This is a genomic window from Bradyrhizobium sp. Arg237L (assembly GCF_029990105.1).
Classification (GTDB): domain Bacteria; phylum Pseudomonadota; class Alphaproteobacteria; order Rhizobiales; family Xanthobacteraceae; genus Bradyrhizobium.
Map to the genome: position 1 here is coordinate 1 of NZ_JAQMIL010000021.1, position 115343 is coordinate 115343.

Sequence of the window (115343 nt, forward strand, 5' to 3'; positions counted from 1 at the left end):
TTGAACGGCGAGGCGAGGACGGCCAGAACGAAACAGAGCAGCCCGATCATTCCGCCAGCTTAGGCGATTCCATCACGTCATCAACTCGGATAGAGTTTTCGGTACACACAGCAGGAAAAGTGTCGCGAAGCATGGTCGGACCAAGAGTTGGTAGGAGGCGAACAGAACCCTGCACTTGGCCGTTATCAGACATTTGCGTCAGGTAGGCCGGATGCAGTGCGTCAAAATCATCAATTTCCATATCGCCGCTGGTATGAACGTCCCACGACATGCGAAGCTTGAAAACACGATGCCGCAACCGGTGCATTTCTACGAGAGTGCTGGAAAACTCCCCATACGAAGGTGGTGTGATCAACTGAATCATGATCCCTCCAAGATTGTTCATGACCTCCTTTGAAGCTGGATTGTCGATCCGATTCATTACCTATAGTTGTAGGGGGTTCGCGTCCTAATTTTGCTTTTCTTTGTTTGCAGCGGCCAGACGCCTCACCGCTTGCACGACCGTCCGAACACCTAGTTTTTCCTTTGCATTATTCAAATAGAAGGCCACCGTGTTTCTGGAAATCCCGAGAATCTGTCCAATTTCCCAGGCGCTCTTGCCTTGTGACGCCCACTCCAGACATTGGAGTTCGCGCGGAGAGAGAATAATTCCATCGATTGCCGCCTCGTGAGTGAGTCTGCGGCGGATATGCGCCTGGAAGTACACCGCCATAAGCTGAATAACGTGGGCATGGACGCCGATGCACTTTTCAAACGCGGCCCGCCTTTGATCAGTGGCAAAGGTTAGCGCGGCGACGGTACCGTGCTCATCGTGAATGGGAACGGTGAAACCCAGACGAATCCCGAACTCGGAGGCTTCGCCGAGGAATTCTTGTTGCGTCCGGGAGAGTTGAGTTGATGTGAAGTCCAAACCCCATCGGAATGGTTCTGCGGTCTCTCGTGATTGCGCTATGATAGGATCCACGCGCTCATAGCGGTTGCGCATATAGTGTGTGACCCAATTGGTAGGATAGCTTGAAATTATAAGCGGTTTCCCGCCGAGTCTGTACGGTGGGGCCAAATATGCAAAGCAAGGCAGATCGAGCGCGGTCGCAGTGACCGCCATAGTCTTGGCGAATGCGTCGGCGTTGTCCGCGGCCAACAGATTGTCAACGAATTTCTGAAAGACGCGGTGCATCGTCTGCTCTACGAATCTAGGCTGAGGCGTCAAATTCGCATTCGCGTCAACTGATGCGGGCCGCTTTGCCTCAGATAGCTGATCTTCTCACTTTGGCAATGGCGCTCGACAAGCCGCCGCGGAAGCCGTTCGACCGCTTCATGATCACGTTCCCGAACTGCCAATACGATTTGGTACGAGCGGGCAAGCCCCATTCTAGACGCATCCTCTCGCTCGCACGACTTCGATCCATCTCACCTCGGGAATGGTCCTTGAAATGCGAGACCTTTTATCCTGAACGGCGCCGCAATTTTGGTGGCCCTTCGCGGAACGCCAATGTTGAGACACATTCGAAGCCTCGCAGGTATCGGGGGCAATACGGAGAGGCTGGGAAACTCAGGACGTTTTGATCAGCTGTTCGAGTTGCGCAATGTCGCGCTTGAGTGAGCGTAGCAGTTCCCTCGGGGTTTGTCCGACTTCATCGATGCCTTGCGGCCGAGTGATTCCGTGAAAAGCGATATCGATCAAGACCGACGCTAACTCCTCAGGAGATTTCCTCCCAGTCGGAGAGTACCACCATGACGTCCAGCTTGCGATTCCCAAGATGGCCAGGGCGGCAGTTCGGGCGTCAACCGGACGAAGTTCACCGGCGTCGATGCCCTTCTGGATCAACCTGGTATATAAGTCCAGAACCCTGCGTCTTCCCTGATCAAACTTCTGTTTGATGTCGGAGGGCATCTCAGCAGCGAGTTGATCCAATACGCGCAGCCTCGCTCCCCCCGTCATCCGGCCGTTGATCGAATTGGACAGCAGCTCGCGAAGCTGGTCGCTTGGGGAGCCGTCGCGTTTGGCGAGGCGCCGCTCCATTTGTTCGGCCGCATGTGCAGTGTGCTCCAGCACAAGCGCTTCAAGGATCTCATCCTTGCTCTTAAAGTAGTGATATAGCGCTGACCGGCTCAATTCCAGCGCTTGGGCGACATCCTGGATGGTGGTCTGGGCGTAGCCCTTCCTCTCAAAAACATCAGCAGCTTTCGTAAGGAGTTCCTCGCGGACCAATTCCTTCCTGGGCGTGGTTGGCTCTTTCTTTGTGCTCATGTGGCGTTATTAACGTGACCAGCTATCGATTCAACCGAAATATCGCGAACTTTCGGCGCGTAACGAGCTTCCATGATTGTCAGCCTTCGAACTGCAGATGCTGTCCTCGCAATTCCTGCGAGAGCTTGGAGAACGTCAGCAATATTCCCGGCGGACGACCGGTATGAAACGGTGACGCGGAGCCAAGGCGCAGGCCTTGGGGCAACGGCGCGGGTCCAGCGAGCTACTCATTCCGTTGCGGGTTCTATGGCCGCAAGCCAGCGCCTTTCGCTTTCTTGTACATTCTGAAGAACTCCGGAGTGTATTGCGCTAGGCGCACATCGTCGACCCGGCCCGTTCGAGTCAGGAAGTCATACGCAAAGTCAATCAGCTCCTGACCCATGATCTCTTCAAGCCGTTCGTACCAACTGAAGCTCCTTTTGGCGGCTTCGCCGAACTGCTCGCGCCAAGGCCGCCGGATTCCGTCAAATCTTACCAAAGCAGCGGCGACGTCATCCGTCTGCTGAATCGCTTCGAACAGGGCGGCGGCATCGTCCATGGCCAAGCGGGTCCCTGATCCGATCGAGAAATGCGCGCTCATGAGCGCGTCGCCGATCAGAACTATATTGCCGACCGACCAGACCTTGTTTGTCACCACTGGAAAATTGCGCCAGATCGACCGATTGTCGATCAACGGATCACCCATCAACTCCGGCGCGAACACCGTCTCCATGAACTTCCGACGTTCGTCGTCGCTCATGCCGGCGAGACCCACAGACCTCCAAGTCGCCGCGTCGCACTCGGCGACGAAGGTGCTCATGCGAGGCGTATACGGATAGTAGTGTCCGACAAACCGGCCGCCGGCTGCGGTTCGAAAGATCAGGCTTCCAGGCTGCATTGCACGCCCGACACCATACCAGGCGAAATGGTTGGTGAGCGTGTAGGCCTCGGTTCCGAAGGCTTCTTCATTCAGCCGCCGTACAAGCGAATTTACGCCGTCGGCCCCGACTATTAGATCATAGGAGTTGAACTGATCGAGGGCCTCGATCTTGCAATTGTGCCGGATGTCGACACCGACATCGGAACAGGCGGCCCGCAGGATCTTCAACAGGTCAAGACGCTCGATCGCGCCGCCTTCGCTGGAATACTCCAGTAGGATGTCGGTGCCATTGAGATGGATACGCTGCTCTCTGTTGAAAATCATCGCGCCGGAGATCTTGTCATGCACCTCCGGATCAGCGGCCCTAATGCGGTCGCGCGCCTTGCCTCCCAATCCGACACCGAAACCCCAGGTCGCGTCGGAAGAGTTCTGTTCGAATACGTCGACCTCATGGACTGGCAAATGCAGCTTCACAAGGCGCGAAAAATAGAGGCCGGCGGGGCCCCCGCCAACAACCGCAATTCTCATGGTCGATCTGAACTCCGCTGTTCTTAGAGCGTCTTGAGGGGTGGAGGCGGCAGCGTGGCCTCTTCCTTCTGAATGGTATCGACGATGCGTTCCCGAAGTTTCGGCTTGGAGAGCTTGCCCGAGGACGTGAGCGGAAACTCCGACACGATCTCGATCCGCTCGGGCCACTTGAACTTGGCCAGACCCTGCTTCCCGAGAAATGCGCCCAACTCCGAGACCGTGATAGTCGCACCGGGCGACGTTATGACGAATGCGCAAGCGCGCTCGCCATAGGTTCGATCGGGCATGGCTACCACGGCTATCGCGCTAATCGTGGGGTGGTTGATCGCGATGCGTTCGACTTCTTCGCAGTTGATCTTCTCGCCTCCGCGGGAGACGACGTCTTTCAGGCGGCCTTCAAATACGAGATATCGCTTTCCGTCGATGATCTTGATGCGCATCAGATCGCCGGAGCGGTAGAATCCCTCGCTGGTGAACGCAACCTTGTTGCGTTCCTCGGCATCGAAATATCCGGCTATCGTGCAGGGGCCCCTGATCGCAAGCTCGCCGATCTCGCCATCAGGAAGGTCTCGCTCCGTGCCCGGCTGAAGTATCTTGACCTCATCGAAAGGCGAGAGTGGGCGCCCCACCGTGGAATGCCTCGCTTCGATCGGGTCGGATGCGTTGCAGTACGCCAATAGGCCCTCGGTCATGCCGAACAGCGGCCAAGCCGGCGCACCACCGACAAATGTACGAAACCTCTCCACGCCGGACGTCACCGAAAAGCCTTTGACTTTCGAAAAGTCCAGCCGATCGAACCAGCCAGCCTCCTTCAGGCGGAACAGCACGACCGGAGGAACGATCAGCCAGTTGGGTTTTCTTTGTGCGAGGAGAGGCCCAATTACGGAAGGTTCGAGACTGCCGGCGATCGCGACCTCGCCACCGAAAAAGATCGCGGGGCCCCAGACACACGCCATCGGCGCATTGTGCATCATCGGGTTCGGCGTAAACGCAACCAGTGTCTCGTCGAACCCATGAAAGTCGACGACGGTTCTCAGTGTGTAGAGATACTCGTTGTGAAAACGAGGAATGATCTTCGGCACATCCGTAGTGCCGCCGGAGAGCTGGAAGAATGCCACTTGAAAGGGATCGTGCTGAATCGAGCTGATCCGGGCCTTCGCCTCGGCCGCGTCTTCACGATCGATCAAATCCTGAAACGCGTGAGCACGGCCGTTCAACGATGCCGCACTTCCCTTGGTCGCGATCGTGAACTGCAGGGAGGGAATCTGCTGCCGCATCTCTTCGGCAAAGGAGATGAAATCAAACCGCGGATCTTGCCCGGGCACAATGTGAGCGCGCGCGGAGGCGTGCCGTCCGAGATAGCCAATCTCGATCTGGCGGTGAGCCGCGAGCGTGCAGACCGGGATCAGGCCGGCCTTGAGGCAGGCGATGACTGCGATCACCAGCTCTTTCGAGTTCGGCAACTGAAACAGAACCCGATCAAGGGGCTCGAGACCCAGGCGGAGGAAGGCCGAAGCAGCCTTGTCGGTGACGACGTCGAGCTCGGAGTAGGTGCAGCACCAATCGGTCTCGGAGAGGGCGGGCCGGTTCGGGTGCGCCCTTACGGTCTCGGCAAAAGCAGAAACAAGGGTCTCTGCGGTGAGAACACCCGCGTTGACATATTCTTGAAGCCGCCCAGGCGGTTGATAAACAACGCCCGGAATCGCGTGGCGAACTCCAACTCTCTCCAATGATGCCTCCCGCTTTGATTGAATTTTGGCTCGCAGAATAGTCGCCAGGAAGCTCGACCACAGAACGTGCATTGATGTCAATCAAATTTCGACACTAATGTCGAAAAATAGTTTGACATGACGAAGTAGCCGCTTCATAACCAGAAAAAGATCGCAGGGGAGGAGAAATCTGCATGGTGGATGGTTCGCGCGTTGCCTTGAAGGTCGCGACAACGACAGCGGGCCTTCGGGCTACCCAGTGGAGCGACGACGCGTTGCCGGAGGGGGTGCGGCTGACTGTCCATTCTTTGCGAACAGCGGATGGCGCATCTGTCACCGGTTATCTCTTTGCTCGGGGCGGCGAGCGCACGGTTGTCTGCAGCATGCATCCTCGCGAAATGATCGTCACGAGCTATCTGGTTCCCGAAATCCTGAAAGGGGGCTGCGCCGTCTGGATTCAGGGACCTCGAACTGTCGGAAACGATCTTCGTCTCGAGCACGAGACGGCATTGCTCGATCTGGCGACGGGGCAGTTGTTCCTGCGCGACATAAAGGGTTTCCAGCAACGTGTTCTGCAGGGGACCTCCGGAGGAGGGCCTCTGGCGGCGTTCTACTGTCGGCAGGCGGAGCTTCCTGCCGCGCAGCGGATCCAGGTATCGCCGGGCGGAAGGCCAACTGGTCTCGATCATGCCGAGCTGCCCGTCGCCGACGGCATCATATTTGTCTCGGCGCATTTGGGGCAGGGGCGGCTGATGATGAACGTCATCGACCCTTCGGTGGTCGATGAGGCGGATCCGCTTCACGTCGAGAGAGGGTTGTCGGCGTTCGAGGCATCGAACGGCTTCCGGAAGCCGCCGGAGAGCTCGAGCTATGATTCCGGATTTCTCGTTCAGTATCGGGCCGCGCAAAAGTTGCGCGTTGAAAGGATCGACGCAAAGGCGAAGGCGCTGGTGGCCCGAAAGGCGGAGGCGCGGCAGCGTCTCAAGGGAGCCCGCAATCGTGACGATGCGATCATGGCGGCTTATTCGCCGATCTTCGAGGTCTGGCGGACCGACGCCGATCCACGTTGTTTCGATCTGTCGTTGGATCCGTCGGACCGGGCTTATGGCTCGCTCTGGGGAGCAAATCCCATCGCTTCCAACTACGGGAGCGTCGGCTTCGGTCGGGTTTGCACGCCGGAAGGCTGGCTTTCCAACTGGTCGGCTCTCTCTTCAAATGCCGGAATGGAGGATTGCGCACCTTCGATCCGGGTGCCAACGCTGATGATCGAATACACCGGTGATAACAGCGTCTTTCCGAAAGATGCTGACGCAATCTTCGAGGCGATCGGATCTGCGGACAAGATCCGCCGCCGTATCCATGGCAACCACCATGGTCGTCCGATCGCGGAAGGCGCGCCCAACGGTCAGCTGGTCGCCGGTCAAAGTATCCGCGATTGGCTGGAAGAGAAGCGCTTTGTTTGACGATGAGCCCGGTGAGGTGAGATCAGTGCCCAAACGAGTAGTCCGGATCGGTCAGATCGTGCCGAGCTCGAACACGACCATGGAAACCGAAATTCCGGCGCTTCTTCGTGCCCGGGAATCGGCGGGAATGCGTGACGCTACGTTTACCTTCCATTCCAGTCGGATGCGGATGAAGAAGGTCGTCAAGGCGGAATTGGAAGCCATGGACCGAGACAGTATCAGGTGTGCCGCTGAATTGGCCGACGCGCCCGTGGATGTCGTCGGCTATGCCTGCCTGGTGGCCATCATGTCGATGGGCGCCGGGTATCACAGAAAATCCGAAGCCCAGCTTCATGATGTTCTCAAACGCGAAGGCCGCGACGTTCCGGTCGTTACCTCGGCCGGAGCTCTCGTGGACGAACTCAAGCGCAGCGGTGTGCGTTCGATATCCGTCGTAACGCCCTATGTCAAACTGCTGACCGACCTTGTCGTCAATTACATCCGAAACGAGGGTATCGTCGTGAAGGACTCGATTGCGCTGTCGATTGATGACAACGTCGCCGTCGGTCGCCGCGATCCGGATCTGCTTATCGATGACGTAGCGAGGCTCGATATTGGAGGAGTCGACGCTGTCGTGCTGTCCGCTTGCGTTCAAATGCCGTCTCTCAAGGCCATTCAGCGTGCCGAAGATCGGCTCGGGCTGCCCGTGACGTCAGCTGCGATCTGCACGGCCCGCAAGATGCTCAGCGCCGTTCAGCTTGAGCCGGTGGCTCCTGATGCGGGCTTCTTCCTGTCTTCCGCAAACCTCAGCGAGGGAGCACTTGGCAGGAAGGCCGCGCAGCACGTCGCCTGATTGACCTCTGAGTGTCCTCATTCGGGAGGAAGCGACGGGGGCGGATCGACCAGTGAAATGCGTGAAACGGTGGCAGGCCGGTTGCGTTGATCAGGCGGTGTCTGCCCAGCGGCGCGAGCCGCGCGAACAAACCAGGATGGAGAACCAAGATGCAGGAAACTTTGCACCAAGAGGCGAGATCGGAGAGCCCCTACGCGACCAAGCGGGAGTACCGAACCCGGGAGGTCGATATTGGGAGCTTGAAGAGGGCGAGCGGCGATTCCGTCCAACTGCGCCTGGACGGGGTGGATCACACCGCCCGGCCAACCTGGAAGCTCCGGGAAACCATCGAGTTCTATCGAGATATTCTCGGTCTGCCGCTGGTTCATACGATCAGCGCCCGCGGCTGGGGCCATCCGGGGCACCCTGATTTCCTGCACTTCTTCTTCGATGCGGGCAAAGGCGCGACGATCGCCTTCTTCTATTACATCGGATCGGACCGTACCGAAAAATACATGCCGGAGGATCATCACTTCTATTCGGCAACGCATACAGCGTGGAGTGTACCCACCGCCGAAGAACTGCAACGCTGGAAAACCACTCTCGAAGCGCGCGGCCTTACGGTTTCGCCCTACACGCGCCACGAGATCCTGGAGTCGATCTACTTCCGTGACCCAAACGGATATCCGATCGAGATCACGCTTCGTTTGCGCGACATCGAGGTCATCGACGAACTTGATGCCAAGCTGACACTCGAGGCTGCGATGCAGGTTGAAGATGAATTGAGGGCCAAGGGAGACCGCCTTCGGGACATCGATACGGTCTGGCGTCGCAAGGCGAAGCTTGTTGAAGAACTGATCGGAGAACGGTGAGATGGTCGTTCTGTATGTGCTCGACGTCAAGGAGTTCCTGCCGATTGTCGAAACGGCCAGGAAGAATTCAGACTTCACGGTCTCAAAATCGGACAGGGGCTATTACAGGATAAGCTCGCCCACGGAGATCATCCTAAATCGTAAGGCGATGAACATGAAGCCGGCGGTCTGGTACGGACTGTTTACCGGCGGAATGAATGGTGAGATCGCTGAGTTCGGCAGAGAGGAAGTGCGGGTCATCGGCACCAATCGCCCCCTTTGATCGTAGTCCTGTAACCGCGTGATCCCTCACCAGAGGGTCGCGCACCTATCTTGCGCTTTCGACGGCGATGCTGGCGATGAATGGGCCGGACCTCGCCACGAGGGCAGTATCAGCTGAGGGATAGAGATGGCCGTGAACTATGAAGAGTTGAGGCTGGAGCGGATCGCTTCGCTTGATCCAGTCAGGCGTGCCCAATACGAAAACAGGCGGCCGCCGCTGCGGCAGATGACGGTAGCCGACATGCGGGCTCGCAACGCGAGTCTGCAGGGGCCGCCGACTGCCGATCCGAGTGTCCCGTTTTACGACGTGAGCATTCCGGGTCCCAATGGTCCAGTTCCGACCAGGATCTACAATCCAAAGGGTGGGGCCGAGCCGAAAGGAATCTATATCCATATTCACGCCGGCGGCTACATCATGCTTGGCGGCCTCGATACGCTGATCAACCAAAATACCTCGATCGCACAGGAAACGGGCTGCATCGTGGTCGCGCCGGATTTTCGGCTTCCGCCCGAGCACACGTTCCCGACAGGCCTGTACGACTGCTGGGCCGTGACACAGTGGGTTGGAGACAACGCCAGAAAAATTGGTGGCGATCCGGACAGGATAGGGATCGGCGGTGCGTGCACTGGCGGCAGTTTCGCCGCAGTCCTTGCCTTGATGGCGCGGGACGCTGGCGCGCCGAAAATTGCAGCACAATACTTGGCGGCCACGGTCTTTGATTGCCGTTGCGACTATAAATCGCATGTCGAGAATGGCGACGGCTACACGCTCAGCCATGACGATGACGCGTATGTCATCGAACTCTATTTGAAAGACATGGAGCATCGATGGGACTGGCGGGCGTCGCCGATCCTGGCGCCTTCCGTACGTGGCGTTGCGCCCGCTTATATCTATGTGGGCGAGTGGGACGTCTTGAGAGACGAAAGCAAAGCCTATGCCGATCGGCTCAGGGATGCTGGCGTGGATGTCACTCTCAGGATCTTTCCCCAGGAAAGTCACCAGGTCAGCGCCGTAACGACGCCGATCATGCGAAACGAGATGCACGAGTTCTTGCGCCGGCATCTCTCGCCATCGTCTACTGCGTGAGGAAAGTCCGGAGACTGAGTACTCGGGAATTTTGGATGAGAGTCAGGCTAGGGGGTAGGGAGCCAAGTCATGATTTCAAGACGGTCGCTGTTGACGATTGCAGGTTTGTCGATGATGCCGGGTGCCTATGCAGGTGAGACCGGTCAATCCGCTCAGCCGAGGGCAGGCGGAACGCTGCGGGTGGTCTTGAACTCGGAGCCTTCCAGCGTCTTCGCTCCGATCGAGCCCGGCGGGTCGCCCATGATTGTCGGGTCGAAGATCTTCGAAACGCTGCTCCGTATCCGAACTGATGGCGGATTTGATGGAGTCCTTGCCGAGTCCTGGGCCGGATCGGCCGACGGCAAGGAGTACACGTTCCATTTGCGCGACCGCGTGCGTTTTCATGACGACCGGCCTCTGACGTCGGAAGATGTTGCATTTTCGATGCTTCGGCTCTGGATGAAGGAGAACACCTTTGGCCGCGTCATTTTTTCGAACGTAATTGCGGCCGAAACACCGGATCCCAGAACTGTCATTTTCAGGCTCGATCAGCCTGCGCCGCCGTTTCCATTCCTCGGCATGCTCGCAGCTTTCGGTTCAGTGGCGCCGAAGCACATCTATGAAGGAGGAGAAATTCGCAGGAATCCGCGGACGAATAGCAATCCCGTTGGATCGGGACCATTTCGTTTCAAGGAGTGGAGCAAGGGTAACTATATCCTGCTCGAGCGAAATCCTGTTTATTGGGCGCCGGGCAGGCCCTTAGTCGAACAGATCGTCTTCAAGGTCGTCCCTGATGCTGCTGCGCGAGCAGCGGCATTCGAGGCCGAGGAGGCCGATGTCGGAACCTATAGTCCCGTGGGTGTTGCGGATATCAAACGGTTCGCAAAGCTGCCCTATATCGAACTCGATGCCGCAGGAACGCTCGGGACCAGCGGAACCTTTGCGATGGAGGTCAATCTTCGCCGCAAGGAATTAGCCGACGTGCGGGTACGACAGGCGCTCAGCCTGGCAATTAATCGACGCTTCATCTGCGATACGATCCTGGAGAAGACGGCGCATCCGGCCCGAGGACCGCTCCGGTCATCGAGTGCGCTTTTTGACGCTGGGCTCCCGGAACTGAGATTCGACGTTGCGGCGGCAAACCAGCTTCTCGACGAAGCCGGTTATCCAAGGGCGCAAGGTGGAGTGCGTTTTGCGCTCAACATCGACCCCAATCCATTCTCGCCGGCGCTTGCCACAGTGGCCGAATATCTCAAGCAGGCGTTCGGTCAAATTGGAGTTGGGACCAACATTCGAAGGTCGGACGGAGTCACCTACAATCAGAGGATCTACAACGATTACAACTTCGATCTGACCGTTCAGGTTCTCAGCACGCTGGTTGATCCCCAGATCTCCAATCTGAACTACTTCTGGTCCAAAGGAATCAGCAAAGGCCGATTCCAGACCAACGCGACAGACTATCGCAACGAGGAGATGGATCTGGTGATCGAGGATGCGCGCACCGCAATTGATCCGGAGAGGCGACGTGCAGCAATGCGAGAGTTTCAGAAGCTCGCCGTGCGTGATCTTCCACTGATTCCGCTCGTCGAATACGAGAGCTACAACATCTTCAGCAAGAGAGTGCGAGATCATTCCAATGGCCCGATGTGGCCATTGCAATCCTGGGCGGACGTATGGCTGAGCGCTTGACGGTGTTCCCGTTCGCAAGGATGCAGTTCGAAAAGGCGATCACTTCCCGGCAGATGCGTCTCGTCACGCGCCGTCTTGTGCAGGCGATACCAACGGTCTTGGGCGTTCTGGTTCTGAATTTCTTTCTGATCAGACTGATACCGGGCGATACGGTCGATGCGCTCGTGACGGAGGCCCAGGGGGCCGACGATGCCTTCAAGGATCAACTCCGTCGCGAACTCGGTCTTGACCAGCCGATCTGGATTCAGTTGGCCATCTACGCCTGGCGGATGGCTCATTTCGACCTCGGGTGGTCGTATCGACACTCCGCGCCCGTGCTGGACGTTGTCGTGAGCAGGCTTGGGCCGACCGTGTTGCTCATGGCCAGCAGCATCTTGCTGGCGCTTGTCGTCGGCGTATTTCTGGGCGCAACGGCGGCGCGCCATTTCCGCAATTGGAAGGATGGTGCTGTTACGGTTGCAGTCCTGTTGCTGTATGCGACGCCAACCTTCTGGGTCGGGCTCATGTTGACGGTCGCCTTCGCAATCAAGCTGCGGCTCTTTCCAGTCGATGGATATGCGACCATCGGATTGGGCAGGGCAGGATGGTGGTACGCTCTGGATGTCGCCCATCACCTTGTGCTCCCGGCAATTACGCTCAGCCTATTCTATCTTGCCGTATACGCTAGGCTGATGCGCACATCGATGCTCGAACTGCTTGGAAGCGATTTTGTCCGAACGGCGCGCGCAAAAGGCTTGTCGGAGAGCGCCGTGCTCTGGCGTCACATGCTCCGCAATGCGCTGCTGCCGGTTGTCACTCTGGTCGGCATACAGGTGAGCTCGCTGTTCGGCGGCGCGATTGTGGTGGAGACTGTGTTTAGTTGGCCTGGGCTGGGTCGGCTTGCCTATGACGCCGTGCTGCAACGCGACTACAACCTGCTGCTGGCCATCCTCCTTATGAGCGTCATGGTGGTTGTTGTCGTCAACGTGATCATCGATCTTGTCTACGCCTGGATTGATCCACGCGTAGACGCGACGTGAGGCGAGTGAGATGTTGCAATTCTGGGATCGCTATCGTCGCAACCGGACCTCGGTCGCCGGGCTCCTCATTGTTTCCGCGGTGATCGCCATGGCGGGGTCTGCAAGCCTGCTATTTCCAGGCGATCCTCTCGGTATCGTCGGAGCGGCGTATATCGCCCCTTTTGAAACCATGGAGTTTCCTCTCGGCACCGATCCGCTCGGAAGGGACATCCTTGCCGGACTTTTCTATGGTGCCAGGATTTCGCTGCTGGTCGGTCTCGTCGCGAGCTTAGGGGCGACCGTCATCGGGACGGCCATTGGCGCGGTGGCGGGGTTTCACGGCGGGCGCCTGGGATCGATCTTGATGCGCATCACCGAAATGTTCCAGACAACACCCAACATCATGCTCGCGCTGGTGCTGGTCACGATCCTCGGTCCATCGATTGCCAGCGTCGTGTGTTCGATCTCTCTGGTGACGTGGCCGGCGATAGCCCGATTGACGAGAGCGGAGTTTCTGAAGCTTCGCAATCAGGATTTTGTGCTGGCTTGTGTAGCGATGGGCATGCGGAGCGGACGCATAATCATGACCCAGGTGCTTCCGAATGCACTGCCGCCGATCGTGGTGATGGCATCGATCATCGCGGCAACGGCGATCCTGGTGGAGTCGGCACTGTCGTTTCTCGGACTTGGTGATCCAAATGTTGTCAGTTGGGGCATGATGATTGGTACTGGGCGGTCCGTGCTGAGGAGCGCGCCGTACGTCGCGCTGTTTCCTGGCCTCATTATTCTCTTCACGGTTCTGGGGATCAATCTCGTCGGCGAGGGACTGAATGAGGTTCTCAATCCACGTTTGCGAGATCGCTGATATGACGATCTTGCGGGTCAAGAACGTGGTGGTTCAGTTCAACACGCGCGCCGGCGTCATTCGGCCCGTCGACGGTGTCAGCTTCGATGTCGGACGCGGCGAGACGCTCGCTCTCGTGGGAGAGTCCGGATCGGGCAAGTCGGTTACCGCCCTGACGATCATGGGATTGCTGCCAAAGCGCGACGCGCGGGTGACGGCTGGAAATATCCTCTTTGATGGCCACGATCTCGCAACGCTCGACGAACGAGCCATGCGGGGGCTGCGGGGCAATCGGATGTCGATGGTCTTTCAGGAGCCGATGACCTCGTTGAATCCGCTGATGGAGGTGGGACAGCAGATCGAGGAGAGCATCCGCCTCCATACCGGAATGTCGAGGGCTGCGACCCGGAAAAGGGCCATTGAGCTTCTCGAGCTTGTCCGGATCGCCGACCCTCATCGGCGGATCAACGACTATCCGCATCGACTGTCAGGCGGCATGCGGCAGCGGGTGATGATCGCAATGGCGCTGGCGTGCGAGCCAAAGTTGCTGATTGCCGATGAGCCGACGACTGCGCTCGATGTCACGGTCCAGGCCCAGATCATGGAGCTGATGACCAATCTTCAGAAGACGCTGGGAATGTCGCTATTGCTGATCACCCATGATCTGGCCCTGGTGTCGGAAGTCGCGGATCGCGTTCTCGTCATGTATGCGGGGCGAATTGCAGAAGCAGGGAGTGTTGACGAGATTCTCTCGAGGCCCTCGCATCCCTACACTTCAGGATTATTGGCATCTCTTCCGAGGCCGCGTGCGATCGGCCAGCCGCGACAGCGGCTGGTCGAAATTGCCGGAAACGTGCCGCCGCTTTACGCTCTTCCAAGCGGGTGCGCCTTCGTGGATCGCTGTAAACGCGCCGCGGATATTTGTCGCGCCGAACGACCCGTTGAGCGGCAGTTTGGTGTCGGGAGGGTCGTAGCATGTCACCTGTCCGGAGTGGAAACGTGAGTTCGCCGCCATTGCTAGCCGTCGAGAATCTGCGGAAGTACTTTTCGGACGGACGCGGGACGCTCAGAGCGGTCGACGACGTGTCCTTCTCGATTCGCGCCGGAGAGACGCTTGGCCTGGTTGGTGAGTCCGGCTGCGGAAAATCAACCGTAGGCCGAACGGTGATGCGGCTCTACGAGCCCACCAGCGGGCGGATTCTGCTCGACGGCCTCGACATCGCGCAAATGGGTGAACAGGCGTTGAGGCCGCTGCGGCGAAATATCCAGATGGTCTTTCAGGACCCGTATGCGAGCCTCAATCCGCGATCGAAAGTCGGCCGCATTCTTGAAGAGCCATTCATCGTTCACGGCGGTCGCGGTCGCGGTGAAAGGTGGGATCGGGTTGCATCGCTCCTGCAGAGAGTTGGGCTCAATGCGGATGCTGCGGAACGGTATCCGCACGAGTTCTCGGGTGGACAACGTCAGAGAATAGGTATCGCGCGGGCGCTGGCCCTGAACCCGAAGATCATCGTTTGTGATGAAGCGGTATCAGCGCTCGATGTGTCGATACGGGCCCAGGTCATCAATCTCCTGCTTGATCTGCAGCAGGATCTCGGAATCGCTTATCTCTTCATCTCGCATGATCTGGCCGTCGTCGAACATATCGCCGATAGAATCGCGGTGATGTATCTGGGGCAGATCGTTGAGACGGCTCCGGCGGAGAGCCTTTGGTCGCACTCCTGGCACCCGTATACGCGTGCGCTCCTATCGGCCGCACCTCACCGTGCGAAGGCCGACGAGCCGAAGCGCTACCTGCTTGAAGGCGAATTGCCGAGCCCCATGAATCCTCCGCCGGGTTGTCGTTTCAGCACGCGCTGTCCGTTCGCCACGGACGTTTGCCGCGAGAGCTCGCCAGCGGAGCGAGAGATCATGAACGGACACTTCGTGTCCTGCCACCATAGCGAGCGGATCTTCGGCTTCGAGTCTAGCGCCAACCGGGCGGCGGCGGGCACCTAGTTCGTGGGGCGTCAAGTGCAATCACAAGAAGTTCTTCATACATTGTCTGGTGGACGAGGATCATGAGCCATCCCAAAACAGAAAACGAAATCGATCGCCAAGCCGTCCAAAATGTACGCACGCTAGCGCACTATGCGATACACTTTGCCAACCGTGAGTTAGTGAAGCGGGATTGGCGCGATCCTGTCTATGTCGCGGCTCGGGCCGCGTTGGAGGAAGTCGCTCTAGATCTCCACCGGGCAAAGTGGTTGTTCGGCAGGATTGACGGAACCTACCTGGATTTCGCCGCTCCGGCGATCGCGGCCGACGATCTGGTGAGAGCGCATTCCGGATTCAACGATGTCATTTCCAGAGCGAAGGAGATCGCCGAGGCCTGCCGCGCCGAGCAAGTCATCGCGCTTCAGAAGTCGAAGGCGGACAGAACGCGGAGAGGTGAAATCGTCTTTGCCGATGATGTGCCCGTTGTTCCGACGATATGTCCGATCGTCGTACTGCAGGGCACCAACAGAGACATGGGTCGCCAATACGCTCAGCAGATCATCGAGATCTATGGCAGCTGGATCTTTGCCCGCCAGGCTACGAGGAGCTTCTCGGCTGACGAGAGGGCAGAGATGTCAAGGTGGGAGGCGGAACTCGCAAAGTACATGCCGGAGATCCTCGAATTCGCGGCGGGCTGGGCCGAAGGAGCCTCGCTCTCCGGCGTCCCGATGACGTACGAGCAGGTTCTTGCTATCTGGACAGGGACACGCCCGTTTTCTACCGAGGTGCGACCGATGGCATTCTCTCAAGCCGACGCGCACGAAGAAGGGATCACTGCTGCCTATCTTGGTGTTGCGGTCGGTCCGGACAAGTCAGTGGCGGAGGCTGCGGATATGTGCAGCGGTGTATGCGCCTGGGGATCGGCAACAGTTGATGGCAAACTTGTCGCCGCCTCAACGACTGATCACGATTGTACGTATCAGGCCACGATTGTCGCCTTTCCCGACCGTGGCAACAGCTTCATCTACACGCCCTTCTCCGCGAACGGCTCGATACCGATCCTCGGACGTTTCTTCATGGGAGGTCATCCCGGAATGAACAGCAAGGGGGTCGCCTACATTCACCATGGTGGCGCCAACACCGGCGAACCGTTCAGTGAATGGGGATATGGCGTTCGCAGAGGCCCGAGCACCTTCCATATCCTTCAATTCGCAGAAACCGCCGATCAAGCACGCGATATGCAACTCGGCTGGCCTGTCGGCGATACTGCAATTTCGCTGGGGACCGCGGGTGGTCTGTTTGCCGACGCCAAATATGGGTTCAGTCTGGAAGCGCGAAGCGGCTCGCCGGACGCGCCAAATCCGATCGTTCGAGAGGCGACCTACGACGCGCTCGGGAACTCGTTCGAGTTTCTGTATGCCAACAATAATGCCTTGAGTCCGCGGTCGGGCCACCTCAACGCGGCGCCAAAGCAGGGTTACAGCTACTCGCTGGCGGGGGGATGGTTCACGTTTGATCCTGCTGTCATCCACTCGGAGCCGGGCGGGGTCGCCTTCCGACGTCTGAACACCAAGAACAGCGAGGGCCGGAACAGATTTCACTATCGCACAATGATGGCGGGGTATGGCCGGATTGACCTGGAGTACATGACTGCGCTCTATCGGACCGGCGGGGCCATACCGGAGGGAGATTTCGAGGCCGTCTGTGCGCGTTGGAATGCCGGCGAACAATGGGACTGTTCTCCTGCACATCGTTCCAACGCATTCACCGTAGTTATGAGGCCTGACGAAAATAACGCCGGTGTTTATCGAGGATGCGTCGGCCCGGCTGCTCGGGACCTCAATTGCCGGGATCCGGGGCACGGCTACTACTACCATGATGAAACGAATGCGTTTTGGGAGCTGATCCTCGCCGCTTCCCCGCAAGCCGTGTTGGCTAACGCGGAGCAGAAGGCCGCTGAAGATATTCAGCAAGCGACGCAAGCACTCGAAGGATTTGATGGTTGCGATGCGGGCAAATCTGAACTGCAGAGGCTTCTGGAGGAGGCGCGAGACGAACTCGCGGGGGGCAAGAAGATCGCGCTTGAAGCAAGCGATCGCGATCAACAACTGTCTCTTCTGTCACGTAAGCTGAGAGCAGCTACGCGCGCTCAGGTTAGGGCTAGTCAGGTGAGAGACGCAGTGCATCCGCCTGTAGGCCTTGGTGAAGGCTAAGTGAGATCGTCGCCAATTGGTGCTGACGCAGCGTCACGGGACCAGAGAGCGCTCCAGGGTGGACTGTAGCGTGGCGCCCGCACATCCCGTCGACAGCTTCGATATGATATGGCGGGCGTTCGATGCTGCTGAAATGCGCCCAAGCGGTGCGTAGTCAGCGCAGGGCTGACTGACGGAGCGAGGCGCCCGTGCCGCGCCAGGATTCGCGCGGCATTGTTGAGATTGAACATGACGCGTTCGCGTCAATGGACTTTCGGTGATAGGCCTCCGTTCTGAAAGCACCTTGACCCTGCCGGCAGACGCGAGGTGAGGCTAACGATAAGCATCCGTAATGATTCTGTAGCAACTGCACGTTTGTTGCTCGAGCTGTTCGCGATCGCGAATCTGTATCACTCCGCGTATCTTTCGAAGTGATCCCTGATCTTGGAAACGGTTCAACGCCTCGGTGACGCCGGCCCGGCGCAATCCCAATATGGTAGAGATATGATCATGCGTTATCGGTATGGCATTAGCACTGATGGCATCACTCGCTAAGCAGAGCCACGATGCCAGCCGTTGTTCAAGGTGATGCCGCACGCCGCAGAGTGCTGTTTGCGAACCGTGAACCATGAGGGACTGAACGTATCGCAAGAGATGTTCGCGGATCTGTGGACGTTCGAGAATTAAGCGCTGTAAGTCGTCAGCACGAATTCTTAGCGCGGTGCCCGCAACGAGTACGGTTGATCGATGTGGGGAGGTCCTTGCTCCAAGAACGACCGCCATCGGTGCGAATCCACGAGAGCTCACCATTGCAGTCTCGAGGAGGCTTCCGGTGGCAAGGGTCACCAGCGAGACGATTCCCGTTTCAATGAAGTGAACATATTCAATGTGTCTGTTCGACTCCTGCAGTATAGCCCGTTCCTTCAGGGGTACGGGTTGCAGGTGGGGGCGGATATGATCAAAGTCTCTAAGAGAAAGGCTCGCCAGAACGCGGTTCTGGACAAGATGACCCATGGGACGAACGCCTTCTCGATGAGAACTCGGCTCTCGAAGCCCAACAGAGACAGCCTCCGCACCGAACTGCGAGGCGTTCCCAAACGTCATTCGGATTTCCCCCAAAGCCATTCGCGAACATATTTGAAACTATTATGAATTGATTTGACGGAGCAAACGATGTTTCGACACATTTGTCAAATTGTTTGCGGTGCACGACTGCGTACTCTGAATCGTGCACGATTCTTGCAATCGTTCGATTTGGTCGTACTCAACGGATCGTATCGGATGACGTGCTTAGCAGAAAAAGGTTCCGCGTGAGATTGCAGATCGAAGAACGGGCAGACGCGTTCGTAGATTACCTACTGAAGAGAGTATTCGCCCTATGACTCCACGAATGCGATAGCAATGGCATGCCAGGAAGCAAGCACGTAGCGGCGCATTCGACGGCGGTCTGTGAGGATCGCAATGACTATTCGAGCAAGTGGCGCTGTTTTGCTCTCGGAGAGCAAGAAGACTGCACAATCATTCGGCGGAGGGGCCAAGTCGCAGGAAGTCCCGAACGCCAAAAGGATGCTTCGTCGTGCTTTTACGTCTCCCTGCGCGTCAACGGCCTCCCTTACGAGGCCAGCATGCTATCCCATCAAGAAGCAGATGAAGCCCCTTATCAAACGTCAGGCGAGTGTCGATCTTGGTGAACGCGTCAAGCATGTAGTTCGCGCCGGGATAGTCCGCGAGAGCGAAGCGCGCCGTGCAGTCGATGATATATGCTCTGCGGGCCGCCGGTTCCTGACCAAATACATGCGCTCGAGCCACTGACGTTAAGAAGTGCATAAGAAGGTGGTAGGAGAGGGCTGCCTGCGATGGGGAAAATCCTCCGTTGCGCAAGATCGTACCCATGCGGTCGAAGAGGACGAGACCGTAATCGCTCCCTTCAACCAGCACTCGCTGGAACAAGCGGTAATCGTTTTGTGAGGCGATGTGCGTCGTGACCGCTTTCCATCGCAGCTGCATCTCATGCACTTGTAACGACAACGCCTCCAAGTCGGTTCGCCATCGGCCGCTCAGGGGAGGGGCGCGGTCGGCGACCTCTTTGAGCGCATGGTTGACGATCAAGCTAAGGAGATCATCGCGGCTTCCCAAGAAATAGTGAATGAGCGATGGGGCCACGCCTAAGTCCCGGCCGAGACGCACCATAGTGATTTTCGAGAACGGCTCACGTTGCGCCAAGCGAATAACATGCCGGATGATCGCTTCTTTGGTGAGCCCGGCCGGGCCTGCCGCACCTTGATGTCTTGGGCGCCGACCTGCGCGTCGTGGTCCTTTGTCCGCTGCCTTGCTCAACGTGTGATCTCTTCAAGAAAGGTTTGAATGCACCAACTGCCCACCACTCACAGCGGCGGTCAACCCTGCAAACAACTGTCACAATAATTGACAGGTTCTCAATTACGAGATAGGTGAGAAAATAATTGAGAGGGTCTCAATTAAATTCGCGTCTGTCGAAAGCGCCAAATGGCATTGACGGATGTGATGACGCCATCGACGTCGAGGCAGCATGCCGAGTGCGATGGTCCCGACAACGTGCAGCGGAGAAACCGATGGCCACTGACACCGCGGCGACTGATGTGCTTCGTGAACATGAGCGCGAGAGAGCGTCCGTCGTTCCCTTGGTGACGACCTTCCAGCGAGTTCGGATCGTCATGGGCGTGGCGTTGGGATTGGGGGCGGGATTCGCGCCGGTCTATGTCGGTACGATTGCTCTGTTCCTCAAGCCGATCTCCGAAACGTTTGGCTGGGCCCGAGCGCAGACATCTGCAGCCAGCGTGCTGTCGATGCTTGGTCTTGCTTTCGGCTCGATGATCATCGGTAGGCTGGTCGACCGGATCGGGTCCTTGAGGGTGATCGCGGCGTCTGCTTTGCTTATGGCTTGTTTGATCGCGCTTCTGTCGCGCTCAGCTAACGCTCCGTGGACGTTCAGCGCGCTGAGTTTCGCCATTGGCATGGCTGGAGCGGGCACAACTCCACCTGGATACTTCGCCGTTCTAGCGCGAAGGTTCGATGGTCGCCTCGGCCTTGCCTTGGGAATCGCCGGCGTAGGCATGGGGCTGGGTACGGTGTCTATGCCCTTGGTCGCCGGGGCTCTCATCGCTGCTCAGGGCTGGCGTACGGCTTATGTAAGTCTGGCTCTTCTTTCGGTAACGCTCACTGTCATTGCCTGCGGCCTTATCTTCTACGGTGACTCAAAAGCCGTCGAACATTCGCGAAGCGGAAGCGCAACGTCTGCTCAACTTGAGGGCCATACGTTGAGGGCTGCGTTTGGCGAATCTGCGATCTGGCTTCTGTTCGCTGTCGTGTTGCTCGTTGCTATGGCGAGCATCGGCGTGTCCATCCATCTCGTCTCGCTACTCACCGATCGAGGGATCGGTGCTGGCGACGCGGCAAGGGTCGTGGCAGTCAGTGGACTTGGGATCATTCTCGGTCGGCTGGGTATGGGCTACCTCCTGGATCACTTTCAGGCTCGTCGGGTAGCCGCTGCAGCTTTCTTGATGGGCGCTTTGGGGCCTCTCCTTTTGCTCGTCGGAACGGGCGCATCGGAATTGGGAGCGGCTTATGCGGCTGGCGTCTTGACCGGGCTTGTGCTTGGGGCGGAAGGCGATTTCCTGCCGTTTCTGGTTCGAAGATACTTTGGCCTCAGGGCATTCGGAACGATCTATGGATTGTTATTCTTTGCTCACGGTATCGGCGGCGTAATCGGACCGATCCTCTACGGGCGGTGTTTTGACAGCCTTGGGGTCTATACGTCCGCCTTATGGGGTTCCGTGATCGCGCTCGGCCTGGCCGCGGTCCTCATCCTCCTGTTGGGCCGCTATCGATATCCCAAGTAACTCACAGCGATATGCAATGTCTCGTCGCAAACGGGGCGGCAGCAACAAGTTTCATCGACAAATGAGGAAAGCTATGACGACGAACGACCAGGCGCCCGTACCGGTCAAGGCGCCTTTCATGATGATTGCACGATTGGCTGAACTCCTGGCCGAGGCGCAATACGCGCTTTACGATGCGAACCGGGCGTTGAACGCACACAGCCCGTCCACGAAAATCTATGCCCAGGAAAGACGTAATCTTGACCTGGCCGTGCTCTTCGTCAGCAAGGGCAAGTGGTACGCGGGGCGCTACAACGGAGCCTCCCTATATTTGGCGCCACATACAAAGGCGACGAGTGATGCGAAGCTTGCCGAGGAATGCTTAGCTTCAGCCATCGAGATCGCCAAAGAGTCCGAGGCTGTTCTCACTTCCAGTGACAACGAACGACCAAATCGCGCTGCCGATCGATATCGGTCCACGGTTCGGGTCGGCAAAAAGGGAGCTGAGATCGAGTTTGTGGACGACGTGCCACTGGTGCCGACGATCTGTCCGATCGTCGTACTACGCGGTTCGTCCTATGAGATGGGGCGCCAATACGCAGAGCAGGTCCTGGACATATTTGGCGATTGGATCTTTCGGCAAATTGAAGAACGGAGATTTCAGGCCGATGAGATCGCAATCATCGAAAAGTGGCGGGCCGAGCTCGAAAAGCATGCGCCCGAAATCCTGGAAATGGCGCGAGGGTGGGTCGATGGGGCAGCACGGCGCGGCATCCAGCTGGATTACCTGAACATCGTACAGCTGTGGACCGGACATTTTGAGCCTCACCGCGTCGGTATCCGTGGACACGGCGTTCGGGACCTTGCGAATGCCGGGGCAAGCGAAACGGAAGAGCAGGCCGACGCCTCTTACTTCGGTGGCCAGACCACTGTTGTCGACTTAGACGGAGCTTCTGCCGATCTTTGCAGTGGAGCCTGCGCTTGGGGCGAAGCCACCCGAGACGGTGCGCTGGTCGCGGGAGCCACGACGGACCACGACTGCACGTTCCAGGCAACCATTGTAGCATTTCCCGATAATGGTGCAGCGTTCATCTACACGCCTTTCTCGGTGATAGGTTTCATACCTGGCCTCGGACAATACTATTTCGCTGGTCACCCCGGAATGAACAACAAGGGGCTGGCATATATTCACCACGGCGGCGGATTGCACGGCATTGAGGCAGCGGAGGACCGCGGCTATGGGCTCAGGCGAGGCGCGTCTGTGTTCCACAACCTTAGGTTCGCAAATTCTGCCAAAGAGGCCTTGCGTAATGAACTTAGCTGGCCGATTGGCGACGTTGGCACAGTGCTCGGATCGGTTGGTGGATTCTACGCCGACGCGTCGTATGGTTACGTTTGTGAAGCCCGCCCTTCGCTCGGTGTTGGTCGGGATCCGATCGTTCGCGAATGGTCTTTCGATGAGACCGGATCTAGCTATCAATTCCTTTATGCAAACAACAACTCGCTTCATCCGAGATCCTCGGCTGGTTTTGGATCTCCTCAGAGCGGCTATCAATTCAACAGCGTCGAGGGGTGGATACAAGACCGGCCAGCATCGGTAGCGGCCCTCGGCGAAGTTCGGTTCGCGTCGGCTCTGTCGACGAAGAGTTCGCAGGGAAGGAATCGCTATCTGTTTGACTCCATGCAGAAGATCTATGGGTCCATCGATCTGGATGAGATGGCGAGAATCTACTCGACGAGCGCTCCGGAAAGGTATCGTTCCGACGGCCAGCGCATGTCCCACAAGGAACGCGAAACGGCTTGGCTTGGCGGAGTGCCATGGCCCAGCTCGATCTGCCACCGGGTGAATGCGTTCACTGCAACTATGAAGCCGGACAATGGTGACCAGGGTATCTATATGGGCTGCATTGGACCGGCGAACCGGCGCGCGTTGATGCACATTTCCGGGCATGGATATTATTACTATGACGAGGCCAATGAATTTTGGGAGATCCAGCTCTGCAACACCCCGGACGAATTGCTCAATAATGCAAAACAAACCGCAGCGCGGCTCTTGCGCGAAGCCGAAGATGCATTGAAGGGCGCGCGAACGAAGCGTTCTCAATTGGCCGTTTCTGATTATTTTGAAGAGGTGTTCGCTAGAGCTCGTGACGCTTTCGCGAGCGGAGAAGAAGCCGAGAAAGCTGTCAGCCTAACCGACGACAAAGACGCTTCCGGAGCGATCTCGCGTGCTCTACGGCAATTCACCACTTGCCAGGTACGCGCTAAGCAAATGATGACAGACCTAACTCGCAATTTGTCCAGCTCATCGCAATGAGCTGAGAGGAACGACAAGGCTCTCGTCATACTTCCGCAAATAGTCCTCTGAGAAATGGCCGCGCTTTTTTCAGCGCGGCCATTCCGTCTAAGCGTGATCTCCGGACGCTCGGGCTTTCGTACAAACTGTACTCTTCTGTTACTGCGGAAGCACGCCTCGGCAACGCAGTTAGGATTCGTCCTCTCCGTACAGACTTCGCGGTTTTTTTTCTCGCAGGATCGACGAAGCTGTTCAGGCGACAAGCGGGATACGCCGTATCGTCGCGGCTACGGAGTTCTTCGGCTTCCGCATTCACGAAGGCCGGGAGCGTAACTCTGGGCCGGGTAAGTCTCAGTTCTATGCAAGTGGCGTTGCAGACGACTGACTCGATCAATTGGGGATATAGATGGCGACGATGAAGAGGCTATGGCTCGGGGCGATAGGGGTTGTGAGTACCGCATGCGGAGTTCAGGCTGCTGATCTGCCTGTGAAAGCGAAGGCAGTCGAGTACGTGAAGGTCTGCTCTCTCTATGGAGCCGGATTCTTCTATATCCCCGGTACCGAAACGTGCATCAAGATGGGCGGCTACTTGCGCGTCGACACGACAGTCAACGGGGGCGGTGGTTATAACGCTCCGGCTTGGGCTGGTAATGCCGGTCAATCCAATCGCTTGCGAAACCAATATATCTCACGCTCTCGTCTAGACCTGAGCATCGATACACGCACGGCCACCGAATACGGCGTGGTTCGTACGCTCTTCGACGGCGTGTTCCAGGCGACCACGGGCGATTCTATTGCCACTGGCGTTTTCGGATTGAACTTTGCCTTTATCCAGTTTGCAGGCTTCACCTTCGGTAAGGCGGTGTCGCAGTTCGATTCTCCTTGGTGGGGCTATCCTGGCAACGCCACATCCTTCCTGCTTGGCGGCTACGACGACGCAACCGGCATCAACCAGGTGGCATACACTGCCTCATTCGGCGGCGGGGTGACAGCCTCGGTATCATTGGAAGATAGTGCTCCCTATACTCAGTCGCAGCTTGCCAATACGTCGGGCGGGACACCCGCGCTCTACGCCCAAGGCGTTCTGGGCACAGCCAGCTATGGCGGCACCGTGGTGCCTGACATTATCGGACAGGTCCGTGTCGACCAAGCTTGGGGGTTATTCCAGGCGTCGGTGGCGGCTCATAACATCCACGCGGCCTACTACGGCTCGACGGAAACCAGCGGCCACCCGAGCAACGCGTGGGGTTGGGCCGGACAGCTGGCTCTATCGATCAGGAACATTCCGAGCGGACCGGGCGACACGTTCAACATCTCGGTTGGCTACGCCAATGGCGCGAGCCGTTACGTGATCGGTGGTGTGAGCCCGAACTCTTTTGCAATGTATGGCGGAACCAGCTTGCCGGGGGCTTATCAAAGCATTGCGTTCGGTGGTTCGGGCGACGCTGTGTTCGCCGGCACGAGCGCTGCGACCGGTACCGGCCTCGTGAAATCCAACCTGTGGGGTGTACGCGGTGCGTTTACCCACAACTGGGATCCATACTTCAACACCGCGTTGTTCGGTTCGTATTCAGCAGCTCGCTGGGGCTCGGCTGGCGCAGCGGTGATCTGCAATGCGGCGGTGCGTGCCTCGATCTCTGGTGTATGCAACCCGGACTTCAACATCGCACAGGTCGGTATGATCACTCGTTGGACTCCCGTGAAGAACCTGACGTTCTCGGGAGAAATTATGTACATGCTGCTTGAACAGAAGCACTCGGGCACCATCACCCTCCCGGGAACCGCGCCGAAGCCGGCTGGGGTCTACCAGCTCAAGAATCAAGATACGGTCGTTGGAATGCTTCGTGTTCAGCGAAACTTCTGAAGGCATCAACCAGCAAGAGGAGAAATACGCGGACTACTAACCTCCAGTGGAGTCTCCGGTGTGCCCGCCGGAGGCTCTCGCTGTCATGCGGGACAGGAGACGAAAAGCCTCCCGAAGGCCTTAGGGGGATTGTCTGAGAGGCCTCAACTGCGTTCGCAGAAACTCAATGGAGTTTGAAGAGAACCCCGCGGCAGGCCGGGTAAAGCCTGCACCTCCGAGACTTGACCGCCGTCGCGATGCGACGCGATGGCGGCCTTTTTGGAGGATGGGATATGAGTGCGTGCCCGAGGTCGACGCCGTTCAATCTCGGTGGTGGCTTCACGGCGCCGAAGTCAGGCAATGTTTCCGCAAGCCATGGAGCTCGAGGGCGGCGGCCGCTCACGTCGAAGCAAAGCAACCGTTGCCACGACCGGAACTCTCAGGCACCTTCAGCCCAAACCTAACGGGCGTCGATCTAGGATGTCGACTGCGAGGCTGACGAAGCAACGCGGACTGAAACGCAGACTCACCTGCGTCTGCAGGAAGATCGAGTCTCTCCCTGCTCGCGTTGGGGGCGAGAATTATTCAGAGCAGGGCGTTTTCGAGCGGTCAGAACGTTCCGAATGGCAAAGCTCGAATGGATTCGCGCGACGCCGGGCAGAGTGGAGAGTATTTCGGTGTGAATGCGTTCAAACTCTGCTGCGTTATCGACCTCGATGCGTAGCAGATAATCCGCTGCGCCAGTCATGAGATAGCATTCCTGTATCTCTGGATTCTTACGAATAGCTCCTTCAAATTTGCTCAGATAGTCTTCTGTCTGGCGTTCAAGTGAAATGTTAATGATGACCGCCAGCGTCCCCTCAGGTGATGATTGCCCGACGAGAGCGGTATAGCCCCGGATAGTTCCATTCTGTTCGAGCTGCCTAATTCGCCGAAGGCAGGAAGACGGCGATAAACCGACTTCTTCGGCGAGCTTGGCATTCGTCATTCGAGCATTGAGACGGAGCAGACGCACAATGTTTCGATCAATCTGGTCCACTCCGGCCATGAGAAGTTCTTTCCATACTTCGCAAGAATATTGCGTGCTTAGCGTTATCTTGGAAGATCAAAGCGAATTGAGGCCACCTCTTGCGCGGTAATTGCGTTAGGGTCAACCCAATCATCGGTTTAGTGGTCGATGCGCGTTAGCGCTTGGCGACGATCTCGTTGAGGTGACTGGACCGTCAGACCTTTGAGGAGGTTGCATGCGCGGCCGCAATGATCTTCTACGAGAGTCTAGCCGTCTTGGAGGCGCTGTCACCGAGAGTCCGTGGACTCCTGCGATACAAGGCGAAGGGGCGAGAGAATTCAATGAGAGTAGTTGTACTTGGTGCGGGAGTCATCGGGGTGACATCCGCTTATTATCTTGCCAAGGCGGGTCATCAAGTGACGGTTCTAGATCGCCAGAGCGGTCCTGCCCTCGAAACGAGCTTCGCGAATGCGGGCGAGATTTCGCCGGGCTACGCATCGCCTTGGGCCGCACCCGGCATTCCGCTTAAGGCCTTCAAGTGGCTGTTTATGAAACACGCGCCGCTGGTGATCCGTCTGATGACGGATCTGACGACGTGGCGATGGATGGCTGCCATGGCGCGCAATTGCACGGCCGCTCGTTACGCGCTCAACAAGGGGCGTATGGTTCGCCTTGCCGAATATAGCCGTGATTGCTTGATAGCTCTACGCGAAGAGACTGGTATCACCTACGACCACCGCACCCAGGGCACATTGCAGCTGTTTCGGACCGCGAAGCAAATCGACGGCATCAGTAAAGATATCGATGTGCTGCGAAGCGATGGTGTTCAATTCGAAGTGCTGGATCCGGCAGGTTGCATCGCCGCAGAGCCTGGCCTCGCGCGGGTGAGCAGCAAGATCGCTGGAGGTTTACGCCTGCCAAACGATGAAACCGGTGACTGCTTCAAGTTCACGAACGAGCTGAGCGGCCTGTGTCAAACGATGGGCGTCGAATTCCGTTTCGGCGTCGATATCCGCCGACTGCGTAGGAATATCGATAGCGTAGCGTGCGTAGAAACGGACGTTGGCGACATTGACGCCGATGTTTTTGTTGCGGCCTTGGGTAGCTACACGTCGGCGGTGTTAGCTCCACTTGGACTGCGATTGCCGGTGTATCCGGTGAAAGGTTACTCCATTACGGTTCCTATTGTTGATGAATCCCGTGCGCCAGCGTCGACAGTCATGGATGAGACTTACAAGGTCGCCATCACTCGTCTCGGCTCTCGAATTCGAGTTGGTGGGATGGCGGAAATAGCGGGCTTCGATCTTGACCTCCCAGCGACGCGGCGGAAGACCCTCGAACATTCAGTCGAAGATCTGTTTGGTGGTGCCGGCGACCAAACGCGCGCCACCTTCTGGACGGGACTACGACCAATGACGCCCGACGGAACGCCGGTCATTGGGGCGACACGCTATTCAAATCTCTACCTTAATTCCGGCCACGGGACGCTTGGATGGACTATGGCTTGCGGCTCAGGCCGTATTCTGGCTGACCTGATCAGCGGAGCAAAGCCTGATATCGAGGCGGCCGACCTCGCGCTGGCGCGGTATTCATAACTTTTGTCCGGAGCTGCTCCTTCAATGAGACTTTCAGTGCCACGGTCAACGGGAACATCGGTACAGGGCTGCGGATCGATCGACGCCAATCTACCATGTTCGCGGGGAAGACAGCTCTTGGCGCAAAGCGGACGGAACTCGTTGTGCCAATTGTCGCGCGTGGCCTTTGCCGTCTGAGGGCGGCGAGGCCCACGGAGTGCGGGCGAACAGTAGCATACGAACTCTGGCCGTGGGTCGGCTATGATAATACCAAGTTCGCCCGACATAGGGGTTTGCGGCCTTTCAACGTCCTTCGCTAAGAGCGTAACGGCTGAGCTCCCAGGGGCTGAACTGCTCATGCGAAGGATTGGATGAGATATCGTAGGTTTGGTTGGTGTGGGGAAAGGTGGTAGCGCTCCCCCGCTACGCTTTCCCGCTATGTCCTGCGCCAGCTTACGATCTCCGACGATTTGGTACTCCCGGTCGTAACGGTCTGCGTAGTTCCCGCGAATTGCGCTTGGCTGCAGCCAGATCTGACGATCGGCAGCTTTTGGCGCAGCGGACATTGAGCCGGATCGGTACGTCTCAGAAAGGCCAAAAGCGGCCGCGCTCAGATGTCTGCCCTTTGGTTCTGAATCATGCTCGCAAGCCGCTTCGGCTCAAAACCAACCGGTCACCCTAACCTTTGACATTTAACTGTAACATTTGCTCCTTAAGGCGTTTTCGTCTTCTGATAGGGTGAAAGTGGGGTCGTTCGTTGTCACGGGATGCGCCATTCGTTACGTCCCGCAGCGATCGGTTCAGCCGTGCCATGGTGTTGGCTCTTGGCTTGATCTTCGCGACCGATCGGATCTCGGCGCAGGACTCCCTTCGTTTCAATATTCGGTCCCAACCGCTCGCCAAGGCGCTTTACGCGTTTAGTCAGACGACAGGAATCGAAGTGATGGTCGACGCGCGGCAGGTCGCGGGTCGTCAAGCACCCGAAGTCAGCGGATCGATGCCGCCGCTCATGGCGCTGTCGATGTTGCTTGCCGGATCGAACCTAGCCGCCCACGAATTTGCCCCGGGTACCGTGGCCATCGGGGAGATATTAAAGGCAGATGAGCCTTCCGTCGAAGACCTGCATTACTATGCAGATGTCCAGCGCGCGATCGAACACGCGCTTTGTTCCGATCCGCGCACTTTGCCGGGACATTATCGACTGGCGCTGAGGCTGTGGGTCGGACAGTCGGGCGAGGTAACGCGATCGAAGCGGCTCGACACGACCGGGGACGACGCGCGCGACGGGGCCCTCGACGCGATGATCGCAAGGATACGCATCGGGAAGCCGCCGCCGCCGCATTTCCCGCAGCCGATCGCCCTCATCGTATCGCCCGTCGCAACTGGTGCCGCTACGGACTGCTCCGGCGGCGCGCCACCGCCACGCCGCGCGGCAAATCCATAGTCCACGGCACGCATGATGGTCGACAAGGGACTTACAGCGCTGCGTCAGCTGCTGGTCTTGCGCTACGAAGACTTGAAGCGCCGGCTGACGCGACGGGTCGGCTCGTCTGACGTCGCCGCCGAAGCGCTGCATGAGACCTGGATCCGACTGGGACAGATCGACGCGATTGCTCCGGTTCACCGTCCAGAATCCTACCTCTATCGGATCGCTTTGAATGTCGCAGTGGATCGGCATCGGGCCGATATTCGCTGGTCCGGCAAGGCCAGTCTGGAGGCGCTGCTGCGATCCGACGACGACCAGCTTGATCCCGAACGCATCGTGCTGATGCAATCGGAGATGGCCGCGCTGGAGCGGGTTCTCCGCGAACTGCCGGAGCGCCGCCGGGCGATTTTTATCGCCGCGCTGATCGATGAACTACCCTATCGCGAGATTGCCAATCGTTTCGGCATTTCGCTGCGGTCGGTCGAGCGGGAGATGGGCTTGGCTTTCGACCATTGCGGCCGTCGGATTGAAAATTTCTCGGCAAGGCGGCGGGTTCGTGCGGCGGAAAACGTCTTGTCAATTGAGCAGGCGCCGGACGGCGCCAAGGACACTGATCATGACGTCTGATTCTCGCGAGACCGGCGAAACCGAAGACCCGATGACAACGGCGCGTCATTGGATTGTTCGGCTGCGCTCTGGTGACGTCAGTCAGGACGATATCGCAGGGGCCAATCGTTGGCGTGCCGAGAGCGTCGCGCACCGGCGCGCCTTTGCTCAGGCGAATGCGCAATGGCAGCTGCTTCGGCAGGCGGCAAACAATGTTGCTATTGCGGAGGTCGCGGTTGTCCGAACGCCCGTGCGTTCTCCGCTGACGCGCCGCGCCTGGATTGGCGGGGCTTTGGCCGCATCGGTCGGTGGCGCGATTTATCTCGCTGCTCGTCCGCCTCTCGAGCTCTGGCCGTCGCTTGCCGAACTCAGCGCGGACTACCGAACGGATGTAGGTGAGCGACGTCAGATCGATGTTGCGGAGAACGTTTCGGTCGAGCTCAATACGCGGACCAGCGTGAGCGCCAGTGCGGATTCGGACACACGCGGCTTGACGCTTGTGGGGGGTGAGATTGTGGTGACGACCGGCCGTCCAGGCGCGGCGCTGCAACAACCCTTCGTCATCGCGGCCGGAAGCGGACGTATCAGAGCGACACGCGCGATGTTCGATCTTCGCCGAGACGGGCAGGATGTCGCGGTCGTCTGTCTGGATGGCGAGGTCGGAATCTCTTGCGGAAAAGACGCGGTCGATCTCGGCCGCGGCCAGCGCGTCGATTACGGTCCCGATGGCCTCGGCGACGTCAAGCCATCTGATGGTCAGGCCGTGGATGCGTGGCGGAAGGGTCTCCTGGTATTCGAGAACCAGCCGCTATCGCAGGTGATTGGCGAGATCAATCGGTACCGGCGCGGCCGGATCGTGTTGACCGGCGCACGCATCGGTCAGCTGCCGCTCGATGCAACGTTCCGGCTCGACCGGATCGAGGACATCGTTCCCAAGCTGGCCCACCTGTTCGGTCTCAAGGTCAGAGCGCTTCCGGGCGGTATCGTGTTCCTGAGCTGAAACTGTCATCCGGTGCGTCACAAATATTTCACCATTTTTATTGGCGGTTCGAACCGTTCGGCGGTCGTCTTCAGGACGAGATCGCGCGTGCCCATCGACGGATGACGTCATCAATTGGTCGGTCGGCGGTCATCACGCGTCACGTTGTCCGTTGTATTGACCTGATTGAAAGTCCGTTTGATGCCTGATCATTCGTCCGCCGCCCGCCAGACCATTTCGCGCAGCCGATCCATCCGTAACGGCGCGTTGCTGGTGACGGTCAGTGCCGTCAGTCTCCTGACCGCCTGCAATTGGGCGTCTGCGCGGCCGCTTGGCGCGTCCATGGCGACGTCGGCGACGACGGCGGCCTCTGACGCCGCGGCGCAGGCGGCGCAGCAGGCGGCTGCGGCGGCGAGCCAGAGTTCGGCAGCGTTGACGCGGGCGCTCCAGTCCATACAGGCGGTGCAGGCGGCCGCGCGGGCGGCCGCGCAAGCGCGCCAAACCTCCAGCACCGCGCCGGTGAACGTCCCGAACGGGCTAGGGGCCGGTGGCCTCAATCCGAATGTTGCTGCGGGATGGAGCGGAGCCAACACCCCGACCCAGAGCGTGGACGGTAGCGGTCAGACCCAGGTCGGCATCCGCCAGACAGCGGCGCAGGCGATCCTGAACTGGACCACGTTCAATGTCGGTGCCCGCACCACGCTGACCTTCGACCAGCAGGGCGACGCCAGTTGGGTGGCGCTCAACCGCGTCACCGCGGCCACCGCGCCGAGCCAGATCCTCGGCAATATCAAGGCCGATGGCTCGGTCTATGTCATCAATCAGAATGGCATTATCTTCGGCGGCGGCAGCCAGGTGAATGTCGGATCGCTGATCGCCTCGACCGCGGGGATCACCGATGTGCACTTCCGAGCGAGCGGCATCTATTCCGCACAATCGAACAATCTCTATGTGCCGTCCTTCACGGCGGCGGGCGGCAAGATCACGGTCGAAGCGGGGGCTTCGATCTCGACCGCGGCGCCGGCCTCGGTCACCGCAGGCGGCGGCTTTGCCCTGCTGATGGGCACGCAGATCGAGAATGCCGGCACCTTCCAGGCGCCCAAGGGACAGGTGATATTCGCCGCCGGCGACGATTTCATCCTGCGGCCTGGGTTAGGCACGACGACCAATGCATTCTCGACCACGCGCGGCAACGAGATCGCGCCGGTGATGTATGCCGCAAGCGCCAGTGGTGCGATTTCGAACACGGGCTACGTCTTCGCGCAGCAGGGCGATATCACGCTCGCCGGACGTCAGATCTCGCAAGACGGCGTTTTGCTCTCGACCACCTCGGTCAATCAGCGCGGAACGATCCATCTCCTGAACTCGATCGCCGACACGCAAGGTCGTATCACCTTCGGCGCCGGCAGCCTGACCGACATCGAGCCGGAATTGTGGACCTCTGACACCGCACTGAACAGTCAGCGGGACTCCCTGATCGCCGCGTCCGGGCCGAATGTGCTGGCCATCGGGCAGTTCGACAATCTGTCCAGTCTCGCCGATCGGATGGACCAGTCTCGGATCGAAGTCGTGGCCGGCGACCTGGTCGATTTCACGAACGGTTCGATGACGGTCGCCCATGGTGGCCAGATTTCGGTTTCCGCCGGGCAGCGCGTGTTTGCCGAAACGGGTTCGTTGCTCGACGTGTCCGGCGTGCGTAGTGCCGTATTGCCGATGTCGGCCAACCAGCTGAAGGTGAACGTCCAGGGCAACGAACTTCGCGACTCGCCACAGAATCGCGACAGCGGCGTGCTGGCAAACAACGATGTCTGGGTCGATGCGCGCGACCTGGTCTTCGTGCCGGCCGGGACCGGGGGCTATACATCCGATCGCTATTACACGGCGGGCGGATTGCTCGAAGTGTCCGGCTATCTTGCGACCATGGCGCATACGATCGGCGAGTGGACCGCGGTCGGCGGCACCATCGCGCTGGCCGCGCCCGAAGTGGTGGCGCAGCATGGCGCGACGATCGATCTGTCGGGTGGGTCGGTCAGCTACGCCGGCGGCAACATTCTGTCGACCAATCTGATCGGCGCAGACGGACGCATCTACAGTGTCGACAATGCTCCGGCGGATATGACCTTCATTGCTCTGGCGGGTAGCTTCATTCGCGACCATTCCCACTGGGGGGTCAAGGAGATCTGGACAAGCCTGTTTGGTCGCGGCGCTACGAGTTCGCGCTACGAGGCCGGTTATACTGTGGGTCGCGACGCCGGGCAGCTCATCCTCTCGGCGCCGACGTCGGTATTCGAAGCCGATATTCTCTCCGACGTCGTCAATGGTGAGCGCCAGGATGTCGCGCGCCCGAGCGGTGTCTCGGATGGTTACAAGCTCGGCCAGACCGCTGTCGCGCTCGGCGGCACGCTCGCGGTCGGCCAGTATGGCGGTCTTGGTCTTGCTAGCGGCCAACAGACCGACGTGAAATTCGCCGACGTCGCGCCGATCACCCCAGGCATGATCGCATCGAGCGCGATCGATGCGGATCTTATCGGCACGACCTGGTTCGATGCCAAACATCTGAGTGACCAGCATCTCGGTCGCCTTAACGTGGCCAGCAGCAAGCAGATTACCGTGGATGCGCCGATCACGCTGGCGGCCGGGGGACAACTGACCTTTGCCGCGCCAGTGATCAACGTCAATGCGGCGATCACCGCCAAAGGCGGCGACGTCACGCTGGGCAATCTGATCAACACGGTGCTTGTGCGCGGCAATGCTGGCGTCTGGGCGACGATCGCCAATCCCGACAATGCGGATGTTCGGGTCACGATCGGCGGTGATGGCAAGATCGATCTGAGCGGTCTGTGGACCAATCTCCTGACCAATCCGGGCGAGCTCTCCGGATTGGCGCATGCCGACGGCGGCAGTCTCACGGTATCGACCACCGGCGGCGTCACGCTTGCGGCGGGAAGTCTCGTCGATGTGTCCTCCGGTGGCGGCATCCTCGCCAATGGCAAGACGACGGGTGGCAAGGGCGGTGACGTCGCGCTGCTCGCCGGCGATGAATCGAAATTTGTTTCCAGCGCGGTGAAGCTCGATGCCCCGGCGCCGCTGTTGCTCGACGGCGAGATCCGGGCCTATGGTTTCAATGGTGGGGGCACGTTGAAGCTGAATGCCGGCCAGACCATCGTCATTGGCGACGGGGCGAACTTCGCCGGCGGCACGCTCGCGGCCGGTGCGCCGGCCGGTGTCAGCATGCGGCTCGCCGCCAACGTGACGATTCCTGCCGGTGGTACGATTCCGTTCGACTTTTCGATAACCCGCGGCAACACGCCGGTCGATATGCCGCTGTCGCGATCATTCGTGCCGTTCTTTCCGGACAAGTCGCTGCAAAATGCCGTGGACTGGACCGTTCCCACGGGCGTGACCGTCAAGGTCTATCTCAATGGCAGCAGCGCGCCCGCGACGCTTTATGCCGGTTCGATTGTCCCCGCGCATACCGTATTCAGCTTCATTTACGAGATCCCCGCGGGCGCCGTCATTCCCTCGTCAGTATTCCCGAACGGCATTCCGGTCGCCACCTATGCTGTGGCCACCTACAAGGCGGGCGATATCGTCAGCGCGCCGGTGGTCATGCCAAAGGGCACGATTGTTCCGGCCGGGGCAACTTTCGACCAGGCTGTATCAGTTGTTCCGACCCTTGCACTCGACGCCGGCCTGTTCACATCCGGCTTCAGCAAATACGACGTGGCCAGTGTCACCGGCCTGATGGTCGCGAAGGATACGGCGGTGGCGCCGCAGGTGCCTGTCTATCGGTTCACAGCGGCCGCGGTGCAGATTCCGACGGGCGGCGATGTTGCGCAAGCAGCCGAACTCTGGCTGCCACCAACATTCACCGTCAATCCATTGACGGGCAAGCTGACGCAGCGCGTCGGCGCGGACCTCACGTTGACCAGCCTGCAGGATTTCACTGTGCAGCAGGGTTCGTCGCTGACGGTCGATCCCGGCCGCGCGGTCTCGATCTACGCCAACGGACAGACCACGATCGACGGCAACATCACCGCGGCTGGCGGCAACATCCTGATCACCAACGTCCAGGGGCTCCTGAACAATCAGATCAACGCCGTCTATCCGCTGACGCGCTCGATCTGGATCGGTGAGGGCGTGACGATCGATACGTCCGCCCGCGCCGTCACCGCTGCCGCGCTCGGCGGTCGCGACATCGGCACCGTGCCGAACGGCGGCACGATCTCGATCGGCGGTACCGGCGCCATCGATAGTGCCGGCGTGCCGTCGGTCGGCGAAGCATTCGTCGTCATTCGTCCGGGCGCCGTGCTCGACGCATCCGGGACCTCGGGCGTGCTCGACGTGCAGACTGGCACCGGCCCGCAATCCGTCCAGGTTGCCAGCGATGGCGGCTCGATCGGGCTGTATTCGGCCAGCGGCATCTACAATGACGGCACGCTTCGCGCGTTTGCCGGCGGCGCCAATGCCGCCGGTGGTACGCTCAATATGGCCCTTATCAGCAATCCCTATACAACGTCGGCGACCGCCGGGTTGGGCGGCATCGGTGCCATTCCGGACGCGATGCAGAGGATGCGCAATGTCACTATCACGCAGCAGAGGCAGGCGAGCGGGCTCGCCGGGGACCTGGCCCCGGGACAGGCGGATGCCGCGCTGAAATTCGGCGGCGCCGTCATCAGTGTCGATCAGATTCACGCCGGCGGCTTCGACGCGCTGGCGCTCGGGACGCGCGATCTGTTCGTATTCGACGGCAATGTCAATCTGGCGCTCGGCCGCAGCATCTCGCTGGCGGGCGGCATGATCGGCGGCGCGTCGGACAAGCCCTCCGCCAGCGTTGTGCTGGCAGCGCCCTATGTGAAGTTCGTCGGCTGGACCGCTCGTGAGGGCACCGCGGTTCCGGGCAGCTATTTTGCGGGCTTGAACACCGTCCGTGGACCAAGCCTGTACACCGCAGCCGACAGTAATTTTTCGGTGTCGGCGGCTTTGCTCGACATCTCGGAGACGCTGCAATTCGGTGTCCATGCGCATAAGGGCTTCGGCTACATCGCCCCTAGTGTCCTCGCGCCCACGACGGACGACACCGCTTTCCTTCAAGCGCCTGACATCGTCGATGCGCCCGGATTCAGCCATATCCGGTTGGTCAGCACCGGTGACATCCGGCTCGGCAATGGCGCCATCAACGCGGGGCATGACCTGACGCTGCAGGCCGCGCAGGTCTATCCGACGAGTTCTGCGGCGATGACGATCACCGTCGGGCGGATTCTTGGAACGAACGAGTTCGGAGGCATCGCTAGTCTTACGACGTTCGATCCGACCGGAACGCTGACGATCCTCGGCAACGGCGGTCCCTCGCCGGCGACGCCAGCTTCGGCCTTCGGCACGCTCGTTCTGTCTGCGCCCAATATCGAGCAGGGCGGTGTGCTGCGCGCGCCGCTCGGAACTATCTGGTTCAACAGCGATCGCGGTCTTTCGAGCACAATTCCGGTCACCAATCTTGTGTTCCGCTCAGGCAGTATCACGTCGAGCAGTGCGGACGGCCTGATGATGCCCTATGGCGGCACTTCTGACGGCGTCAGCTATCAGGGCGTCGATGTGAAGGACATCGAGCTGGCCGTGAGCAACGTGCCGGTTCGAACCGGCATTAACGGGATTCCGCTGGGCCTCGCCGTGAACGGCACCAAGGTCGTGGTCGAACCAGGCGCAGTCTTCGACGTCTCGGGCGGCGGCAATCTCACCGGCGCCGGTTTCGTGTCGGGCCGCGGCGGTTCGATCGATACGCTCAAATATCCGTTGATTGCTTCCAATCCGGCCAATGCGAATTACAGCGCGTCCTCCGACAAGGTCTACTCTATCCTGCCGGGTTATGCCTCGAGCTATGCGCCGGTCATCGCCACCAAGGGCGCCGGCGATCCGGTCGTCGGGCAGCAGATCACCATTCGCGACGGTAGCGCCGGCGTTCCGGCCGGCACCTATACGCTGCTGCCCTCGAGCTACGCGCTGCTGCCGGGCGCCTACAGGGTCGAACTCGGCCAGGCCGGCACTGTCGCGCAGGCGCCCATCAACCTGCCGAACGGATCGGTGCTGGCCAGCGGCTATCTCGGCATTGCCGGCACCAACATCATGGCGTCGCTGCCGACCCAGCTTGTGCTGACGGCCGGCACCACGGTGCGCAGTTATTCGCAGTATAACGAGACCAGCTACAGCGATTTCATCCGCGGCCAGGCCGCGGTGTTCGATGCGGTGCGGTCGCGATTGCCGGTCGATGCCGGCATCATCCAGTTCAATCTCGGTACGCCGACAGACAGCTCCCGGTCGCTGACATTCCAGGGAACGGCGAAATTCAATGGCTCGGGTGACGGCCTCGCCGGCACCTTGATGCTTGGTGCGTTGATCTATGCAACGCCGATCGACATCACGGCACCGGGCGCGGCATCTGTTGCAGGTCATCTGTCGATCAGCAGCGACGACATCAACGCGTTTCATGCACCGGTCCTGATGGTCGGCGGCGCGACGATTTATCAGGACGGCAACGTCACCGGCGGAACCGGCAGCCGGGTCTATTTTCAGGATAGAGCCAGTGCCGTGAACGTTCTCGACGGCGCGCGGTTGAACGCCGGTCAGGTATTCTTGATCGGGCCGTCCGTCGAGGTGTCCGGCAGCGCCGTAATCGATACGCGCGGCCGGGGCAGCAGCGGGATCGATTCCTCGCTCGGCTACGTCTACGGCAACACCGCATCGGAAGTGACGCCCTCGCTGCCCACGGCGGCAGTGCTGGCGGTCGCCAATGGATACTACAACTTCCTGCCCTCCATCGGTACCGGCACCATCAATGTCTCCAGCGGTGCATCGCTGCTGACAGACGGCTCCATCGTTCTGTCGGCGCCAGGTGCGCTGACCATGGGCGACGTCAATTTCGGCGCGCGCTACCTCACCGTGTCGCTGCAGGACGCCAATGCCGGCACCGATGCTGCGCTGGCCGCCGCTGCGGCGGCTGGACAACTGCCGGCCGGTTGGAACTTGACCCAGAGTACGCTCGACCGCCTGCTGCGTCCGTCGACCACGGCGGGCGCCGCAACGCTCGAACGCCTGACGCTGACGGTGGGTGGTTCGCTCAATCTGATCGGCAACGTGACGCTGGATGCCACCGGCAAGTCCGCTGGTCATGACGTCCAGTTCGTCGTCAAGACACCCGCGATCTACGGGCTCGGCGGCGCATCCGACACCGCGTCGATCGCAGCCGACACTTTCATCTGGAACGGCATCCGCACCGGCAACGGCTATTCGGACTATTATAATGGCGGCATACCGTATGGAAATCAGCCTGCGCCGGAGATATTGCCCGGCGGCCCTGGCACCGGAGTCGGCAATCTGGCGGTCGTCGCGAAGACGATCGTATTCGGTACTGAGCCGGACAGCCGGCCGACCGATGGCGTGACGCTCGACCGTTATGCGCTCGGCTTCGCCGGCGTCAGCCTGACGGCGACGGAAAAGGTCACGTCGAATACCGACGGCACGCTGCTGGTCGGCCTCAGCCGCGACGCGCAAGGTCAGATGCAGGGCGGAGATCTCGTTATCCGCACGCCTGTCATGACCGGCATAAACGGCGCGGCGATGGCCTACAAGGCCGGCGGTACGATCCGGATGTCCACGCCGGGCGGCGGCGCCGCTGCCGATACGTCGGGCATCACCGATCTCGGCGGCACGGTGTCGTTCACCGGCCAGAGCATTGCCATCGACACCGCAATCGCGCTTCCGAGCGGGCGGTTGACGCTCACCGCCACCGACAGCATCGATCTCGGACCCAATGCCAGAATCGATCTCTCCGGGCGCACGCTGCAGTTCTTCGACATCACCAAATATAGCTGGGGCGGCGACCTGGTGATGGAGAGCACGAACGGAAATATCGCGCAGGCGGCAGGATCGCTGATCGACGTCTCGGCACAGGTCAACGTCGCCGGCTCGATCACCGCGCGGGCCACCAATGCCACGCAGGGGCGTGTCGCGTTCGACGGCGAGCTTCGTGGCGCTGCGGCCGGCGGATATGCCGGCGGCAGCATGACGATCGCGGCCCAGACGCTTGGCGACTTTGCCGCGCTCAACGCAAAACTGAATACGGCTGGATTCTTCCAGACCCGTTCGTTCGACATCAAGCAGGGTAACCTGGTCATCGGCGATGAGGTGAAGGCCAACACCGTTTCGATCTCCGTCGATGGCGGCAGCCTGACGGTTGTCGGCACGATCGATGCCTCCGGCGTAACGCCGGGCACCATCCAGCTCGCCGCACGCGACGATCTCACGCTCGCCGCCACGGCACGGCTCGATACACACAGCACGATGCTGCACACGGATAGTTACGGTGCGCCGATCGAAGCCGATAACACCGCCCATGTTGACTTGACGACCGTCAGCGGCCGCGTCGTTCTAACATCGGGAGCCACCGTCGACTTGCGTTCCGCCGATGGCGCCGCGCGCGGCAAACTGGAAATCAACGCGCCGCGAGTTGGCGCCAACGACATCGCGATCGATGCACCTGGCGGATTGGCCATTTCCGGCGCCGCAAGCATCGCGCTCAACGGCTTCCGTACCTATGTCCTTCCGGACGTCAGCACCATCAGTCAGGCCGATCTCGACGGGTTCGATAGCGACAGCAAGGCCTTCATCGATGCAGCCTGGCAGAACGCAGCACTGCTGAACAGGATCGCCGGTCTCTCGTCCTATAGCAGCGCATTCCACCTGCGCCCCGGCGTCGAGATCACCTCCACCGGCACGCTGTCCACGGCGGATGATCTCGACCTGTCGAAATATCGCTATGGTCCGACTGTTAATGGCGCGCTCTACGGCTCTGGCGAACCCGGCAAACTTATCATTCGTGCTGCAGGCGATCTGAACATCAATGGCAGCATCAATGACGGTTTCGCGCCGCCGTCGCCGACGCCGGATGACTACAATCACCTGTCAGTGGTGCCGTCCTATGTCGCGACCACTGACGAATACGCGACCAGCGATGTCATGCTGGGAGAGAACTGGACCATCCCGAACGATTCTTATTACTGGAACAATTTCCCCTTCATCTACGACTCGATGTTCGTCAGTTATTGGACGCCAGGACAGACCATTCCCGCGGGCACGATGATCTCCGCCTATGGCATCGGCTGGGAGCAGGGCGTGAAGGTCCCCCGCATGCTTATACCGGGCTCGGGCGCGTCACGTCCGAACTACGCCGTCGCGCCGATGCTGGCGCCGGGATCGATGTCGTGGTCGATGCGTCTTGTAGGCGGCGCGGATATCACCGCCGCGGACAGCCGCGTCCTGCAGATTGCGACAGCGCTGGGTGGCCTAGGCAACGTCACGCTGGATGACCCTCATACCGTTGGTGCGGCTGCGCGACTCGGGCAGAGCGTGGCTCGCACCGGCACCGGCGATCTCGAGATTCTGGCTGGCGGCAACTACAACCAGCTTTCGCCCTACGGCGTCTACACGGCTGGCAGCTCCATTGCGGTCGATGCCGCCTACAACGCGCCGCGAAGCCAGTTCGTCGAGGATAACGTCCTTGGCTGGTCCGACACGCCGGACCAGCGCATGTACTACACGACCGGCGGCGGCGACCTCGTGTTGCGTGCGCAAGGCAACATCCGCGGCACGCGGGCGACGTCCTCCCTCGAAGTCGGCGACTGGCTGTGGCGGCAGGGCGCGGCTGAGCTCGGCCAGGCGACCGCCTGGGGAATCAATTTCGGCAGTTACACGGCGATGCCGACGTCCTATCTCGGCCCGCAGGCGATGCTGTCGGGGTTCTCCGGCGTCGGCACGCTCGGCGGCGGTCGCGTCACCGTTAATGCCGGAGGCGACATCGGCGATGCCGGCCAGGGCATCGTGATCGCGGTCGGGAGCAGCGGCCGCGTCAAGGCCGACGGCAGCCTTGTTCAGACCGGCGGCGGTTCGCTGTCGGTGACGGCCAGTGGCAGCATCGGAACCGGCGGCAACCAGTTCGTCAACCTACGCGGCGACACCCGGATCGCGACCGGCGATTTCGGCAGTCTCATTGGCACCTACTATGCCTTTGCCGCCGACAATCCGCTGCCGCTCGATACGCTAAAGCCGTATTCGATGACCCGGATCGCCGGCGGCTCCCTGGTGCCGGGCGATGGCGTGATCGACCTGCGCGCGCGCGGCGATATCGCCCTCGGCACTATCCTCGATCCCGGCCGCGTCGGCCTGACCGGGCTCACGCAGTCGTCGCTTGGTGCATCGATTGGTGTGGCCACATCGTTCACCCTGTGGACGCAGAACACTGCGGTCAACCTGTTTGCCGCGGGCGGCAACGCGTCGCCGCTGTCCCCGGATCAGGGCTATCAGGGCACATCGACGATCTTCAATCCTGCGATCATGCGCACGATCGCCGGCAACGGTTCGATCTATCTGACGTCCGGCTCTCAAGGCGCGAGTCTGATGATGCCGTTGCCTTATGGCGAACTTGAACTGCTGGCGCGCGGCAGCGTGATCCAGGACTTCAGCGCAGCGACCGAATTTGGACCGCTTTCGACATCGCTGGCCAGCGTCGCCACGCCGTTCCGTCCTGGTTGGGTCGGCCTTAGCGGTGACAATAGCAGCAGTATCGTCGCGTCGAATTTCTGGGGCAATGTCAGCCAGCCGCTCGATAGTTCACTGCGCACACCGATCTACTTCTACAGCTTTGACGGTGGAGGCACCTTCTCCGGCACCGGTGCACTTCCGTTCCAGTTCGGACCTAACACGATTTCCGATCGCAGCTCGGTGGCCGCCGACGGCGTGATGTCGCATATCTATGCCGTGGATGGCGACATCCTGAGCATCGCCTATGGCTCGACCTTCGTGACGCGGCAGTTCATCAATGGCGGCTATGCTTACTCGACCTTCTACCGGCCGGCGAAACCGGTTGCGATCAAGGCGGGCGGCGATATCGTCAATCTGAGAGCGGCGATCTATCAGGACGATCCGTCCGACGTCTCGGTCATCGCAGCCGGCGGCAATGTGATCTATGCCGGCAAGACCACGCTGGATGGCGGCATCGTTTATCCGGGTCTGACGATCGCCGGTCCCGGATCGCTCGCGATCACCGCCGGCAAGAACATCTACCAGGGCTCGCTCGCCGGCATCGAAAGTACGGGAGCGCTGATCCCCGGCGATCAGCGTCCGGGAGGCGGCGTCGTGCTGCAGGCCGGCGTCGGCGCCGGCTCGCCCAGCGAGGGACAAGTCGATTGGTCCGGTTTCGCGAGACTCTATCTTGATCCGGCCAACCAAGCCGCGTCCGGTCCACTTGCGGATCAGCCCGGTAAGGTCGTCAAAACCTATGATGCGGAACTAGTCCAATGGTTGAAGGATCGCTTCGGTTATGCCGGGGACGCGCAGGGCGCGTTCGCCTACTTCACGACGCTTCCGGCCGAACAGCAGCGCGTGTTCCTGCGCCAGGTCTATTATGCCGAACTGACCGCCGGCGGCCGCGAATACAACGACAGCGATGGACCGCGGTTTCACTCCTATCTGCGCGGCCGCGAAGCCGTCGCCACTCTGTTCCCGGCGAAGGACTACACAGGCGATGTGATCCTGTTCACGTCTACCGCCAGCACCAACAGCGGCTTCCAGAGCGGTTATGTCCACACCAATTTCGGCGGCGACATCCAGTTGCTCGCGCCTGGCGGCAAGGTCGTGCTCGGCACTGAAGGCTTGGCGCCGGGCGCCGATGCCGGCCTGATCACGCAGGGCACCGGTGATATCCAGATCTACGCGCAAGACAGTATCCTGCTCGGCTTGTCGCGTGTGATGACCACCTTCGGCGGCGACATCCTGATGTGGTCGGCGCAAGGCGACATCAATGCTGGCCGTGGATCAAAGACATCGGTGCTGTTCACGCCGCCACGGCGCGTCTATGACGCGTTCGGCAACGTGACGATAGCACCGGTGGTACCGTCGACCGGCGCCGGCATCGCGACGCTCAATCCCATTCCCGAAGTCAAACCGGGCAATATCGACCTCATTGCGCCGCTCGGCACCATCGATGCCGGCGAGGCCGGCATCCGCGTCTCCGGTAACATCAACCTTGCAGCCCTGCAGATCGTCAATGCGGCCAATATTACGGTGCAGGGAACGTCGTCCGGCATTCCGACGGTGCAGGGACCCCCGGTTGCGGCGCTGACGACGTCCACCAATGCCACCGCCGCAACGCAGCAGACTGCCGCGCCGAGCCAGGCCAACAACGATCAGCCGTCGGTCATCCTGGTCGAGTTTCTCGGCTTCGGCGGTGGTGACGGCGGTACACCGGATAACGGAGACGCGCGGCGCCGAGACCAACGCTCTGATAATCAGCAGATGCAGAACCCATCCAGCCCAGTGCAGGTGATCGGTTCTGGCGCACTGTCGGAAATGCAACTGAAGAGACTGACGGCCACGGAACGTCGCAATTTCGACGAACCGTAGCTGCAGCGAGCACTTTACACAGGCGGTGCAGTGGATGATCTCGACAGTAGGCGGCGCTCAATCGCGCCTTGGGTCGAAATCACTTTCAGGGCTGCGCGCACGGGATTGGTCAATTGCTGGTATTCAGGACCGTAGGTTCGCATGTGCTGAAATGAAAAACATCTTGTACATCAATGGGAGTTGACTGACACTCTCTCCGTCACATCGACCTCATGCAACAAGTTTCGGTATCTGCCGCTCGATCAGGCGCAGGAATCGGGTGTTGCGAGCCCACGATTGAGCTTGCCAGCGGACGGCTCGAGGCGGAGGTGGATCGCGCACGAACGGCGGCTTTTGGCGGATTATCAAGTCGCCACCTCGTGAGTTAGGCTGTCCGCCGATAAGAAAACGCTGTCGGAATCGAAAACGACGCCATCGTTAAAGGAGACGGCGCAGACCTCCTGGAAGATGCGCACCATTTCCCCTTGATCGTCATTGCCGATGGCCAAAAAGTCCAAATCTTTTGTCGGGCGTAGCGGATCTTCGAACCACTTCGTAAGCAGCATCGCTCCTTTCAAAATGAAACGGTCGTGATGCTTGGTTTGACTCAGGCGATAAAGAAGTCGCTCGAGAACGTAATTGTTGAGCAGCAAATCGAATGGCTGACGACGCTGCTTCGAGAGGTTGAGCAACCGCGCCCGAACCGACGCGCCATGTTCTTGGTCGGAGGCTTTGGCTTCTTAGGCATTGGCGGTCATAGCCTCAAGATACGGCTGAACGACTTTCCAGATACCGGCTTCATTTGCGAAGCGAGCGATCTCGGCAGGGGTTGATTTACGCTGTCGCAGTGCTTCTCTGAGACCCTCGAGCGCGAGATTGAGGCCGGGACTCTTTTGATAGCGCCTTCCAGCGCTCCGGCGATAGCGAAACAGGTTGACTACTGTTTTGGTGGGATTGTAGATGCGTACCCGCACGCCTTCGATCATTTGCTCTGTAATGCCAGAGCTTAGAACCTTCGCTCCGAAACGCACAAATTGGAGGGGAGGGGTTTCGGTTCGCGGCCGCCGATCCTTTGCACCTATCGCCATCCAAACGCGCGATGGGATCGTATCGGTTAGTCCGTGAAACGCTAGCGCAGAGGTGAGGCAGATAACGCCTTTCGGGACGAGCTTGGCGGCTTCAGCCAGCGCATGATGGGTATCGAACGAGGCATCTGGGAGCTGGTACAGTCCCCTGCTGAGTTGGAGGACAAGCCCCTTCTCCCTCATTCGCGACACGGTTGCCGCCGTAACGCCTGCCTCCTTAAATTCAGAAAGGCGAACCATGCCCCGCTTTTTCAGTAGAGTTATGGCGCGGTCTTGCTGGGTCTCAGAGGCTGATTGCATGCGGGTATGAGTGATACAAAATGTCGGGTTCGTCGATATTTTGACCGACACTTTGTATCACGATGAATGACCAAAATTCGCTACCGTCGATGGAAACTTGGCTCACCCAGATCGAGCCTGCAGAGGCAGTAAATAAGAGCACTCTGCGCGCGGCAGTTACGGCCGTCTCTACGACACTTGGTGCCAAACATGCGCCGCCTTTCGAATCTCCGCCAGTTCGGCTGCTTTGGCCCGATTCCAGGGTTCGTGGTCTTTCAACATCCGTCTCTAAGAGCGTAAGAACTGAACCCGCCACGGGCTCAAGAACTGGCTCATGCGAAGGACTGGATGAGATATCGTAGGTTTGGTTGCTGTGGGGAAAGGCGGTAGCGCTCCAGCGACTCGAACCCCCGACAGCTCATCGCCTAGTGCAGGCAACCAACAATTCTTGCGAAACTCGGCGAAGGCGATCCGGAAGGATCGCTTTTCGCGTTTTGGGGAGCATTTCAAGAAATCGGATGGGGCAACGACCTCATTCGTGGCCGCTCGGCGTTCCCCGGGTCCTTTGGTCTCGGTGGCGGATAGAGACACCACACGCAACATCCAAGCGAAGTGTTGGTCAGGTTTGTCACAGCCTCATCGGTATGATGATCGGAGTGAACACGCGACTACCTTCCAACTCGCATGGAAAGATCGGACTCTACGCTACGTCACTGTGTCTCAGATCGTCCACCAACTGCAGTGACTTGCAACGCGATGATTGGAAAGCGCTTGGCTGCCAAGTCGACGAAGCCGCGAACTTTGGGATCCATGTAGCGGGTGGAGGCGAAAACGGCATGGACCGGGGCCGGCACGCGTGCCCAGTCTGCAAGGACACGCTGAAGGAGCCCGCTCTTCACGTGCAGCTCCGCCATGTACCGGGGAAGCTGCACGATTCCGAGCCCCGACAGCGCCAGGTTCAAGGCGGCGACCGTGTTGTTGACCGTGCAGCGCGGCGTCCGGGTTATCCGTTCCGTCCGCGGACCGTTGACTAGCGTCCAGCTCGGGCGGCCGCGCGGGGTATGCATGATGAGGTCGTGACGCATCAGTTCGGCGACGTCATCGGGCGGCGCCGCGCGTCGCAGATAGTCGGGAGATGCGTACAGGCCGTAGCCTACCTCGCCGAGCTTTCGGGCCGACAGGTCTGAATCCGATAACTCGCCGACGCGGATGGCGACGTCGATCCCTTCGTGGATGATGTCGACGAGACGGTTGGTGTACTCGGTCTCCACCGTCACCTTCGGCGCAGCCTGCAGGAACTCCGCGATCCAGCCGTCGACGCGCGTGGTCCCGAACTCGGCGCCGGCCGTCACCTTGAGGCGGCCCTTCGGCTCTTGGATCTGATGCGCGACCGCCGCCTCGGCAGCCTCCGCAGCCGCCAGGATCGCGGCCGCTCGCTCGAAATAGTCGCGTCCCACCTCCGTCACGCTGAGGCGCCGCGTCGAGCGGTTCAGGAGCCGTGCGCCAAGCTTGTCCTCGATCCGCTGCACGACGCGGCTCACACGCGCCTTATCGGTGTCTAGACGCTCAGCGGCCGCGGTGAAGGAGCCTTCACGACCGTGACGAAGATCTCCATATCGAGGAAATCGATTGTTGTTGCCATAAGCAACAGTCTGTCTCTCTCGGCCCTATTAGTCAACGCGGATGCAGCGCCCACATCCCGCTCGTCGACGGCGACGGACGCCGTCTAGAAATGGAGAGGGCTAATCGAGTGAAGATCGGAATTCTGAACACCGGGAATATAGGCTCCCGCTTGGCGCGAGCGTGGGTCGCCGCAGGCCACGACCTCGTCCTCGCGAAGGACGGCGAAGATCGCAAGCTCGCGCCGTTGCTTGCGGAGCTTGGCGACAAGGCTCGGCTCGGCACGATCCGCGAGGCCGCCGACTTCGGGGAGGTGGTCCTGTTCTCCGTCTACTGGCCTAGGGTGGAGGGAATCGTGACCACCGTCGGCGACGCTCTCGACGGTAAGGTCGTGATCGAGACGATGAACCCGCTCGGTGTCACCGCCGACTTCCGGCATTTCCACGATCTGGATTTCATGCGCGACAACTCGACGGCGGAAGATCTGCAAGCGCGTCTGCCGAAGGCCCGGATCGTCAAGGCGTTCAATCTATTGGCCGCGCCTCTTCTTGAGGCGGCAGCGTGGTCGGAATCGTCGGCACAGCCGAACGTTTTTTACGTCAGCGACGACGCAGTGGCTGGGCAGGTGACGCGCGGCTTGATCGCAGACGCTGGCTTCAAGCCCGTAAACGCCGGCCCGCTCAGGGGCGCCCGGCAGCTCGAACAGGTCGGAGCGCTCCTGCATCACGTCGCGGACCACGAATTCGGCGGGGACGCGGACTTGGTCCGCCTGGCCCTCACAGTTATCGAGGCAAACCCCGGCCCGATCTTGCGCGAACGGGTCGCTTGAAGGGCCGCTCACGCATCCAACCCTGATTTCAAAACATATCGGAGAACCAAGTGTCACAGTTGTTGAAGGGCAAGACCGCTCTCGTTACCGGCGGATCCCGCGGCATCGGCCGCTCGATTGCCGAACGTCTCGCAAAGGAAGGGGCGGTCGTCGCGCTCACCTACAATGCAAGCAAGGACGGCGCCGACGAGACCGTCGCGGTCATTGAAAATTTTGGTGGTACCGCCTTTGCGCTCCATGCCGACCTCGTCGATGCGGCTTCCATCCCCGACCTGTTTGCGCGGCTCGACGCCGAACTCACCCGGCGCAACGGAAGCAAAACCATCGACATCCTGGTGAACAATGCCGGCAATTCCGGCTGGGGCGGTCTCTCGGACGCGACCCCTGAGAGTTGGAACACGATGTTTGCGGTCCACGCCCGGGCGCCGTTCTTCATCGTCCAGTCGGCGCTGAGCCGTTTTGCGGATGGCGGACGCATCGTCAACGTTTCCTCCGCTGCCGGCACGCGACCGATGCACGTGGTCCCCATCTACTCCATGGCCAAGGCGGCCATCAACAACCTGACCCACGCGCTCGCGACGGAGCTCGGTCCGCGCAGGATCACAGTGAACGCGGTGGCGCCCGGGTGGATCCGGACCGACATGAACGCCGCCGTGCGCAAGAACTCCGATATGGTCAAGGCGATCGAAGCCGATACCGCGCTGGGGCGCTTCGGCGAGACATCGGATGTTGCTGCAGTCGTGGCCTTTTTGTCGTCTGACGAAGGTCGGTGGGTGACTGCTCAGATCATCGAAGCCAGCGGCGGATATAAACTCTGACGGACCTCGAACGCATGACTTGCAAAACGCCAAGCGGCATCCATTGGCGTTGCTGCAAATCAATTCGACCCGACGTGCCGCGGAACCTGAAAAGGCGCGTCGGGTCAGCTAGACGAGAATCCGCCTTCGCGGCCCGCTTCTCGATCTCAGCAACCAGTCTCCGAATCTCATTGATAGGCGTGCCGGGAAGCGCGCCCAAATGCTGCGGGAGCGACGCATTATAATTAGCTTTGAGAGACCTTCCCAGCCCGCGTCTAACGCAGTCATACCCGCGGGCATGACGTCCGCGGCCCTATTGCCTTGCGCTGAAGACAAAACCCCGATTGTCGGTTCGAGGGGCAACAGTGTGTTGCTTGTCGCGCCACTGTTGCCGCAGCTCCAAAGCCATACTTCCCGATCGTGCCGCGCGCTCTGCGCCGGCCAACGAAGCGCGCGCGACAAGGCGGTCGCGCGAAACCTATCGGCGGGCTCCGCCATCCACTGAAGAAAGATATCGTTGATGACACGAACAATCGGAATTATCGGCTCTGGCCTTGTCGGCAAAGCAGTCGCGCATCTAGCAATTGCGGCGGGGTATCGCGTCGTGATCAGCAATTCGCGCGGTCCTGAAACACTCGTTGACCTCGTCAAGGGACTTGGGCCGCGCGCACGTGCTGGAACGGTAGAAGAGGCGATTGCGGCCGGGGATCTCGTTACGATCGCGATCCCACTGGCGACGTTCGAGAAGTTGCCGGCTGACAAACTTGCGGGGAAAGTGGTCATCGATCAGACCAACTACTATCCGGGCCTTGGAGAATTTCGTCGGGCCGACCTCGACAATGGCGAGTTGACCTCGAGCGAACTGGTGCAGAGGCATCTTCCAAGCGCGAAGCTCGTCAAGGGCATCCACAACCTTGGCTGGGTTCACATGCAGTACAACTCCCGGCCGAAGGGCAATGTCGAACGGACTACCCTGCCCATTGCCGGTGACGACGCTGCCGCGAAGGAAATCGTGACGCAGTTCATCGAGACGATTGGTTATGACGTGCTTGATGCTGGCTCGCTCGCCGACAGTTGGCGCATCGAACCCAACACGCCGATCTACTTCTGGCCTTACATCCCCTCCATTCCGGAAGGTCTGACGGAAGCCGAGGCAAAGGAAGTCTACCAGCAGGCGGGCGCCCCCATCTCCCGCGCAGCGGCAAAGGTTCTGGTCGACGCGACCGAACGTCCGTCGCCGATCGGAGGAACTCTGGAGGGAATGCCGCCGATCCACATCGCCTTGTTCCTCGAGCTTGCCAGCGGGAATACCGTCAAGAAGTAAAACCTCTCGGCCGGGCGTTCCATTGGGGGGCCCGGTGACCGATTTCGATCGATTGAATTGCGGTGATGTCCGCGAGCGCGGGCGCGGATCCGTCGTCTTCGATGCGCCGACTGGCTTCAGGAGCCGCGGCTTGAGCGACTTTTTTTGAAGAGGAATCCGAGCCGGTTGCCTCTTCGCCGACCGCCTCGGACACGCCTCCAAATTCGGTGAACGCGAAAATCAAATGTTGCAACACGCGTCGCCCGATGGCGACGAACAGATCAGGAGTACATGCTGTGATTAGCGCAGGTCATCTCGAGGCTTTTCTGGGATCCATGAGCATCGGCAACGTTGTCGGCGCGGCCGTTCATCTTGCCGACAGCATCGAGCTGCTCAGCCCAATCGTGCCCACGCCTTTCCAAGGAAAAGAATGTGTCGCCGATGTTCTCACCAAGCTGTTGGACACGGTAGATGCTTTTGAACCGCAGCTCCTATTGCACAATGGAGCAGATGTCGTCGTCGTTTTGACGATCAGGTTTGGCGATCATGTCATCGATGCCTTCGACCATATTCACCTCAACAAGGATGGCCTCATCGAGAGGATGACGGTGGCGTGGCGTCCGCTGCCCGCTGTCGTCGCAGTGCAGCAGCGGCTGGTCCCAAAGCTGGGAGGCAAAGCCATGCAGTTGGTCCCAGTCGATGAAACCTAGCGCCCGTGGCTCCGATCTGCATTTCGGTGCCGGCGAGTCTCCCACACCGCGCGCAGCCTTGAACGGCGACGGCGCGGCAATCATCGCGCGGGGCCACACAGCGTACCTCTCCAACAAATGATATCAGGCTCGCGCTGATTGCAAATTCCAGCGGCGGGTGACGGAACCTTCTCTATGACAACCACAGTCGGTTTTTCCGAGATGCAGGTCTTCGTCACGGTGGTGACGGAGGAATCCTTCACCGCGGCGGCCGAACGGCTCGAGACGGACAAGGCGCGAGTGAGCCGTATTGTACAGAGGATCGAAGCAAAGCTCGGTGTGCGGCTGCTCAACCGATCGACCCGGGGGCTCCGGGTGACCGAAGTCGGAAGGGAATATTTCGAACGTGCTTCTTCGATTCTGGCCGCCGCGCAAGCGGCCGAGGCCGCGGTGGCACAGCAAAGCCAAGTGCCCAAGGGGCGTCTGAAGATCACGGCGACCCCCGAATTTGGAACCACACGGGTCGACAACTGGATCGCCGCCTACTTGTCCAAGTGGCCGAAGGTGACGGTTGAAGCGGTATACTCGATCCGGTTTGTCGATATCATTCATGAGGGGATCGATGTCGCCATCCGCATCGGCGTATTGCAGGATTCGGATCTTTCTGCGCGCAAGATTGGAGAGGTGACCTACGGTCTCTATGCATCTCCGGATTATCTGAAGCGTTCAGTGGCACTCCGCACGGTCGGCGATCTCAAAGGACACGATCTCATCATGAAGGCGTCGGGCGGCCGCTCAAGTTGGACGTTGGTCAACGACCGGGCGACGGAGAAGGTATCGCAGCCGCCGCGCTGCATGCTCGACAACATAGTCGCCGCCAAGAACCTGACGGTGTCCGGATTGGGTATCGCGCAGCTTCCGCGCTTCATGGCTGAGCCGCATGTGGTTGATGGGGCCTTGCTCCGTGTTCTACCGGACTGGGCGAGTATCCCGATGCCCGTCCACGCCGTATTCGCCTCTACCCGCTACATGGACCCAAAGGTGCGCGGCTTTGTCGATCTGTGCCGCGACGCTTTCAGGAACGGCAACGACGATCTCGGATGAAAGTCGTAATGCAAAATGTCCCCGCGTTCGTTTGTGCTAGGCACGCACCGGCGCGTGCGGGAGTCTCGAAGGAGAAAGATGCAGCTTATGGCGCGAACCGGTCGTCGTGGATGTTAGATTCGCTAGCTCCCGCAAACTCGACCTATAGTCCGAACAACCTCCGGTGGATTGGACCGACCCACATTGCCAGCGCCAATTCAAGCGTGTGTAGAAATTTTCTCCCAATTGCTTACTCGCGCGAATGAACCAGAACTGAAGTCTCAGGCTGAGTCAGCATATCGTGTTGCAAAACAAGGAAAAGCTGGCGCACCCGACACGATTCGAACGTGTGACCTTTGCCTTCGGAGGGCAAGGGTGAGCACATTACCCCTGCTTACCCGAAATCTCTTGGGATTACCGTGTCCGAGTTGTAGGCTGTTTTCAGCCTGATTTGGGGGCTAAGGTCATTACCCTGAATTTCCCCCGTTTTCCGGCTCCTGCTTACCCAGCGCTTACCCGAGAGAAAATTGCCGAGGCTCACGATACGCACGGTCGATGCCGCGAAAACTACGGGAGCCGACGTCTTCCTGTGGGACGACGAACTGCCGGGCTTTGGTCTGCGAGTGAAGAAGAGCGGCGCCAAGTCCTTCATCGTCCAGTACCGCAACGCCAATGGCCGAAGCCGCCGGCTCACTCTCGGCCGGTATGGCGTCCTGACCCCCGAAGAGGCCCGCAAAGACGCCAAATTGGCCCTGGCGGATGTCGTGAGGGGTGCAGATCCCGTCGAGAGCAAGAAGCTAGCCCGCGGCGCGATGACCGTTGAGGAACTTTGCCGCGAATACCTGGACAAGGCCGAGCGGGGCTTGATCCTGACGCGGCGCGGCGAGACGAAGAGCAAGACGACCCTGTACAGCGACAAGGGGCGGATGGAACGCCACATCATCAAGCTTGTGGGAAAGAAGACCGTGAAGGGCTTCACGTCTACCGACGCCAAGGGCCTTCAACGCGACATCATCGCTGGCAAGTCAGCTGCTGATGTGAAAACCAAGGTGCGAGGCCGCGCGATCGTAACCGGTGGAAAGGGTACCGCGGCTCGAATGATGGGCCTTCTTGGGGGGATATTCAGCTACGCTGTCGATGAGGGCTACCGGCCTGACAATCCCGTCAGTGGCATCAGGCGCCCAAAAGATCGGACGCGGGAGTGGCGCCTGGACGATGCTGGTTATCGCCGCTTGGGAAAGTGCCTCAGTGCGGCGGAGATGAATGGTGAGCATTGGCAACCCATTCTTGCGAGCAGGACCGCTGCGATGACGGGTTGCCGCCTGGATGAGGTCGAAGGCTTGCTCAAGACTGAGGTGGATACAGTCGGTATTCGAGACGGAATGATGGTGGCCTAGGGGCCTTCATCGGACGGATACCATGACACCATGGCTGCTTGCGTCGATGCCAAGCCGCCAAACAGCGAGCAGATACGCAAGATGTCTACGGCAGATCTGTACCGTTGGTATCAGCTGTCAAATCGGGCGGCAGATGTGGTAGCGATGGCAGACGGGATCGCCCGCGGCTGATCGGCGGATGTCAATCCCTGCAGCAGGGCGCTCGTCCTGACGCGGCCCGAGTTCGAGCGTGAGCTGAAATACCGGTAGTGGTTAGCCGCGGCTACCTCCCCCTATGAGAGGCGGTCGCCCGCCAGGCGGTTTTAGTTCTCTCTGTCAGCGCGAAGTGCTCGCCGGTCATGCCCATCGGCGTGTACGACGAGCTATGCTGGCTTGAAGTGTCGAACTGCACTCTGGTGTAGGTGATGCCAGGGATACTTTGCAACTTCCTTCAGCTACGGTGGAGGAGCCGAGGCGACTTTCGGCTTTTTGTCGCCCTAGAACAGTTGAAGGACTGGCCCGATGATCAAATTTGCCTTGCTGATCCTCGTTTCTGTCGGCGCCATGGAGACTGCCAACGCACAATCCGACGCTGTCGGTCTCAACCCCCGTTTGGCTTACCGCAAGTGGTGCGTAGCGCCGATGCCCATATCTAACGCATATGCTGAGGGCGGCGCCTCCATGTCCATTCGCTGTCGGCTTGAAGACCTCAGCCAAAGGGAGGGAGAAACCTGCAACTGTAGCTTGGGTATCTCTACGCCCAATTGTGGGGCGATTTCAGTAGTTGGAAGGGTTCGGCGGGTTCGGCGCTTTTAACCGCCGGCCTAACGCATTTTTTTCGTGCCTCTTGCAGGAATGTCGGGATGATGGGTGGTCGCCCGGCGACATCGACGGGATCCTCGTTGCGCCCGAGATTAGGCGCGGAGACCACCCTCAATGATTAGACTGACACCGAAAAAGATCGAGTTCATAGGTCCGCTTGGAACATGCGCCTTCATGGTCGCATCGTTTTGTGTCCTGGTAGCCGTCGTGCTCCTCAGGACCGCGTAGCTCGACCCAGGGCGGCGGTCTCGGCCTCCGCCCTGGCAATCTCAGCGCAAAGATCTCGCCGGCCATTGGCCCTTAGATGAAGCGCTCGCCTTAATGGCCTATCCTCAGCCTGCCTTGCGCTTGATCACCTTCTTTGCTGAAGACTTGGCGGGCTTCGATTCTTCGCTCGCCTAGATACGTCAACTATTCCGAGCATGAAGCCCACCTGCCGGAATGGCAGGCTGCAATCCAGGCGCTTATGTTGGGGCCGAACTGAGCGGTCCGAGGATGTTCGCGCGCATCGGCATCATACGCGATCTAAACCGCGGGCACGTTCGCCAGTTCAACCCCGCGCGCAAGGATCACCACTGGGGCAAGAGAAAGCTCAAGAGGGACCAATGACCGTGTTCGTCTATGTCGATACCAGCAAGCAGGTTGGGGACCGGGACCACATCAAGGTCTTCGCCAGCCAGGGCGCCGCCGAGACGTCATTTCAGGAGAATGACCCGGAGGGCGTGGCGTTCGAGTATGAGGTATTGAAGTGACCCAAGCACGGAGTATGACAACGAGTTGCCGTCCTGCCAGTTCGAGCCGCCGCTCGCGTACGGCGATGCCCGGTTGTGTGATAATTTGCACAGACGACCGGGTTCCGCAGAGCGTTCAAGGTCAGTGGCGGCGTCTTCCTTCGATCATTTTGGCGCTAACCCTCTGAATTTTAAGTAAAAACTCTCCGTTAATTAAATTTTCGTGCTCTTATAGGAACGTGTTGCGTACGTACTGCGTTCGTGATTACATCTGCCGTACAGAAGAGATCGTACGATACAAACAGCGATCGTACCGCGCACCTGGATAGGTGACATATGGCCAAGACAGCAACAATCAACGCTCGTATCGAACCCGTCGTTAAGGCGAGGGCAGAAAGCATTTTTGCTGCCATAGGGATAAGTGCGTCTGACGCTATCGGCCTGTTTTACCGTCAAGTGGCGTTTCGGAAGGGTCTACCCTTCGACGTTTGCGTTCCTAATGCCACGACCGTAGCTGCTCTTGAAGAGCTAGAGCATGGTGGTGGCGAGGTTGTGCACGGCTCAACCAGTCAACTCTTTGACGAACTAGATTAGTTCGTTCAAACATCGGAGTGCATGAAGCCACTCCGAATCGCAGGACAGTTCAAAAAGGATTTCCGCGCTTGCACAAAGCGCGGATTTCGTATGCACAAGCTAGAAACCATCATTGATAAGCTTCGCAAGGGCGAAGCCCTTTCACCGATCGATGATGACCATCCTCTAAAGGGCCCATGGCAGAATTATCGTGGCTGCCACGTTCAAGGGGACTGGGTACTAATTTACCGAAATGATGGTGAGGAGTTACTGTTGGCGAGAACGGGCACGCATACTGAGCTATTTGATTAGCCAGAAATTTAGGTGTCCTAATTCCCCTCTGCGAGTCTCGGGCAAGTGACTAATCCTCAAATCGCCATTGCCTGCCTCATCGGCGTTATTCTGCTAGCTGGCCTGTTTGTGGCCGATGCGTACTCAAGATGCCGACAGGAGCATGGCGCCGAGTATAAGTGCTTCCCGACTGGGAGAAGGCTTGTCCGATAGTTGACCTAGTTCACCCGGCGCGAGTGTCCGAACTCGCACAGCACCCGAACACTATGCGGCGTCCATTGAGTGCACCAGCCTCGGCGTTGGTCGCATCTCAAATCTAGCCTTCTTCGTCGTCTTCCCACTCGAGATCGCAAGCTATTCTAGCGTCCACGCTAGTCTCAGTGGTGAAACCAGTGGACATTCTCGGACAAGAGCCTGCGGGCCGCCTCCACCGCCTCCTGTTTGGAATTGCACTTTTGGTGGATGACTTGGATGGACTCGTTGCTGCGCCGCGTCCCATCCCAGCGCATCGTTCCTGCCGCCGTGGCATACCAAGCCTGATTTCGTCTTTGACCTATTGCTATTTGTTCTTCTCTGGGCCGTCCTCGTTTGGCGGCACCCACTCTAAGCGCCGCAACACTACGTGGCCTTCCTGCTTCACAAGTTTCCATCCCGCCGGTGGTCCGTTCCATCCCCTCGGGAAAAAATCAGGCAAAGGACCATCGCCTGGTGAACCCACTATCGCACCATCCCAATTGTTATAATCCACAAGCTCCGCTCCGGTAAAATCCGCGTTCGTCAATATGGCGCCGCTCATGTTGAGCGCACCCGCAAAAGGCATCCCTCCCGGACCGGCTGAACGCGTGCGCTGGTTAGTACGCGTGAAGTCAGCTCCATCCAGATCGGCCTCTTCAAACGAAGCTCCTCCAATCGATGATCCGATAAACTTTGCTTTCGGCATCCGAGCTCCGTCAAATCGCGCCCACTGCAAACGGGATTGGCTCAAGTCTGCCCTAACTAAGCTAGCTCCTCGGAAGTCTGCTTTTGTGAGCACAGATTCTTGCATATCTACATAGTCAAGAATCGCGTGGTTCAACCGCGCAGCCTCTAGGTGGGCCCTCCGAAAATTTACAAATGGCAACCTGAATCTTGAGAGATCCGCATCGTCAAGCTGCGCGCTTTGGAGGTCCGCGGCCTCGAAAATGCAATCCGGGGGCGGCTTCAACTTGCTGGTGATCAAGGCGAGTAGTATTTGCCCTCGTTCGGTACTCTGCGGTCGCTCAGACAATGTCGGAGTCCGCTTCCCATCTTGCTCAACTACCTCAAGGCGGAGGTAGGGGGTCGCGGCTAGCGAATATGCCGCAAGTCGAACGCTTTCAGCTTCGCCAAGAGACTTCCCAGAATTAGAGGCCACGATCTGAAGTAACGCGATAAGATCAGGCGTAAGCGTGGCTCTTCGCTGCGCGGCTTCGGCTGAGATCGTCTGCAGATCCAGCTTGTCGTTTTGCTCCTTGAGCAGACTAGTCTGTTCCTGCAACTTTTTGTTTTGCTCGCTGAGCAACAATGTCTGACGAAATATCAGCGCAGTCCCCGCCAACCCGCCGAGGGTTACGAGCAGTGCAAGAGACGTCTGAACAACCCATCGACGAGCGGCGCGCGGAGTATACCAAGCTAGCGCTTCCAAAGCCGCTCGCTGTACGTGTTCGATTGATTGTGGAGCTTTCCCCGCCTGGTATGCCTTTGCTGCATCGCCAACTTCCAGCACAATAGAGTCGAGCGACCCCTTTGCGCTTCCCAAAAACTTTCGGACTGCCCATATGCTTGTTGGAATCACAACAACAAGCACAGTGGCGCACAGTCCCAATGCGACAATGAAGGTGTGAAGAGCAGAGTCAATCCATGGCGCGGAAACGTCGAGTGCACCAAATAGCAGCGCCCAGCTGAGCACTGAGCCGATCACGATGCCGATCACAAGGAAGGTAACGAGAGCACCTAATCCAGAGGCCTGCGTCCGATCCCGACCAGCACGTACGTCATCCATCTCGGATTACCCCTCTCCGTCTCTCGCATCATGCTAGTGTTGCCAGCGGATCGCAACCACTCTGCCTGGCCGCTGTCGCGTGACGAGAAGAAGCTAGCGGAAGTTTTTCCGCGATCAGAATAGGTCGCCGTTCAAGACCTTTGCCGAAGCCGAGAATGGGTGTGAGGCGATATACTGAAGCACCTGATCGATGACGGAGTGGTATAACTCATTTGCCACGCCTTCCGGCTTTACTTGTGATCGATGGGCAGGATGGGTAGTCGCTACCTATGGGTATAAGACGCCCTCTTGCGCTCGCCCTCTAGTTGCGTAATGCTGCCGCTTGGCGACGATGGGAGATCTCAACCATGAGTGATCCAGATGCGAAGGCGACAAAGTTCTTCGACGACCTGGGTGACCGTCCGTCAGAGGATATCGAAGTAAAAACCCTAAACTATTTTACTTTCACTATCGAACCCAAGGAATGCGCCGACGAATGTCGGCTGAAATTTCAGCTGATCATCTCTAAAGCTTGGTCCATAGCGGCTGCAAGCAACATTTGGCTTTTCAATCCTCGCCCCGCGAGAGAATGGACCGTTCCCGGTTGGAAAGGGAAAGGATTGCTGTACGATCTTGCAACGATCACGAAGTCATAGGCCAGCGGCAGCGGCTCCAACAGATTTTATCGCTTGGCGCCCCGCCTAGAAATCAAAGCAACACTTGCCCGCGGCCGGCGTATCGTCGAACGGCAGGTTTGCCCGATTCGACCTCAAGTCAGCCAAGGCCGCCGTTGAGGCACCGCCCGATCGTCGGGGACGGCCGCGCGGCTCCGCCGTAGCCCTCCATGCGAACGGACCAGGAATGGCAGACGATGATATTTCAATTTCAGTCAAGGATGCGCTTGTCTTAGTGCCAGGCGCGGCAACGGCGCTCGCTCTGTGTTTCGAGGTAGGCTCGTTTATCCCAATTGGCATTGCAGCATTTACGTATTTTTCGATATCTGAGCACATCACTTTTGCGGTGCCAGCTATCCCGATAGCACTCGTCTGTGTGCTACTTGGTGTTTATCTAACCACCGTGTTCCACTTTCTGGAAGACGGGCGTCTTCCAGAAAGTTTAGCGCGTCTCTTCCCGGACGTCGGGGAGGACGTCACAAGAGACATATTCAACAAACTAATGTGGACTACCGCAGTTGTTGTAGTCCCTCTCTCTGCCGTCCTCGCAATCTATTCTAAGCTCATCTTTATTTTTTTTCTCGGCCTGCTTAGTTGCGCCTTTTTGGCTGTCCTTCTACTTAGAGCACCGGCGAAGGCTTTTATCGGAGTGGTGGGTCTCGTCTCTTTGGCTTTCGCGCTGTCGATGGGAATGGACTCCTCTCGCATCTACTTGAACGGCGCACCTGCAGCGACAGTTCGCACCGACAATGGATCTATCCAAGCCGTGATTGTGAGGAGCGGGGAACGTGGGGTGCTTCTATACTATCGCTCCACTTTGTCCTTTGGATTTAAAAAATGGGATTCCATAAAGTCTCTCGACTGGCCTCGCCAAAAGCTCCTAGAGCCTGATTGAATTTCGGACGATCTGTAGTGAAGCGCGCTCTCGGGACAACAGCTTCAAAGCCTTCAAGCATCTCGGGCGGGGCGCCATCGTCGCTCCAGCTGCCGGCTGGGCATAGCATGCCGGGGCCACCCGAGGGACCCACCAGCTCTTGTGGGTCGCTTTCGACGTGAATCCACAAGCCCTACCGACTTGCTATGGTGATGCCCGCGCGCGATGCTTGGGGAATGGGTACGAAGTCTCGATAGACTCTCTACGGCGCCTCCGTGTGCGCCTCAGCCGAGCGCGCAGCAGAAGAAGGGGTGCGTGAATGTGGAGATCAGCCTTCGCAATAGTTGTCATCGCCTGCATGATATCTGGTGCGGCATCGGCGCAGGACATTTTCATGCCGGCCCCCAGAAGATCTATTCCATGACTAGGAATTGCGTCTACAACAGCGCGTTTTATTCTCAGGGCGCCGTCATTTGCCTCGGCGGGGTCGCGGGCTCCAATGCAGCAGTGGCAGTTGGGTCACCACTCAGGATCCCGCTGCCTGGAAGGACCAAGTCCCCATACCGGCTCCGCGGCAATAACTCCTAGGCATACCCTCGCGCTGGCTGGTTCGCCTCCAGCGGCAGCACGCCTGCATCCAATCCGTACCTGCCCGGGGATGCACCAACCGCCGATTGAAGCCGCCCCTAATCCGCCAGTAGATCTGCAATGTCAGCCGCTTCGCGATTAGGCCGAACTTCTTCGCCGCTGCACACGGCCTTTGCTCGCTCACTTCCCGGATGGTCTTCTGAGCGGCTTCGCGGGCGGCCTCGGTGCCCATCATGCCTCTCTTTTTTCGGACACGCGCGATCTTGAATCGGGGTACCGAGCCTTCCGTGCTTTCCTTCCTATAGCATTGACTGCCAAAGGAGGACGCCATGGTGCGGCATCGTTGGACGGTAGCCGCCGCCCTTTTCGCTTGTGCCGTAATTGGCTGGGTTCTCGTAGCAGAGCGCCCTCGAGAGAGGTCGGTACGGCTAGAAACTTCGCATTCCTTGAGTGCGGATCCTGATCTGCGGTTGATATCCGAACGCAGCGAATACATGCGGACGGAACGGTGAAGCACCGGCGCGTGGTCTCTGGGACGACGGGAGTGTGCGCGCGGCGGGTAGTCAGCGGCGACGGTCGCTGGCCGTGCTTGTCTCAATGCGGCACATTGCCAGACTGAGTAGTTGGAGGCTTTCCGAAGATGACTCCGATTGCATCGACAAGGCGATTGATGATGATCAGTACGAGGGTCGTACTAAATCCAAACACAAACGGCATCAGCAGAGTTGCGGCCATCTTAGCATCACTTGATATGTTCGGCCTGCTACCGAACGTCCGAACGAAGGATTCGAAATTCTCGAACCCGAACCCGAACGGCAATGCAAAAATAAGGCCGAACATCGCGCCCAATATTATCCGGATTCCAAGAAGCTTCTTATTCCCAATATCGAACGTGATGTCCTTTTGAAGCGAGAGCGCATTCATCGCGATGTATGCAATTGAGCCGAGCGCGCCCAGCCTGTGCATTCTCTTCTCCCCGCTGCGAGCGCGCATCGCCGTTGCCGCCCGTCATGGTCAGCAAGTCTCCGTCCAAGAGGTTGTAGCCGATCGTCACCGAGTCTGGTTGCCAGGATCCACAGGCTCGCCAGATCGCGGAAGAGATCAGGCAGCTGCGCGAGGTTTAAGCACACCGATCGGCCCGCTCATCCTTGCAATCGCGCTGATCGAGCCTATTTCCAGCGCATGAACCTGACAGAAGTCGAAGACCAGGCAATACAAGCCCGCATGGCGCTCGTCGTCGGCGCGAAGACGTTTGACCGCCTGTTCGCCGGCATTCACTTCGACGAGCTCGATGGCGACATCTTGTTCGTCTACGCAAAGGATGAGGAGATCGCTGCGGAAGTCGAGGACAACTTCTCGCTTCACATTCAGATCGCGGCTTCGAAGATCTTGAAGCGCGAGGTCAACATCGTGATGGTGCTGCCAAAGCAGTTCGTTCACTAGACCTTCCTCGATGGCGGGATCATCTACGGAATATCATCACCGCGTGTTCGACCGCCGCCGATCGAATGCGGTCTATTCCAGAAAAATTCGCGATTGCCTGTCGCGGCCTCGGCATATTGGTCTATGGCCAGTATGATCGCTTGGACATGGTGATAGCACCATCCCTCGTGCACTCCGATTTTTCGAACCTCGGCCAAAGCTTTGAGGAACGGCGGCTGATCCGCGGCGTCGGAAAAGTATCTCTTCACCACTTCCGACCTCCGAGCACCTTCCCTGCGGTTGGTCCTGGCAACTCGTTCTTGAGCCTGTCGCGTTCGGCGCAAAGCCCTTCGATCTTCGCGAGCATCCGCTGCAGGAGGATTTCAGCAGACGCGGTACAGATCCCTGCCCGTTGAAGCTTCAAAATGTCGTTTCGCTGACGCCCGACCTGGACGCGCATGTATTCGATTTCCCGACGGACGAACTCGAGATCCGGCATGGAGGCCCCTCTAGCGTGGAGCTCATTATTAGAACGAAACAGGAACATTCTTTCAAGTTACAAGTTGGGACCGGAGCCAGATTTTTGGAGGTTCATCATGGCCGACAACACGGAAAAGGACCCGAATGAGTGGGTTTCAGGACATGATCCGATGACGGGCGCCCAAGCGTCGTACCTCAAAACTCTTGCGGAGCAGGCGCACGAGCCGGACCCGACGGCGAAGGAACTCACGAAGGCAGAGGGGTCAGAGCTGATCGAGAAGCTTCGGAAGAAGGTGGGACTGGAAAACTAGTGTGCGCTGGCGGCAGCGTGCACGCTGCGCCCGTTGTGGTGGAAAAGCCCCCGCTCCCACGTTTGCGAATCCCTGCCCTGTGCTAGCCCGCCGGCACGCTAAGTGAGTTAGCGGATTCGCTTGGCGCACCAGGAGCCTTCCAAATGCTGATGACGTGGGAACGGCGCGCGACGATCCGGACGCTGCGGGGATGGGCCATCTCCGTGCTTCAGGAAGCCGGCGCCGTCCGTGAATGCGAAGAGCACGGGTGGATGCAGGAGCGCGCCGACCCGCACGCCCGCGATCGCGCCTTCGAGATCGCGCTCCGCGATCCGCCGCCTAGCGTCTCGTCGCAAGCGGCCGGCAGAGCGATTGCCGAAGTGCTGGACTCGATCGGCGACACCTGCCCGGAGTGCCCACCCGAGGGCTAGAAGTCGCGGCTTTCAGCCGACGAAGTTTCGAAGCGGACTTGAGGACCGCTGCCGAGGGCAGACCAGACTTTCCAGCAAGCGTTCCGACCGCCGTTTGTGACCTCAACAGCGACATTGGCGCATCCCGTATCGCTATTGGATGACTTTTTGGGTAGCCTCATCGTTTGGAGCCGACCAAGGATGCGAGTACACGGGTGGCTGGAAGATCAGCAGCGAAACGTATTGGTTTGGTCTTGATACTGGCAATGTGTCTGACGATCGTTTCGCCTCGTCCGACATTTGCCAAGGTTATTCATCTGTCCAAAGGACAACAAACTCTGATCGCATTTTGGAAGTGCGAAGGATGGTGGTACTGCAATCTAAAGCTTCACATTGACATCCGTAGATCGGATGGTTCGCCTGGTCGTGCCAGGCTAATTAGCACTTGGTCGCCAGGCAGAACACATGACTTGGACGTTCATGAGGGCAGCTATGACGACAGCTTGGACGCTTATTTTTTCATGGCCTACTGGTTGTATGCGATAGCTGAGAGTGACGGTGTTAGTGTAACTGTCGGAAGTAACGTGGACCCTGACGCCTCTAACTGATCCTGTTGCGCGTCGTTCCATTGGGCGCTTGTGTATGGTGAGGTCGCGCAACGCCTCCAGCGGCCTGCACGTTCCCTGCCGATGCTTCGCCGACATTCTCACGGCGGCCAGATATATAGTCCTAAAATTACTGAAGTCTTGGGTATTCGAATTTATACTTGTAGACTGTGCGATTGCCCACCCTGTCCTGCCCCATTCGTCTAAAGTTTGGAGTAATGTCACTCCCCACACCTACGTTTTCTGGTTTGCCTACCGTGGGTTCGAAACGAATATCCGACGTAGTGCCCCCCGGTTGGTCCACGATTTCAAATTCAAGAGGAAAAGACGCATATACCGAAAGAACTTGTGGGTCTCCTCGAATCAACTCCGGCTTTTGAGCCCAGGTAAGAGGCTGCCAACTAACTTGCCAACGAGCGTCCACGTAAGTTCCCGGAATATCTGCGACTGGAGTGCCGCGCACCCATACGATTACCTCCGAGCTGTTGTTTCGAAAATCGGGTTTTTCGCTCCTCATGTGGCGGCACCCGCTAACGTCCAAAGTCGCATCAACTGATCGCTTTAATAGCTCATCCTTGCTGATCCGGCAGTGTTCGCTTTCCGCGCAGGTAAGGGGAACTGTAAAGCCAAAATTCGCCATCATTTCGGCGTTCATAGCATTGTCGGAATCGTTTCTATCGCCGCCCGCAGCTCCCCGCCACCTCGCCGTCACGAAACCATTTCGGAATATTTCGTCGCTGGCTAAACGAATCTTGCCGTTAGGGAACTGCCTAGCTGGTCTGTCGTCTTTCTGACAGACCAAACTAAAACTACTCTCCTCAATCCTCATATTACCGAGTTCGGGATCGCCGCCTAATGCGGGTTTTGGGACGCTTAAAGTAACCAACGAGCTAACCAGAGTATCGCCCCTAACTGTAAAAGATTGGTGTTCTGCTGGCCGAAGTGCTTGCCACGAATAGCCTGGATAACGTGTGGTTATGGTAACCTTGCCAACGAGATCGGGCATTAGTGAGACCTTGTAATCGTACGTCGCCACCCGCTCATCCCGACCCCACCACGGAAACATACCCCAAAGTCGCTTCTGTTCTTGCCGTGCAACTCGGATGTTGAGTGGCAACACTACGATATTGTCTTTCTGGAATAGGCGTTCCATATCACTTCGTGGTATTCTAAAGATGGCGTTGATCGGGGCCTTTCGTTCTGGCGGAGCGAGCGGCTGTCCATTGAGCGTGACAGTGAAAGCTGTTTGCACACCCGCCGGATCGCTTCCGAAGTCTAGACCAACAAGGTCAAAGTAAAAGGAAGTCGGATCGTTTTGTACGAAGACGCCGCCATTCAGCCTTCGAACGCCCACCGTTCGACTCGGAAGCGCGTTCTGCAAATCCAATGAAACCAAATCGACCAATCCAACTACGGAGGATTCGAGCTCTCTTTGGCTCATTTCCCATCTTTCAAGATGAATGAGAGCGGCTTTTAGTTCCTTTGATGCAGAATTTACTTGCTTGTCCAGCTCATTTCCGAACTCAGCACGAGCCGTCCCAATCAACACCTTCATTTCATTGCTAGCTTGAATCGTCAACAAGCTACCTGCCGTGTGACCTTTATCGAGCAGACCATTTGAAAGAGCTTCGAGATCGCGCAAAAAATCCTTCACGGTCTTATTGATCATTTCGTCCAGCCGTTTGGTAGCATCCTCTATCGACTTGCCTCCTATGAGACCCAGCAAGTCAGCATGTCCGGGAGTTATTAGAGCAAAATTTAAAAGAAGAGATATGAGGACGAGGATCGACGATGTTTTCGCGAACTTGCTCAAAGGACCCTCCATTCGTCGCTAAAGTTTCGGGCCATGACCAACAATTCTAGCATCCTCAATACGGCTAGAAACCCGCAAGAGGGTAAATTTTTCAGCCGAGGCGCTAATGCGGCCATGTTGGGATAATGGTAGGTGGAGAGGCGCAATCTCCTGAACTGCCGCCGCCCCCCGGCGGTTGTTCGGGGTAGAGCGGAAATGGCGGTCCGGCCTTTGCCCACGCTCAGCTTGGCGACAGCTAACCCCGCGCCCGTCGCAACGCGGCTTCCAGCCGCGCCGACACCAATCTTTTTCACCAGGGTGCAGCGAAGCAGAGCGAGGATCGCGACGTTATCGCAGCGACGATGGCGGCGCCGGGTGTTGTTTTAAAGCGTCCCGTCGGCTCCCGCGGAGCGTTCAAGAAGCACGCGGAGCTGCCGATCGATCTTGCCGGCGACGGCAGATCGAAAAGGGCTGGCCGCAAATCGGCAAGTCGAAAGCCGCAGAAACATCCGAAGCGAACCGAAGACGAGGCAGCCGACCGGAAGGCCGCACTCGCTTTCGAGAGAGAGCAGAAGCGCCGCGAGCGCGAACGCGCAAAGGAAGAGGCTGCCCAGCGGAAGGAGCGTGAGCGACGGCAACAGGCCGTCGACAACGCGCAAAACGCCTTGGATGCTGCACGCCGGAAGCAGAAGAGAACGCTGCCGACCTTCAGGCTGAGCTCGAGCTTGTCGAGGAAAAAGCGCAGGCCGAAGCAACGCATTGGGAAAAGGAGACACCCCCCAGGCCTCCAGAGCCGCCTTCATCGACGGCGCCGCTACGGCCAGATCGAAGAAGCCGAGCGAAGTCTGGTACGTCTTCAGCTTCCTCGCCATTCGAGTGCGCTAGCCGATCAGACCACGATGTGGTCGAAATCTGTCGCAACCCGGCTGTTCCGGAACGTCTTTGTCGCCTCAGCCAGTATTTCCTCGTCGTGGTAGCGGCCGGAAATGTGGGTCAAGATGAGCAACCTGACGTCGCTGTTGGCCGCGAGGGCAGCCGCTTCCGCCGCGGTGATGTGTCCGTATCGACATGACCGCCTGAGCAAGCTCGTAATGTGCAACCTCTATTCGATCACCACCAATCAGGAAGCGATCCGCGCGTTGTTTCGCGTCGTCAACCGGTATGTTGGCAACCTGCGACCGATGCCGGGCGTCTTCCCCGACTACCCGGCGCCTGTGGTGCGTGACGGCGGCAATGGCCGCGAGCTGGTTTTGATGCGTTGGGGCATGCCCCACCACCGCGCACTGGCGGCCCGCCGGTGACGAACATCCGCAACACCAGCTCGCCGCACTGGCGCGGCTGGCTGAAGCCGGAGAACCGCTGCCTCGTCCCGTTCAACAGCTTTGCCGAGTACGCGCCGGGGCCGAACCCGGCGACGAAGAAAAAGGACGTCGTCTGGTTCGCTATCAACGAGGACCGTCCTCTCACAGCCTTCGCGGGGATCTGGACCGAGTTCCGGGGCGACCGCGGCACTAAATCAAAACCGATCCCCGGCCCCCACCTCGTCTATGGCTTCCTCACCACGGCGCCGAACGCGATTGTGGCACCGATCCATGAGAAGGCGATGCCGGTCATCCTGACGACAGATGAGGAGCGCGATGTCTGGCTGCGCGCGCCCTGGGAGGAAGCCAAGGCGCTGCAGCGGCCGTTGCCGGATAATGCGCTCAAGATTGTAATGCGCGGGGCGGATAAGGAAGATCGCGCGGCGGCATGAAATTCGTCAATGAACGAAAAGTGCCGGAACTGGGCGCGACTGGCCTAAATCAATTAGCATGTTGTCTGCACCATTCCGCCGACTTGCCTTGACTGGCATGTGATCGGCGGTGGCGGGGGGACATACTGCTGCCCCCTAAAAGCAAATGTTGGCATTTTCCCATCGGACGGACCGCATTGGTAGGTCATTGCATACCAAGTGACTGGTCCGGGCAATACGTCTGCCACGAGACCGCCCGAATGGCTGTCGCTATCGAGAACCAAATAGGGACCGCCACATGTCTGCGAAGCTTGTTGTAAGCAGCCGGCCGACGAGTAGCTGCATTTTGCGGTGTTGACCGGCTTCCCCGACGGGCCGTTAAATGAAGGACCAGCAGTCTGCATGCATCCTGATAAACCCACGGTCACAACAGCCAGCAAAAAATAGCGCAACATGTAGAAGCCCCCTCAAAGCCAGGCCGTGCCTTGCCCAACCGCCCGGCGGATGTTTCAAGCAACCCGAGCGCGATATCAAGCGAAATCTCCTCCTGCCAGCGACCACTATCGGTGCTTCGCTGGGGATGTCGGCACCCGATGCAAGAGGCAATGCCGCCTGGCGAGCCCATTCCGCTGGGGCGGCGTTGTGCGTTTCGGGACACATTCCCAAAAATGAGGATGAAACCGCAGAGTTAGATGAGCCCCCTAGGGAGGTCAACCGACACCGTTGGCTCCGCGCAGCAGCATCTGCAGAAGGATGTTCGGCGCAGCTTCTCTGACCAGGGCTAGGCGCTCCCAGGGGTCGTCCTTCAGGAATCGCATGGCAACGTCGAAGGTTGCGCCTCCCCAACATTCCAACGAAAACAGATCCGGAAGCCCGTTGCCGTAGGCCGGAGCGATGCGCGCAATGTCATAGGTTCGCATGCGAGTTGCCAGCAAGGATTGGTGCGCGTCACGCATCGTCGTATCGGTAATCAGGACGGAACTTTGCGCGCGCACCCAACTCGCGAAGCGAAGAGGACCAAGTTCTTCGAGTCTCTGCCGCGTACCGGGCTTCAATGGTGCTTCAGAGAATGGAACCATCGGTGGGGCAAGGCTCGCATTGGGGCGGGCGCGTTTCCGCGTCTCTGGATGTCCGTTGACCGTAACGTCAGCAAGATAGTGGAGAAGTTTCGTTGCGCGGTCTCTTCGTTTCACCTGAGTCAGAAGCTCTGGGGTATCGTCGATGAAGCGCGTCGTGTAGGTCAGATCCGCAAACTTGGGGTGACGAACGATTGCTTCCAGGAAGGTCAAGTTTGTCGCTACCCCACGAACGCGGAATTCGCGCAGCGCACGATCCATCCGCGCGATGACCTCTTTCGGCGAAGGAGCCCAGGCGGTGACTTTCTCGAGCAGGGGATCGTAATAGCGAGTGATAACTGCCCCGGGATATGCTGTGCCCCCGTCCAGTCGGATGCCGAAGCCGGCCGCCGTTCGGTAACCCGTGATCCGGCCATAGTCCGGGATGAAATTCAGCTCGGGATCTTCGGTGGTAATCCTACATTGCAGTGCGTGACCGTTTAGGCGGATCACGCTCTGAGGCGGCACGCCAGATGCTTCACTGCCGATCGGGTGCCCTTCCAGAATTCGGATCTGCGCCTTGACGATATCAATGCCGGTAACAAGCTCGGTAACTGTATGTTCAACCTGGATGCGCGGATTGGCCTCGTGAGACCGTAGCGCCTTCCAAAGCAATTGCGGTTCCTTGGCGGTACAATGAGCGTTGGTGAGCGGCGGCTGTCGAAGAATGCTACGGAACTGTCTCGGTCCGCTGGAAAGACGCTGGCCGACTGGATCGCCAGCTCGCGGTATCCGATCCACAGTCGACTTCCACCGGAACGCGAACTTGCATCGATGCTCGGCTTGTCGCGCGGCAAGCTGCGCGAGGCTCTGCGACAGCTGGAGAGCGAAGGTGTTATCTGGCGGCACGTTGGCATCGGAACCTATGTTGGCAGTCGGCCGGCGTCGATCCATTCGAGCCAGGAGGCGCTAAGCACGTCCACGACGTTGGCTGAAATTCTAGAGGCGCGCCTGTCGGTTGAGCCCATCGTGGCGCGCTTCGCAGCTGTGCGGGCTCAACCGGGAGAAGTCGTCATGATTGGGCGGTATTTCGCTTCGGGAGCGGCATCGGACAGTTGGGCCGATTGGGAGAATTGGGCGAGCTCTTCCATCGCGCTGTTGCCGAGGCCTCGGGAAACGGAATCTTGATCAACGCGATAGATCAGATCATTGGGATCAAGACCCATCCCCGCTGGTCGGTGAAGACATCGGTTGGGTTCGCTCCCAGCCTCGTGCAGCAGTACTCGCAGCAACACGAGGAGTTGCTTATCGCGATTAAAGCAGGTGACGCTGATGCTGCCGAAGCCGCGATGCGCCGGCATATCATGGCATTAGCCCTGACAATCGGCCCTGTCATTGCCAAGCGGCATTGATGAAGGGCCCAGCTAGACATCTCAGACGGCGTGCTACAAGTTTTTCGCTGTCAAAGGCAGCCTCAGCCGCGCACGGCCATGCTCAATGGTGTTGACCTGCAAATTCATAACTACGTGACGACTACCGACCAGCATGTCTTGATATATCCGAGCAATCGGATTGGTTTCGTATGCGCCCCGCGCACCCACAAGGTCCCAGATTGTGTGCGCGGCGCGACGTGCCAACTCACCTGCGTAGGCTGCATTGCACCGATAATTCGATCTCTCGAGCGTGCTCGGTACTTGTTTAAAATCGGCGAAGTGCATCATTTCTTCAGCATCTGCTCGCAGAAGAGCCTGAGCAGCCTGGAGTGACGCGGATATTTCTCCGACCGCCATCTGATGAGTTCCATAGCTCGACGTATCTTCGCCCGTCACCATTGAGCGCCGCTCGCGGCTTTGCGACAAGAACAACTCGTACATACTTTCTGCGATCCCGACGAGGCATGCGGCATGAGGCAGCCCGAATATCATGTGAACGGGCATCTTGAAGATTGGCGCCGCGCTAACCTCGCTTCCCGGGTTCGGTCCGCCCTTGAACACACTTAGAGGAACGCTCATCGCCTCTGACACAAAGAAGCTCTCCAATTCCACATCCTGGCTTCCCGAGCCCTTAAGGCCAACTGAGAACCAGGTGTCGACGATTTTGACATCGGCAGTGCGTACGAGAAAGTAGCGCTCTTCATCGGGAGAATTCTCGCTGCTGAACATTGCGGCGATGAGGCACCAGTCCGATCCCTGGACGCCGCTGACGAAGGGCCATCTTCCTGATAAAAGATAGCCGCCGTTTGCCGCAACGGCCCGACCAAGCATCGGAATGATTGTGCCGCTGACTAGCGCGTCGGGCGTGCGCCAGACCTCAGCCTGTGCCTCCAGTGGCCAGCGCGCGACCATGAAGTTGTGAAGAATGTATTGTGTCAGGCACCACGCGGTCGAAGGGCATCCGCTTGCTGTTGGAATCAGCACGTCTATCAAGGCGCTGATCCTGGCCTCAGCTCCTCCGAAACGTGCGGGTTGAAGTAGCCGTGGCAATCCGGAGGAGCGCAGCTCCGACTGTACTTCTTCCGTGAGGCCGCGCGCAGCGTTGACCTCATCAACACGCGCTCGAAACGCTGGAATCATATCTTGAGCGCGCCGGATGAGTTGCTCGGCGTTGAAAGGCTGTCCGTTGCTTCCCCAAGGATATATGACCGGCATGACTACACCGTCCGATTACTAAACCACAGGAATTGTGTCCGAGCACCCATTCTCGGGAGTTTGATGGTTGGAAGCATTTCCTGCGCCATGCCCAAACACACGACTGTTTAGGCTATGTGTAGTGTATCGCGCACGGAGGCGTCTGCGCCCCAGTTGAGCTGCGTCCCGAGCATTGTTCCCAACATGTCCAACAGCAACTTTCGGCGGCGCTCGGTAGGTAGGTCGGTCGGTGCGGCGGCGGCAGTAACGATCTGACCGAAGGCCGAGACGACAAAGTTTGCGGCAATATCCTCAGGCAGGTGATCGGTCTTAAAGTCACCTTGGTGGATCCCCTGCTTCACGATCTTGGCCACGCACTCTTGAAGCCAGCGCTGCAGACGCTGCAATTCGGCTTGGATCACCTGGTCGAACGGCAAGCGGCCATATAGGGCAATCCAGAAGTTGTGGTTAGGCAAATCATACGCCTCCGGCCTCGTCATGAGATCGACGACAGCGGCGAGCCGGAGCTTTACGTTGGAGTTTTTACGCTCCATCTGGCCGATCGTTCTGGAAAACCTCTGATTGGTATCGCTGATCGCATCGACGATGATTGCGCGCTTGCTTGAAAAGTAGTGCGTCACCACGCCGACCGAAACGTTTGCGACCTCACTTACCTCACGAATGGTCAGATCTCGCCAGCCCTGGTTAGACAGTATCGACACGGCTGCATCGATGACCTGCCTGCGGCGGACAACCTCCATTCCCAACTTCGGCATTTTGCTTCTCCACCAGCGCGGGAAAGCGCTGCGCTCTCAAATCCTACCGTAAATGGCCTTAAAGCAGAACCGCCGTTCCGGTCAATCCGCCGGAACCGGTCTTTTTTACAGAATACGCGTTCTAAATAACTTGCTTTTTCCAAAACACGCGTTCTATAACCGGGCAAAGAGGAGGAAACGAGCGATGAACGTGGCAGTCACAAGTCCCCAAAGCGCTGTGAGCGGTGCCGAATTGGTGGCGAAAGCGCGCGAACTTGTTCCATTCCTGCGCAAAAGCGCAGATGAGACGAACGCTATCCGGCGCCCGACGGAGGAAGTCAGACTTCGGCTAAAAGCCGCCGGCCTATCGCGCCTCTGGCAGCCTAAACGATACGGCGGAGCGGAAGCCCGCATGAGGGACGGTGTCGATCTCCTTTGCGAGGTGGGCCGAGGATGCGGGTCGACTGCCTGGATCGTCGTTCAAAACGTCCTGCACAACCTGATGCTCGCCAACTGGTCAGAGAAAGCGCAGGATATCATTTGGGGCGAAACGCCTGACGCTCTTGTTAGCGGCATCCTCATTCCGGGCATCGGCAAGGCCACGAAGGTCGAGGGCGGCTACAAGCTCTCTGGTCGTTGGCCGTTCGTCAGCGGTGTCGAGATTGCCGAATGGGTGATTTTCACCGGCGACTACAAGAAGGAAAACGGCGAAGAGGAAGAACTCCATTTCGTTGTGCCGAAGCGCCAGGTCACCGTTCATGATACTTGGTACACGATCGGACTACGCGGCTCGTCAAGCCACGATGTTTCTATCTCCGACCTGTTCGTCCCCGAATACATGTCGGTCTCGATGGATGATCTCAAGGGCGAAGGACGGAGCCCCGGATCGAAGATAAACACCGGCGCACAATACAGGATCCCTCCGTACTCGATTTTCGGCTGTTACATCGGAAGCGCCGCGCTTGGGATCGCCGAAGCGGCTGTCGAATACTACGTGGCGAACGCGCGCAAGCGAGCAGCCACCGTGTCCGGGGCCGGCATTTCGAGCTACACGACACAACAAGTCAAAGTCGCGGAAGCGCAGTCTGCGGTCATCGCTGCCCGTCAGATCATGTACTCGGTCGTCGATGAGGCCGAGAGCCTCGCCAATCGCGTCGTGAAAACGACGGTGGAGGACAGGACGCGCTTCCGCGCGCTGGCTACCTATGCTGGCAAGCTTTCGTCGTCCGCGGTCAACCTCGTGCTGGAAGCGGGTGGTGGCGGCGTGATCTATGACCGAAATCCGATCGCGCGATGCGTGTCGGACACCGCGGTAGCCAATCGGCACATCACTCAAAACTGGGATGTCAACGCCTCGACTTACGGGCGCGTCCTTTTGGGACTTCCGTCTGAGAATCCGATGCTCGACGACTGACGAGGGCTATCGATATGTGGGCCGCAAACGAGGAGCGGTCAGTATTGGGTAGTGCGAGGCCTTAGCTAAATAGCTCGCAGTCGAACCAAAAGGGAGATCTAACATGCATGCCACCGTTCGAGCTCCAGCAGCTTTAGGCCTGCCGGCGCGTGAGGAAACGAAGGTAGTCTCAAGGGATGCCTTCTTGTCGGCGATGCGCAGAGCCGCGTCGCCGGTGTCGGTTATCACGACCAATCTCGGTGGCAAGCGAATGGCTTTGACCGTCAGTTCGTTCTTGTCCGTGTCTGCTGACCCTCCGCTGATATCCGTGTGCGTCAATCGATCCAGCAAGATGTGCGAAGCGATGGTCAAGAGCGGCTCCTTTGGAGTGCATGTCCTCTCCGATGATCAGGCGCACGTCGCCGATATGTTCGCCGGTCGCCCTCGATCCGGCGAAGCTTATGACTTCTCCTGTGTTGATTGGGTCCATCAAGGGGAAGCTCGCGAGCCGCTAATGGCTGGCGTCGCGATCGCCGCCGAATGCTCGGTCGTTTCGGTGACCGAGGCCGGCTCTCATAATCTCTTTATCAGCGAAGTTAGAAACCTAATAACAAACGAAAAACGTCCGCTTCTCTATTGGAATCGGCTGTACGGCTTTCCGGCCCACGCAGCGGATGTTCGCCACGAAAACTAAATACGGTGCCGCGCACTGATCGATGGGCGACCCACAGCCCGAAGCATCGAGCGGCATCTCCAAGTCATTTCGGAGTCAAGACTCCGGGATAGCCAAGTCCGGGATGATAACTAGCAACCGACTGACAACTAGGAGAAGGGATAGATGAAAAATCGCTGGCTGGCTCTGGTGTTCATATTCGTCGTGTTTCTGCAATTTCCGTTAAACTGGTTCGCGGTCGTTCCTGCCTTTGGTGGGATCGTCGGCGAAATGAAGATTACATTTGCCGAGGTCGGGGTAATCGTCGGCATGTTCATCGCCGGTTATGGCTTGGCGCATGTGCCCGGGGGCTGGCTCGCCGAAAAATACGGCATGCGGACCGCGATGATTGTCGGTGTTCTCGTCGAGACAGCCGGCGCTGCTTTGACGGCTTGGGCTCCCAATTATGAAATTCTTCTGGCCGCCCGCTTCCTCTGCGGCGTGGGTGGCTCGATCTTCGCTGGTACATCGTTCGGTCTGACGGCGGCATGGTTTCGCGGCAAGGAACTTGCTCTTGCGAACGGAATTCTTCAGGGAGGCGCGTTCACGATCGGTGCGGCAATCGGCCTGTTTGGCTTGGCCCCGGTGGTTGCGGCAGTCGGGTGGCGCAATGGAGTCATGATCGGCGCCGGCGTCGGATTGCTCACACTTGTGTTAGTCATCGCCTTCTTCACAGCGCCGCAGAGCGAAAGCGGCGACGTTCTTGAAGGCAATCACCTCAGCAAAGAATCGCTCCGTCGAGTGTTTGGCAACCCTGTTCTATGGATCATGGGAGCTGCGATCCTGGGCGCATACGGAAGCTATTTCAGCGCGGCACAGTTGCTACCATCGTACGCTGAGAAGAGCCTTCACGTCGACAGTTCCGCATCTGGCACCATTGGCCTCGTTCTGTTGCTGGCAGGCATTCCCGGTGGAATCATCGGTGGCTGGTTGACGGATCGCGTGCTTGGAGTTCTCGGCACGTTCCTGGCCGCGTGCATCGTCGAGGCGATCGCATTCTTGTTGATCCCGCATCTAGGATTGTTCGGGCTCGAAGTGGCCGCTGCGGCCATCGGCATCACCCTTATCGCGGCGTTCGTCCCGTGGGTGTCGATTCCTGGAGAGCCTGACAGCGGTTTCCACATCTCCGACGTGCCGACGGCTGTCGGACTCATGCTCTCCATCGCCGCGATCGGTGGGGCAGCCATTCCGCCACTGTTTAGCAAGATCGCCGGTGTCTGGGATTTCGATACAGCTTGGCGATTCCAAGGAGCGCTCACTCTAGGCTTTGCGCTGCTCGCGCTCCTGGCCAACCATCGGCGAACGGTGAACGTCACCGAAGCTCTTGTGGCTCGCAGCTGATCTGCGACGACGATCTTCGACCGAGGCTCGCAATCACGAACCGCCATCTGCGCCGGCTGCTTCGCGCTCAAGACCCGCGAAGCAGCCGGAGTAGACAAACTATCCGCAACGATAGGGACTTTCAATGTCTGAAAGCAGCTTCACTTACCGCTCGATCACTCGAGCGACCGCCTCTAAACTAATAGCTGAGACGATTGCAGCCTCGGAGCGTATTGGGTTCGAAGCCGTTGTCGCCGTGGTCGATGCTGCAGGAAATCTGAAAGCCCTTGAGCGCAGTGATCGAAGCTCGTATTTCGCGGTAAGTGCCGCGACCGACAAGGCCTACACCGCAGCCGCCTTCGGCTCACCGACTGACAAATGGGTCGATATCATCGAAGACCGCGATTCTTCGAACGTGTGCGTTCGTCCGCGCTTTGTAGCCGCAGCCGGCGGATTCTCCATTACGGAAGACGGGCAGATTATCGGCGGTCTCGGCGTTTCAGGAGGTACTTGGTCTCAAGACCAACAGGCCGCGGAGGGAACCCTTCGCACCATCGCCGAGTAAGCGCGCGACCACCTACGCAATGCGAGAAGTTCGTGCCGACCGGATTAGCGAGTCGCGTCCCGAAGTCGGCCTGTCGAAGCAAACGCCGGAAGGGCTTTGCCGTTCTAGATTGGTCGGCGGGCGGACCAGCCAATCTCGAGAGGATTATGCATGCTCAACGATCCAAAATGGGCGGCACAAAGTACGCTAAAAATTGACGGAGCGAAGCGTTCGTTTGGTGTCGGCCAGTTGGTCGGCAGAGGAGCGCCGGTGAGCCGCATGAGTCTCGATTTGCTGATGCATTTCGAAGTCCTCATGCGTGAGCGCCACGTCACACGGGCCGCCGTCGCCATCGGTATCGGGCAATCGGCGATGAGTTCGGCGCTGGGCAAACTACGTGACGCGTTCAAAGACCCGCTCCTCGTCAGAACCAATCGCGGTCTGGTGCCGACGGCAAGGGCGCTCGAACTCGAGCAATTGGTTCGGGAGATGCTGCGGATAGCAAATGAACTTCATTCGTCTCAGGTAAACAGTGTCGAGCCCAGGGACATGGAGGCCACGCTCAACTTAGCTGCCTTTGATGGCGCCATCCATGCCTTCTTGCCTCCGCTCATGGCGCATTTGCGGGCTGCGGCACCAAAGCTTCAGATACGTGTCGAGCAGGTGGACAATCGCCGCGTTGGCGAGATGCTCGAGAGCGGGGATTGCGACATATCGCTCGATATTATCTCTTCGCCTCCGCAGCAGTTGCGCTGCGTAAATCTTCTTCCTCAGCGCATCATGTGCATCGCCAGTCAAGGCCATCCAGAGATTAAGGGCGGTCTTACACTCGAGCAGTTCGTGAAATATCCGCATGTCCTGTGGGGTAGCCCGTCGGTGCCATTCCCAGTGATCGAATCTTATGTCGAGAGCGCCCTGCGTCGGGAAGGACTCGGACGCTCTCCTGGGGTTCGCGTGCCATCGGCAACAATGGCGGCATCGATCGTGGCCGAGACAGATATGATCGCGTGCATCTGCGATCATCTAGCGGACGAGGGAATGGAAATCCTGCCAATCCAGGTGCTTGCACCGCCGATACGATTGAACGAGGTCGACATCCGGATGTACTGGCATGAACGCACGCATCACGATCCGGTACGGAGTTATGTACGAAAATCACTTCAGTCGATCGCAAAGGGACTGCGGACCGAATTCGAAAAGCGCAGGATTGGAGCTGCCGGTATTCGCGGTCATCAATACTCGGAATTTCGGTCGCCGGTTAGTGCGATCTGACGCTATATGCGAACAATAAGCCTCAATGAGGGGCACGCATCCGCGGTTTTGTAAAAATGAGGCAAGTTGGCGATGAGCAAGGCGAAAGTAGCAATCATCGGCTCCGGCAATATCGGAACTGATCTGATGATAAAAGTAATGCGGTCGAGAGGACTCTTGGAGATGGGTGCACTCGTCGGCGTTGATCCGTCCTCCGATGGTCTCGCCCGAGCTAAGAGGCTAGACGTGCCAACGACGGCTGAGGGCCTGGAAGGCCTCCGTCGGATGCCCGACTACGCTGATATCCGTATTGTATTCGACGCGACCTCGGCGAGCGCGCACAAAATGCATGCGCCGATCCTCGAGGCCGATGGCAAGCTTGCCATCGATCTGACACCTGCTGCCGTCGGTCCGTTCGTCGTGCCGCCCGTCAATTTGGACCAGCATATTTCTCGACGGAATATGAATATGGTGACCTGCGGGGGCCAAGCTACGGTTCCTATCGTCGCGGCTCTGAGCCGCGTCGCGACAGTCCATTACGGTGAGATTGTGGCCTCAATCGCGTCGCGATCGGCGGGGCCTGGCACGCGAGCGAATATCGACGAGTTCACCGAAACGACGTCTCATGCGATCGAGGTCGTTGGTGGGGCGAAGCGCGGCAAGGCCATCATCATCCTCAATCCAGCGGAGCCCCCATTGATGATGCGAGACACGGTGTTCGTGCTCACGGAAGCTGGCCACGAAGAGGCAATGCGCCATTCAGTGCGTCGAATGGTCGATGAAGTAGGCACGTATGTGCCTGGATACAGGCTCAAGCAGGAGGTCCAATTCGATCTGGTTGCGGAGCAGGTCCTTTCACAGATGGGCGTCAAGGCCGCGGTGCCAATGTGCAAAGTCAGTGTTTTCCTCGAGGTCGAAGGAGCAGCCCACTATCTGCCGGCTTACTCAGGCAATCTGGACATCATGACTGCCGCGGCTTTGAGGACGGGCGAGCGGTTCGTTGAGATGCAAGAGGTGCGCGCATCATGACTAAGAAGCTGTATGTTCAGGACGTCACACTTCGCGACGGGATGCACGCAGTGCTCCATCAGTACGAGCTCAATTCGGTACGAGCCATTGCGAAAGCCTTGGATGACGCGGGTGTCGACGCAATCGAGATATCGCACGGCGACGGATTGGCCGGATCAAGCTTCTGCTATGGATTCGGACGTCACGCCGATGAGGACTGGGTATCCGAAGTGGCTTCGGTCATTGCGAAGGCTCGCTTGACGACGTTGCTCATTCCCGGCATTGGCACGATCCATGATCTCAAGCGAGCGCAAGCATGCGGAATTAAGTCGGTCCGCATTGCGACCATGTGTACGGAAGCCGATGTGTCGGCGCAACACATCGAGGTGGCGCGAGGCCTCGGTCTAGACGTAGCCGGTTTTCTCATGATGGCGCATATGGCAGATACCGACACGCTCGCCGCGCAAGCGAAGCTGATGGAAAACTATGGAGCGCATTGCGTCTATGTGACCGACTCAGCTGGCGTACTGACTATGGATAGCACGCGAGAGCGTGTGAGAGCTCTGCGCGAGGCGCTGAGGCCCGAGACCGAGGTTGGAATACACACTCATCACAATCTATCCCTGGGCGTTGCAAATGCGGTCGTCGCCGTCGAGGAAGGGGCTCATCGGGTCGACGCATCGCTCGCGGGCATGGGCGCAGGCGCGGGAAATGCTCCGCTGGAAGTCTTCGTCGCCGTCGCGACGCGGCTCGGCTTGGACCACAATTGCGATCTGTACAAGCTCATGGATGCGGCCGACGATCTCGTGCGGCCCCTGCAAGATCGACCGGTTCGGATTGATCGTGAGACGCTCGCGCTTGGATTCGCGGGGGTTTATTCGTCGTTTTTGCGGCATGCCGAAAGGGCCTCAGAAACCTATGGCGTGGATTCTCGCACGATCCTACTCGAGCTTGGGAAGCGCAAAATGGTCGGCGGCCAGGAAGACATGATTGTCGACGTCGCCCTAGATATTGCAACAAAACGTACCGCCGTAGAATAGCTACAGGTCGATCCGCGCCGACGCAAATTCGATGAAACGGGTTGCGGGGTCTCCATCATCGGTCCCCGATTCCGAGTCGTATCCAATCGCTAAAGGAAAGCTCCATGAATATCCGTCGCATCGAAGCAGGTCCTCGCCTAAGCCAGGCCGTGATCCATGACGGCAAGGTCTATCTCGCCGGTCAGGTGGGGGCGCCTGGCCAGAGCGTCGCCGAGCAGACCAAGGCGGTTCTGGCTTCAATCGATCGCTTGCTGAACGAAGCGGGCACGGACAAGTCGAAATTGCTCCAAGCAATCATTTGGCTTGCGGACATCGAGGATTTTTCTGAAATGAATGCCGTTTGGGACGAGTGGGTAGACGCGAAGAGCCCGCCTGCACGCGCCACTGGCGGCGCCACGCTCTCCTCGCCGGCATACAAGGTCGAAATCATAGTCACCGCAGCGGTGTAGCACCTGCCCAGCGCGGACCCACGATCGGACCAGAGGCTTCGCATGACAGCCTCGATCGTGCCTCGTTTCGGGCTTGGCGTGAAAGCGGTCGTAGAGCACGTTCGGAGAGGCAGTCGTGGATCAAGACGCAATCTACTATGCTGCTAGGCTATTGGTCGAAGCCGGGTCGAAGCAGCGCAGGCTTGATCGTCTGTCGATTGATTCAGCATCCGCTTCACAGTTCGACGCGATCGCCATCCAGAATGAGATCGTCGGCTCACCGGTGATCGGCTGACGGGGTCGAAGGTCACGTAATCCGCGGATTACGGATTATTTCATGCCATGCTCTTGGAATCCCGAGCGTTCCAGTGGCGCCGCCGTGTCAGCCGCGGATATGAACCGGCTGGGAATTGAAGCGGAAGTCGCGTTTCGGTTTGAACACAAGGTCATACCGCGAGAACGGCCCTACAATGAGTACGAAATCGAGGCGGCAATTACCGCGCTACCGGCCATAGAGACGCTTGATACGCGGCAGGTGGACTTCGAGGCAGTTCCTGTGCTCGACAAGGCGACGGACTTCCTGTCGAACGGCAGCTTCGTGGCCGGAACTCAAATTCGGGAATGGCGGGCGCTGGATCCAGAGGACATAAGGATTCGCGTAGCTGTTAAACGGGAGGGAGATGTTTAGGAAGCGTGTGGCCATCAACCGGCTCGGCGTTGAGACCTGCGGTCGAACTTGCAAACGAACTCCGAAAGTCAATTGGCATATCCGCTGGTTCGATTGTCACAACCCGAAGCTACACTGGAACGCTTTGGATTGACGGTCCAGCTTCGGTCGAGGTCGAACTCGATAAGCTGGGCGGAGTCGAATGCCTCTTTGAGCGATGAGGGGCAAGGTCGAGCCGCATGGAAAAAGCGGCTCGTGAAAACAGCGTCTAGCAAGGCGGCGATCACCGGAATGTCGGCCATGTCGGCGACGTCCGCGGTTAGTAAGTCGGGAGTGAGGTGAATGCCCCACACTTCGCATAAGGGAGGTCAATCGCGTCGGTTCTGACACCATAGGGTGAGACGATCTCGAGATTTGGGAGCGCACCCACGACGTCGGCAGTTACACCGACATCGCCTCGCATGGCGAGAGCGGGGACGCCCGGGGCGTGCGCGGCCAGAAACGAACCAAGATCTGCTGCCTCGTAGAGCTTGTACAGGTGGTAGTCTGCCTCGAGATGCGCCATCTCCTCGCTCGTGTACGGGCTCATGACGGGGAGCCTGTGCTTTGTCACGCCATGCGGCCTCGTGGTTCGGATGAAAGGCCAGCTGCTTTGCGCCGCCTAAATCAATGCACAATGAGTGAGAACTCATGTCAATCGCCCTGCCTCGATCGGGGGTATTGGCGTGCGTCAATATCGGCCGCTTCCTGCCTGAGACAATGCTTTCGCGACTGTCGGCAAGGCGATGGACTGACGGCGTTTTTTCATCTCGGCGCCGACAGCGGTTCTGTGGGAGCAACCGAAAAAGAAACATCCAAAAAGAGAAAGCCGAAGAAACACAATCTAAGATTGGTTTTGTGAACCAGGCGCGTGGCGGTAGTCGTCTGGACTGAGGCTACTAGGAGGATGATTGATGTCGAGCGAGATCGAAGGTGGGACTTATGTCGTGTTGGACCCGCGTTTCAAGACCTGTATATCGGACGAGCGGGTCGAGCGTCTGTGGACAGGGACCAACTTTAGCGAAGGCCCGGCGTGGTTTCCGGCGGGGCGCTATCTGGTTTGGTCCGACGTATTGCGCGGCAACAAGATGATGCGGTGGGACGAGACCGATGGGTCCGTTTCCGTCTTTCGCGAGCCCTCGAACTTCTCGAATGGAAACACAGTCGACTTGCAAGGGCGGCTGGTCACTTGCGAGCACTTGAGCCGAAGCGTGACTCGCACCGAGCACGACGGCAAGATCACGACGATCGCTTCCCATTTTCAAGGGAAGCGGTTCAACTCTCCCAACGATGTTGTCGTAAAATCGGACGGCTCGATCTGGTTCTCAGACCCTACTTACGGAATCGATTCCGACAACGAAGGTGCCAAAGCGTCGCCGGAGATCGACGGTTGTCACGTCTACCGTGTCGATCCAGGGACCGGCGTCGTCAAGCAGATGACTGTCGACATGGTCAGACCCAACGGATTGGCGTTTTCTCCCGACGAAAGTATCCTTTATATCGCGGATACGGGCGTGACGCATGTAAAGAACGGTCCGCAGCACATCCGCCGCTTCAGAGTCGGCGCAGAGGGAGCTTTGTCGGGTGGCGAAGTCTTCGCAGTCAGCAGCAACGGACTTTTTGACGGATTCCGAGTAGATGCTCAAGGCCGCATTTGGACGAGTGCAGGCGATGGTATTCACTGCATCGAGCCGGACGGCACGCTCATCGGCAAGATTCTCATTCCGGAGCCGGTGGGAAATCTCACCTTTGGCGGCCCGAAGCGAAACCGCCTGCTGATCTGCGCCACGACGTCGCTCTACGGAGTTCACGTTAACGCCACGGGCGCATCGCGTTAAGGCGGGTTTAGACGAGCGAGCCGCAAGGGCGGCTCGTTCCGTCGGCGCTCGTCAATATCGAGATCACGAAGTCGGCATCGGCGCATTCATGCCGCGTCTCTAATTCCACGAGAGCTTGAGCAGACCGCGCAAGATCAGTCTATCCACCCACAACCGAGGGGGCGTTGCAGACTAAACGTGCACCATCGATGGCGCAGGCTCTGAACGATCAAGCCCTAATGAACAGAAATTGGGAACTCGTCGGACGATGAAAGACAAAGCATCCAACATGCCGCCGCACGGTCAGCGACCCTTAAGGTCAGTGGCCTGGTTCGGCTCTGCGGACCGGAACGGCTTCATGCACCGTTCTTGGATGAAGAATCAGGGTACGCCTCAGCGCATGTTTGATGGCCGACCGGTCATCGGCATTTGCAATACGTGGTCTGAGTTGACTCCCTGCAATGCGCACTTTCGTCAAATTGCTGAAGCGGTAAAAAGGGGTGTCCTGGAGGCGGGAGGCTTTCCTGTCGAATTTCCTGTTATGTCACTCGGTGAGACGTTGTTGCGTCCAACCGCAATGCTTTTCCGCAATCTCGTCAGCATGGACGTGGAAGAGTCGATCCGAGCTAACCCGATCGACGGCGTGGTCCTTCTGTGTGGCTGTGACAAGACGACTCCCGCCCTTGTCATGGGAGCCGCCAGCTGCGACCTGCCAACGATCGTGGTCTCGGGGGGGGCCATGCTCAACGGGAAATTCCGCGGGCACGACATCGGCTCAGGTACGAATCTGTTTTCGATGAGCGAGGACGTGCGTGCCGGACGCCTAACGTCCAACGACCTCGTGGAGGCCGAGGCGTGTATGTCGCGCTCTTCGGGACACTGTATGACCATGGGCACCGCCTCTACGATGGCGAGCGTCGTCGAGGCGCTTGGCCTCAGTCTGCCACAGAATGCCGCAATCCCGGCGGTCGATAGTCGCCGCTACGAGTTGGCCCAGAATTCTGGCCGCCAAGTCGTCGAGTTGGTTCATAAGAACGTACGCATCTCCGATATCGTAGACCGTCGTTCGTTCCAAAACGCCGTTAAAGTCATCGCCGCCGTCGGCGGCTCTACGAACGCAGTCATTCATTTGCTCGCCATCGCGGGCCGAATGGAGATACCTCTGTCGCTCGAAGACTTCGACGCATGGGGCAAGAACGTGCCGCTGCTTGTCGACCTCATGCCGTCCGGTCGTTTTTTGATGGAAGACTTCTACTATGCCGGGGGACTGCCCGCGGTCATCCGCGAACTGGGCGAGATGCTTGAACTCACAGCAAAAACGGTGAACGGCAAGACGATTGGCGAAAATACTACGGATGCTCGTTGCTGGAATCGAGATGTCATCCGGACGCTCGAAGACCCTGTCCAAAAATCGGCGGGTATCGCAGTCCTAAAAGGCAACCTTGCCACCAACGGAGCAATCATCAAACCATCGGCCGCAGCGCAGCGCCTGCTGAGGCATCGAGGTCGCGCGGTCGTATTCGAGAGCCTTGAGGATATGCGCGCCAGAATCGATGATCCATCTCTCGAAGTAGATGCCGATTCCGTGCTTATCATGCGCAACGTGGGCTTGAAAGGGTTCCCAGGTATGCCGGAAGTTGGAAATATGCCGTTGCCGCGGAAGCTTCTGGAGAAGGGTGTTCGCGACATGGTAAGGATCTCCGATGCTCGGATGAGCGGTACGGCCTATGGCACGGTCATCCTCCACGTTTCTCCAGAGGCTGCGATCGGCGGTCCGCTGGCGCTCGTGCAAAACGGAGACATTGTGGAAATCGATGTAGAAGCAAGGCGCATTCATCTTGCTGTGAGTGACGGCGTGTTGGCGCAGCGTCGGGCCGCTCTAGCTGTTCCAGAGATCGCTCGATCGGGCGGCTATCAGCAGCTTTTCGTCGACTCGGTATTGCAGCCTGAGAAGGGCGCCGATTTCGACTTCCTTGTCGGTCGTAGAGGCGCGGGAGTATCGCAGAACGCTCATTAGCCGGTCCACGGCCACGTTGGGGGTTCTCGCATCTCAGGAGAAGTAAGCATGGGAAAAGTCGCCATCGTAACCGGAGCCGGCTCGGGCATCGGCCGCCTCGTGGCGCTAGGCCTTATCAGGCATGATTACGACGTCGTGTTGGCCGGTCGGGCCGGCGATCGCCTGATGCACACCTGTCTGGAGGGAGCGCGGTCCGAACATACGCTCGTTGTACCCACAGACGTTACCGATCCTCTGGCCGTGAGGCATCTTTTCGAGACGGTCGAGACCCATTTCAATCGGGTGGATCTGCTTTTTAACAATGCAGGAGCGTTTTCCGGAGGTAGTCCCGTGGACGAGGTATCTCCCGAGGATTGGCGCAAGATCATCGATGTGAATCTGAATGGTGCATTCTATTGCGCCCAAGCGGCATTCAAGGCGATGAAAAAGCAGCGTCCCTCCGGCGGTCGCATCATCAACAACGGCTCAATCTCCGCCCAAGTCCCCAGGCCGAATGCAGTTGCCTACAACACTTCGAAACATGCGATCACCGGTCTAACCAAGACAATTGCCCTGGAGGGACGCCCGTTCGGAATCGCTTGCGGACAAATCGATATCGGCAACGCGGCGACGTCAATGACGGCGAGCATGGCAACGGGCATGTTGCAGGCGGATGGCACTATGCGCCCGGAGCCGACGATGGACGCTGCGAATGTTGTCGAGGCCATCCTGTTCATGGCCGGACTCCCATTGGACGCAAACGTACCCTTCTTGACAGTTGCGGCTACGAAGATGCCATTCATCGGTCGTGGCTAGTTGCAGCTTGCGTTCGGCCCGTTTGGAATTCGGATGAGAGTGAGCTGTGCCGAGGGTAAGTCTCTTTACGGAGTGGGGTCGACGAGAATGAGCGACAGATTCATTCTCAAGGAGGGCACCGGTTGTCGCGTATGGTGTTCCTCTGAATATGCGCAATGGACGGCCTCTAGCCAACTTGCGCGTGCAACCGTCCGACCCGACGACTGAAACCAACTCTCGGCGGTAAGAGGACGCTGCCGCCGATGATATCCTGTTGCTTCTTTCTGCGTGATGGAAAACTAGGATTAGCGGTAGATGCTCGTTATCACACGTCAAATAAAAGCGGCTAGATCCCTTATAGGTTGGGAGCAGTACGATCTCGCGTTCAGATCAGGTGTGGCAATTTCGACGATCCGACGACTTGAGAATCTCGAAGGACTGATAGCGGCCAACGTAACGACAGTAGAGAAAATCAGGCGTGCATTCGAATGCGCGGGCGTAGAATTCGAAGGCGAACCGACACCCGGCGTCCGCCTGAAGGCTCGCTCGACGTAAGCGCTTTTTAGTCAACAGTACTGACAACGTTCGTTTACTCTCGACCCAAGTTAGTGTTGGCCTCGCTGTAACCTGCGCCGACGATCAATATCTTGGCTCAATAAGAGTTGCTTCGAATGGCCGCCGGCAAGAGTCGGTGATCAAGTGATCTGGCAGCAGCCTTATGGCGATCACTCCGGCTGAATTTACAGAGGCACGGCCTCGCTCTACCACGGCTCCACGCATTTACGGATAACGCGCGCGTCGCAAATTGGTTACTGCGATCAGGATTTTGTATCTGAGATACAAGAAATTGCGTTTCTGTATCGACCAAACAACAGATTGATTTTATTGGATAAATCCGATTTCAGGCAGTTGCTATCCGCTGCACCCCCTTTCAAAAAAGAGCGCGTAAAAAAGGGGAGCCAACATGCGGAATTTCAAACAAGCCATCGTCACCTTAGCGACGCTGTCGTTGTCAACATCGATTTCGAGCCTTGCTCATGCTGCCGACGCGGCTTTGCCGGCGAAAGCAAAACTGATCGCCGAAGTGCCGTTCTTCTCAGTTATCGATGATCGGCTGACCTACTCGTGGATGCCGAAAGGAACCGATCCCGGTGCGTTTACGGTCCGTCCCGACGGCTCCATCAATGGCAAGACCGCCATGAGCGTGTACTCCTTCACACATTTTGACGTGTGGGCTTACGGTACGAACTTCTTCCTCGCGTCGCTCTACAAATCGGACCACAACGATCCCGCGGGTCCCTGCGTAGCACCCGGGCTCACCGTAACGGGCGGTGCCGGAGGTTGTGCGGGGGCGACGGACATGTTTGCCATGATCCGTAGCACCTTCGGTTTCAACGAGATCTTCGATACCAAGGCTTTCACCTACGGTCCTCTGCGCAACGTTTCGTTAGAGGTAGGAGTCGAAGCCGAGTCCGAAAATACCTTTCTGGCACCAAATCATCGAGCCGTCGTCGCTGGTTTGCAGTTCGCCTTCGATCTTCCATACAGAGGATACTTCAATTTCGCGCCGCTGGTCCGAAAGGAATGGCATCATAACGCATTCATCCAGTGCGGCTTTGTGACCTTCAACGCCGGCGTGGATTGCACGCCCGATGGCAATAGGGACTTTAGTCCGCAGTGGGCGATAGAGACGAACTGGTACATGGATCTCGGCTTTTTGCCCGAGAACATGCAATATTTCTCGATTAGTGGGCGCGCGGCCTTGTATGGCCCGAAGGGTAATCAAAACGCGCCGCTCACCGGGACTGGCGTTGGCCGCTTCAGCACGGAAACGAAGACTGAATTCAACAGCGAACCCATTCGACTGACATTTGACGCCAGCAAAGCCGTTGCAGGTCCGAAGTATTCGCATTTCGTCGACGTATGGGTTGCCTATCGCTATTGGCAAAACAAACTGGGGCTCGATCACAATGCGTCCCCTGGCGTCTGCACTGTCGCGGCTACCGGGCAGAGCACGAACTCATGTACCGAGTCGACCGTTTATACTGGTATCACGATGAAGTTCTAAGGCCCTGTAGCTTGTATCTTTCTTGCGCATTCGCCTTGTCCTGGGCCGGCCAACCGTAGGACTTCCGTGCAAAACGCTCCGGCTCTTCAAATCGGATTGCTTCGACTGCTCGTGATCCGACTGTGGGATAGACCTTTGAAGAATCGGAGCGACGCGGCCTCCTGTTTTGATCGGAGCCTCGAAAAACTGGAGTTGGACGCTACCGCAACAATCCGCTGCGCGGGATGGTCGGCATCCGCTCCGGCGCGACGCGCCTCGATCGGCTCTATGGTTTCCTGACCGACAACAGCAAGGCGGGCGGCGTCCGCAAGGTTTGGCGGGAGCACCTCGGGATCGGCGAGGCCGAACTACGGCTGCTGGCGCGCACGCCCGCCTTCGGCGAGGCGACCGATACGTTCGACGGGCTTCGCGATCAGCTCGACCTGCTCTTGCCTACGTCGGCCTGTGCCACATTCCGGCCAATCGGAGCGCGTTTCCCTGCGACGACGTCGTCTTCCAATGGATGGCGCAGGGGAGACTCGAGTTCGATCGAGCGGGTTTCCGCGCGGCCTGCGCGCGGGAAGATCTGCTCGGACCGGCCCAGGGCGGCTCGGAGGACAGCGAGCATCCCACATGCTTGATGGCTTGGACGAGCGCAAGACAGTCGCGGGACGCTGGGCTTCGCTATTCGGGTCCCGACCGAGGCTCAAAGGGTGTCCGAGAGCGACTTCGCTGCGCCAAGATCGCACGGTTTTGCCGAGGAGGACATCCGGTGACATCGCTGCGATCTTGGCCTTCTTCGGCCGGTCGAACCGGCTTGCCAACGTGACAAGCATGCGTCCGAACGCCGAGTTCTGCTTAATATTACCGCGGTTCCGCGCACCGGCACTCGGTCAGGGCAGCGCTCATAGCGGCCAATCCGAAGACGGTGGCGGCAACCGCCAGCTTTCGGCCGTAGCTCAATTGGTGGGTTTTGGCCCAGAAAGCTCGAAAATGCCTTATTGTTCAATGGGGATTGACTGACACTCTCTCCGCCATTTGCACGATTTTGTACGCCAGGCTACGATCTTCTACGATCCTAAACAGCGCGGTTGAGCGGCTATCAGGCCGTGATCTCTTGGGTCATTCCCCCGCGATTGGCTTCCTGCCGCTGCTCGCGGATGCGGTCGGCGACAAGCTTGCTGTCAAACACCCTCCTGGAGGCCGGTCGCCGTGCTTTGCGCGGTCAAGCCGCCAGCAACAGCGCGGGAAGGTTCAGCGGGCAGAAGCCGAATTGGCGCCATTGGCCTATTCGCAGATGCAGGTCGTGGCCTAGGCTATTGAGGGCACGGGAAGTCTGGACGACGTCGCGCTCTCTCAGTTCACGCGACGCGCGGTGTTCTCGACAGTTATGGGCAGCATCACTTTCGGGTCGCGCGGCGAGTGGACGCATCCCCGCGTGTTGCAGGTGCAGTTCCAGAGTGTCGTTGGCAATAGTGTCGACCAGTTCAGAGAGGGCTCACGGCAAGTCGTCGTGGCTCCGCAGGAAATGGCGTCGGGAGTGTTGATCTATCCGTTCGCGAACGCTCGAGGGACCTAGGTCGCGCATATCGCATACCCACCTCGGCTCGACGCTCCACTCAGCCAGGCGTAGTGCCGACAACGTCCGGAGCTTTTCCGAAACACTCGATCAGCATTTCGGTGAGGATTCTTATCTTGCGAGCGGGATGCTGGCCTGGTGGCCGGACGACAAATACTCCCGCCGGACGTATCGGGTGCCGGGTCATGACCGGAACAAGCGCGCCAGAGGCCAGATGCTCATGGATCAGGCCCTCGGGGAGATAAGCGATGCCGAGTCCTGCTATGGCGGCAGTGACCAGAGCTGTGCCGTTGTCGGCTTTGAAGCGCCCCTGCGGTCGAACCGTGACGGTTTGTTCACCATCCATGAAATGCCAGCTTTCAGTGCCCTGCATGAGAGCCTGATGCGTGAGGAGTTCATCCGGTGTCTGAGGCGATCCGTGCGCTTTGATATACTCCGGACTCGCAACTAACTTCCCATAGATCGGTCCGACGCGCCTTGCGATCAGGTTAGAGTCTGGAAGGTGGCCAAGCCGTACCGCACAATCATAACCCTCTGCGATGAGATCTACGAAGCGATCAGTGTAGCAGGTGTGGATGCCAAGCTGAGGGTAACGTCGCGCCATTTCGGCGAACACCGGAGCAAGATGTGTCGGGCCAAAGGTAAGTGGTGCAGCAATCCGCAAGCGGCCGCGAAGATCACCTGCGGGCAGGATCGTTTCCTTGGCAACATCGATCTCGGCGCAGACTCTGGCGGCGTGATCTCGGAATGTGGAACCCGCCTCTGTGAGCACGGTGCCGCGAGTAGTTCGTGCGAGCAGCTGGACGCCGAGTTCTGCTTCAAGCCGAGCCAGCTGCCGACTAACGATCGACTTGGAGACCCCGAGCCGACGCGCGGCAGGTGTTACTCCGCCAGCGTCAGCGATCTCTACGAATGTTCGCAGTTCTTCAATGTCCAATTTTAGCGTTCCTGCTTTTGCGACACAGTGTGGCAAGGGCGAGCGCTACCGTATCGCAAATGGGAATGGCACTGTCCATGCAGACGTCGTCGCAGTCGGCGGATGTCTCCCACAAATCAGCCTCATCTAACGGCAGCAGAGGATATTCATGACCTTTCGCAACGGCCTTGCGTCGCTTCTTCGTCCCGAGGACTCGGTACTCGTTCTGATCGATCACCAGCCCTATCAGCTCACGAACTTGAACAGCCACGATCCGCAAGCTGTGGTCAACAACACGACCGCTCTGGCGAAGCTCGCAAAAGCCTTCAATGTTCCGACCATTCTCACCAGCGTGATCGCGGCGCGCGGTGGACTTCTCTTTAAGCAGATCACCGACGTGTTTCCGGGCCAGGAAGTCATCGATCGCACCTGGGTGAACACCTGGCAGGACGAGAATGTGGTGAACGTCGTCAAGGCGACCGGCCGCAAACAGCTGATCATCGCGGGCCTGTGGACCGAGGTCTGCGTCGCAATGCCTGTCATCCAGGCCGCCGGCGAAGGCTGGGACGTGACCGTGATCACCGACGCGTCGGGCGGGATTTCGAAGGAGTCTCACGAAGTTGCAATCCAGCGAATGATCGCGGCCGGCGCCAACGTGATGACCGTGATGGCGCTCGCTGGCGAATGGCAACGCGATTGGGCGCGCACCGAGCATGTCGAGGAGCTGACCGAGATTCTCATCCAGCACTTCGCCGGCAGCGGTATCGCTTATATGTGGGAACAGCAATTGCTCAATACTCCGGCACCAAGCGCCGCGAAGTGAATTGAAGGGGTGACGGGCGTCCGGACGATGCATTGCGAAGGGTGTCCGCTGGGCTAGCCTCGTCATCCCCTCTTTCCGGAAAACTGGGAACCGAACCGCTTTCAGCGGGCCTACCGCGACCTCGCTCGAATCGGGCAACGAAACTGATCCACTTTTAACCGCCTGTCACTGTTCATCCGCGGAGGACGTCGCGGCCGCGATCGGCCGAATGTTGTGTTTCAATCGACCCGCAAGGAAGGCTCAAAATGATGGCCGAACACTACCCGGTAGGACTGCAAATGGATGTGTCCTATCCGAATTTCAAAGTCAGCCTAACGTTGCGGTCCGCGACGCAATTGACGTTCGAAATCAAAGAGGGGCCTTTGGCCCGGACCGAAACCGTCGATATTCAGGTCGTGCCCATCGGCAACAGCATCTTTGCCGTCAGTTGGCAGGAGAGGGATGGAGCCACGGTCACCAACATCCAGGACTTCGACCGCTGCCAAGTCCTTTCATTCGCTGCGTTGCCGAGTGGTCAATTCATGCGAATGACAGGGCCTTTGGTTGTCACCCGGCCGCCCGACCGCGTCGCCGACGATCGGCCCCAGCGAAACAAGGCGCTGGTCCTCGATGCGATGACATCTCTATTCCAGCGTCGAGACGCAGCGTCTGTCGAGCGGCTCTATGCTCCAGTCTACATCCAGCACAATCCCGGCATCCCACAAGGCCGAGACGCCTTGAAGGCGCTCGTCGCTAATCTGTCGCGCGACACATACTACGAGCCTGGCCTGGTGGTCGCCGAAGGCAATTTCGTCGCGATCCACGGTCGAATCCGAGGTTGGGCAGACGTTCCGCAGGTCGTAGTCGATCTCTTCCGGATCGAAGGCGGTAAACTGGCCGAGCATTGGGACGTTCTGCAGAACGATGTGCCGGCAACCGCGGCGATCGGGGGCGCTTCGATGTTCGATCCTGACGAGGGATCTCGCCAAGCTTAATTGTTCGAAAGGCTTCCCATGGAAATCGGTATCGACAGCTTCGCGGCCATGCTTCCCGATCCGGCGACGGGCAAGCTTCCATCCGGCACCGATCGCATGGCAGACCTCATCGCGGAGGTCGAAGTCGCCGACCGGGCCGGACTCGATGTATTCGGTGTCGGCGAGCACCATCGCGCAGAGTTCCTGGATTCCGCTCCCGCGATCATCTTGGCCGCGGCGGCAGCGCGCACCCGTCAGATACGCTTGACGAGCGCCGTGACCGTCTTGAGCGCGGCCGACCCGGTGCGCGTGTTCCAGGAGTTCGCAACACTCGATTTGATCGCCGGCGGCCGGGCGGAGATCGTCGTCGGTCGCGGTTCGTTCGGTGAAGCCTTTCCGCTGTTTGGTCTCGACACCATGGCGTATGACGAGCTCTTCGCCGAGAAACTCGATCTATTTCTTAAGCTCCGCGAATCGACCAACATCACCTGGAAGGGGCGCTTCCGGCCCGCGCTCCATGGCCAAAGCATTTTCCCTCGCCCGCATCAGTCGCAACTTCCGCTCTGGATCGGCGTCGGCGGCACGCCGCAATCCTTCGCGCGAGCCGGCGAGCTTGGCCTTCCGTTGATGATCGCGATCATAGGCGGCAGCTTCGAACGTTTCCGTCCTCTCGTCGATCTCTATCGCGAAGCCGGCGAGCGCGCCGGGCATGACTCCGAAAAGCTCGCGGTAGGCGTTCATGCAATGGGCTTTGTCGGGGAAACCGACGCGGCAGCCGGCGATGCCTTCTTCCCCGGCTGGGCGCATTTGACGACGAAGATCGGTCGTGAACGCGGCTGGTCGGCGCCGACACGCCGGCAGTTCGAAGAAATGGCCGGTCCGGAGGGCGCGTTTCTGATTGGTAGTCCCGGAACGGTCGCAGCCAAGATGCTCCACGCCAGCGAGGCGCTCGGCGGTGTCTCGCGCATCACGTTTCAAATGAGCACCGCTTCGCTCGAAACCGCCGCGATGAAGCGCTCGATCGAGCTCCTAGGCACTGAAGTCGCGCCGATTGTCCGGGCGGCGGCGCGCGCAAATCCGTGAGGAGTGTTTCGTCTCTGGAAGGAAACACCTGATGGTATCCACTTCTCCAAGATTCGGCCGTTCGGTCGTAGTCCCGGGCGCTGGCGCCGGCCTTGGCCGCGACATCGCGCTCGGGCTCGCCGCCAAGGGCTATATCGTCTTCGGCACAGCGATGTCCGCGGCGGAGGCCCTAGATCTCAGGGACGCTTCCGGCGGACGTGTCAGCCTGACTGTCTGCGACGTCACAAAGGCGATGGGCGTGGAGGCCTGGGCGTCCGGTGTGACTGAAGCACTTGGCGCTGCCGGGCTCAACCTCCTGATCAATAATGCCGACGTCCTCACTCAAGGTCCGATCGAGATCCTTCTGCTCGACGCCATCCGTCACGAGTTTGAAGTCAACGTATTCGGTGCCCTTTCGGTGATCAACGCATTCTTGCCGGCCTTACGGAAGGCGCGCGGCCGTATCGTGCAGGTCAACACATGGATGGCGAGCTTGCCGTTACCGTTCAGCGGGCCGTCGGCAGCTTCGCATGCGGCGATCGAGGTATTTTCGGCTGTCTATCGCGCCGAACTGAAATCCTTCGGTATTGAGGTCGTGGTGGTGACCGCCGGCAACATGAAGACGGGTGGTTCAGCGAAGACGTCGGCCTTGGCGGGGATCGCAAACGGGATGACGTCGGGTCAACGCAAACTCTACGGCAAGACGTTAGGCACCTTCGCGAAGGGGCTGAGCAGTATCCAGGCGGCCAGCTTCGACTCGGCCGCTACCGCTGCACAGGTAATCGAAATCGCCGAGCAGCATCCCGCGCCGAGCCGCGCGGTGGTCGGCGCCGACGCCGAGGAGATGCTCCGAGCCACCCACGAAAGCCCGACGCCGGGGGGCATGCACTCCGCCTGACGCTTGTCGGCCTGAGCTGATCATCATCTCCATCACAAAAGGGAACGGATGAAATGGCGATACTAGCAACGCAGGATGGTACACGGATCTTCTACAAGGACTGGGGTCCGAGAGAAGCCAAGCCCGTTATGTTCCATCACGGCTGGCCATTGAGCGCAGACGATTGGGACATTCAGATGCTGTTCTTCCTAAGCAAGGGCTATCGCGTCATTGCGCATGACCGACGCGGGCACGGTCGCTCCGACCAGACCGATACTGGGAATGAGATGGATACCTACGCTGCCGATGTCGCGGCGTTGGTCCGGGAACTTGATCTGAAAGACGCGGTCCACGTTGGACACTCGACCGGCGGTGGGGAGGTGATCCGCTATGTCGCCCGCAGCGAACCCGGCCGCGTGTCGAAGGCGGTGCTGATCGGTGCGGTGCCGCCGATCATGCTGGCGACACCGCGATATCCTGGTGGCTTGCCGATGGAGGTGTTCGACGGATTTCGCGAGGCGCTCGCTCGCAACCGTGCGCAATTCTTCCTCGATGTCCCTGCCGGACCATTCTACGGCTTCAACCGCGATGGCGCCGACGTAAGCGAGGGGCTGATCCGCAATTGGTGGCGGCAGGGGATGATGGGCGGCGCCAAGGCCCACTACGATTGCATCACCGCCTTTTCGGAGACGGACTTCACCGAGGACCTCCGGACCGTTTGCTTGCCAGTGCTGCTGATGCATGGCGAGGATGATCAGGTGGTGCCGATCGACGCGTCGGCGCGCAGAGCAATCGACCTGCTGCCGAACGGGACGCTGAAGACCTATCCAAGCCTGTCACATGGGCTGTTCGCTACGCATCCCGATCTCATCAACGCCGATCTGCTGGCGTTCATCGAGGGCCAGGTCGGAGCATGAGTGCAGTTAGGGACAATCCAACCGAACATCGTTTCGAACTTCCGACTGATGACAGCAGCGAAATCGCGGCGGTATACTATCGCATCGAATGTGGCCAGCTCGTCCTCACCCATACCGAGGTCCCACAGCAACTCTCTGGGCGGGGAGTTGGCTCGCGGCTAGCACGCGGCGTCTTCGATGCGATCCGCGTGAGTGGTCGCAAGGTAGTCCTGCGCTGCCCCTTCATGGCGGCCTACTACGCGCACCATCCCGAATATTCCGACATCGTCGATAACCCGAACCGATTAGGAGAGATGACATGATTGAAATGGTCATAGAACAGCGACGTCGCGACCTCGGCGGCGGCTTCGAAGTCGGCCGCGTGCTTCCGATCGCCAAGCGTCGAATGGTCGGTCCCTTCGTCTTCTTCGATCATATGGGACCGCTCGATCTCGCGCTCGGTGTCGATCGTAGCCTCGACGTCCGCCCACACCCCCACATCGGACTCTCGACCGTCACCTATTTGTTTGCGGGCGAAGTGATGCACCGCGACAGCCTCGGCTACGAGCAAGCGATCCGTCCGCAAGAGGTTAACTGGATGACCGCAGGTCGAGGCATTACCCACAGTGAGCGGCTCGAGCGGGCGAGACTGCAAGGTGATCATTTGCACGGCGTCCAGGCCTGGGTCGCGCTACCGATCGAACATGAAGAGACCGCGCCTTCCTTTCTCAACTATTCCGGAAGCGACCTTCCCCAATGGGACGAAGCAGGCGTGGTAGGCCAACTTATCGCCGGCAGCGCCTATGGTCTGACGGCGAGTGCCACGACGCATTCGCCGCTGTTTTACGCTCATCTCAATATGGCGAGCGGCGCGACCGCCGAGATACCGGGCGGGCACAGAGAGCGCGCCCTGTACATCGCTACAGGGGCGGTGGAGCTGGATGGCAAGCGCTACGAGGCAGGCAAGATGCTGGTGCTGGCTTCCATCGCCTCCCGCGTGCTCGCCCTGGAGCAGTCTTCAGTGATGGTCTTGGGGGGAGAACCCGTCGGCGAACGGTATATCTACTGGAATTTCGTATCATCCTCGAAGGATCGCCTCGCGCAGGCGGCCTCGGATTGGAAGGCGGGAAGAATGAAGCTTCCCGACGCCGACAATGTGGAGTTCATTCCGCTGCCGGACGGGCCGATGCCGACCTTCCGATGAGGCGTGGGTAGCGCGTACGAGCTGCGAACACCGATCGCTATTTTGAAGATGAAGATCGACGCCGGGAACGATAAGGGCATACGGTCGCGTTTGCCGGACATGTCACGGCTTGCAATCCTCTCCGAGCAGTTGCTCGATCTTCATCGATTGGACAATGGCGCGCCGAGCGACCGGATCGACCTCCGGGTCCTCGCGCGCAGCGTCGCTGCCGTCCTAGCGCTTGGTATTCCGGCGGAGGAACACGAGCGGGTGCTTGAACCCTTTCATCGGCTGCGGCGGCGCTTGTCTGGTGCTGGCCTCGGTCTCAGCCTGGTCAAGCAAGTCGCAGATCATCATCGCGGTCGCATCACCACTGCCACGGCGCCCAGCGGAGGGGCGATCTACCGATGGAATTTATCGCGGTTCAGTAGCGCGACCGAGCCAAAGTTGACGCAATGTTGTCCTGCGAATCTAACCCGATAGAGCGAGATGCCCATGCACCGTCTTGTCTTACTTGAGGGGGATTATGGTCAAAGATCGATGGAAAAGACCTGGCTTGCTAGAAACATTGATTGGACTCGTGGCATATGCGGCGCTTCTTTTTGCGTTCGCCTTGCTACTGGGACTTCTTCCCCGAGGCGATCCTGTCCTCCTGGGGGTTGTCGGCTCGACCGCGGGAGGTTTTGTCGGGGTCGGCGCTTTCTCTGCAGCATTCGGCCTGCGCATACGCGCCCTGCGCCCGTTCGGGTTCAAGCCGGTATCATCCCGATGGCTCGTGACCGCAGTTGGGGCGGGGATCGTCGGCTACGGTCTCAACCTGATCATACAGTTCACTTATCTGACGTGGTTCGGAAGGAGTGACCCTCAAGGCATACTGCATGCCGCCGCCCGGGGCGGCCCGCTTCCGTTTCTCCTATCATTCCTGGGCGGCGCCATTTTCACGCCCTTCGGCGAGGAAATCCTGTTCAGGGGCGTCGTTGCGAATGCGCTTAACCGCTACGGTGCGTTTGCCGGCGTCGTTCTCAGCTCAATTATATTCGGCCTAGCGCACGGCGTGAGCGTGATACTGCCCGTCGCGATCACGGTCGGTGTTCTTTCCGCGATTCTCTTTCGTGCAACAGGTTCGCTTTGGCCCAGTGTCGTCCTGCACAGCGTCTATAACGGAGCCAATAGCTTCGCCTCGGCGTTGGGCTTCGCACCTATGCAGTAGATCGCCATAAAATGCAGTCCGATCTGCTGAACGACCGCCAGATAGGCGCGATGGCGAAGGTCTTCAGGCGGCGGAGGATGCTTTCCGTCGCAACTGTCCCGCGCCCGTCACTGCTGGTCTTGCTCATCCGGATCCAGTCGCGCCTAGAACAGCCTGCGCCGGTTGTCATAAGACAGCCCTTTACTACTTGGGTGGGTAGGGCTCGATGTCCGCAGACCAATAGTGCCTGGCGATGTTCTGACTGTTTCGGATGACGTGGTAGGCAATATCCGGATCGCCTCCTTCAAAAGTGTCCGGATCTGCACCGCACATCAGGCAATACATTCGCTGATGAACGACGCCTGCAAAATATTCCAGCACCGGCGTGGCGTCTTCCTGATCGATTGCTCGCATGTCTTCGGTAGCCTGTTTGACCGCCTCTTCCAAAGCCAGAGAGACCGCAGCAGCCAGCGCCATGTCCGCACGTTTGATGACGTCGACGGCCTTTCTTTCAGCCGACGTAAGAACAGGGCAACTTTTTGTCACGACTAACCTCCGCGAACTTTGATGGTTTTGGTTGTGCAGCCATTGCGCCTGGTAGGCATGAGCGTCCAAGACTTGTTGCGCCATGCCATGCCTTTTTTCGGGCGACAGTCGCGCCGAAATGCGAGTTGGCTGTACGACTTCACGATCGACGAGGTCAAGCAATCTGCGGCGCGGCTCCTGGCCGCGTTCGCACAAATATCGAAGGAAGACGTCGAACACACACATACACACAAAAAAATGCTGCGAATGATGTATCAGCGCGTAATCGACTTCAAGAACTCAAATCCCCCACAGTTTCGATACGTTCGGGCCGGCGGCGAGTTCGGCCGGCACCGTATCCGTCGACCGAGCAGTGGAGAAACGCCTCTCCAATGCGCAGCGTAATCAAAGTCTTCCGTAAGGCCGGTTGTGGAGCGGGACAACGAAGTCGTTGTGCCGGCCGCTACATCATGGCATCGGAGCAGCACAGCAATTGGCCTGAGTGTCTTTCAGAACTTGAATCTCACGTAGGCGGAGCCATATTGGACGTCGCGACCGGGTATCGCGCTCGCGGTCAGGAACGGTCCAACGAAAAAGTAGGCATAGGCCAGCGAAACGTCTACGTGCCGGGTGGCTCGCCAAACGATCGACGCCGAAAGCTGGTCTCCGATGTAGCGCTCGCGGCTCTCCTGTCCCGTCCGAAGCAAATTGCCGGCTAACCCGTAGACGCCGTCGTGTAGACTATTTCTCCAGAACAGGTCGTAGTCAATTCCCAGCTGAATTGAATCCGATAGATTGGCCTTGAACGTGGCGCCCAGCGCCAACAGATTGGGAGCGCCGTTCAAGCCGATTGCAGCTTGACCGAAGTAGATTCCTGTGGGGAATAGAGCGCTAAATGTTCCGAATGTACCACTTGCCGGGCCGCCGTCACCGCTCGTCGCCGCCGCTTTCAGACTCACGCGGGGCACGAAAGGTATGGACTTGAAGGTGTAGCCCGTTTCTGTGGCGAAAGAATAGGCGCTTAACGGAAGACTCGCAAAACTGCCGGCCTGATATGTCAATTCCCAATCGTAATCCCAATTTCCCTTCGACCCGAAAGCCCGCGCGCCGAATGTATGACGCTGCTGGTCTCCCGTGCCGCGATCGAAGGTAGCTTGGCGATTGTTGATGCCCAGATAATACAGATCGAGGCCGCCACCCATCGAAGAGACCGCCTTGGTCGCGTAGAGGCCCCAAAACGTCGTGCGCGTGTCCGACGGATCGTCGAACACAGACGGTCGGTTCAGTACCGGTTGGGTGACGAGCGCGGTTGCGTGCCAACCGCCGACATCCAAGACAGCCGAGACTCCATCGAATGCCCGCCGGACGTTCGGTCCATCGCGCACGTCCACGAATCTACCAGAGCCGAATCGAAACTCCTGCCGCCCAAGGCGGACCGAAATATCCGCGCTCGAGAAGGCCGGTACGTCGAACTGGGCAAACGCCTGTTCCAACCACAGTTGAGCCTCATCCACCGGGCGGGGCCCGCCGTTGCGTCCAACTAATGTCGCGCTGGAAAGTTGCCCGAAGAGCCGGATCCCGTCCCCTAGATGCCAATCCGAGTAGGTTGAAATGCGCTGAAGGAGGTAACCGTCGCGGTCTTGTGGTCCCACCCCCCAATTGGCGTTCCTAAATCCCTCGTACCACTCCCGAACTTCACCGCCCAAGGTTAGATACTGATCTTTTTCAGGACTCAAAGAAATGAACTTGATGGGGTCTATGAAATCGCGTTTGCACCCGGGATCACGAAGATAGCTGTAGTCTTCATCCTGACGCAGCAGCGCATAGGGTGGCGGCGAGGGGCAGATCGAATCCGCCCATGCGCTAGAGGAGGCCATGCTCAGGGCAAACATCCAAACCCACTTCGACGGGGTCCGTGGTACTTTCTGAGTTCTCGGGCTTCCGGCGTAGCTGGCGCCGCTAGGCTTTCCGCGGGTCACTACGCGAAGCTCGCCAGTGGTTACGAGCCGGATATCGCGCCGCGAACCAGCTCCGATCAGCGGCTCCTCATTGCGGGCGCATATCGAAGCAGCCGGTCCCCTAGCTGAAAAGATCGCCCGCTTCACCTTCGGGCACCGCGGCATCGAGATCGCATTGTCCGCCTTTCCCAATCTCGATGAGATCAGGCGATCCCGAATCGACTCGGCTCTTCCGGGAGCGCCCACCATGACGCTCGCCTGCTTGCCACATATCGCTTTGGGACCCAACGCGGTAGTCGCACGACTTGATCCTCTGTGTCGTGCAAAGTGGAACGCAGATTTCGCCTTTTCCGACTGGGACAGACTTAGAAGTGCGTTATGTTCGCGAGGCCAGGTTGAGACACCATTGCCCACTAGACGAGACACAACAGGCAAAAGCTCTCGCTGGCTCCTCTTGGATCAGGCCGAGCCTGTCCCAGTCTCAATGATTGCTCAATCAAGCCTGTTGATGGGCAAGTCCAGACAAGGAAGACATGTCCTCCATCACTCGCTTCGAGATCGTGCTCTTGCTCATCGCTATGATCGTTGTTCTCGAAAAGCTCGCGCAGCGGCTTGAGCTTCCTCGTGCCGCGGCGCTTATCGTCGGTGGGATCGGTCTTGCCATGATCCCGGGAACTCCAAACATCGAACTCGATCCCGATCTAGTCATGGTGCTTTTCCTGCCGCCGTTGTTGATGGCCAGCGCATGGTTCACCGCCTGGCGGGATTTCCGCGCGGACATAAGAATCATAATGCAACTTGCCGTGGGAGCCGTTGTTTTTACGACGCTGGTCGTCGGAGTGGTGGCGCACATGGTGCAACCGACCCTTCCTTGGGGAGCCTGCTTCGCTCTAGGCGCGATAGTCTCGCCGCCAGACGCCGTAGCGGCTAAGGCGATACTTCAGAAACTGCCTTTGCCGCAGCGAGTCATCGTGCTGTTGGAGGGAGAAAGCCTAGTGAACGACGCGTCCGGGCTGGTTCTTTTTCGGCTCGCGGTCGCCGCAACGCTAACAGGCACATTCAGCCCAACCCATGCTGTGCTTCAGTTTTCCTGGCTCGCAGCCGGCGGAGTGGCGTTGGGGGTTGCTTTCGCCAACGTATCAATTTTCGTCCTCAAGCGGATCGACGATGCAGACCTCTCCGTCGTCTGGGGATTCCTGACCGCGTGGATCTCGTATATCGCGGCGGAGAAGATCGGCGTTTCCGGAGTGCTGTCCACGGTCTCGTGCGGCATGGTTATGGGGTGGCGTCAGCACGATCTCCTGTCAGCCGTCACTCGCACGCGATCGGCGGCGGTCTGGGGGGTCGTTGTCTTTCTGCTGGAATCCCTGATTTTCGTCCTGATAGGCCTTTCGCTCCGCGGCATGTTGATCAGGCTCGGCGGATCAGAAGCCTTGCTCGAGCTCCTGCCCGCAACCGTGGCGATCGTCGCGGCCGTGATCTTCGCGAGGTTCGCCTGGATCTTTCCGACGACTTACATTCCTCGTGCGTTGATCCCCATGCTCCGTGCGCGGGATCCGTATCCTCCGCTATCCGTGCCCTTCATCATGAGTTGGGCGGGGATTCGGGGAGTGGTCAGTCTCGCCGCGGCCCTTTCACTTCCCGAGGCCTTTCCCGGTCGAGACCTCATCCTGGCGGTGACGTTCGCGGTCATCCTCGCGACGGTTCTTCTGCAAGGCTCTACCCTAGCGCCGCTCGTACGACTGCTCTCGGGAGCCAGGATCGGCTCGTTGCACAATTCGCAACTTTCTGAGGCCGATGCCCGTGCTCGCATTGCTGCCGCTCAGTTGGCGGCGATCGAAAAAGAGTCACTCGAACCAGACGGAAGCCATCGTCATCCTCGCTTGATGGAGCAGTATTCCCACCGGGTAAGGGCGTCGGCGCGATTCTCGGAGGAGCCCGAAATATTGACGTCGCACCGCGCGGATCACTTCACGGCCGTCTTGGCAGCAATTTCCGCCGGTCGCAAAGAATTGCTGCGGATGTATCGGGACGACCAAATCCACGACAGCGTGCTCCACGCAATCGAGCAAGAACTCGATCTGGAGGAGATCACGGTCAAGCGGTTCGTATGACATACGTCCGCTGTCGGGAGAATTAACCGTGTGCCTCGGAAACCACGACACACGGGAAGACACTCAAGGCATCGATGAACTCCGAGATAGGCGTTTGCCAACCGATCATCCGACAGGAACGCCTCCCATTCTCCGGTGCCAATCTCGTGAACGATCCGGCCGGGGACTATAAGTGCGCCCGGTCTGTGATCTCGGAAGCTATGTCGACGTTCTGTTCGACGAGGAGCAAGCCCATTCCTCTTTGTGTCAACTTTCGGGTCCAATGGATGGCTCGTCCATGATCAATTAGGAGGCCTGGTCGCAAGAGAAGCGCGCGATCGCAACTATCTGCTGTTATCCGCCGCTGAGCAATTCCACGCGGTGCGACCGCCGGTCCGCGACGACGGGGAACAGCTCATAGGCGTCGTCGAAACGAGAACGCGATCCCTTTGCCGTTGGCCGCCCGCCCGTATCGTTCGGCTATGACCAAATTGTACTCGACCGAAAGCTCGCCGAATAGATTGCGGTTTTCCATCACACTCTATGGCGAGCACTTGCGCTGAGTGCCTGCGGTTGAGTGATTTTTCAATGATAGCGCCAGTTTTACGCGATCGCACCCCCGTCCGCGGTTAGGATAGCGCCGGTAATTATGCTCGCAGCGGGGCTGGCGAGAAATACCACCGCGCTCGCGACTTCGTGCGGCTCACCGAAGCGCCCCAAAGACGACAAGTTGCGCTGAAACTCGGCACCAGGGCCGTCCGCCGGATTTGCATCCGTATTGGTCGATCCGGGCTGGACAAGATTCACAGTGATACCTTTCGGTCCGAGTTCGCGCGAAAGGCCGCGGGTGAAGGAAGTCAGCGCCGCCTTCGACATCGCATAGGCAGTCACGCCAGCGAACGGGACCCGCTCTCCCAGCCCCGAACCGATCGAGATGATGCGCCCTCCCTCGCCGAGATGAGGAATAGCTGCCTTCGCGAACAGCACCGGCGCTCGGACATTGACATCCATCAGGGTTTGGAAGTCCGCAACGTCGATATCGGCAATCATGCCGTTGTGGCTGATAGCTGCGCTATTGACGAGGATGTCGAGTCCGCCGAGCGCCGATACGGCCTCTCTCACGGAGCGCATGACGGCTCCCGGGTGAGCGCTGTCGGCTTCAATCGCGATCACGCGACGCCCCGCGCTTCTGATCGAATCGGCCACCTTTTGCGCTTTCTCGGTCGAGTGCTGGTAGGTGAATGCGACGTCGGCGCCGTTCTCGGCCAGCGCCAACGCGATGGCCGCCCCAATGCCCCGCGACGCACCTGTCACCAATGCACGCTTCCCACTCAGATCAATCATAACCTGCCCTTCTGGTATCGTGGTTCGAGCACCCGAGCGGCTCACGTAGAGATTACGAGAGGCGCCTGAAGCCCTATCTCTGGCAATCTGGTGCTCGAGTGGACGTCTCGCAGCAGCAAGAAGTGTCAAACTGTGTCGCAGCGAGAGGAACGCTGACCGATACGTCGGTTACGATAAGGTCATCGCGTCTGAAACGGTTGTCGCCTCGTTTCCGAAGCCGAAGCTGCGACCTCATCAGACTTTTACGACATCATCTGTGTCGGCGTCCCGTTCGGCCGCAGCGCGAACGTGCGCAGTCCGTACGCACGCAGGTAGCAGTTCATCGGACTGCAATCGCGCGCGTCGCCTGACGTTCCGGTCGGCGCTCGGTTGGCGCATTCGCCTGTGTGCTATCGTCCAGTGCAAGTCACCGGCTCGTTCCCGATTCTGCGACACAGTGTATGGCTGCAACTAACTACCGTCGAATGAACGTCGATGGTACTGGCCGTTTAGGCATCGTCTAAGGACGTGTGTCGTCCAACAAGCCAATTTGTGACAACGGCATGCGAGGATTTGGATGGCGCGTTTTAGCGCATGGAAGCGGGCTGAGTGCGACCGAGCACGTTGACCGCCGTGAGTTGCGAGCTGGCAAACGGTAGATGTCGATGCTCGCCATCCTGCCTCATGCGATGAAGAACTTGCTGTGACGAATACCGTCTAGCGAGGCCGATCGACTTAAAAAATAGCCGAATGGGGTAAAATGATCAGAGGAATATTAATCGCGTTTTTGACGATCCTTCCGTTCTCCGCGATTCAGGCGCAATCGACGCGAAATGATTCTGGCGCTGACCTGATCGTTTTTAACGCAAAGATCTTCACCGGCAACCGTGGGCAGCCCGAGGCTTCGGCTTTGGCCGTCAAGAACGGTCGCATCTATTCCGTCGGCTCCGACGAAGATGTTCTCGGCCTAAAGAAATCCGAGACCAAGGTATTTGATGCGCGCAGCCGCAGGCTCATCCACGGCATCGTCGATGCTCATATTCATGTCCTCAACGACATGGCCTATAACTACAATGTGCGATGGGATGGCACGCCGACGCTGCGTCGCGCGTTGACGATGCTGAGCGAGCAGGCCGAACGCACGCCGGAGGGCCAATGGGTTAAAGTGATTGGAGGTTGGTCCCCGTACCAGTTTGAGGAGAACCGCTTTCCTACCATAGACGAATTGCACAAGGCCGTCCCCAATCGGCCCTTGATAGTACAGTATGCCTATAATCGCGCCTTTTTGAACAAGCGGGCGATGGAGGTTCTTGGTATGGGCACCGATCGGTTCCCACAGGTGCCGGGCACCGAACTCGAAAAGGACAGCCGCGGACAATACACCGGCGTGGTCCACGGCTACACCTGGTTGTTTCTCGCATTGGAAACCATGGTGCCACAGCCCACGTTCGACGAAGAAGTGAGTTCGTTGATCTATAGCATCCGCGGTCTGAACCGGTTTGGCGTGACCTCGATCATCGATAACGGCGGTAGATGGGAATACCCCAAAGCCCAGGCAAGGGTAGACATGCTTGCACGAGACAACCGTCTCAATGTGCGCATGCCCTTTGTGGACTTGCAACTCGGCAAAGGCGGGCCGGTAAACATGGTGGATCTGGAACTTGAGGCGATCACGAAAACAGCCCCGATAAGCCCAGGACAAAACCTGCACCCCACCCTGGCACATGGCCATGAATATCGAGGGGCTGGGGAGGTTCTGAACGGAGAAGTGCACGATCATGAGAACTTCGATCGTCCGGCGGTTATCATCGAGCCGGAGAAGATGCGGCGCTTCGTCGAGCAGGACGTGAGGAGGCTGGTAGAGCGGCGCATCCCGTTCCGCATGCACACCACCTACAACGAGAACATCTCCCCCTTTCTCGACGCTCTGGAGAAGGTGAACGAAACAATCCCGCTTGATGGCTTGCGATGGAGTCTCGAACACGCCGAGACCATTAGTCCGGAGAACATTGATCGGGTGAAAAAGCTGGGTGGCGGCATCGCTCTGGACGCCAAAATGGCGCTGCACGCCGATGGTTTCATAAAGACCCATAGTCGCGAGGAGGCTTTGAGTACCCCTCGTTTGCGCATGCTCGTTGATAGCGGCATCCCACTGGCCATGACTACCGACGCCTTTCGGGCCGCCACGTTCAACCCTTGGGCCGGCATTAGCTGGATGGTATCTGGAAAGTCTGTGTCCGGATCCGAAGTTCTTGCCAAGGACAACCGTCTCTCCCGCGCCGAAGCACTGAAACTGTTTACCAGTGGTCCAGCGTGGTTCACGAATGCAGAATCCGAAATGGGCTTAATCGCCCCGGGCAATCTCGCGGATTTCGCTATTCTCGACAGAGATTACTTTTCCGTACCGGAGGATCAGATCAAATCCGTCTCTTCTGTTCTGACTATTATGGACGGTAAGGTTGTGTTTGGTGCACAGGACTATAGCGCTCTATCTCCAGAACTTCCCGAGATTCTCCCGAGTTGGTCACCCGTTAAGTACTTCGGGAGCTATTACGGGGACAATTGAGCCCCACGGGACTCATCGCACTGCGTGGCATATCGGCCGAGGTCAACTTGCATCTGCCGATGCCACGCAAATCAAGCTCAGCCGCCCATTGAGGTAACTGTGCCGCGATCGAGTACTCAGACAGCTTCTGCCGTGACACGAAGGCCATCGACATCGGTGGCGGCGACCCGGCCGGACAGGTAGCGATGTTTCCCAGCTGTCTTGCCGCAAGCCTCCGGCCTCTCGCTCGGGTCAACCGGCTTGTAAGGCAGCATGGCGCTTTGTTTTTCGAGACGAGGGATGTGAGCTTGGTCTGGTTCGGACGTCGCTTGGCTTTAGTGTGTCACGTGTTGGACTGAGCTCCGATCGCTAATCGACCTCGACCGGCCGGTCGGGATCCAAAGTGTAAAAGAGAACGAGAGCCGCATCGAACTTGATATCGATAGGATCTAACATGTCACGCCAGAGACAACTTCGACGCGTCGCAGCTGCATCTTTCCTCGTATTTGTGACTTCGCCGGCGAACGCGCAGTCGGCTCCGTTCTCGGGCTTCGCGGGCTCGTGGTCCGGAAACGGAAGTATTTCAATGTCAGACGGTTTGAAGCAGCGGTTGCGCTGCCGTGCGACGTACCGTGTATCTCTCGACGGAGCGACACTACGGCAGACGCTTCGTTGCGCAAGCGACAGCTACAAGTTCGAGTTGATCAGCGATGCCATCAGCGAGGGAGGGCGCCTGTCCGGGTCATGGACTGAGGCATCCCGTGGTATCAGCGGAAGCCTGCAAGGAAGTGCTCAAGGAAGCCGAATGACTGCAACCGTCGATGCGCCCGGGTTCAATGCTAACTTAGCGCTCACGACATCCGGAAACGGGCAGTCAATATTGATAACCTCCGAGGGCGACATCAGGAACGTTTCGGTTTCGATGACAAAGGGCTGATGCCGCTCGGAAAGAATTGCGTCTAGGTCGTAAGACATCATTGACCGGAAAGCCCTGCACTGTGAACCGCGCTACAACCGATGTCCCTGTCTGCTGAGCGTGTCGCAGGATGCGCGGTGTCTCAGAAGGTGCGTGTATTCATCCTTCCTTTCTAGACTTCCTTTCGGCGCTGCTAAAGTAATACACGGTTTAAAATGTTGACAGCTGGCCTTGGAAGCGACCACGCATTCGAGCGGAATCATCGTGTCGTATTTCAGTTATTTAGAGCATGAGCTTGCTGAGGAAATCGCTTCCTCTTATGGCTGCATTGAACCTGTTCGTTTTGTAAGCCACATACTCTCGGCTCGGGTCGAAGGGTCGAAAACGCCGCATTTTGGCCCGAGCGCGATAGGCCCCGCGTTTCGCACGCGCGAAGGGGGCGGTGCTGCCGCCGTGGATTGGAGTGACGTTGCCATATTTGGAACGCAGCGTTCCTAAACGGCGGACTATCGGCCAGGATGCAACCTCGTTAGCTTACTTCAACTCTAGGAGTGTTTGCCTCGGTTGCTGCTCATGTACGCACTTCGGACTCCGACAATAGGGTCGAATCGATTTAACGATCGTCCCCGTTCAGGCGCTGGGGCTACTGCGGTGGTGTGGTGACCGTTGCGTTTGGTCGATTTCGGTTCGGCCCTAACCTGCGACGGTAGCGGGTTAGACTTTATTGGTGGCTTAGCTGACGCGCTGACGAACCGCTGGATCACGACTATTTGGGGGGGGGGGAGCGGGATCGATGATGTGCCGACGACGGTCGGCTCGCTATAACATGACAGCTTTGATCGTAATTTGCGCCATCACGCTTGGTGGTTGCGCGCGTCGGCCCGGGCCGGGGGTGCTTGAGCCCGTTCCGAGCGTTGGCGCGGCGAAACTTGTGAAAGTCTTCGTCGCGAGCACTCGTGCTGCGCAGCCTGAAGCGCCGGTACCTCTCGCCGAAGGTGGCGCTGCAACGCCAGCGTACTTCCGCTATGTGATCTCCATCCCTCCCACTCATAGGCCTACCGAGATTGAGTGGCCAACATACGCTCCTGACCCAGCTAGGCATTTTTCAGTCGTTTCGGCAGAGCGTCTCGATGAAGAGAGGTTCCTGCTCGAAATCGGGCAGGCTGCTGCTCGCGGTGATTCACTTGGCCACGACGTCGGCATCTTCGTTCATGGTTACAACAATAGTTTTCAAGAGTCGCTGTTTCGGACGGCTCAGCTCGTTGCTGACTCGGGTGCGGGGCCGTCCGCGGTTCTATTCTCCTGGCCGTCAAAGGCAGAACTTACCGGCTATATCGCCGACAAGGATGCGGTGACCCTCTCGCGCGACGCGCTCGCCCATCTTGTCACGCGGCTTGCGGCCGAGCGTGGGGTGAGGGGCGTCAAGCTCGTCGCGCATAGCATGGGGTCTTGGTTAACCATGGAAGCCGTTCGGCAAATTCGCATCGCGTCGGACGTTCGAACTATCGAGAAGCTCGACGATGTAACGCTCGCGGCGCCGGACATTGACACCGAGGTGTTCCTTCAGCAATTACGCGTCATCGGCCGCCTTCGCTCGCCCATCACAGTGCTTGTCTCCAAAGAAGACCAGGCTCTGTCGTTCTCCAGGTTTCTCGCGGGGGGACAACTCCGGGCTGGAGCGGCGAACATCGACGACCCCCGCGTCATCTCAGGGGCGAGGACCGCGAATGTCCGTGTCGTCGATATATCCGGCCTTGCCACGTCGGCGGGAGCCGGCCATGACGGCTTCTGGGCGTACTCTGCGATCTACGGCCGGCTTCAAACAAGCCGTGACGGGCTAAACGCGTCGGAGATAAGTGCAGGGGTGTACGCCCTCGACGTATCCGACAGGCTAAGGCCTTTGGACGCCCACCTCGAGCGGAGAGCCGCGGTCCCGTAGCGCTTCGAGCATGCACAGTTCGAAACACTTCGGCGAAGCGGAAGCAGCGATCGCGGATCTTTAGTTCTTTAAGGCGCCGCAAGCGTGAACACCGGCGCCATCCTGACCGCCGACTGTGGCGCAATCGTCTAGGACGCACTTAGCCCGTCCCTCCAAGGCTCGGCCTAACAGGGCCGGGCCTTAATGCGCTGTCTCGGCGTCATAATCACGTTCTGCAATGTGACTGAACGCCATGCAGCGTTTGTGAACGACCGTACGCGCTCAAGGATCGATGCATCTTGGGTCGGGTCCACAGTCGTCAGGGGATTAGAAGGACACGGCCAAGAATCCTGTTGTCCTCGGCATGACGGTGAGCGGCGGCAGCCTGAGCTAGTGGAAATCGTCGATCGATCGGCACGGTGAGCCTGCCTTGCGAGAGGTCAGCAAGCATCGTGTCGACAGTTCGACGCGCTTCTGGACGTGAAAACACGGTTCCCATGAACACGCCAAGGATCGATTGATTGCGCTGCAGCGCCTGCCAGAGGTCCACCGTCAATGACCCACCGCCCGCATTTCCTACGGACACCAGACTTCCTTCATCGCGGAGCGCTGCAAGAGAAGTCGCCAAGGTGGCGCCGACCGGATCGACCACCAGGTCGACGCCGCGATTGTTGGTGAGATCACGAACCACATCGGCGACGGATTCGCGGTTGTGGTCGATGACACGCGAGGCGCCGAGCTCGATCAGCCCCCTGGCACGATTCTCGCCGCTTGCGACGGCAATCACAGTCGCTCCGGTTTGATGGGCAAGCTGCACCGCTGCGATTCCGACGCCCCCTGCTGCACCTTGAACCAAGACAGTGCTTCCGCTTGAAAGCCGTCCTCGTGCAAACAGGCAATGGTGGGCCGTTCCAAAGCCAATCGGGATTGCTGCGGCTTCGGCAATGTCTGCGCGTGCAGGTAATATCCAGGTCTGTTGCGCCGACACGGCGCGGAGTTGCGCGTGAGAACCACTCAGCCCCCAGGATGTGACCCGATCGCCAATATCTCGATTCGTGACTTCGTTACCGATCGCTACCACGGTCCCGGCTGCGGCATAACCGACAATGTATGCAGGATGCGCCGGCGGGGAACTGCGACGGTTGATCACGTCGCCGCCCTCAAGGGAAACAGCTTCCACGTGAATCAGGATGTCTCCAGAGCCAATCTCCGGATCCGGAGCGTCGGAATAACGAAGAACTTCTGGCGGCCCGTTTTGATCATACACTGCAGCTTTCATCGCTACTTCTTCTCGTGCTCGAGGCAGATCGGGACAATTGATGCTGCTTCGGAGTCTGATGGCCCGTGCAGCGCCGATACCACCACAACTACCACCGCACATTTTGCTACGCTCGTGTTGTTGGGCGCCCATCTGTGTCGCAGAAGGTGGAACGCAAGTGACTTTCGTCTACTGCCGGGAGGCATGGCCATCTCGGATGGCTCTCGTTCACGCTCGGCGCTGATCCGCCAGTAGCCCTGCTGCCATCAAACGGAATGCATTGACGGCCTTTGGCAGGGCTACTCTTGGTTCGTCGCTGGCGGCCACCCACAAGGCTGCATTCAATGCCGCTCCGTTAAGCAGGCGGGCAGCGGCTTCGACGTCAACGGGTTTGAGCACATGTTCGGAGATAAGGCCCGCAATCTTCTGTTTCGTTACTTGGATGCAGGCGTTCTGGCTGGGCCATCGCGACGGATCTCCAAGAAAGGCAGGACCATCGAGCAATACAATTCGTTGTACCTCTGGATCTAGCGCCAACTCGATATAGGCTTCGCTTTCGGCAAGCAGCCCTTCCCAATCACTGTCCGCTGCGGCGCCGGCTTCTGTCGCGTGTGCCGCCATCTCGTCATCGATCTGGGCCACAACAGCCGCGAGCAAGCCCTTCTTGTCGCCAAAACTGTGGTAGAGCGCACCGCGCGTTAAACCCGCTTCCGCGGTCAATTCGTCCATGGACGCGGCGGCAAACCCTTTCTCGGCGAACGCCTTTCGCGCGGCCAATATGAGTTTAGCTCTATTTTCCTCCATCGTTTCGATACGCCGCTTGGCTGTCATCTGCGCCCCCTTTTCATATACGGAGCGCATGTGAATTGACATACGCGCCGTATGTCCTATATTCACATACGGACCGTATTTCAATTGGCGGTTCGTCCGGCCTTGCCGAACAAGATCAGCCAACGGCCCGAACGAGGGCAATGGAAGGACTCCCATGCTACATCGCGAAGCTATTTTCCCTCAGGACCGCCACGCTCTGTACGAACGGCACGGATATTCGGCGGCGATCGCTCCGGCGACCTGCTATTCGTGTCCGGTCAAGTCGGAAGCCGAGCCGACGGTTCGCCCGAGCCTGACTTTGAAGCACAGGTCAGGCTCGCATTCGCCAATCTCGAAGCGACACTCACAGCAGGAGGGTGCACATTCGACGACATAGTCGACGTGACCACCTTCCATACGAATCCAGAGAAGCAATTCGGCACGATCATGACGGTGAAGAGCGAGAACTTCCCGCGAGCCCCCTTTCCGAACTGGACGGCTATCGGAGTCAACTGGCTCGCCGGCTTCGACTTCGAGATCAAGGTGATCGCCCGCGTGCCGGACAAGTCCTGACCTGTGGCAGTCCAATGTAGCGATCGGCCCGCCGAGCGGCTGGGCCCGGCCACGACGGGCTGCAGCAAGCGAGAACACAGGCGTTGCCTGCAAAGGGGTTTGTCATGTCACTGGATCCCATTCTTCTCATTGGTGGATCGGGCATCGTCGGTCGACACACTGCCAGGTATCTGCGAGCAACGGCGCCGGACGTTCCCCTGCTTATCGGCGGGCGGAATCTCAGCAAGGCACGGAAGATCGCCGGGGAAGTTGGCCAGGCGGAAGGAGTAATGCTCGATCTGACGGCGGATGATCTGAGCATCGGCGGTCAGTCAGTCAGCGCCGTTGCGGTTCTGTTTCGGGACGAGGCCCTGTCTGGCTTCCGCTTTGCCCGAAAGCGAGGCCAGCCCTACATCGGAATCTCCACGGGTATCAGCGAGATCGGCCCCGAGGTTGCGGGCTTCATGCAAGATCCCACCCGCTCGGCGGTGGTCCTTGGCACGGAGTGGCTGGTCGGCGCGACATCGGTCACCACCCTCGCCCTGGCACGGCGCTTCTCGCAGATCGATGAGATCCGCAGCGGCCTGCTGCTGGACGATGAGGATATGGGCGGACCAGCACAGGTGTCAGACCTCGAAGGGCTGACAAACGTGCCGCCTGCGGCTCTCGCACGTCGAAACGGTAACTATGTTTGGCGTTCCGGGGAGCAGGCCAGGACGCGTTTTCGCGCCTTTGACGGCACACGGATGGACGCGAACACAATCTCGCCGAACGATATCCTTGCGCTGGTAGCCGCGACGAACGCGCCGAATGTCGAAATCAATTTGGCGATAGGCATAAGCTCCAGCCGCAGACGCGGCGAGTCGATGTCGACCGAGATCGTGATTGAACTCCAGGGAAAGGACGATACTGGCCGCCCCCTGTCTACACGCCACGCTGTGATTCATCCGCAGGGCCAATTTCCCCTTACCGGACTCGGCGTGGCGATGGTTCTCGAGAGGTGCCTGGGGCTAGACGGGCAACCGCCAGCGCCTGCGGGCCTCTATTTCCCGTGCCAACTGCTCGAACCTGCGCGCTACCAAACCCGACTTGAAGAGATCGGAGGACGGATTCTGGCTCTGGAGGCGCCATGAAAAGCGTTCTGGGCTGCCGTCAGTGCTGGCAGCCGTCGGTCCGTTTCAGATTTCGCCTCACTGTTTGATGGCGCGCAGAATGGCTTCGAGCCGCTTCTCACCGTCCGGCGTTTGCGCACCTTGCTTAAGTCCACCGCGGATGAGGCGACCGGCGGCAGAGTTGGCGAAGAGCTTGCCCCACTCCTCCTCTCGCGCAAATGCAACCATCAGATCAACGGGAGGCAACACACGTTGGCCGCCTGGGCGATACCATCAGGGAGTGCCGCAATGTTGCGCGCCAGACCAGCAACAAACCCGTCGAGCTCTTCTGCCGGCAGTGCCCGATTGATCCACCCATAGGCTGCGTCATCTTCCGCACTGCGCAGTTCGGCGCGAGAATGATCTTCAGCACCTTCACGTGCGATCTCGTCTAAAGCATGAGGCTCGTCGATGAGTGTCATGTCGACATGGGCGATGAAGAGGTCGGGGTTTCCACTCTCAGCGGGCGCAGCGATATGTAAGCGACCCTGAAGCTCCCTAAAAGGGAGGATGGTCCCCTTTGCATTGTCAATCTCGCTGCGGGCCTGCGCCGCGCAATCGCGAAACGTCGCACCGGCCGGCGACGCCGCGCGTCGTTCGCGCGAGTAATTGAATTCCTAACTCCTTCTCGAGCCGAGCAAGCTGCCGATTGCAATTTTATGAGTCGCTCTCGCTTCGGAATTACTCGCTCATTTTGGTCGATATGACAGTCCTATGAGTCACATGACACGCCGACACCGCGACATTTCGTCCAAGGCCCGGAAGCGAGCCGTCGAACCTGCGATCGTACTCATCATGTCAGAATGTTTTCGCCTTCAATACGAGACGCGCACGCCGCTGAACTCGGAAGACTTCTGTCCGCGGACTAGGGTCAAATCCGACAAAGTGGAGCCCAAAATGCATATGAGTTTTATAGAACTCTTTAATTGTTTGACATTGGTTCGGAACGCCCGGCCTATTGGCCAGCCAAGCGGAATTGGTTTCTGCGCGCGATTTTATCTCACGTTTCGGCGTTTGGTTCCCATGCACATGCTCCACCGCATCTTCCTATCGACGGCAGGCGCCGTGCCGTTCAGTTCGTCTGTCTGTGTCGCTCCGCTCATACGGCATCGGCGTGTCGACCATGCCGATCCATCCCGCGAACTGCGCCTCAAGCACATGATCCGCTGCGCCGATATAAATATAGCGGCTGCGGAGGTCGAAAGCGTCGTCAACGTCGCTCTTTGCGTTCGGCAATCTGCCGTTGTTCCGCGTCCCGATCCCATGCTTCGGGGAGAAGTCGTCGCGCTCATCTCTGCGAAAGCGCCCGGCTCGGCAGTTGCGGCGAAGCCGTATTTGCTTTCTGCGCGAGCGCATCGGCCTACGGCAAACTGCCTGCGTGGATCACCTCTATCGATGCGCCGCCGATGACACCAACACAAGATCCAGAGGCACACGCTTCGATCAGCCGGAATCCGGCCAAATGGCCGAAAATTTTCGGTTTGCGCTCCACGTCAAAAAATAGCCAAACAGGCTTGAAGGATACCTGGAGGAAACAATGAAGAAGATCCTGAAATTTTTCACCCTCGTCTGGATCGCAACGCTGATGACAACATCGGCGCGCGCACAGATATCGGATGACAGCGTCAAGATCGGCGTGCTGACGGATCTGAGCGGCGTGTACGCCGACGCCGCCGGTCCGTTGTCAGTAGAAGCCGTTCGGATGGCGATTGCGGATTTCGGCGGCAAGGTCGCCGGCAAGCCGATCGTCATGGTGGACGCCGACCACCAGAACAAGGCGGACGTCGGTGCTGCCATCGCGCGGCGCTGGTACGAAAATGAAAAGGTCGACGTCATCGTCGACCTCGTCAACTCGGCCGTGGCCTTTGCCGTGCAGGAATTAGCCAAGCAGAAGAACAAGGCAATTTTGGTTGCTTCGGCAGGTTCGTCGGATCTTACCGGCAAAGCGTGTTCGCCAAATTCCGTACAATGGATCTACAACACCTACGCACTCGCCAATAGCACGGCGCGGGCGCTCGTCATGGAGGGCGCCAAGAGTTGGTATTTCTTGACCGTCGATTACGCTTTCGGGCACGCGTTGCGCAATGATGCGGCCAAGACGGTGGAAAGACTCGGCGGCACTATCGCCGGTGAAGTTCGCTATCCGCTCAACAGTATGGACTTCTCGTCCTATATCCTGCAGGCGCAAAGCTCCAGGGCCGACGTCGTCGCGTTCGCCAATACTGGCGGCGACCTGGCAAACTCGATCCGGCAGGCTCAGGAATTCGGACTTACCAAAGGCAAGCAGCGCCTGGCGGTGTTCCTGATGCAGAGCGGCGATATCCACGCTATTGGATTGCAGGCAGCACAAGGTCTGCTGGTGACAACCGGCTTCTATTGGGATCTCGACGACCAAACGCGGGCCTTCGCCAGGAAGTTCATGGACAAGACCGGCAAACGACCGAATATGGTTCATGCCGGGCTTTATTCAGCGGTGACCAATTATCTTAAGGCCATCGAAAAGTCCGGCACTGACGACGGCCCGAAGGTGATCGCGCAATTGAAGTCGATGCCTATCGAGGATTTTTTCGCCCGCAACGCGTCGCTGCGTGAAGACGGCCAGTTGATCCATGACATGTATCTGGTGCAGGCCAAGTCGCCCGCCGAATCGAATGGGGCATGGGACTACGAAAAGCTAGTTCAGGTGATCCCCGGCAAGGATGCGTTCGTGACGCCGGAAGAAAGCGCCTGCCCGTTGCTCAAGAAGTAACGCACTTGCGCGTGAGAGAGCCCGGATGACTGACATGAACGATGCAACGCCGTATATCTGGACGCCGCCATCGGAACTGGCGGCGGCAAGCAATTTGACCGCGTTTCTGCGTGCCACCGGCCAAAGCGATTACGACGAACTTGCGTCAAGAGCAGAAGCCGATCCCGCATGGTTGATGCAGGAAGTCTTCAAGTTCTGCGATGTGAGATTTTATCGCGACTACGACCAGATGCTGGATGTTTCCAGCGGTCAGGCGTGGGCGCGCTGGTGCGTCGGCGGCACCACCAATATCGTGCTTAATTGCCTCGACAAGCATCGCGACACCGCGGTCTGGGACCAGACGTTCCTCGTCTGGGAAGGCGAAGACAAGCGTGAACGACGCTCGCTGACCTACCGTGAATTCGACCTCGAAGTCGGGCGTTTGGCGCAGGGGCTCCACGAAATCGGGATCGGACGCGGCGACGTGGTCGCAATCTACATGCCGAATCTGCCGGAGACGTTGGTCGCCTTCTTTGCCATCCTGAAACTCGGGGCGATCGTCATGCCGCTGTTCTCCGGGTTTGGCCCTGCGCCCATTCAGGCCCGCTTGAATCATGGAGAAGCAAAGGCTGTCATCACCGCTGACGGCACATGGCGGCGCGGTACTTCGGGGCCGCTCAAATCTGTGCTCGACATGGCCCTGGAGGCCTCGCCGACCGTAAGACACGTGATCGTCGCGCGTCGCGGCAATCTTGCGATCGACACGCCGATGCGGAAGGGCCGGGATCTCTGGTGGGATGATGCCATCGCCGGCAAGGGCGGCCTGATTGAAACCGCCGAGATGCAGGCGGAAGACCCTGCGATCCTGCTTTACACCTCGGGCACGTCGGGCGAACCGAAGGGATGCGTTTGGAACCATATCGGGTTCATCGGATCCATGGTGACCCGCGACACGATCATCTGCGGCGATTTCAAATCGACGGATCGGTTTTTCTTCTTCAGCGATATGGGCTGGATGGTGGGCTCGATGTGCGCTTGCGTCCCGAGCTTCGCCGGTGGCAGCTTGCTGGTAGTCGAAGGTACTCCGGACTATCCGGATACGGCGCGTTTCTGGCGACTGATCGCCGAACATCGGGTGACCTACCTCGGTGTTTCGCCGACGATCGTGCGCGGTCTGATGCGTTACGGGATCGAAGTCGAATCCTACGATCTTTCCAGCCTGCGGATGACGGCCTCTGGCGGCGAAGCGTGGGCCACAGCGCCTTGGCTGTGGTTCTTCGAGCACGTTTGCAAGAAGAGGGTCCCGATCATCAACATGTCGGGCGGCACGGAAGTCGGTGGCTGCATCTTCACGGGGACGCCCAATCACCCGATGAACCCGGGCTCTTTCGCGCGACCCGCGCTGGGCGTGGGCGCCGACATCGTCGATTTGACGGGGCAGCGCGTCCCCGATGGGACGGTCGGCGAACTGGTTCTGCGGCATTCCTCGATTGGACTGACCAAGAGCCTGTGGAAGGCCGATGCGCGCTATATCGAAAGCTATTGGAGCACACTGCCTGGATTGTGGGTGCACGGCGATTTCGCGATGCGTGGCCGGGACGGACTTTACTACATTCTCGGCCGCTCCGACGACACCATCAAGATCGCTGGCAAGCGCACCGGGCCGTCGGAACTCGAAGGCATTCTGATCGCGACCGGCAAGCTTGCTGAAGCCGCGGTATTCGGCATTCCACATCCAGTCAAGGGCTCGGCCATCGTGTGCGCCTGCGTGCCGATGCCGGGCGTCATGGGCGATCGCAGCCTCGAAAACCAACTGTCGTTGGCCATCGTCGCAGGGATGGGCCCGTCTTATCGCCCGGAAATGGTTTTGTTCGTCGATGATCTGCCGCGCACCCGCAATATGAAGATCATGCGTCGCGTTTTACGCGCCGTGTTCGAGGACAAGGATCCGGGCGACCTCTCCGCGTTGGCTAATCCCGAGGCCGTTGACATGTTACGCGAAAAACTGGCCGGCAAGTAAACCGACCCGCAAAGCCGAGCAAACCCGACTTTGCTATCTTATGCCTGCATCTCGAAGGAGACACGCAGGCCCTTCTCAAGTCTCGGCGCCAAGGTTGACTAGCGAAGAATTCGACGGTCTTCCTCTATCCAAGATTGGGCGGCATCGTCTTCCGAATTTGACCTCAACAGGAACCGTTGTCTATGAAGAACAATCGCAATCGCCAGGTCGTTCTGAAATCCCGGCCGGCTGATATTCCGCAGGCCCACGATTTCGAGATCGTCGAGTCGGAGGTTCCCGATCTGCTGGATGGGCAGATCCTGGTACAAAACGTCTTTCTTTCGGTCGAACCTGCTATGCGCGGTTGGGTCAGTAGCGTCGCCAATTATTCGGAGCCCGTGCGCATCGGCGAAGTTATGCGCTCGTTCGCCGCCGGCGAAGTGCTACAGTCGGCGCATCCGGACTTCAAGCCGGGCGACAAGGTGATGGGCATGTTCGGATGGCAAGAATTCGCCGTCGTCGGACCTGCCGCCGTCACGCGCAAGGTCCAAGAAGACGACCTGCCGCTTTCGCTCTCACTCGGCGTCACCGGTCTCAACGGCATCACCGCCTATTTCGGGCTGCTGGACATCGGTCAGCCGCGCCCCGGCGATACTGTGGTGGTGTCGACCGCGGCGGGCGCGGTGGGGTCGGCGGCCGGCCAAATCGCGAA

The 115343-nt window shown here is 58.9% G+C and carries 95 protein-coding genes, 1 tRNA gene and 6 pseudogenes (1 of these 102 running past the window's edge); 69 read left to right on the top strand and 33 right to left on the bottom strand.

Going from position 1 to position 115343, the window contains the following annotated elements; genetic code table 11:
• Positions 1 to 46 precede the first annotated feature (46 nt).
• The 5 genes from OZ411_RS14975 to OZ411_RS14995 form a co-directional block, all read right to left on the bottom strand.
• Positions 47 to 364, bottom strand: coding sequence for an acyl-homoserine-lactone synthase (locus OZ411_RS14975; RefSeq protein ID WP_282528588.1), 318 nt, complete (start codon positions 362 to 364; stop codon positions 47 to 49).
• An 84-nt stretch (positions 365 to 448) separates the two neighbouring features.
• Positions 449 to 1177: a LuxR family transcriptional regulator gene (locus OZ411_RS14980; RefSeq protein WP_282528589.1), complete on the bottom strand. Its 729-nt coding sequence runs from the start codon at positions 1175 to 1177 to the stop codon at positions 449 to 451.
• A gap of 375 nt (positions 1178 to 1552) precedes the next feature.
• A complete protein-coding gene (locus OZ411_RS14985) occupies positions 1553 to 2251 on the bottom strand; it encodes a TetR/AcrR family transcriptional regulator (protein WP_282528590.1) in 699 nt (232 codons plus the stop codon).
• A gap of 244 nt (positions 2252 to 2495) precedes the next feature.
• Positions 2496 to 3458: an FAD-dependent monooxygenase gene (locus tag OZ411_RS14990; protein ID WP_282528591.1), complete on the bottom strand. Its 963-nt coding sequence runs from the start codon at positions 3456 to 3458 to the stop codon at positions 2496 to 2498.
• A 203-nt stretch (positions 3459 to 3661) separates the two neighbouring features.
• Positions 3662 to 5368 carry an AMP-binding protein gene (locus OZ411_RS14995; protein ID WP_282528592.1) on the bottom strand — a complete coding sequence of 569 codons (1707 nt, stop codon included), beginning with the start codon at positions 5366 to 5368 and terminating at the stop codon, positions 3662 to 3664.
• 173 nt (positions 5369 to 5541) lie between these two features.
• Here OZ411_RS14995 and OZ411_RS15000 point away from each other — a divergent pair, with 173 nt between their 5' ends.
• The 11 genes from OZ411_RS15000 (at position 5542) to OZ411_RS15050 (ending at position 17541) form a co-directional block, all read left to right on the top strand.
• Positions 5542 to 6810, top strand: a complete 1269-nt coding sequence (locus tag OZ411_RS15000) for a hypothetical protein (RefSeq protein WP_282528593.1) — start codon at positions 5542 to 5544, stop codon at positions 6808 to 6810.
• Between the two features lie 79 nt (positions 6811 to 6889).
• A complete protein-coding gene (locus OZ411_RS15005; protein WP_282528594.1) occupies positions 6890 to 7642 on the top strand; it encodes an Asp/Glu racemase in 753 nt (250 codons plus the stop codon).
• 149 nt (positions 7643 to 7791) lie between these two features.
• The gene (locus OZ411_RS15010; RefSeq protein WP_282528595.1) at positions 7792 to 8493 is read left to right on the top strand and encodes a VOC family protein; all 702 of its coding nucleotides are present in this window, start codon (positions 7792 to 7794) and stop codon (positions 8491 to 8493) included.
• 1 nt (position 8494) lies between these two features.
• Positions 8495 to 8755, top strand: a complete 261-nt coding sequence (locus OZ411_RS15015) for a hypothetical protein (protein ID WP_282528596.1) — start codon at positions 8495 to 8497, stop codon at positions 8753 to 8755.
• Positions 8756 to 8881: 126 nt separating this feature from the next.
• Positions 8882 to 9841 carry an alpha/beta hydrolase gene (locus tag OZ411_RS15020; RefSeq protein WP_282528597.1) on the top strand — a complete coding sequence of 320 codons (960 nt, stop codon included), beginning with the start codon at positions 8882 to 8884 and terminating at the stop codon, positions 9839 to 9841.
• Positions 9842 to 9952: 111 nt separating this feature from the next.
• Entirely contained in the window at positions 9953 to 11509 is a 1557-nt protein-coding gene (locus OZ411_RS15025; protein ID WP_282528598.1) for an ABC transporter substrate-binding protein, read from the top strand.
• Between the two features lie 53 nt (positions 11510 to 11562).
• Positions 11563 to 12528 carry an ABC transporter permease gene (locus OZ411_RS15030; RefSeq protein WP_282528678.1) on the top strand — a complete coding sequence of 322 codons (966 nt, stop codon included), beginning with the start codon at positions 11563 to 11565 and terminating at the stop codon, positions 12526 to 12528.
• Between the two features lie 10 nt (positions 12529 to 12538).
• On the top strand, positions 12539 to 13372 hold the full coding sequence (locus OZ411_RS15035) for an ABC transporter permease (RefSeq protein ID WP_282528599.1): 834 nt from the start codon (positions 12539 to 12541) through the stop codon (positions 13370 to 13372).
• 1 nt (position 13373) lies between these two features.
• Positions 13374 to 14354: an ABC transporter ATP-binding protein gene (locus OZ411_RS15040; RefSeq protein ID WP_282528600.1), complete on the top strand. Its 981-nt coding sequence runs from the start codon at positions 13374 to 13376 to the stop codon at positions 14352 to 14354.
• A complete protein-coding gene (locus OZ411_RS15045; protein ID WP_282528601.1) occupies positions 14327 to 15349 on the top strand; it encodes a dipeptide ABC transporter ATP-binding protein in 1023 nt (340 codons plus the stop codon). Before OZ411_RS15040 ends, OZ411_RS15045 begins: the two co-directional genes overlap by 28 nt.
• A 62-nt stretch (positions 15350 to 15411) precedes the next feature.
• A complete protein-coding gene (locus OZ411_RS15050) occupies positions 15412 to 17541 on the top strand; it encodes a hypothetical protein (RefSeq protein ID WP_282528602.1) in 2130 nt (709 codons plus the stop codon).
• Positions 17542 to 17853: 312 nt separating this feature from the next.
• On the opposite strand, the gene OZ411_RS15055 is transcribed toward OZ411_RS15050, so the two are convergent.
• Together OZ411_RS15055 and OZ411_RS15060 are read right to left on the bottom strand one after the other, a co-directional pair.
• The gene (locus OZ411_RS15055; RefSeq protein ID WP_282528603.1) at positions 17854 to 18534 is read right to left on the bottom strand and encodes a Crp/Fnr family transcriptional regulator; all 681 of its coding nucleotides are present in this window, start codon (positions 18532 to 18534) and stop codon (positions 17854 to 17856) included.
• Between the two features lie 585 nt (positions 18535 to 19119).
• Positions 19120 to 19857: a TetR/AcrR family transcriptional regulator C-terminal domain-containing protein gene (locus OZ411_RS15060; protein ID WP_282528604.1), complete on the bottom strand. Its 738-nt coding sequence runs from the start codon at positions 19855 to 19857 to the stop codon at positions 19120 to 19122.
• A gap of 254 nt (positions 19858 to 20111) precedes the next feature.
• Between OZ411_RS15060 and OZ411_RS15065 the strand changes: the two genes are divergently transcribed.
• The 3 genes from OZ411_RS15065 to OZ411_RS15075 all read left to right on the top strand — a co-directional run bounded on the left by OZ411_RS15065 (position 20112) and on the right by OZ411_RS15075 (position 25537).
• Positions 20112 to 21398, top strand: coding sequence for an MFS transporter (locus tag OZ411_RS15065; RefSeq protein ID WP_282528605.1), 1287 nt, complete (start codon positions 20112 to 20114; stop codon positions 21396 to 21398).
• 73 nt (positions 21399 to 21471) lie between these two features.
• The gene (locus tag OZ411_RS15070; protein WP_282528606.1) at positions 21472 to 23694 is read left to right on the top strand and encodes a hypothetical protein; all 2223 of its coding nucleotides are present in this window, start codon (positions 21472 to 21474) and stop codon (positions 23692 to 23694) included.
• 394 nt (positions 23695 to 24088) lie between these two features.
• A complete protein-coding gene (locus OZ411_RS15075) occupies positions 24089 to 25537 on the top strand; it encodes a porin (RefSeq protein ID WP_282528679.1) in 1449 nt (482 codons plus the stop codon).
• Positions 25538 to 26042: 505 nt separating this feature from the next.
• Here OZ411_RS15075 and OZ411_RS15080 read toward each other — a convergent pair.
• Positions 26043 to 26564: an Lrp/AsnC family transcriptional regulator gene (locus OZ411_RS15080; RefSeq protein ID WP_282528607.1), complete on the bottom strand. Its 522-nt coding sequence runs from the start codon at positions 26562 to 26564 to the stop codon at positions 26043 to 26045.
• Positions 26565 to 26773: 209 nt separating this feature from the next.
• On the opposite strand from OZ411_RS15080, the gene OZ411_RS15085 reads away from it, so the two are divergent.
• From OZ411_RS15085 to OZ411_RS15105, 5 genes are all read left to right on the top strand, one after another.
• A complete protein-coding gene (locus tag OZ411_RS15085; protein WP_349017016.1) occupies positions 26774 to 28120 on the top strand; it encodes a D-amino acid dehydrogenase in 1347 nt (448 codons plus the stop codon).
• 808 nt (positions 28121 to 28928) lie between these two features.
• On the top strand, positions 28929 to 29543 hold the full coding sequence (locus OZ411_RS15090) for an STN domain-containing protein (RefSeq protein ID WP_282528609.1): 615 nt from the start codon (positions 28929 to 28931) through the stop codon (positions 29541 to 29543).
• 12 nt (positions 29544 to 29555) lie between these two features.
• Positions 29556 to 30152: an RNA polymerase sigma factor gene (locus tag OZ411_RS15095; RefSeq protein WP_282528610.1), complete on the top strand. Its 597-nt coding sequence runs from the start codon at positions 29556 to 29558 to the stop codon at positions 30150 to 30152.
• Positions 30142 to 31131 (top strand): FecR domain-containing protein, encoded by a 990-nt coding sequence (locus OZ411_RS15100; RefSeq protein ID WP_282528611.1) that lies wholly within the window; start codon positions 30142 to 30144, stop codon positions 31129 to 31131. Before OZ411_RS15095 ends, OZ411_RS15100 begins: the two co-directional genes overlap by 11 nt.
• Before the next feature lie 180 nt (positions 31132 to 31311).
• Positions 31312 to 43560, top strand: a complete 12249-nt coding sequence (locus tag OZ411_RS15105; protein WP_282528612.1) for a filamentous haemagglutinin family protein — start codon at positions 31312 to 31314, stop codon at positions 43558 to 43560.
• 344 nt (positions 43561 to 43904) lie between these two features.
• On the opposite strand, the gene OZ411_RS15110 is transcribed toward OZ411_RS15105, so the two are convergent.
• The 3 genes from OZ411_RS15110 to OZ411_RS15120 all read right to left on the bottom strand — a co-directional run bounded on the left by OZ411_RS15110 (position 43905) and on the right by OZ411_RS15120 (position 46444).
• Positions 43905 to 44231 (bottom strand): nucleotidyl transferase AbiEii/AbiGii toxin family protein, encoded by a 327-nt coding sequence (locus tag OZ411_RS15110; protein WP_282528613.1) that lies wholly within the window; start codon positions 44229 to 44231, stop codon positions 43905 to 43907.
• Positions 44232 to 44279: 48 nt separating this feature from the next.
• The gene (locus tag OZ411_RS15115) at positions 44280 to 44924 is read right to left on the bottom strand and encodes a type IV toxin-antitoxin system AbiEi family antitoxin domain-containing protein (RefSeq protein ID WP_282528680.1); all 645 of its coding nucleotides are present in this window, start codon (positions 44922 to 44924) and stop codon (positions 44280 to 44282) included.
• A 689-nt stretch (positions 44925 to 45613) separates the two neighbouring features.
• Positions 45614 to 46444: a LysR family transcriptional regulator gene (locus OZ411_RS15120; protein WP_282528614.1), complete on the bottom strand. Its 831-nt coding sequence runs from the start codon at positions 46442 to 46444 to the stop codon at positions 45614 to 45616.
• A gap of 191 nt (positions 46445 to 46635) precedes the next feature.
• Between OZ411_RS15120 and OZ411_RS15125 the strand changes: the two genes are divergently transcribed.
• The 3 genes from OZ411_RS15125 (at position 46636) to OZ411_RS15135 (ending at position 49473) form a co-directional block, all read left to right on the top strand.
• On the top strand, positions 46636 to 47352 hold the full coding sequence (locus OZ411_RS15125; RefSeq protein ID WP_282528615.1) for an NAD(P)-binding domain-containing protein: 717 nt from the start codon (positions 46636 to 46638) through the stop codon (positions 47350 to 47352).
• A gap of 50 nt (positions 47353 to 47402) precedes the next feature.
• The gene (locus OZ411_RS15130) at positions 47403 to 48170 is read left to right on the top strand and encodes an SDR family oxidoreductase (RefSeq protein WP_282528616.1); all 768 of its coding nucleotides are present in this window, start codon (positions 47403 to 47405) and stop codon (positions 48168 to 48170) included.
• A gap of 499 nt (positions 48171 to 48669) precedes the next feature.
• Entirely contained in the window at positions 48670 to 49473 is an 804-nt protein-coding gene (locus OZ411_RS15135) for an NADPH-dependent F420 reductase (RefSeq protein ID WP_282528617.1), read from the top strand.
• Here the strand turns inward: OZ411_RS15135 and OZ411_RS15140 are convergent.
• Positions 49463 to 49705 carry a hypothetical protein gene (locus OZ411_RS15140; RefSeq protein WP_282528618.1) on the bottom strand — a complete coding sequence of 81 codons (243 nt, stop codon included), beginning with the start codon at positions 49703 to 49705 and terminating at the stop codon, positions 49463 to 49465. The two genes, OZ411_RS15135 and OZ411_RS15140, sit on opposite strands and share 11 nt — an antisense overlap.
• Positions 49706 to 49787: 82 nt before the next feature.
• On the opposite strand from OZ411_RS15140, the gene OZ411_RS15145 reads away from it, so the two are divergent.
• Entirely contained in the window at positions 49788 to 50162 is a 375-nt protein-coding gene (locus tag OZ411_RS15145) for a nuclear transport factor 2 family protein (RefSeq protein ID WP_282528619.1), read from the top strand.
• Between the two features lie 138 nt (positions 50163 to 50300).
• Positions 50301 to 51245: a LysR family transcriptional regulator gene (locus OZ411_RS15150; protein ID WP_282528620.1), complete on the top strand. Its 945-nt coding sequence runs from the start codon at positions 50301 to 50303 to the stop codon at positions 51243 to 51245.
• Positions 51246 to 51547: 302 nt separating this feature from the next.
• Here OZ411_RS15150 and OZ411_RS15155 read toward each other — a convergent pair.
• Positions 51548 to 51618 (bottom strand) — tRNA-Arg (locus OZ411_RS15155).
• 133 nt (positions 51619 to 51751) lie between these two features.
• Here OZ411_RS15155 and OZ411_RS15160 point away from each other — a divergent pair.
• From OZ411_RS15160 to OZ411_RS15170, 3 genes are all read left to right on the top strand, one after another.
• Complete coding sequence (locus tag OZ411_RS15160) at positions 51752 to 52621, top strand: Arm DNA-binding domain-containing protein (RefSeq protein ID WP_282528621.1); 870 nt, start codon at positions 51752 to 51754, stop codon at positions 52619 to 52621.
• A gap of 1406 nt (positions 52622 to 54027) precedes the next feature.
• Positions 54028 to 54174 (top strand): hypothetical protein, encoded by a 147-nt coding sequence (locus OZ411_RS15165; protein WP_282528622.1) that lies wholly within the window; start codon positions 54028 to 54030, stop codon positions 54172 to 54174.
• A gap of 315 nt (positions 54175 to 54489) precedes the next feature.
• Positions 54490 to 54747, top strand: a complete 258-nt coding sequence (locus OZ411_RS15170; RefSeq protein ID WP_282528623.1) for a type II toxin-antitoxin system RelB/DinJ family antitoxin — start codon at positions 54490 to 54492, stop codon at positions 54745 to 54747.
• A gap of 829 nt (positions 54748 to 55576) precedes the next feature.
• Here OZ411_RS15170 and OZ411_RS15175 read toward each other — a convergent pair.
• Positions 55577 to 57037: a pentapeptide repeat-containing protein gene (locus tag OZ411_RS15175; RefSeq protein ID WP_282528624.1), complete on the bottom strand. Its 1461-nt coding sequence runs from the start codon at positions 57035 to 57037 to the stop codon at positions 55577 to 55579.
• A gap of 347 nt (positions 57038 to 57384) precedes the next feature.
• Between OZ411_RS15175 and OZ411_RS15180 the strand changes: the two genes are divergently transcribed.
• On the top strand, positions 57385 to 57672 hold the full coding sequence (locus OZ411_RS15180) for a hypothetical protein (protein WP_282528625.1): 288 nt from the start codon (positions 57385 to 57387) through the stop codon (positions 57670 to 57672).
• A gap of 205 nt (positions 57673 to 57877) precedes the next feature.
• Complete coding sequence (locus OZ411_RS15185; RefSeq protein WP_282528626.1) at positions 57878 to 58585, top strand: hypothetical protein; 708 nt, start codon at positions 57878 to 57880, stop codon at positions 58583 to 58585.
• A gap of 1161 nt (positions 58586 to 59746) precedes the next feature.
• Here the strand turns inward: OZ411_RS15185 and OZ411_RS15190 are convergent.
• The gene (locus tag OZ411_RS15190; protein ID WP_282528627.1) at positions 59747 to 60118 is read right to left on the bottom strand and encodes a hypothetical protein; all 372 of its coding nucleotides are present in this window, start codon (positions 60116 to 60118) and stop codon (positions 59747 to 59749) included.
• Between the two features lie 216 nt (positions 60119 to 60334).
• On the opposite strand from OZ411_RS15190, the gene OZ411_RS15195 reads away from it, so the two are divergent.
• Positions 60335 to 60595 (top strand): hypothetical protein, encoded by a 261-nt coding sequence (locus OZ411_RS15195; RefSeq protein ID WP_282528628.1) that lies wholly within the window; start codon positions 60335 to 60337, stop codon positions 60593 to 60595.
• 23 nt (positions 60596 to 60618) lie between these two features.
• Here the strand turns inward: OZ411_RS15195 and OZ411_RS15200 are convergent, their stop codons facing one another.
• Positions 60619 to 60846, bottom strand: a complete 228-nt coding sequence (locus OZ411_RS15200; RefSeq protein WP_282528629.1) for a hypothetical protein — start codon at positions 60844 to 60846, stop codon at positions 60619 to 60621.
• The gene (locus tag OZ411_RS15205) at positions 60840 to 61073 is read right to left on the bottom strand and encodes a hypothetical protein (RefSeq protein ID WP_282528630.1); all 234 of its coding nucleotides are present in this window, start codon (positions 61071 to 61073) and stop codon (positions 60840 to 60842) included. The genes OZ411_RS15200 and OZ411_RS15205 overlap by 7 nt, the downstream gene beginning before the upstream one ends.
• 97 nt (positions 61074 to 61170) lie before the next feature.
• Here OZ411_RS15205 and OZ411_RS15210 point away from each other — a divergent pair, with 97 nt between their 5' ends.
• Together OZ411_RS15210 and OZ411_RS15215 are read left to right on the top strand one after the other, a co-directional pair.
• Positions 61171 to 61365 (top strand): DUF3072 domain-containing protein, encoded by a 195-nt coding sequence (locus OZ411_RS15210; RefSeq protein ID WP_282528631.1) that lies wholly within the window; start codon positions 61171 to 61173, stop codon positions 61363 to 61365.
• A gap of 143 nt (positions 61366 to 61508) precedes the next feature.
• Positions 61509 to 61775, top strand: a complete 267-nt coding sequence (locus OZ411_RS15215; RefSeq protein WP_282528632.1) for a hypothetical protein — start codon at positions 61509 to 61511, stop codon at positions 61773 to 61775.
• 714 nt (positions 61776 to 62489) lie between these two features.
• Here the strand turns inward: OZ411_RS15215 and OZ411_RS15220 are convergent.
• From OZ411_RS15220 to OZ411_RS15230, 3 genes and pseudogenes are all read right to left on the bottom strand, one after another.
• Positions 62490 to 64172 carry a hypothetical protein gene (locus OZ411_RS15220; RefSeq protein WP_282528633.1) on the bottom strand — a complete coding sequence of 561 codons (1683 nt, stop codon included), beginning with the start codon at positions 64170 to 64172 and terminating at the stop codon, positions 62490 to 62492.
• Positions 64173 to 64534: 362 nt separating this feature from the next.
• Positions 64535 to 65023: a hypothetical protein gene (locus OZ411_RS15225; protein ID WP_282528634.1), complete on the bottom strand. Its 489-nt coding sequence runs from the start codon at positions 65021 to 65023 to the stop codon at positions 64535 to 64537.
• A 17-nt stretch (positions 65024 to 65040) separates the two neighbouring features.
• Positions 65041 to 65214, bottom strand: a pseudogene (locus tag OZ411_RS15230) (ribonuclease Z); the annotation flags it as partial.
• A 28-nt stretch (positions 65215 to 65242) separates the two neighbouring features.
• Between OZ411_RS15230 and OZ411_RS15235 the strand changes: the two are divergent.
• Positions 65243 to 65904, top strand: a pseudogene (locus OZ411_RS15235) (SOS response-associated peptidase).
• Positions 65905 to 66596: 692 nt separating this feature from the next.
• On the opposite strand, the pseudogene OZ411_RS15240 reads toward OZ411_RS15235, so the two are convergent.
• A pseudogene (locus tag OZ411_RS15240) lies at positions 66597 to 67586 on the bottom strand (pyruvate carboxylase); the annotation flags it as partial.
• A gap of 48 nt (positions 67587 to 67634) precedes the next feature.
• Between OZ411_RS15240 and OZ411_RS15245 the strand changes: the two are divergent.
• Positions 67635 to 68126: a GntR family transcriptional regulator gene (locus OZ411_RS15245; RefSeq protein ID WP_282528635.1), complete on the top strand. Its 492-nt coding sequence runs from the start codon at positions 67635 to 67637 to the stop codon at positions 68124 to 68126.
• On the top strand, positions 68072 to 68350 hold the full coding sequence (locus OZ411_RS15250) for an FCD domain-containing protein (protein ID WP_282528636.1): 279 nt from the start codon (positions 68072 to 68074) through the stop codon (positions 68348 to 68350). Before OZ411_RS15245 ends, OZ411_RS15250 begins: the two co-directional genes overlap by 55 nt.
• A gap of 33 nt (positions 68351 to 68383) precedes the next feature.
• Here the strand turns inward: OZ411_RS15250 and OZ411_RS15255 are convergent, their stop codons facing one another.
• Together OZ411_RS15255 and OZ411_RS15260 are read right to left on the bottom strand one after the other, a co-directional pair.
• Positions 68384 to 69586, bottom strand: a complete 1203-nt coding sequence (locus OZ411_RS15255) for a hypothetical protein (RefSeq protein ID WP_282528637.1) — start codon at positions 69584 to 69586, stop codon at positions 68384 to 68386.
• Positions 69587 to 69693: 107 nt separating this feature from the next.
• Positions 69694 to 70341 carry a TetR/AcrR family transcriptional regulator gene (locus tag OZ411_RS15260; RefSeq protein ID WP_282528638.1) on the bottom strand — a complete coding sequence of 216 codons (648 nt, stop codon included), beginning with the start codon at positions 70339 to 70341 and terminating at the stop codon, positions 69694 to 69696.
• A 184-nt stretch (positions 70342 to 70525) separates the two neighbouring features.
• Here OZ411_RS15260 and OZ411_RS15265 point away from each other — a divergent pair, with 184 nt between their 5' ends.
• The 10 genes from OZ411_RS15265 (at position 70526) to OZ411_RS15310 (ending at position 78704) form a co-directional block, all read left to right on the top strand.
• Positions 70526 to 71734, top strand: a complete 1209-nt coding sequence (locus tag OZ411_RS15265; RefSeq protein ID WP_282528639.1) for an acyl-CoA dehydrogenase family protein — start codon at positions 70526 to 70528, stop codon at positions 71732 to 71734.
• 103 nt (positions 71735 to 71837) lie between these two features.
• A complete protein-coding gene (locus OZ411_RS15270) occupies positions 71838 to 72407 on the top strand; it encodes a flavin reductase family protein (protein WP_282528640.1) in 570 nt (189 codons plus the stop codon).
• A gap of 144 nt (positions 72408 to 72551) precedes the next feature.
• Positions 72552 to 73766, top strand: coding sequence for an MFS transporter (locus tag OZ411_RS15275; protein ID WP_282528641.1), 1215 nt, complete (start codon positions 72552 to 72554; stop codon positions 73764 to 73766).
• A 124-nt stretch (positions 73767 to 73890) separates the two neighbouring features.
• Positions 73891 to 74310: a heme-binding protein gene (locus tag OZ411_RS15280; protein WP_282528642.1), complete on the top strand. Its 420-nt coding sequence runs from the start codon at positions 73891 to 73893 to the stop codon at positions 74308 to 74310.
• Between the two features lie 150 nt (positions 74311 to 74460).
• Positions 74461 to 75561 (top strand): LysR family transcriptional regulator, encoded by a 1101-nt coding sequence (locus OZ411_RS15285; RefSeq protein ID WP_282528643.1) that lies wholly within the window; start codon positions 74461 to 74463, stop codon positions 75559 to 75561.
• Between the two features lie 72 nt (positions 75562 to 75633).
• A complete protein-coding gene (locus OZ411_RS15290; protein WP_282528644.1) occupies positions 75634 to 76569 on the top strand; it encodes an acetaldehyde dehydrogenase (acetylating) in 936 nt (311 codons plus the stop codon).
• Entirely contained in the window at positions 76566 to 77588 is a 1023-nt protein-coding gene (gene dmpG / locus OZ411_RS15295) for a 4-hydroxy-2-oxovalerate aldolase (RefSeq protein WP_282528645.1), read from the top strand. The genes OZ411_RS15290 and dmpG overlap by 4 nt, the downstream gene beginning before the upstream one ends.
• 104 nt (positions 77589 to 77692) lie before the next feature.
• A complete protein-coding gene (locus tag OZ411_RS15300; protein ID WP_282528646.1) occupies positions 77693 to 78037 on the top strand; it encodes a RidA family protein in 345 nt (114 codons plus the stop codon).
• A gap of 115 nt (positions 78038 to 78152) precedes the next feature.
• Positions 78153 to 78311, top strand: a complete 159-nt coding sequence (locus OZ411_RS15305) for a hypothetical protein (protein ID WP_282528647.1) — start codon at positions 78153 to 78155, stop codon at positions 78309 to 78311.
• Between the two features lie 84 nt (positions 78312 to 78395).
• The gene (locus OZ411_RS15310; RefSeq protein ID WP_282528648.1) at positions 78396 to 78704 is read left to right on the top strand and encodes a hypothetical protein; all 309 of its coding nucleotides are present in this window, start codon (positions 78396 to 78398) and stop codon (positions 78702 to 78704) included.
• Positions 78705 to 78772: 68 nt separating this feature from the next.
• On the opposite strand, the gene OZ411_RS15315 is transcribed toward OZ411_RS15310, so the two are convergent.
• On the bottom strand, positions 78773 to 78985 hold the full coding sequence (locus OZ411_RS15315) for a hypothetical protein (protein WP_282528649.1): 213 nt from the start codon (positions 78983 to 78985) through the stop codon (positions 78773 to 78775).
• A 651-nt stretch (positions 78986 to 79636) separates the two neighbouring features.
• On the opposite strand from OZ411_RS15315, the gene OZ411_RS15320 reads away from it, so the two are divergent.
• The 7 genes and pseudogenes from OZ411_RS15320 to OZ411_RS15350 form a co-directional block, all read left to right on the top strand.
• Positions 79637 to 80560 (top strand): SMP-30/gluconolactonase/LRE family protein, encoded by a 924-nt coding sequence (locus tag OZ411_RS15320; protein ID WP_282528650.1) that lies wholly within the window; start codon positions 79637 to 79639, stop codon positions 80558 to 80560.
• A 247-nt stretch (positions 80561 to 80807) separates the two neighbouring features.
• Complete coding sequence (locus OZ411_RS15325) at positions 80808 to 82556, top strand: IlvD/Edd family dehydratase (protein WP_282528651.1); 1749 nt, start codon at positions 80808 to 80810, stop codon at positions 82554 to 82556.
• Positions 82557 to 82604: 48 nt separating this feature from the next.
• Positions 82605 to 83351, top strand: coding sequence for an SDR family oxidoreductase (locus OZ411_RS15330; RefSeq protein WP_282528652.1), 747 nt, complete (start codon positions 82605 to 82607; stop codon positions 83349 to 83351).
• 294 nt (positions 83352 to 83645) lie between these two features.
• Positions 83646 to 83885: a helix-turn-helix transcriptional regulator gene (locus OZ411_RS15335; RefSeq protein WP_282528653.1), complete on the top strand. Its 240-nt coding sequence runs from the start codon at positions 83646 to 83648 to the stop codon at positions 83883 to 83885.
• A gap of 409 nt (positions 83886 to 84294) precedes the next feature.
• Positions 84295 to 85398 carry a hypothetical protein gene (locus OZ411_RS15340; RefSeq protein WP_282528654.1) on the top strand — a complete coding sequence of 368 codons (1104 nt, stop codon included), beginning with the start codon at positions 84295 to 84297 and terminating at the stop codon, positions 85396 to 85398.
• A gap of 224 nt (positions 85399 to 85622) precedes the next feature.
• Positions 85623 to 86018, top strand: a complete 396-nt coding sequence (locus OZ411_RS15345) for a hypothetical protein (protein WP_282528655.1) — start codon at positions 85623 to 85625, stop codon at positions 86016 to 86018.
• Between the two features lie 33 nt (positions 86019 to 86051).
• Positions 86052 to 86232, top strand: a pseudogene (locus OZ411_RS15350) (alkylhydroperoxidase); the annotation flags it as partial.
• Between the two features lie 764 nt (positions 86233 to 86996).
• On the opposite strand, the gene OZ411_RS15355 reads toward OZ411_RS15350, so the two are convergent.
• Entirely contained in the window at positions 86997 to 87893 is an 897-nt protein-coding gene (locus OZ411_RS15355; RefSeq protein WP_282528656.1) for a LysR family transcriptional regulator, read from the bottom strand.
• Positions 87894 to 88041: 148 nt separating this feature from the next.
• Between OZ411_RS15355 and OZ411_RS15360 the strand changes: the two genes are divergently transcribed.
• From OZ411_RS15360 to OZ411_RS15400, 9 genes are all read left to right on the top strand, one after another.
• Positions 88042 to 88695 carry a hydrolase gene (locus tag OZ411_RS15360; RefSeq protein WP_282528657.1) on the top strand — a complete coding sequence of 218 codons (654 nt, stop codon included), beginning with the start codon at positions 88042 to 88044 and terminating at the stop codon, positions 88693 to 88695.
• 245 nt (positions 88696 to 88940) lie between these two features.
• Positions 88941 to 89669: a nuclear transport factor 2 family protein gene (locus OZ411_RS15365; protein ID WP_282528658.1), complete on the top strand. Its 729-nt coding sequence runs from the start codon at positions 88941 to 88943 to the stop codon at positions 89667 to 89669.
• A gap of 18 nt (positions 89670 to 89687) precedes the next feature.
• Complete coding sequence (locus OZ411_RS15370; protein WP_282528659.1) at positions 89688 to 90731, top strand: LLM class flavin-dependent oxidoreductase; 1044 nt, start codon at positions 89688 to 89690, stop codon at positions 90729 to 90731.
• Between the two features lie 31 nt (positions 90732 to 90762).
• Positions 90763 to 91608 carry an SDR family NAD(P)-dependent oxidoreductase gene (locus tag OZ411_RS15375; protein WP_282528660.1) on the top strand — a complete coding sequence of 282 codons (846 nt, stop codon included), beginning with the start codon at positions 90763 to 90765 and terminating at the stop codon, positions 91606 to 91608.
• A gap of 53 nt (positions 91609 to 91661) precedes the next feature.
• Entirely contained in the window at positions 91662 to 92504 is an 843-nt protein-coding gene (locus OZ411_RS15380) for an alpha/beta hydrolase (RefSeq protein ID WP_282528661.1), read from the top strand.
• Positions 92501 to 92806, top strand: coding sequence for a GNAT family N-acetyltransferase (locus tag OZ411_RS15385; RefSeq protein WP_282528662.1), 306 nt, complete (start codon positions 92501 to 92503; stop codon positions 92804 to 92806). Before OZ411_RS15380 ends, OZ411_RS15385 begins: the two co-directional genes overlap by 4 nt.
• The gene (locus OZ411_RS15390) at positions 92803 to 93687 is read left to right on the top strand and encodes a pirin family protein (protein ID WP_282528663.1); all 885 of its coding nucleotides are present in this window, start codon (positions 92803 to 92805) and stop codon (positions 93685 to 93687) included. The genes OZ411_RS15385 and OZ411_RS15390 overlap by 4 nt, the downstream gene beginning before the upstream one ends.
• Before the next feature lie 48 nt (positions 93688 to 93735).
• Entirely contained in the window at positions 93736 to 94149 is a 414-nt protein-coding gene (locus tag OZ411_RS15395) for an ATP-binding protein (protein WP_282528681.1), read from the top strand.
• 97 nt (positions 94150 to 94246) lie between these two features.
• Positions 94247 to 94876: a CPBP family intramembrane glutamic endopeptidase gene (locus OZ411_RS15400; protein WP_282528664.1), complete on the top strand. Its 630-nt coding sequence runs from the start codon at positions 94247 to 94249 to the stop codon at positions 94874 to 94876.
• Positions 94877 to 95059: 183 nt separating this feature from the next.
• On the opposite strand, the gene OZ411_RS15405 is transcribed toward OZ411_RS15400, so the two are convergent.
• Both OZ411_RS15405 and OZ411_RS15410 read right to left on the bottom strand, forming a co-directional pair.
• Positions 95060 to 95401 carry a hypothetical protein gene (locus OZ411_RS15405; protein ID WP_282528682.1) on the bottom strand — a complete coding sequence of 114 codons (342 nt, stop codon included), beginning with the start codon at positions 95399 to 95401 and terminating at the stop codon, positions 95060 to 95062.
• A 488-nt stretch (positions 95402 to 95889) separates the two neighbouring features.
• Positions 95890 to 97272 carry an alginate export family protein gene (locus OZ411_RS15410; protein ID WP_282528665.1) on the bottom strand — a complete coding sequence of 461 codons (1383 nt, stop codon included), beginning with the start codon at positions 97270 to 97272 and terminating at the stop codon, positions 95890 to 95892.
• 599 nt (positions 97273 to 97871) lie between these two features.
• Here OZ411_RS15410 and OZ411_RS15415 point away from each other — a divergent pair.
• Positions 97872 to 99452, top strand: a complete 1581-nt coding sequence (locus OZ411_RS15415; RefSeq protein ID WP_282528666.1) for a Na+/H+ antiporter — start codon at positions 97872 to 97874, stop codon at positions 99450 to 99452.
• A 582-nt stretch (positions 99453 to 100034) separates the two neighbouring features.
• On the opposite strand, the gene OZ411_RS15420 is transcribed toward OZ411_RS15415, so the two are convergent.
• Complete coding sequence (locus OZ411_RS15420) at positions 100035 to 100775, bottom strand: SDR family oxidoreductase (protein ID WP_282528683.1); 741 nt, start codon at positions 100773 to 100775, stop codon at positions 100035 to 100037.
• Positions 100776 to 101514: 739 nt separating this feature from the next.
• On the opposite strand from OZ411_RS15420, the gene OZ411_RS15425 reads away from it, so the two are divergent.
• Together OZ411_RS15425 and OZ411_RS15430 are read left to right on the top strand one after the other, a co-directional pair.
• Positions 101515 to 103320 carry an amidohydrolase gene (locus tag OZ411_RS15425; protein WP_282528667.1) on the top strand — a complete coding sequence of 602 codons (1806 nt, stop codon included), beginning with the start codon at positions 101515 to 101517 and terminating at the stop codon, positions 103318 to 103320.
• A gap of 1826 nt (positions 103321 to 105146) precedes the next feature.
• Positions 105147 to 106154 (top strand): alpha/beta hydrolase, encoded by a 1008-nt coding sequence (locus OZ411_RS15430; RefSeq protein ID WP_282528668.1) that lies wholly within the window; start codon positions 105147 to 105149, stop codon positions 106152 to 106154.
• Between the two features lie 298 nt (positions 106155 to 106452).
• Here OZ411_RS15430 and OZ411_RS15435 read toward each other — a convergent pair whose 3' ends face one another.
• Complete coding sequence (locus OZ411_RS15435) at positions 106453 to 107412, bottom strand: zinc-binding alcohol dehydrogenase family protein (protein ID WP_282528669.1); 960 nt, start codon at positions 107410 to 107412, stop codon at positions 106453 to 106455.
• A gap of 207 nt (positions 107413 to 107619) precedes the next feature.
• Positions 107620 to 108222, bottom strand: a complete 603-nt coding sequence (locus OZ411_RS15440; protein WP_282528670.1) for a TetR/AcrR family transcriptional regulator — start codon at positions 108220 to 108222, stop codon at positions 107620 to 107622.
• Positions 108223 to 108376: 154 nt separating this feature from the next.
• Between OZ411_RS15440 and OZ411_RS15445 the strand changes: the two are divergent.
• Together OZ411_RS15445 and OZ411_RS15450 are read left to right on the top strand one after the other, a co-directional pair.
• Positions 108377 to 108774, top strand: a pseudogene (locus OZ411_RS15445) (RidA family protein).
• 104 nt (positions 108775 to 108878) lie between these two features.
• Positions 108879 to 109886 carry an NAD(P)-dependent oxidoreductase gene (locus OZ411_RS15450; protein WP_282528671.1) on the top strand — a complete coding sequence of 336 codons (1008 nt, stop codon included), beginning with the start codon at positions 108879 to 108881 and terminating at the stop codon, positions 109884 to 109886.
• Between the two features lie 57 nt (positions 109887 to 109943).
• On the opposite strand, the gene OZ411_RS15455 is transcribed toward OZ411_RS15450, so the two are convergent.
• From OZ411_RS15455 to OZ411_RS15465, 3 genes and pseudogenes are all read right to left on the bottom strand, one after another.
• Positions 109944 to 110093, bottom strand: coding sequence for a hypothetical protein (locus OZ411_RS15455; RefSeq protein ID WP_282528672.1), 150 nt, complete (start codon positions 110091 to 110093; stop codon positions 109944 to 109946).
• The gene (locus OZ411_RS15460) at positions 110093 to 110326 is read right to left on the bottom strand and encodes a hypothetical protein (RefSeq protein ID WP_282528673.1); all 234 of its coding nucleotides are present in this window, start codon (positions 110324 to 110326) and stop codon (positions 110093 to 110095) included. The genes OZ411_RS15455 and OZ411_RS15460 overlap by 1 nt, the downstream gene beginning before the upstream one ends.
• Before the next feature lie 42 nt (positions 110327 to 110368).
• A pseudogene (locus OZ411_RS15465) lies at positions 110369 to 110552 on the bottom strand (LysR family transcriptional regulator); the annotation flags it as partial.
• An 889-nt stretch (positions 110553 to 111441) separates the two neighbouring features.
• Here OZ411_RS15465 and OZ411_RS15470 point away from each other — a divergent pair.
• From OZ411_RS15470 to OZ411_RS15480, 3 genes are all read left to right on the top strand, one after another.
• Positions 111442 to 112653, top strand: coding sequence for an ABC transporter substrate-binding protein (locus tag OZ411_RS15470; protein ID WP_282528674.1), 1212 nt, complete (start codon positions 111442 to 111444; stop codon positions 112651 to 112653).
• Positions 112654 to 112678: 25 nt separating this feature from the next.
• On the top strand, positions 112679 to 114652 hold the full coding sequence (locus OZ411_RS15475; RefSeq protein WP_282528675.1) for an AMP-binding protein: 1974 nt from the start codon (positions 112679 to 112681) through the stop codon (positions 114650 to 114652).
• Positions 114653 to 114834: 182 nt separating this feature from the next.
• Positions 114835 to 115343, top strand: partial view of an NADP-dependent oxidoreductase gene (locus OZ411_RS15480; protein WP_282528676.1) — the 5' portion only. The gene runs 502 nt beyond the window's last position; only the first 509 of its 1011 coding nucleotides appear in the window; the start codon lies at positions 114835 to 114837; its stop codon lies off the right edge, out of view.

What these genes read in the sequence shown, in the direction of transcription:
- OZ411_RS14980 (WP_282528589.1), bottom strand. Translation starts at nt 1,177, where the DNA reads ATGCACCGCGTCTTTCAGAAATTCGTTGACAATCTGTTGGCCGCGGAC.
- OZ411_RS15390 (WP_282528663.1), top strand. Translation starts at nt 92,803, where the DNA reads ATGATTGAAATGGTCATAGAACAGCGACGTCGCGACCTCGGCGGCGGC.
- OZ411_RS15145 (WP_282528619.1), top strand. Translation starts at nt 49,788, where the DNA reads ATGAGCATCGGCAACGTTGTCGGCGCGGCCGTTCATCTTGCCGACAGC.
- OZ411_RS15335 (WP_282528653.1), top strand. Translation starts at nt 83,646, where the DNA reads ATGCTCGTTATCACACGTCAAATAAAAGCGGCTAGATCCCTTATAGGT.
- dmpG (WP_282528645.1), top strand. Translation starts at nt 76,566, where the DNA reads ATGACTAAGAAGCTGTATGTTCAGGACGTCACACTTCGCGACGGGATG.
- OZ411_RS15225 (WP_282528634.1), bottom strand. Translation starts at nt 65,023, where the DNA reads ATGGCGAGGAAGCTGAAGACGTACCAGACTTCGCTCGGCTTCTTCGAT.
- OZ411_RS15115 (WP_282528680.1), bottom strand. Translation starts at nt 44,924, where the DNA reads ATGCAATCAGCCTCTGAGACCCAGCAAGACCGCGCCATAACTCTACTG.
- OZ411_RS15195 (WP_282528628.1), top strand. Translation starts at nt 60,335, where the DNA reads ATGAACCTGACAGAAGTCGAAGACCAGGCAATACAAGCCCGCATGGCG.
- OZ411_RS15365 (WP_282528658.1), top strand. Translation starts at nt 88,941, where the DNA reads ATGATGGCCGAACACTACCCGGTAGGACTGCAAATGGATGTGTCCTAT.
- OZ411_RS15205 (WP_282528630.1), bottom strand. Translation starts at nt 61,073, where the DNA reads ATGCCGGATCTCGAGTTCGTCCGTCGGGAAATCGAATACATGCGCGTC.
- OZ411_RS15475 (WP_282528675.1), top strand. Translation starts at nt 112,679, where the DNA reads ATGACTGACATGAACGATGCAACGCCGTATATCTGGACGCCGCCATCG.
- OZ411_RS15425 (WP_282528667.1), top strand. Translation starts at nt 101,515, where the DNA reads ATGATCAGAGGAATATTAATCGCGTTTTTGACGATCCTTCCGTTCTCC.
- OZ411_RS15470 (WP_282528674.1), top strand. Translation starts at nt 111,442, where the DNA reads ATGAAGAAGATCCTGAAATTTTTCACCCTCGTCTGGATCGCAACGCTG.
- OZ411_RS15420 (WP_282528683.1), bottom strand. Translation starts at nt 100,775, where the DNA reads ATGATTGATCTGAGTGGGAAGCGTGCATTGGTGACAGGTGCGTCGCGG.
- OZ411_RS15265 (WP_282528639.1), top strand. Translation starts at nt 70,526, where the DNA reads ATGAACGTGGCAGTCACAAGTCCCCAAAGCGCTGTGAGCGGTGCCGAA.
- OZ411_RS15260 (WP_282528638.1), bottom strand. Translation starts at nt 70,341, where the DNA reads ATGCCGAAGTTGGGAATGGAGGTTGTCCGCCGCAGGCAGGTCATCGAT.
- OZ411_RS15085 (WP_349017016.1), top strand. Translation starts at nt 26,774, where the DNA reads ATGATCTTCTACGAGAGTCTAGCCGTCTTGGAGGCGCTGTCACCGAGA.
- OZ411_RS15210 (WP_282528631.1), top strand. Translation starts at nt 61,171, where the DNA reads ATGGCCGACAACACGGAAAAGGACCCGAATGAGTGGGTTTCAGGACAT.
- OZ411_RS15165 (WP_282528622.1), top strand. Translation starts at nt 54,028, where the DNA reads ATGACCGTGTTCGTCTATGTCGATACCAGCAAGCAGGTTGGGGACCGG.
- OZ411_RS15290 (WP_282528644.1), top strand. Translation starts at nt 75,634, where the DNA reads ATGAGCAAGGCGAAAGTAGCAATCATCGGCTCCGGCAATATCGGAACT.
- OZ411_RS15460 (WP_282528673.1), bottom strand. Translation starts at nt 110,326, where the DNA reads ATGACACTCATCGACGAGCCTCATGCTTTAGACGAGATCGCACGTGAA.
- OZ411_RS15125 (WP_282528615.1), top strand. Translation starts at nt 46,636, where the DNA reads ATGGAGAGGGCTAATCGAGTGAAGATCGGAATTCTGAACACCGGGAAT.
- OZ411_RS15180 (WP_282528625.1), top strand. Translation starts at nt 57,385, where the DNA reads ATGAGTGATCCAGATGCGAAGGCGACAAAGTTCTTCGACGACCTGGGT.
- OZ411_RS15380 (WP_282528661.1), top strand. Translation starts at nt 91,662, where the DNA reads ATGGCGATACTAGCAACGCAGGATGGTACACGGATCTTCTACAAGGAC.
- OZ411_RS15015 (WP_282528596.1), top strand. Translation starts at nt 8,495, where the DNA reads ATGGTCGTTCTGTATGTGCTCGACGTCAAGGAGTTCCTGCCGATTGTC.
- OZ411_RS15320 (WP_282528650.1), top strand. Translation starts at nt 79,637, where the DNA reads ATGTCGAGCGAGATCGAAGGTGGGACTTATGTCGTGTTGGACCCGCGT.
- OZ411_RS15395 (WP_282528681.1), top strand. Translation starts at nt 93,736, where the DNA reads ATGAAGATCGACGCCGGGAACGATAAGGGCATACGGTCGCGTTTGCCG.
- OZ411_RS15215 (WP_282528632.1), top strand. Translation starts at nt 61,509, where the DNA reads ATGCTGATGACGTGGGAACGGCGCGCGACGATCCGGACGCTGCGGGGA.
- OZ411_RS15300 (WP_282528646.1), top strand. Translation starts at nt 77,693, where the DNA reads ATGAATATCCGTCGCATCGAAGCAGGTCCTCGCCTAAGCCAGGCCGTG.
- OZ411_RS15040 (WP_282528600.1), top strand. Translation starts at nt 13,374, where the DNA reads ATGACGATCTTGCGGGTCAAGAACGTGGTGGTTCAGTTCAACACGCGC.
- OZ411_RS15360 (WP_282528657.1), top strand. Translation starts at nt 88,042, where the DNA reads ATGACCTTTCGCAACGGCCTTGCGTCGCTTCTTCGTCCCGAGGACTCG.
- OZ411_RS15315 (WP_282528649.1), bottom strand. Translation starts at nt 78,985, where the DNA reads ATGGCCGACATTCCGGTGATCGCCGCCTTGCTAGACGCTGTTTTCACG.
- OZ411_RS15330 (WP_282528652.1), top strand. Translation starts at nt 82,605, where the DNA reads ATGGGAAAAGTCGCCATCGTAACCGGAGCCGGCTCGGGCATCGGCCGC.
- OZ411_RS14975 (WP_282528588.1), bottom strand. Translation starts at nt 364, where the DNA reads ATGATTCAGTTGATCACACCACCTTCGTATGGGGAGTTTTCCAGCACT.
- OZ411_RS15175 (WP_282528624.1), bottom strand. Translation starts at nt 57,037, where the DNA reads ATGGATGACGTACGTGCTGGTCGGGATCGGACGCAGGCCTCTGGATTA.
- OZ411_RS15415 (WP_282528666.1), top strand. Translation starts at nt 97,872, where the DNA reads ATGTCCTCCATCACTCGCTTCGAGATCGTGCTCTTGCTCATCGCTATG.
- OZ411_RS15385 (WP_282528662.1), top strand. Translation starts at nt 92,501, where the DNA reads ATGAGTGCAGTTAGGGACAATCCAACCGAACATCGTTTCGAACTTCCG.
- OZ411_RS15070 (WP_282528606.1), top strand. Translation starts at nt 21,472, where the DNA reads ATGACGACGAACGACCAGGCGCCCGTACCGGTCAAGGCGCCTTTCATG.
- OZ411_RS15065 (WP_282528605.1), top strand. Translation starts at nt 20,112, where the DNA reads ATGGCCACTGACACCGCGGCGACTGATGTGCTTCGTGAACATGAGCGC.
- OZ411_RS15275 (WP_282528641.1), top strand. Translation starts at nt 72,552, where the DNA reads ATGAAAAATCGCTGGCTGGCTCTGGTGTTCATATTCGTCGTGTTTCTG.
- OZ411_RS15045 (WP_282528601.1), top strand. Translation starts at nt 14,327, where the DNA reads ATGTCACCTGTCCGGAGTGGAAACGTGAGTTCGCCGCCATTGCTAGCC.
- OZ411_RS15030 (WP_282528678.1), top strand. Translation starts at nt 11,563, where the DNA reads ATGCGTCTCGTCACGCGCCGTCTTGTGCAGGCGATACCAACGGTCTTG.
- OZ411_RS15135 (WP_282528617.1), top strand. Translation starts at nt 48,670, where the DNA reads ATGACACGAACAATCGGAATTATCGGCTCTGGCCTTGTCGGCAAAGCA.
- OZ411_RS15375 (WP_282528660.1), top strand. Translation starts at nt 90,763, where the DNA reads ATGGTATCCACTTCTCCAAGATTCGGCCGTTCGGTCGTAGTCCCGGGC.
- OZ411_RS15370 (WP_282528659.1), top strand. Translation starts at nt 89,688, where the DNA reads ATGGAAATCGGTATCGACAGCTTCGCGGCCATGCTTCCCGATCCGGCG.
- OZ411_RS15080 (WP_282528607.1), bottom strand. Translation starts at nt 26,564, where the DNA reads ATGGCCGGAGTGGACCAGATTGATCGAAACATTGTGCGTCTGCTCCGT.
- OZ411_RS15010 (WP_282528595.1), top strand. Translation starts at nt 7,792, where the DNA reads ATGCAGGAAACTTTGCACCAAGAGGCGAGATCGGAGAGCCCCTACGCG.
- OZ411_RS15410 (WP_282528665.1), bottom strand. Translation starts at nt 97,272, where the DNA reads ATGTTTGCCCTGAGCATGGCCTCCTCTAGCGCATGGGCGGATTCGATC.
- OZ411_RS15280 (WP_282528642.1), top strand. Translation starts at nt 73,891, where the DNA reads ATGTCTGAAAGCAGCTTCACTTACCGCTCGATCACTCGAGCGACCGCC.
- OZ411_RS15095 (WP_282528610.1), top strand. Translation starts at nt 29,556, where the DNA reads ATGATGGTCGACAAGGGACTTACAGCGCTGCGTCAGCTGCTGGTCTTG.
- OZ411_RS15185 (WP_282528626.1), top strand. Translation starts at nt 57,878, where the DNA reads ATGGCAGACGATGATATTTCAATTTCAGTCAAGGATGCGCTTGTCTTA.
- OZ411_RS14985 (WP_282528590.1), bottom strand. Translation starts at nt 2,251, where the DNA reads ATGAGCACAAAGAAAGAGCCAACCACGCCCAGGAAGGAATTGGTCCGC.
- OZ411_RS15035 (WP_282528599.1), top strand. Translation starts at nt 12,539, where the DNA reads ATGTTGCAATTCTGGGATCGCTATCGTCGCAACCGGACCTCGGTCGCC.
- OZ411_RS15105 (WP_282528612.1), top strand. Translation starts at nt 31,312, where the DNA reads ATGCCTGATCATTCGTCCGCCGCCCGCCAGACCATTTCGCGCAGCCGA.
- OZ411_RS15455 (WP_282528672.1), bottom strand. Translation starts at nt 110,093, where the DNA reads ATGGTTGCATTTGCGCGAGAGGAGGAGTGGGGCAAGCTCTTCGCCAAC.
- OZ411_RS15435 (WP_282528669.1), bottom strand. Translation starts at nt 107,412, where the DNA reads ATGAAAGCTGCAGTGTATGATCAAAACGGGCCGCCAGAAGTTCTTCGT.
- OZ411_RS15020 (WP_282528597.1), top strand. Translation starts at nt 8,882, where the DNA reads ATGGCCGTGAACTATGAAGAGTTGAGGCTGGAGCGGATCGCTTCGCTT.
- OZ411_RS15075 (WP_282528679.1), top strand. Translation starts at nt 24,089, where the DNA reads ATGAAGAGGCTATGGCTCGGGGCGATAGGGGTTGTGAGTACCGCATGC.
- OZ411_RS15245 (WP_282528635.1), top strand. Translation starts at nt 67,635, where the DNA reads ATGAGCGTTGGTGAGCGGCGGCTGTCGAAGAATGCTACGGAACTGTCT.
- OZ411_RS15100 (WP_282528611.1), top strand. Translation starts at nt 30,142, where the DNA reads ATGACGTCTGATTCTCGCGAGACCGGCGAAACCGAAGACCCGATGACA.
- OZ411_RS15345 (WP_282528655.1), top strand. Translation starts at nt 85,623, where the DNA reads ATGGTCGGCATCCGCTCCGGCGCGACGCGCCTCGATCGGCTCTATGGT.
- OZ411_RS15325 (WP_282528651.1), top strand. Translation starts at nt 80,808, where the DNA reads ATGAAAGACAAAGCATCCAACATGCCGCCGCACGGTCAGCGACCCTTA.
- OZ411_RS15340 (WP_282528654.1), top strand. Translation starts at nt 84,295, where the DNA reads ATGCGGAATTTCAAACAAGCCATCGTCACCTTAGCGACGCTGTCGTTG.
- OZ411_RS15005 (WP_282528594.1), top strand. Translation starts at nt 6,890, where the DNA reads ATGGAAACCGAAATTCCGGCGCTTCTTCGTGCCCGGGAATCGGCGGGA.
- OZ411_RS15025 (WP_282528598.1), top strand. Translation starts at nt 9,953, where the DNA reads ATGATGCCGGGTGCCTATGCAGGTGAGACCGGTCAATCCGCTCAGCCG.
- OZ411_RS15270 (WP_282528640.1), top strand. Translation starts at nt 71,838, where the DNA reads ATGCATGCCACCGTTCGAGCTCCAGCAGCTTTAGGCCTGCCGGCGCGT.
- OZ411_RS15440 (WP_282528670.1), bottom strand. Translation starts at nt 108,222, where the DNA reads ATGACAGCCAAGCGGCGTATCGAAACGATGGAGGAAAATAGAGCTAAA.
- OZ411_RS15170 (WP_282528623.1), top strand. Translation starts at nt 54,490, where the DNA reads ATGGCCAAGACAGCAACAATCAACGCTCGTATCGAACCCGTCGTTAAG.
- OZ411_RS15055 (WP_282528603.1), bottom strand. Translation starts at nt 18,534, where the DNA reads ATGGGTCATCTTGTCCAGAACCGCGTTCTGGCGAGCCTTTCTCTTAGA.
- OZ411_RS15450 (WP_282528671.1), top strand. Translation starts at nt 108,879, where the DNA reads ATGTCACTGGATCCCATTCTTCTCATTGGTGGATCGGGCATCGTCGGT.
- OZ411_RS15285 (WP_282528643.1), top strand. Translation starts at nt 74,461, where the DNA reads ATGCTCAACGATCCAAAATGGGCGGCACAAAGTACGCTAAAAATTGAC.
- OZ411_RS15190 (WP_282528627.1), bottom strand. Translation starts at nt 60,118, where the DNA reads ATGCACAGGCTGGGCGCGCTCGGCTCAATTGCATACATCGCGATGAAT.
- OZ411_RS15000 (WP_282528593.1), top strand. Translation starts at nt 5,542, where the DNA reads ATGGTGGATGGTTCGCGCGTTGCCTTGAAGGTCGCGACAACGACAGCG.
- OZ411_RS15050 (WP_282528602.1), top strand. Translation starts at nt 15,412, where the DNA reads ATGAGCCATCCCAAAACAGAAAACGAAATCGATCGCCAAGCCGTCCAA.
- OZ411_RS15255 (WP_282528637.1), bottom strand. Translation starts at nt 69,586, where the DNA reads ATGCCGGTCATATATCCTTGGGGAAGCAACGGACAGCCTTTCAACGCC.